Source organism: Pseudomonas sp. SJZ131, assembly GCF_007828705.1.
GTDB classification, from domain to species: Bacteria; Pseudomonadota; Gammaproteobacteria; order Pseudomonadales; family Pseudomonadaceae; genus Aquipseudomonas; species Aquipseudomonas prosekii.
Genome location: NZ_VIVC01000005.1, coordinates 155,942 through 239,855, shown reverse-complemented (window position 1 = coordinate 239,855; position 83,914 = coordinate 155,942). Strand labels below are relative to the sequence as shown.

Below are 83,914 nucleotides of genomic sequence, written 5' to 3'. Positions count from 1 at the left end.
CTCGCGAAGACAAACCTGAGTTCGACTCGGTTCTTCAGGTCGATGTAGCTCCACGATCAACTCTGACAAACCTGAGTTCGACTCGGTTTTTCAGGTCGATGTAGCTCCAGGATCAACTCGGTCAGTCCCCTCTACCCTCTGGGGAGAGGGTTAGGGTGAGGGGTAGCCCTTACTGTTTCTCAACCGCAGGTGTATCGTATTCGCCTTTTGCAGGCCCCAGGTCTGTCGCTGATACGTGAGGTAGTTGAGTTCATGTCCTTTACCCGTCGACAAATACTCGGTGGTCTGGCCGGTCTTGTGGTGGTTGGCGTGGGGGCCGGGGGTGCGTCGCGTTATTGGCTGGGCAAGATGGCCGACGCAGAGGCCGGTCACGACTACGAACTGATCGCCGCGCCGCTCGACGTCGAACTGGTCGCGGGGCACACAACCCCAGCCTGGGCGTTCGGCCAGTCGGCGCCGGGCACCGAGTTGCGGGTGCGTCAGGGTGAATGGCTGCGGGTGCGCTTCATCAATCACCTGCCGGTCGCGACCACCATCCACTGGCACGGCATTCGCCTGCCACTGGAAATGGACGGCGTGCCGTACGTCTCGCAGCTCCCAGTGCTGCCGGGCGAATACTTCGACTACCAATTCCGCGTGCCCGACGCCGGCAGCTATTGGTATCACCCGCACGTCAACAGCAGCGAAGAACTTGGGCGCGGCCTCGTCGGTCCGTTGATCGTCGAAGAGCGCGAGCCCACCGGTTTCCAGTACGAAAAAACCCTGAGCCTGAAGAGCTGGCACGTCGATGAAGAGGGCGCGTTTGTCGCGTTCAGCATTCCTCGTGAAGCGGCGCGCGGCGGCACCGCCGGGCGGCTGTCGACCATCAACGGTGTGCCGGTGCCGGTGATCGATTTGCCCGCCGGGCAGATCACTCGCGTGCGCGTGCTCAACCTCGACAACACCCTGACTTATCGCCTGAACATTCCCGGCGTCGAAGCGCAGATCTACGCGCTGGACGGCAACCCGATCACGCCGCGCCCGTTGGGCAAGGAATACTGGCTCGGCCCGGGCATGCGCATTTGTCTGGCAATCAAGGCGCCGGCGGCCGGTGAAGAATTGTCGTTACGCAACGGCCCGGTGCGTCTCGGCACCCTGCGTTCGGTGGCCAACAATGACGCGCCGACCCAGTGGCCACCGGCGCTGCCGGCCAATCCGGTGTCCGAGCCGGACCTGGCGAATGCCGAGAAACTCAACTTCAATTTCGAATGGGTCGGCTCGGTCTCGGTCAACGTCGACAACGGCAAGCCGCCGAGCCTGTGGCAGATCAACGGCAAGGCCTGGGATATCACCGACAAGACCTGCGCCGACCGCCCGATTGCCAAGCTCGAAAAGGGCAAAAGCTACATTTTCGAATTGAAAAACATGACGCAATACCAGCACCCGATTCACCTGCACGGCATGAGTTTCAAAGTCATCGCGTCGAATCGGCACAAGGTCATTCCGTATTTCACCGACACCTATCTGTTGGGCAAAAACGAGCGCGCGCAAGTGGCGCTGGTGGCGGATAACCCCGGCGTCTGGATGTTCCACTGCCATGTGATCGACCACATGGAAACCGGCCTGATGGCCGCCATCGAGGTGGCGTGATGCGGCAGATTCGTCCAGCAGCGATCATCGACCGCAGCCGTGACCGCGATTTCATGCGCGAAGCCCTGGCGCTCGCCGCTCAAGGCGCGGCCCTCGGCGAAGTGCCGGTCGGCGCGGTGCTGGTGCAAAACGGCGAGATCATCGGGCGCGGCTTCAATTGCCCGATCAGCGGCAGCGATCCCAGCGCCCACGCCGAAATGGTCGCGATCCGTGCCGCCGCCACCGCCGCCAGCAATTATCGACTGCCGGGCAGCACGCTCTACGTCACGCTCGAACCGTGCAGCATGTGCGCCGGGCTGATCGTGCATTCGCGGGTTGCGCGGGTGGTGTATGGCGCGCTGGAGCCAAAAGCCGGGATTGTGCAGAGCCAGGGGCAGTTCTTTACCCAAGGCTTTTTGAATCATCGGGTGGTGTTTGAAGGCGGGGTGTTGGCGGATGAGTGTGGGGCGGTGCTGAGCGAATTCTTCAAGGCCCGAAGGGCCAAACCCGCAGTATAAACACCGAATTACTGTGGGAGTGAGCCTGCTCGCGATAGCGGACCAACCTTCAACATCGTTGTTGGCTGAAAGGTCTTCATCGCGAGCAGGCTCACTCCCACAGGTTTTTTGGTGACTGGGAGATCGGGGTTTATTTTCGGGCGACGATCACGGCACGCATCGGCGCCGGCAGTCCTTCGACGGTTTTGCTGTGATCGTCCGGATCCAGAAAATCACTCAGCGACTGATACTTCATCCATTCCGTCCCGCGCTGTTCCTCGACCGTGGTCGTGCTCACATCCACGCAGCACACGTCGCTGAATCCGGCGCGGCGCAGCCACAATTCCAGCGCCGGCACCGATGGCAGGAACCACACGTTGCGCATCTGCGCATAACGGTCTTCCGGCACCAGCACTTGCTGCTGATCGCCGGCAATCACCAACGTCTCCAGCACCAGTTCGCCGCCCTTGACCAGGCAATCCTTGAGCGCCAGCAAATGCTCGATCGGCGAGCGACGGTGATAGAAAACGCCCATCGAAAACACCGTGTCGAAGCCTTCCATATTCGGCGGCAAGTCTTCGAACGGGAACGGCAGATGCCAGGCGTTCGGCTCTGACAAGTAACGCTGAACCGCCTGAAACTGGCAGAAGAACAACCAGTTCGGATCGACGCCAATTACGCTGTCAGCGCCGGCGCCGAGCATGCGCCACATGTAATAACCATTGCCGCAGCCGACATCGAGGATGCGTTTGCCCTGCAAATCCAGATGCGGCGCCACTCGCGACCACTTCCAGTCCGAGCGCCATTCGGTGTCGACGTGCACGCCGAACAGGTCGAACGGTCCCTTGCGCCACGGCGACAGCCCCATCAGCGCCGTGCGCATTTGCGCGCGGGTGGCCTCGTCGCAATCGGTATCGAGCGTCAGTCCGTTGAGCAGATCGACTTCGCTCGGCTGAATCTTCGGTAACGCGTCCAGCGCACTTTGCCAGCGCTCCAGATCGCCGTGACCCTTTTCCATTTTCTTGTCGAGTTGCGCCTGCAACGTGTTGGCCCAATCGGCCAGCGGCGTGCCCGCCAGACGGCGGGCGAGGGGGGACAGATCAATCATGGCAAGGCAATCAACGAGGCAAAGTTAAGACACTGGAACCACGGCACGACTTTCGAGAACCCGGCGGCCAACAGGCGTTCGCGGTGTTCTTCGAGACTGTCGGGCTTCATGACGTTTTCGATGGCGCTGCGCTTCTGGGCAATTTCCAGCTCGCTGTAGCCGTTGGCGCGTTTGAACGCGACGTGCAAATCGGTGAGCAACGCATGCTCTTGCAGATCATTGAAACGCAGCTTCTCCGACAGGATCAGCGCGCCGCCCGGCAACAGTGCCTGGCGGATGCGGCTGAGCAACGCGGTGCGCTGCTCCGGGGCGATGAATTGCAAAGTAAAGTTCAGCGCCACCACCGAAGCAGGCTGAAAATCCAGGGCGAGAATGTCACCTTCGATCACCTCGACCGGCAGCAACTCCTGGAACATCGAGTCCTGACCATTAAGGTATTCCCGGCAGCGCTCGACCATCGCCGCCGAGTTATCCACAGCGATCACCCGGCAACCGTCGGTGCGCACATGCCGGCGCAGCGCTTGGGTGACGGCGCCGAGCGATGAGCCGAGGTCGTAGAGCACGCTGTTCGGCTGGGCGAATTGCGCGGCGAGCACGCCGAGGTTTTCAACGATGGTCGGGTAACCCGGCACCGAGCGCTTGATCATGTCCGGGAACACCCGCACCACGTCCTCGTTGAAGGCGAAGTCAGGCACCTGGGCCAGAGGCTGGGCGAATAGGCGATCGGGTTCTTTGCTCACGGCGGTTCCAGCGGCATAGGTGGAAAAGGCCGGCATTTTAGCCAAATTGCCCGGGGGATGCGCGGGTTGTCTGATAAACCGCTGCGAACGATGAGAATCCACTGTGGCGAGGGGGTCAGCGTTGTTCTTGAGTAAACGCCGACGCAGTAATCGCCCATTGCCCCAGCCAGTAGCTGAGGATTATCACGTAGGGCGCGGCGACGAACGGCATTACAAACCGGCTGATGCCGATCACGCTGTCGGAGAACACGAACGCCAGTGCGCCCGCCGCCGCCAGCAGCGCCGAGCGCTTCGGCACATCGGTGCCGAGCCGGGCGAGGGCGCGCCAGAGCATCGCGCTGATGGCCACGCCATAGACAATCACTGGCACCAGCAACGGCCCCAAGCTATGGGAAATCAGAATCCCCAGCAGCACCGCGCCCACCACGACCGCCAATACCAACGGCAGCAACGCCAACCGCCGGCAATCGCTCAAGTAGGCTTTGAGGTACGCCAGATGCGCGACCAGAAACGCCCCGAGCCCAAACACAAACAGATCCCCCGGCCATGCCAGCAGCACGTCGCCGAGCAGCGAGAAAATCAACCCAAGGCTGATCCAGCGCCGATATTCGGTGGGCGGCGCGTCGTGCAGCCAACCGAGCAGGGCCAGCACCGGCAATGGCTTGACCAGCAGGCAAAGCAGCGCGGCGTGCACGCTCAGGCCGTAGAGAAAAGTCACCGCGCCCATTAGTGCGAGGATCAGCCAACCCACGATCAGTTAACCGAAATGGCGCAGTCGAAGGTTTGCACCGCTGGCACTTCGGGTGCCCACGGTTGTGAGTACGTCAGGCGCAAACGGCCGGTGCCGCTGGCGAACGACTGGAAACGCCAGGTCGACACCCCGGCGCTGCCGACGATGCCGGCGTCTTCCGGATTGCTGTAAACCTCGGGGCTCAATGCGCGCAACACGCCGCCAGCAGAATCCTGGATCGACCAGCGATAACCCGTGGTCGGGTTGCTCGGCAGCATCACGATCAGGTTTTGCCCGTTGTGCAGTTTCGCCGGGCATTCGCTTTGTTTTTCCACGGTCACATTTTGCCGGTCCTGCGAGGCGCAACCGGCGAGCAAAGCGACGGCCGTCAGCGCGGCGGCGAGGGGAACAAACAGGCGGGTGGGGGACATAAGGTCAGAGGCTCCGGCATTCACGACGAACGGCGAGCATAACTGAAGATGAGACAAATTGTGACAGCGCTGGGAATTGGCGTGGTCAGTTCTGACGCCTTCGCGGGCAAGCCTCGCTCCTACAGGGGTTGTGTGTCGGTCGCGAAAAATATGAACGACACACAACCCAGTAGGAGCGAGGCTTGCCCGCGAAAGCGGTGGTGCAGGCACTACATGACTATCAGAACAAGATCTTCGCCACGTCGGCAAAGCGCTTGGCGAAGTGCACGGTGATGCCTTCTTTCAGGTAATCCGGCAATTCTTCGAAGCTGCCACGGTTCGGCTCCGGCAGGATCAATTCGAAAATCTTCTGCCGCCGCGCCGCGATGACTTTTTCGCGCACCCCGCCAATCGGCAGCACATGCCCGGTCAGCGTCAGTTCGCCGGTCATCGCGATGCCTTTTTTCGGCGCCTGATTACGTGCGAGCGAGAGCAGGGCGCTGGCCATGGTCACGCCGGCGCTCGGGCCGTCTTTCGGGGTCGCGCCTTCCGGGACGTGCAGGTGAACGAAGGCTTCGTCGAAGAATTTCGGATCACCGCCAAACGACTTCAGGTTCGAGCTGACGTAGCTGTAGGCGATTTCCGCCGACTCTTTCATCACGTCGCCCAGTTGCCCGGTGAGTTTGAAGCCACGGTTGAGCGTGTGAATCCGCGTCGCTTCAATCGGCAACGTCGCGCCGCCCATGCTGGTCCACGCCAGCCCGGTGATGACGCCGGTGCCGGACAGCACTTGTTCGTTGCGAAACACCGGATGGCCGAGCGAGGCTTCGAGATCTTTCGGGCCGATCTTGATCACCGCTTTTGGCTCGTCGATCAACTTGACCACGGCTTTGCGCACCAGTTTGCCCAGTTCTTTTTCCAGGTGGCGCACGCCGGCTTCACGGGCATAACCGTCGATCAAGGCTTTCAGCGCGCTGTCGCTGATGCTCAGGCTGCCTTTCGACACGCCAGCCTTCTCAAGCTGCTTCGGCCACAGGTGACGCTTGGCGATGGCGATTTTTTCTTCGGTGATGTAACCCGACAGGCGAATCACTTCCATGCGGTCGAGCAACGGGCCGGGAATCGAATCGAGGGTGTTGGCGGTGCAGATGAACAGGACTTTCGACAGGTCCATGCGCAGGTCGAGGTAGTGGTCGAGGAATTCGACGTTCTGCTCCGGGTCGAGGGTTTCCAGCAGCGCCGAGGCCGGATCGCCCTGGTAGCTTTGGCCCATTTTGTCGATTTCGTCGAGCATGATCACCGGGTTCATCACTTCGACGTCTTTCAACGCCTGCACCAGTTTGCCCGGCTGCGCGCCGATGTAGGTGCGGCGATGGCCCTTGATCTCGGCTTCGTCACGCATGCCGCCGAGGCTGAAGCGGTAGAACGGCCGGCCCAGCGATTCGGCGATGGATTTGCCGACGCTGGTTTTGCCCACGCCCGGCGGGCCGACCAGCAGCACGATGGAACCGCTGATCTCACCTTTATAAGCACCGACCGCGAGGAATTCGAGGATCCGGTCCTTGATGTCGTCGAGGCCGGCGTGGTGTTTGTCGAGCACCTTGCGCGCGTGCTTGAGGTCGAGTTTGTCATCGCCGTAAACGCCCCACGGCACTGAGGTCGCCCAGTCGAGGTAGTTGCGCGTGACCGCGTACTCCGGCGAACCGGTCTCGAGGATCGACAGTTTGTTCATTTCCTCTTCGATGCGTTTCTGCGCCTGCGCGGGCAGTTTCTTGCTTTCGAGGCGCTGCTGGAACTGTTCGATGTCGGCGCTGCGATCATCTTTGGTCAAACCGAGTTCTTGCTGGATGACTTTGAGTTGTTCCTTGAGGAAGAACTCGCGCTGGTGCTCGCCGATCTTGCGGTTCACTTCGGCGGAGATTTCTTTCTGCAGGCGCGCGACTTCGACTTCCTTGCGCAGCATCGGCAGGACTTTTTCCATGCGCTTGAGCATTGGCACGCAGTCGAGCACTTCTTGCAGTTCGCTGCCGGTGGCGGAGGTCAGCGCGGCGGCAAAGTCGGTCAGCGGCGACGGATCGTTGGGGCTGAAGCGGTTGAGGTAGTTTTTCAGCTCTTCGCTGTACAGCGGGTTGAGCGGCAGCAGTTCCTTGATCGCGTTGATCAGCGCCATGCCGTAGGCCTTGACCTCGTCGGTCGGCTCGGTGGGCTGGTGCGGGTATTCGACTTCGACGAGGTACGGCGGGCGATGGTGCTTGAGCCAGGTTTTGATGCGGACGCGGGTCAGGCCTTGGGCGACGAATTGCAGTTTGCCGTTTTCGCGACTGGCGTGGTGCACTTTGACCAGGGTGCCGTATTCGGGCAGCGCGCCGGTGTCGAAGTGGCGCGGATCTTCCTGTGGCGTGTCCATGTAGAACAGGGCCAGGGAGTGGTGATCGGATTTGCTGACCAGGTCCAGTGTTTCCGCCCACGGTTCTTCATTGACGATCACCGGCAGCACTTGGGCCGGGAAGAACGGGCGATTGTGGATCGGGATGATGTAAACCTTGTCCGGCAGGTTCTGGCCAGGCAGGGCGAGTCCTTTGCCGGTGGAGTGGTGTTCGATGTGGTCTGTTTCGCTGAATTCGGTGGGGTCTTCGGGGAATTCTTGCTGGTCGCTCATGGGGCACCTGCGCAATGGGGTATGGGGTGTTAGATGGGGCGGGATTGGGGTGGTTTCAATGGCTGTGGGTTTTTCTTGGGGGCGTGGCGGCCTTTGGGCCGACCATGTTCTTGGGGGTTGGGGGCATATCCGTTGCTGCGGGTGGGGCGGATGGCGGTTTCGCTCTTACAGCGAGTGACTTTTTCAGACGCCAAAAAGTAACCAAAAGGCTTTGCCCCGGCGTTCGGCCCCTCGCTTGGGCTCGGGGTTCCTTCGCTCCGGGGTCGATCTGGGGGCATCGCCTACGGTCTGCTTCGCTACGACCTCCTCTCGATGCGTTCGACTCCGTCGAACGGCGCTTCGCGCCCACCCCCAGATCAACCCCTCCACTCAGCCTGCCGAAGGGGCAGCACGGCAAGATCAAGAGCTGCAGGCGAGCTAACGCTCGGCCTGTTGAGTGGTGAGAAGCACAGCGGATCTGCGTTTGATTTTGCCTTTGTAGGAGCGAGGCTTGCCCGCGAAGGCGTCCTGACAGACGACCTGTTTCCCCCAAACACACCCAAATCCCTGTAGGAGCGAGCCTGCTCGCGATGGCAATCGATCCCCCAAAACCCATCCACCTGACCCACCCCTACCGTAATTCCCTAAATCCCCCGCCCACAAAAAAAGGCGACTCCCTCTCAGGAGTCGCCTTTTGTCCTTCAACCGCCGCTAAAGCTTACTCGGACAGTTTGTACGCGATCACGTAATCACCTTGTTTTGTGCCCAGCGAACCGTGACCACCTGCAACGACGAGGACGTATTGCTTGCCGTCTTTGCCGGTGTAGGTCATCGGTGTGGTTTGGGCGCCTGCTGGCAGGCGGCCTTCCCACAGTTGTTTGCCGTTTTTGACGTCGTAGGCGCGCAGGTACTGGTCGAGGGTGCCGCTCAGGAAGGCGACGCCGCCGGCAGTGGTGAACGTGCCGCCCAGGCTTGGGACGCCCATGCTCAGCGGGATTGGAACCGGCGAGCTGTCGCGCACGGTGCCGTTTTTGTGTTTCCAGATGGTTTTGCTGGTGGTCAGGTCGACCGCTGCAACGTAACCCCATGCTGGCGCCTGGCACGGCAGGCCCATTGGCGAGAGCAGCGCTTCGAGGACTACGCCGTATGGCGCGCCTTTGTTTGGCTGCACGCCTTCGGTTTCGCTTTTACGCGGGCCTTGTGCGGCGATTTCGGCGGCCGGGATCATTTTCGATTTGAACGCCATGTAGCTCGGGTTCACGAAAGCGATCTGACGGACCGGGTCAACCGAGATACCGCCCCAGTCGAACACGCCGAAGTTGCCTGGGTAAACGATCGAACCCTGCAGCGATGGCGGCGTGAACGGGCCGTCGTAGCGCATGGATTTGAAGTCGATCCGGCAGATCAGTTGGTCGAACGGGGTTACGCCCCACATGTCGCGCTCTTGCAGCGGCGGCGGCATCAGGTTGAGGTCGGATTTCGGTTGGGTCGGCGAAGTGTGATCACCTTCGACAGCGCCTTGTGGCACCGGCACTTCGTTGATCGGCACGATCGCCTGGCCGTTGGTACGGTCCAACACGTAGATGCTGCCTTGCTTGGTCGACGCGAGTACCGCTGGCTTGACGCCGTCAGCGGTTTTCAGGTCCATCAGGGTTGGCTGACCACCGACGTCCATGTCCCACAGGTCATGGTGGGTGAACTGGAAGTGCCATTTGACTTGACCGGTGGCGATGTCCAGCGCGGTCAGGCCGGCGGCATGCAGTTCCGATTCAGGGGTGCGCGCACCGCCGAACTGGTCCGGAGTCTGGTTGCCCATCGGCAGGTAGAGCATGCCGAGTTTTTCGTCGACGGCGAACATGGACCACATGTTCGGCGAGTTGCGCGTGTAGGTCTGGCCTTCGGCAATCGGCGTGGTGTCGTCCGGGTTGCCGCTGTCCCAGTTCCACACCAGTTTGCCGGTGTGCACGTCGAACGCGCGGATCACGCCGCTTGGCTCGTCGGTGGAAACGTTGTCGGTGACGTGACCGCCAATCACAACCAGGTCTTTGGTGACGGCTGGAGGCGAGGTGGAGTAGTAACCGCCGGCGGCGAAGCTGCCGATGTTGGCGCGCAGGTCAACCTGGCCCTTGTCGCCGAAGTCTTCACACATTTTGCCGGTGTCGGCGTCGAGTGCGATCAGGCGAGTGTCGGCGGTTGGCAGGAAGATCCGGCGTGGGCACACGGCACTGACTGGCGCGGTGCTCGCAGTGCCGGTCGGGCTCTGCTCGGAAGCGTAGGCCGCGTCATCGTGATACGACACTCCACGGCAGGTCATGTGCGCCCAACCCTTGAAGTTCGCCGCGTTTTGCGTGGAGAGCTTCGGATCGAAACGCCAGATTTCCTTGCCGGTGTCCGGGTCCAGCGCGATCACCTGGCTGTGCGGCGTGCAGACGTAGAGCATGCCGTTGACTTTCAGCGGGGTGTTTTCGGCGGTGGTTTCGCCCGGATCGTTAGGGCCAGGGATGTCACCGGTGCGGTACGTCCAGGCTGGGACCAGCTTGTGGGCGTTTTGCGGGGTGATCTGCGCCAGTGGCGAATAACGATCGCCGTGCGCGCTGCGACCGTAGGAATTCCAGTCACCGTCCGGCATCGCCGGGGCCGTGTTGGTCATGCCCGGAATGCTGTCGCGATCCAGTTGACCCTTGGTTTCACCCGGACTGGTGAACTGGCTGGCCAGTGCAGCGGCGCCCGCGAGCACCACGGCCACGCTCAGCGCGCCAGTACCCATCGGCGCAGCGCCGGTGCGCAACAGCGGACGGCGGAACCACGGCAGCAACATGACGATGCCCAAGGCGAACAACAGCGCCAGACGCGGCACCAATTGCCACCAGTCGAGGCCGACTTCCCACAATGCCCAAACGGTACTGGCGAACAGCACCAGCGCGTACAGGCCCAGTGCCGCACGGCGAGCCATGATCAGCAAAATGCCGCTCAGCGCCAGGCCGATACCGGCCAGCAGGTAATACAGCGAGCCGCCGAGCATGCTCAGCTTGATACCCCCGGCCAGCATGGCCAGGCCCATTAGCAGAAGCAGGATACCGAGCAGGCTCGGTAGCAGGCGGCTTCGACTCAAAGCACCATCAGTGCTCATAGTGTGGTTCTCCGTGACGTTTTAAGTAGTCCCGCGCAAGTTCACTGTAGATGACGATCTGGCGTGGGCATGGTTCAGTTAAAAAGTGTTCAGTTAAATCAAAGCCTGTGCGGTCCTGTAGGAGCGAGGCTTGCCCGCGAAGGCGGCGTGTCAGTCAACATCAACGTTGAACGTAACGGCCTCTTCGCGGGCAAGCCTCGCTCCTACAAGGTTTGCAGCAGCCTCAGAACGAAGTGGTGATCTTGATCCCGCCAATCAGCGCGTCATCGACCTTGTCCACGCCACCCGGGTGGCGGATGTATTGCAGGTTCGGGCGCACGGTCAGCCAATTGGTCACGTGCACGCCGTAATAAAGCTCGGCGCTGTATTCGGTGTCTTGCGGCGGCACGAACGTCGCGTCGTCGTAGTCATAAACCGCGCGTGCCTGATTGATCGCCTCGGCGTTCTTGCGATAGGCCGGGTTGACGTGAACCCGCGCCATGGCAAAACCGATGTCGTCCTTGGCGCGTGCATCGAACAAGCCTTTGTAGACGACGCCGGCCTGGACATAGTTGTCGATGGCGTTGGTCTTCTTGTCGTGCATCGTGCCGTTGGCGAACACGCTCAAACCACGGGAATTGTCGCTGGCGCGGCTGGTGATCTGCTGCTGCACACCCAACCACACACCGTGCTTGCTCGACGCGCTGCGATAGGCTTCGCCGCTCAGGGCCGCAGGCTGGCCGTTGCGATCCTTGTAGGCGTCGGTGGCTTTCGCATTGCTGTAGTAATAACCGGCGCGGTACTCGCCCGGCAGGCCATTGAATGTCGGCGTCCACACCAGCTCGACCGGCAGGATCGCGCCTTGAGTGCCGCTGCCGCTGAGCTTGAAGCCGTTGTTGCGATCCAGGTTCGACGGGTTCTGCTCATACGCGCCGACCTGCGCATACAGCTCTGGCGTCAGGTGATATTTGACGCGCATCGCCCATTGGCTGACCGGCCAGTTGTACCAGATGCCGCCGACCCAGTTGCCGACCTGCGAGCCGCAGAACGCCAGGTTCTGGAAGTCGCACGGGAAGCTGTTGAAGTCTTCGCCCTCGCCAAAGCGGCCGACCTTGATGTCGAGCTTCTGGTCGAAGAATTTCTGCTGATACCACATCTGCGTCAGGCGCCAGGTCTGCCCACGGCCCCAGACTTCCTGGGCCGAGGTGAAACCGCCGACCCGTGGATCGTTGATCCGGTCGTTGCTGATGTTGTTGCCGCTGCGTTCGGTGACGGTCAGCTGAAATTCGGCAGCGTCCCAACCGAGGATCTTCTGCAAGTCCAGATGCGTGCCGAGGCCGAACTGGTCGCTGTAGCGCGCCGTGCGGTCGTGGTCATAACCGCCGTGCAGGTTGCTGCCCATTTCGCCGGTGTAATCGACTTTGAAGTCGTAGCCTTTTTCCGCAAGTTCGGTGCGCGTGCCGTTCCAGTCGCCGAGCATCCACGGCGACTCACTGTCGAAGGCCGGGGCGGCGTGAACGCAGGTGGCGAGGCCGAAGGCACTGAGGCCGCCGATCAGGTTCAGGGCTTTTCGATGGGCAACAGGCAGGCGGACAGCGCTGTCTCGCAGAATAGGAAAATCAGGCATGGGTAAGTCGTTCTTGGTCTTTTCGAGGGGGTGAACTGAAGCGGCAGTATGTCGCGGGCAGCAGAAGCGATTCAGCTTGACGGGCGCAAGGATAATGTCCTGTTACAAATAGAGAAAGCGCTTTTCCTGACATGGATCATTTCGGATTCGGTAACAGTCGCCTGCGACCGCGCGTCGCATGACATTCATTGACCCTGTAGGAGCAGAGCTTGCTCGCGATGGCGGTGGGTCAGTCAACAACGATGTCGCCGGTGCGGACGCCTTCGCGAGCAAGCTTTGCTCCTACAGGGGGTGGCGGTGGGGCAGTTGACGATGATGTTGTCTGTGCGAACACCTGTGGGAGCCGAGCTTGCTCGCGATGGCGGTGGGTCAGTCGACTGAGATGTTGTCTGTGCAAACGCCTTCGCGAGCAAGCTTTGCTCCTACAGGGGGGGCGGTGGGTCAGTTGACGATGATGTTGTCTGTGCGAACCCCTGTGGGAGCCGAGCTTGCTCGCGATGGCGGTGGGTCAGTCGACGAAGATGTTGTCTGTGCGGACGCCTTCGCGAGCAAGCTTTGCTCCTACAGGGGGCGGCGGTGTGTCAGTTGACGATGATGTTGTCTGTGCGAACACCTGTGGGAGCCGAGCTTGCTCGCGATGGCGGTGGGTCGGTCGACGAAGATGTTGTCTGTGCGGACGCCTTCGCGAGCAAGCTCTGCTCCTACATTTGGGGGCGGTGGGTCAGTTGACGATGATGTTGCCGATGCTCACGCCTTCGCGAGCATGCTTTGCTCCCACGGTTTGTGCCCGGGATGGCCTACAGTTAACGGAGCGCTTCCACCCGGCGAAGGGCTCGGCTAAGGTGCGCGGCTTCTTCAATCTTTCTTCGCGCAAAGGCCCGGCATGACCGAACACAACAACGACAACCCGCTGCACGGCGTGACGCTGGAGCAAATCCTCAACGCCCTGGTTGCACACTACGAGTGGGCGGGGCTGGCCGAGCGCATTGACATTCGTTGCTTCAAGAGCGATCCGAGCATCAAGTCGAGCCTGACCTTCCTGCGCAAAACCCCATGGGCGCGGGAGAAGGTCGAGCGGTTGTACATCAAACTGATGCGCACCAAGCGTCCCCTCTGACATGCGTGCCTTATCGACGCCGGGTTCTGCCGCAAGGCGTCGCTGCATCGCCGTGGCGGCCGTGCTCGGTTGGGCCGGTTTGAGCATTCAGCTGTACCTGATTCTCGGCTCACGCTGGAGCATCGGCGCCAGCCTGCTTGGCGGGCTGATGGCATTTTTCAGTTTTTTCACCGTGGTCACCAACACGCTGGTTGCAGTGGTGCTGAGCTATGCACTGACCACGCGCGAGTCGGCGGCGAGGCGCTGGTTTCTGCAACCGTCGGTGAGCAGCGGCGTGGCGGTCAGCATCGCCGTGGTCGGCATTGCCTACAGCGTATTGCTGCGGCATCTGTGGCATCCCGAAGGCTGGCAATTGATCGCCGACGAATTGCTCCACGACATCATGCCGCTGCTGTTCCTGATCTATTGGTGGTGCTGTGTGCCCAAAGGCACTTTGCGCCTGCACCACATCGCGCTGTGGGTGATTTATCCGCTGGTCTATTTTGCTTTCGCGCTGCTGCGCGGGCACGTGCTGAGCGCTTATCCGTATCCGTTCATTGACGTGCCGACGCTGGGTTATCCACAGGTGTTTATCAATGCCGGGGGGATTTTGGCGGGGTTTGTGCTGATGGCGCTGCTGGTGATCGGGCTCGATCGCTGGCGAAAACCGAGCCTGCCAACGCCACCGAACCTGTAGGAGCGAGGCTTGCCCGCGAAAGCGCTGTGTCAGTCAGTAAAGTTGTCGACTGACACACCGCCTTCGCGGGCAAGCCTCGCTCCTACGGGGCCTTCGCGGGCAAGCCTCGCTCCTACAGGGGCTCGGCGTCGAGGCTGGTTTACAGGGGATGGGGATTGAGGCGGGTTACTCCTCGTCGCTGCCCTCGGCGCGCCAGTAACCGGCGGCTTTGACGAACTGCTCGTTCAGCCCATGCTCATCCAGCAGCACCCGGCGAATCTGTCGCGAGACCTTGGTTTCCGTCGCCACCCACGCGTACAAATCGCCGCTCGGCACTTGCAGTTGCTTCACCGCGTTCAGCAGATTATTCGTGCCGCCGTCGCGCAATACCCAAATCACATTGACCTGCGCAGCACTTTCCAGCGCCTGCTGTTCAGCGCCGTTCTCGACTTCAATAATCACCAGCGCCCGACGGTTCGCCGCCAGGCCTTCGAGGCGGCGGGCGATAGCGGGCAGGGCGGTTTCGTCGCCGATCAGCAGATAGCTGTCGAAAATGTCCGGCACGATCATCGAACCGCGCGGCCCGGCAATGTTCAGCGATTGCCCCGGTTGCGCCTGTTCCGCCCAGGTCGAGGCAGGGCCGTCGCCGTGCAGGACAAAATCGATGTCCAGCTCCAGCGCGTCGAGGTCATACCGACGCGGCGTGTAATCGCGCATCGGCGGCATCGGCTGATCAGTCTTGCCGGCGCCGAGTACCAGAGTTTCCATCGCGGCCGTTTGCGCCGCGTTCTGCGGGAACAGCAGTTTGACGTGGTCATCCGTGCCGAGGCTGACAAACCCCGCCAACTCCGGCCCGCCGACCGTGATGCGGCGCATACGCGGCGTCAGGTCCACCACCCGCAGCACCTCCAGCCGACGACGTTTGATTTCATGCATCACGCGGTGAATGGTCTGGGTATCAACGGCAGTCATTCGGGTTTCTCCTGTGCGGCTTGAACGGCGGGGCCGTCGACGATGGCTTTGGCGGTGTCGTTGAGCAGGGTCGCGACACGCACGATTTCTTCGGCGCTCCAGCGCCCGTGATGCAGTTGCAAGGCGTGGCGCAGGTTGTGTACCGCCTCGTGAATTTCTGCCGGGCGATCATGCCCGCGCAATGAACGTTTGCTGACGTCGATGCGCATCCGCACACCTTCCAGGGCAATCGCCTGATCGCTCAACGACAGACGCCCGGCGTCGGTGATGCTGTAGCGTTTTTTCCCGCCCTCGGCGTCGCCGCTGATCATTTCGCTTTCTTCCAGAAACGTCAGCGTCGGATAGATCACGCCGGGGCTGGGGCTGTAGGCGCCGTCGAACATGCCTTCGATCTGGCGGATCAAGTCGTAGCCGTGGCACGGCTGTTCGGCGATCAGCGCCAGCAGCAGCAATTTCAAATCGCCGGGGGCGAAGACCCGTGGGCCACGGCCGCCGCGTTCGCGTCCGGGGCGCTTCTCGAAGCCGTCGCGGCCGTCACCGTGTTCGCGGTGGGGGGAATGGTGGGGGGAATGATGGTCTCTCATTTTTCCAGTTCTCTTGACGTGTTTAGATACAACTTAAGATATATCTTAGGTGTCAAGCAAGGCGATTCGACCAACGGCGCAGGACGACGCTCGTTCTCGCGTGGGAAATTGTTCCGAAGCGCCGTCCGATTGTTCGCAATCCGCAGAAGGAAGCAAGGAAGTAACCGAATGTATATATTTGCCCAGATTAAATTAGTGCTAGTTCTCTAAAGCACTGTTTTCGCCTAGCGTTTATTGAAGTTCATATGTTGAACTCGTACCTCATGTTTCTGTATGGAAAACATAAACAATCTGTCGGTAGTCTGCTTCTTACGGTCACTCGGCGTTATCAGTGTTTTTCGGTTATTTTTCTTCACGCTACATGCCCTGCGGACTACGTGTTCGCCAGACATGTCCTGCTTACTTAAAGTTTCAATTGGTTGATGATGCCTCCGCGTTCAATGTTCAAGTCCGCGACTTGTTCGAAGCGTTAATGATTTTTCTTATTGAATTAATCCGGAGTTAATCATGTTCAAGAAGTTTGCAATCGCCGCGCCGCTGGCTGTTCTGGTACTGGGTTCGACCGCAGCATGGGCCAAGGATGACGCCAGCACTACGATCAACATCAAGGCTGAAATCCCGACGAAGCAGTTCCATGCCCAGCCGCGGGATCCGAACTTCGGTCAGGATGAAACCATGACCTACAACACTGTCACCGGCAAACTCAGCAACCTGCGCCAGACCTACGACCTGAAAAACACTGACGGTTCCATCAACGCTTACATCGAGGGCGGCACCGCTGCGCTCTACAACGGTGCTTCGGCAATCCCGCTGACCATCTCCATCGGCGGTGTGGTGCTGGATGGTGTGTCCAAGGAAATTGCTGGTGATGTGCCTTCCAACCCAGGCATGCAGGCGGACATGCTGATCGTCGCCGCCGCCCCGACCGACAGCCAGAACGGCCTGTTCACTGGCAATCCGGTCGTGATGTTCGACGCCGTACCGCGCACCGTATTGCCTTGAAAATCGGCCCTTCGACGGGCTGACTGAAGCGCCCCGATCGGCCTGTCGCCCTGGCCGGCCGACCGGGTTTCACACTAATTACTGTCCGCATTCAGAGTATCTGGTTCATGTTCCCGATGACGCCCATCGCGACAGCGCTCGCCTTGTTGTTTTGTTCGGCAGCCGTTGCCGCGACAACTAACGGTAATACCATGCCGCGCTCTTTACTGGCCCAGGCCAAGGGTTTGCCGGCAGAGTTTGAAGAGCACTTCTTTGATGTTCCGCTGGCAGTTCGAGTTGAACGTGATCAACAGTTTCTGGGTGAGGCGATGGTAGTGTTGTCGCGTGACGATCGTGTGACCTTACTTGAACTCACGGACACCCGCGACAGCGAGGTAAAAGCCCCGGAACGTGAAGCACTTGCTGCTTGGCTCAAACAAGGCGTGCCGTTGGGTGCATGCAGTGCCAACTGCCCGGCAAACTTGTTGGCCGTGCATTACAACCTTGAAAATTCTCTGGTCTCGCTCGTCACTGAAAATGCCGAGCGTGACGACAAGCCTCAGGCTTATTACGAACAGCCCGATGGCGGCAGCACTGGCCTTATCGTGCGCAATCAACTGAACCTCAATGGTGGACAGGATCAGCCGCTCGGCGGGCGTTATGGCCTGGAGGCCAGCAGCAGCCTCGGCAACTGGACCCAGAGCGTCAACCTGCAATTGGCGCGCCTCGGCGGCCTGGATGACCAGCTCTATCACGCCGTGCATGAGCTCTATACGCAGCGCGAGTTGCAGGGCACTTTCCTGCGTCTGGGCTACTTCATGCCCAACTCCGAAGGCCTCAGCCGCCAGCCGCGTTCGTTTGGCTCGAGCCCGGATACCGCGTTCGGCGTGATGTATGGCAGCTCCGACAGCCTGGCCATCGATAACCCGAAACCCAGCGTCTACCCGATTTACGTCACCGCCAATCGCCTCGGTTCGGTGGAGATTTACCGCAACGGTTTGCTGATCAACACGCAACCGGTGCCCGCCGGTTTGCAGACGCTTGATACCCGGCCACTGCCCGGCGGCATCTACGAGGTTGAAGTGCGTCTGATCGAGGATGGTCAGATCACTTCGACCACGCAGGAGCTGGTGTACAAACCGAACAACTGGCGCAACCACGACGAGCGCTGGCGCTACAACGTGTTTGCCGGCCGCGAAAGCAAACTGCTGAGCAACTGGGAAGAGCAAGCCGACGGCGCCATGTCTGCCGGCGCCGCGCTCAACTATTTGCTGCACCCGCGCGTGGTGTTGGGATTGTCGGCGCGGCAGGTGCGCGAACAGTTGCAGTACGGCTCATCGGTCGATTGGACCGTGGCCAACAATGCCAGCGTCTTTGCCAACGTTTATCAAACCGAAGACCACGGCACCGGCGTCGATCTGCAAGCGCTCTACAGCTACGGCCTCGGCACCGTGGTCGCCAGCCACAATCGCAGTTGGCTCGACACCCGCAACACTTACGAAACTTTGCCCGACGGCACGCGCATTCGGCAGCGCAATGTGTTCACTGGCGAAACCAGCAATTCCTCGCTGTCGCTGACCCATCGCTTGAACAACCGCACTTCGCTCAATGGCCGCGTGTCGCACAGCGAGGGCAATGTCGAAGGCGTCGGCCTCGATCTCGGTTGGACGCAACGCGGCAATCTGTTCGGCAGCGACGCCAATTGGCGCTTCACCGTGTTCGACCGGCCGGCCAGCACCAGCAGTGGCGACAAACGCAATCGCGGCGTCGATTTGAGCGTGAGCCTGGCGCTCGGCGGACCGGGCGAGCAGATCTCCGGCAGCATCGGCTCGCGCACCTCGCGCGATGGCGGGCGCGACCACAATGCGTCGCTGACTTACCGCAAGGATTTGCAGGATTTCATTTTGCAAAGCGTCTCGGCCACGGCAATTGCCGATACCTACGGCGTCGGTATCTCGGGCACGACCAACTTCATGACCGACACAGTACTCGGCGATGCCTTCGCCCAGCGCTCGTCGTACAGCGGCGACATCACCGGCGGCCTCAACCTGGACAGCACGTTCGCCGTCGGCGGGCAAAAAATGGTCCTGACCAGCCAGCATCAGGGGCGCGGCGCCGGGATGATCATCGACGTCGAATCGGATGTCGACGACATCGCCCTGCGCGCCGACGACCTCAGCGGTGGCAGCACCGCGTTGCGTGCGGGGCGCAATTTTGTGCCGATCACCGCGTACCGCAGCGGCTCGGTGAGTTTCGATTTCGAGGGCAACCACGTGCCCGCCGCCAACATTCAACCGCCGCGCATGAGTTATCACCTGAACAAGGGCGGCGTCGCCTATCGCAAGGTTCAGGTGATGAAAACCGTGACCGTGCTCGGGCGCCTGATCGATCCGCAAGGGCATCCATTGAAAGGCCACCACATCATCAACCACGCCAGCCGTGGGGTGAGCGAGGTCGACGGGTTCTTCTCGATGGAAATGAATGCCGGTTCGCCGACCCTGCAAGTGCGTCGAGGTGAACAGTTGTTGTGTCAGTTCCGGCTCGACACCCGCAACGCGCGCATCGAGCAGGACGTGTTGATGATCGGCGATCTGCGCTGCACGCCGGACACCTTGGCGGACAACTCTTTCGAAGCCCAGACCGCTGGCTGACACCCGACAGGAGCACTGAGTCATGTCCATGAACAATCTGAGGCGACACGTTGCCTGGCGGGTGGCGGCAATCGCGGTGCTGTTGGGGTTTGTCGCGTTTCCTGCGGCGGCTGCGGTGCAGGAAATCACTGCGGTTTTCAGGCCCGACCCCAGCAACCCGCTGGTCAATAAATTTGAGAATACGACGCCCGAAAGTGGTTACTGCGCCTATCACATACCGGAGCGATGCAAGGCTCTGGGGATTTTCAGCATCCGCACCAACGACATCAATTTCCGCTCCAATGGGCCCATGACCCTCAATAACACTCCGCCGGGGCCGATTGATTCGCGTCGCGGGGTGATGTTCAAAGTTCCGTCTGAGTGGCGCAGCTTTGTGGTCGTTTCCGACCGGGGCGAGCGCGAGACGGTCGAAATGCGCTTTGCCGGCGTTGGCAACCGCATGGATGTCCAACGCCCGGCAAACATCCATTCCTGGGGGCCACGCACCTGGTTATGGGCGCCGGCACCCTGTCAATCCAGCGGCAGCATTACCGGCACTCCCCAATACGCGCTGTGGTTCTGGATCGTCCCTGCAGGTGCCGACAGTTGCAATCTGCAGCACACCGTCGATATCCCCTCTATTTCCTACGCCAACTTCGAATATGCCTACGAGCTGCGCACACCCAATCCGCTGGGCATGTCTACCGGGCGTTACACCGGTTCGATCAGCTACAGCATCGGGCCGCACCAGGACATTGATTTCGGTGACCGTATGACGCCCAACGACAACACCCTGATCTTCAATTTCAATCTCGACGTGCAACACACCCTCAAAGTCGAAGTGCCGCCCGGTGGCACTCAGGTCGAACTGGTGCCGCAAGGTGGCTGGCAAGCCTGGCTGCAACGCAATCGCCGTCCGGAGCGCTTGTTCCGCGACCAGACGTTCAATATCTCGGCCTCCAGCCGTTTCAAGATGCAGCTCGATTGCCAGTACAGCGACGGCAGCAATCAGTGCTTGTTGCTTGAACCGCAATCGGGCGGCGCGGTGCCGCTGGACATCCGCGTGACGCTGCCCAACGGCTTGACCGACGCCGCTGGCCAAGCGGTCAACCGGCGGCCGTTGCTGCGCGACGGCAGCGGCACCGAACTGTTCCAGCCAGGTTTTTACGTCGAACGCAAACCCGGCCAATTGCACTTTGAAATCGCCCGGGAAAAAGTCGCCGAAATGCTCACCGGCGTCGGCAAGACCTACGCCGGCAACGTCACGGTTATCTGGAATTCGGAAATCTGATCTGCGCTGCCGGCATTTGCGGACAGCCATCAACTGAGGGATCGAAAACAATGAAACGTCTGTGCGTCTTGTTGGGTGCAAGCTTGTTGCCGCTGCTGGCCGAGGCCGGGCCGGCGATCAATGTCGGGGTGGTTTACGACTACCTCGACGGCGACAAAAGCACTTACCTGAAACGGGTGTTCAATGGCGGCGACAGCACCGCGTTCATCCGCATCAACATTCACGAAATCGTCTACGACGCCGAGGGCAAACCCTCGGAACTGCCGATCAAGACCCAGGACGACAACAGCAGCCGCGACGGTCTGATGGCCAGCCCGGCGCGGCTGATTGTGCCGGTCAACGGCATGCAGGGCACGCGTCTGCTGTTCATGGGTGAGCGCGAGCGTGAGCGTTATTTTCGGGTGCGGTTTGTGCCGGTGGTGCCGGAAAAGGAGGATGAATTTGCGGTGTCCGTCGAAGAGCGCGCCGCTTACAAACAATCGTTGTCGGCCGGGGTTAACGTGCTGGCGGGTTACGGCACGATTTTCTTCGTGCGGCCCAAGGATGCGCGCTTCGACACGCAGATCGATGAGCGTGCCGGCCAATATGCGTTGCGCAACAACGGCAACACCGTGGTGGTGGTCGATGAATTCAAGGACTGCGCCGCCAGCGATGAAAACGACTGCCAGCCGGTCACCAAAAATCATGTGCTGCCGGGCAAGGCATTCCGTTTCGACAAACACGCCGGGCGCCAGTATCGCTTCAAACTGGTCGAAGGCGCGGCGCAGAAAAGCTACGAGGTGAAAGGATGAATCGTCAGGGCTTCAAGCGCAGCCTGGCGATCTCACTGGGCGCCGTGCTGCTGCTGACCAGCACGCTGGCCTTGGCGATTCGCGAGGAGCAGACCTTTCACGTGTCGGTGACGATCCCCACCAGCGAGTTTTACGTGCTGCCAGTCAATTCGATGTTTCTTGAGCGTGAGCAGGTGATGGCGTGGAACCCGGTGACTGCTGACCTGACGCCGCTGCGCGAACATTTCGACGTGAAAAACACCAGTGGCAGCATCGACGCGCGCCTGGCTGCCGAGCCGTTTTTGTTCAATGGTCGTGAGCGTATCGACCTCGCGGTGCAGTTCAATGGGCAGCGTTTGTCGTTGCTGGCGACGCCAGTGGTTGCCGAACAGCAGGCCCGCGTCGGGCAACGCGTGCGGCTGGAGATTGCCGCGCTGAAACCGGTCGACGGGTATGCGCCGGGCAATTATTACGGGACGGTGCAATTGATGTTTGATGCGGTGAATCCATGAAGCGTCTGTGCAGTGGGTTGGTGTTGGTTACGTGTTTGGCGGCGCAGGCTGATGTGGTGCAGATCACCGCCGAGTTCGAGCCCGATCCGGTGCGTCCGCATATCAATGAGTTCAGGAATACCACGCCTGATAGTGGCTATTGCGCCGATAACCCGTCTTCCTGTGATGGATCGGGAGGGTTCGACAAATTGTTCAGCATCGAGAGCTCGATTGATGTGCAGTCGATCAATCCGATTCCAGCGAATCACTCCAGTCCACGCCAAGGTGCGATGTTCAACATCTCGGCGGCGCAATGGCGCGATGTGCCGGTACAGGATGACCAAGGCCGTCCGGCGATGGTGCAGGTGCGCATTGCTGGGGTTGGCGGGCGTTATCGGCTGAGTCACAGGGTTCAGGAACTGATCGGGCGTGAGGATTTGCCGATATCCACCTCTCATCAGCGCCTATGGAGTTTAAGCGACTGGGGAATTGCACCCAGACCCTGCATGGAAGGACGCGCGGGAGCGGGCGTAACGGACACTGATTTTGATTTCTTCTGGTTCACCCCGGTGGCCGGCACTTGCGCAACCAGAGCCAATTTCGACATACCGGGTTTTTCCTACCCAAGATTGAATTTTGCCTATCAGATGCGCACGCCCGACCCATTGAAAATGGCGCCGGGAATTTATACCGGCAGCACCCTTTATCGATTGGGCTCCGGCACCGATTTCGACATGGGCGATAACATGCTGGCCAGCCCGGACACGCTGCAACTGGACTTCACCCTGACGGTCAATCACGTACTGGCGGTGGAAATTCCGCCAAGCGGCAATCAGGTGCAACTGGTCCCGCACGGCGGCTGGCAAGCGTGGCTGCAGCGTAATCGTCGGCCGGAACGCATCTTCCGCGACCAGACCTTCAATATCTGGACTTCGACACCATTCAAGATGCAATTGAGCTGTGCCACCAACCTCGGCAATACCTGCGCGTTGCAGGACGCGGCGGGCAACCAAGTGCCGGTCGACGTCGCCGTGACGCTGCCCCACGGGCTGGTGCGCAACGGCCAGTCGGTGGTCAACCAACCCTTGCGGCTCGACGGCCAGGGCACCGAACGGTTCGAACCCAACGTCTACGTGGCGCGCAAACCTGGCGTTATGCATTTCTCCGTGGCGCAGGAGGGCGTCAAGCAAATGCTCGATTCGGGCAGCGACAAATTTGCCGGCGACGTTACGGTGATCTGGGATTCCGAGATCTAGCCCTGGGTCTGGTTGCTCGCCGTCACCGTCGGCGCCAGGCATTCGGTGTTGCGCCCCGGTTGCAGGTATGGCGTCAAGATCGGCGCCATGCCTTTGAGCACTTGCACCGGCAACGCCGAGGTGAACTTGAAGGCCTCGGCGGTGCGCCCCGGCACGAACGCGGTCAGCGTGCCGAAGTGGTGATCGCCGATGTAGAACACGAACGTCGCCGTGCGGTTGATCGATTTCGAACTGAGAATCCGCCCGCCGGAGCCAATCGCTTCGATGCGGTTATCGCCGGTGCCGGTCTTGCCGCCCATCGCCAACGCGGTGCCGTCAGGGGTTTTGAAACTGCCGGACACGCGTTTCGCGGTGCCGGCATCCACCACTTGCGACAAGGCTTCGCGCATCGCCGTGGCAACCTCGGACGGCATCACCCGTTTGCCGACATTCGGGTCGTTGACCACTTTGGTTTCGTACGGCGTATCCGCGGCGAAATGCAGGCTGTCGATGCGCAAGGTCGGCATGCGCACGCCGTCGTTGAGAATCGTCCCGATCAGCTCGGCCAACGCTGCCGGGCGGTCGCCAGAGCTGCCAATCGCCGTGGCCAATGACGGCACGAGGTGGTCGAACGGGTAGCCGACTTGCTGCCAGCGCTGGTGAATATCGAGGAACGCTTCAATCTCGAGCATGGTGCGGATACGGCTGTCGCGCGCGCCTTTGTGTTTGCTCTTGAACAGCCAGCTATACACTTCCTGACGTTCGAACTGGCTGGCTTTGACGATCTCGCTGAACTTGGCTTCCGGGTGATTGAGCAGGTAGCCGATCAGCCACAGATCCAGCGGATGCACCTTGGCGATAAAACCCTGATCCGGCAGGTCATACGAGCCGGGTCCATAGCTCAGGTACAGGCGTTCGAGGCGTTCGTCGGTGAGTTTTTCGTTGAGCTTGGCGCCCTTCAAGTGCGAGCGCACGAAGCTGTTGAAAGCAGTTTGCTCGGCTTCCGGGTACAGGTAACGGTGCACCGCTGCCATGCGAATTGGCGTCGGGCGCATGCTGTCGAGGAAGGTTTCGAGGCGTGCGTCAGTGTCTTTGTTTTTGTACTTTTTCCAGAACTTGAGCAGAAACGACGTGCCTTCGCGGTCGGCGAATGACGCCAGGTATTCCTGCCGCCGAGGGTCGCGGTCGTCCTTGAGCAGCTCGGCGCTGTTGCTCGGTCCGGAATACGTGGTGTAGCGCACGATGTCGCGCATCAGCCGAATGAACGGCAGGTTGATCGACTCACGCAGGGCATCGCGCAGGGTCGGAATGCGCCCGTTGTCTTCGTTACGGAAGTTGTGAAAGGTGTGCAACCCGCCACCAGTGAAAAACGCCTCGCCGGGGCTCGCCGAGTATTTGCGATCAAGCGCCGCGCTTAGCAGTGTCGGCAGGCTGCGGTCGCTGTTCTGGATCAGGTAATCGACCACCCAGCGGCTCAGGCGATCCTGATCCGGCACTTCGGTTTTCTTCAGTTCGGCGACGGTTTTGTCGGCGTATTTTTCGTGCAGTTCGGAAATGATCTGCAAGTAGGTGGTCATGACTCGCATCTTGGCGGTGGAGCCGAGTTCCAGTTTGCTGCCTTCATTAATGTCGAACGGTTGGTCGGTGCTGTCGGTTTGCACGCGCACCCGCGAACCGTCCGGGGTCAGTTCGAACAGGGTGAAGCTGTAGCGCACCTGAGTGGTGCTGGTCGGCGTCAGCAAGCGTTCGCCGATCAGGCCGATCTGCCCGGCAAACGCCGGGTCGGCGAGGTGTTTCAGGTATTCGGTGGCCTGTTTTTGCAGGTCACTTTGCAAGGTGCTGGTGGCGGAGAGGTCGAGGCGATCCAAGTCGTACAGCGGCCGATTGAGCATCGAGGCCAAGCGGCTGCGGGCGGTGCTGATGCCTTTATTGGATTCGATCGGCTGGATCGTCGGTTGCGTCTGCCAATCGCGGTAGGTGACTTTGCTGGCGAGCGCGGCGGCGGCGAACGGCGCATCGATCACGCCGTTCTGGGCGAGCAGGCGGATGTGGCTGTCGGTGAGGCTGGCGAGTTCATCGTGGCCCTTGGTCAGGTAGTGCGAAGGGCGGCGCTGGGCAATCATCAGCGAGAGCATTTCGCGCAGGGCCAGGCCTTTGTCGGCCATGGTTTTCGCGTCGGTGGCGCTGCTCGCGAGGGTTTCATTGGCCTTGTTGAAGTCGGCGCCGTACCAGACGCGCAGACCTTCGGCCATGCCGTGTACTTCGCCGTGGCCGGGCACGGCGGACAACGGCACGCTGTTGAGGTAATCGCGCACCACATTCTGCCGCGCCTGCATGGTCTGCGGCCCGCCCTGATAGGCGCGCACGCTGGCAGAAATCATCTGACGGATCTTTTCCGCGCCGGACACGGTCAGGCCGTCGGGGGAGTGGCGGTACTTCTCAAGTTGCGTCGCCAGGGTGCTGCCGCCAGCCGATTGCCCCGGCAAGTGCATCAACTTGGCGACTTGCGACCACGCGGCCATGCCGAAGCGCGGCCAGTCGACGGCGGGGTTGGCCATCGGTTGTTTCGGGTCGAGCAGGAAGCGGTTTTCGATGAACAACAAGCTGTTGACCACTACCGGCGGGATCGCGTCGAAGCTGGCGTAGAGCTGTTGCGGGTAGTTGAACTGGTACAGCGGCGCCGCGCGGCAATCGGTGATGGTCAGGCCGGCCTGGATTTTTTCCGCGTAGGGCACGAAAAAGCCCCGGTCGCTATAGCTCATCAGCTCCGGGGAAAAACGTGTCTGCGCGGCAACGATGTAATTTCGCTTGAGCAGGCGCGGCAGGAAATCGTCCATGGCGCTGTAGCCCAAACGCAAATCAAACGGGCCGGCGCCCGGATAGCGGATGGCATCGCTGGGGCCGGGTTGCAGCTCATAACTCAGGGACGCGGCAAATTTGCTGACCTCGGTCGATTGAAATTTCGATGTACGCATCTCCTTGGCAGCCGCCAGCCCCAGCGCCACCGCGATAATCAGCAGCAACAACCAGAACGCCTTCCAGCCGTGCCGGTTACGACGGGATTTTTCAGGTAAAGGCGCTTCATCCACACGTTCAGTCGGGACCACGGTTTTACTCGAATCGGTTTGCCATAAAGCGCCCATAGTCGACTGATCCATTCACGCAGATTGATCGGACTTGTCTGAAGCTTAGTCGGTGGTTGGCGTTGGTGAAAAAATTGTGGGTGGGGAAATGCCGAAACAGGGGAAGCCTCTCCAAGCTGCCGATGGCGTTTATCTTGAGCCACAGGTAAACACCCTCACACAGGCAACCCCATTACTAAAGTGCCCCCCCAACCACAGGCAAACCACTGTCCACAGACGTTATAACCAGCTGGCGTCCCATAGCGGGTAGTCACCAATTCTATTCACCAGCCCTGCGCGCAACGGATTGGCCACGATGTAGCGAGCAAACGGCAACAATTCCTCCCCGTCCCGAATAGCCCGATCGTGATAGCCGGTTTGCCATAAAGGACCACGCCGGCCGGTCGCTTGGTTCACTGACTTAGTACATCGAGATTTGATCGCGCCGATCACATTGCCCAGGTTTGTGACCTCCAATTGCATCAACCAATGGAAATGATCAGGCATCACCACCCACGCAATCGAGTCCACCTGTCCCGAATCATGAGCTCTTCGCAATTCCCGAACGAGCAATCGCCCTAATCGCCAATCAGAGAATATCGGTTGGCGTAAATGAATGACTGCAGTGATGAGATAAGCGCGACCTGGTTCGGAATGTCGTCCCCGACGCAGACGATGAGAGTTTGGCTGGCTAGGCAATCCTTTGCCTCCTTGATGTGTATGAGTGATGGAGGTTAGTGGTTGGGCGCTGAATCCGGATCTGCGAATGGCGAAGGAAAATTCTGCGTTGTATGAAGGACGAATACCCGGTTAAAGAACTGCGAGGTGGCGTGGGTGTTTGAAGGGGGGAAGGGCTTGCCTGAGTAAATGGATTTTTGCGGTCAATGCATTCCCTGTGGCGAGGGGGTTTACCCCCGTTGGAGTGCGAAGCGCTCCCCTGCGTTTTCCCGGAAAAACATTTGCGACTGCTGCGCAGCCGAACGGGGGTAAACCCCCTCGCCACAGGTAAACCCCTTCAGCACGGGTAAACCTTCTCGCCACAGGTAAACCCATTCACTGCAGGTGAACACCCCTTGCAGCAGGCTTCGCGCCCAGCCGCCACGCGTCTTCACCCACAACCTGCGCACTAGACACTTCAACCACATCCCCAACCCACCCTCAAGCATGACGATGCACCATTGCTGTGCAATAATCGGCGGCGTTTTTGCGATGAATAATCTGACAAAACTCAGGTAATGCCCCTCCGCAAACCGGGCTTTTGGCGAGAGTTGTCGCTGAATGTTGTGGTTTATAGAGTGAAAAACCCTGTGTGAAGGTTTTTATACTGCACGCCCCGCTGATCTTGCAGGTTTTGTCCTACAAGACGCATTTGCTCAAAAGGCAGGCGCGGTTTCAGGTGAGCAACGGCTTATCGGTCGACGCTTCGATACTCGGTGGTCATATCCAATAACAAGACGAGGTTGTACCCCCATGCCAGCAGGCAATCATCTGCCCCAAGGCGAGACCGCTCAGGGCGGTCCGCTTAAACGCGAACTTGGCGAACGGCATATTCGCTTGATGGCGCTCGGCGCCTGTATCGGTGTCGGCCTGTTTCTCGGTTCGGCCAAGGCGATTGAAATGGCCGGCCCGGCCATCATGCTTTCCTACATCATCGGCGGTCTGGCGATCCTGGTGATCATGCGCGCCCTCGGCGAAATGGCCGTGCACAACCCGGTCGCCGGCTCGTTCAGCCGTTACGCGCAAGACTACCTCGGGCCATTGGCCGGCTTCCTCACCGGTTGGAATTACTGGTTCCTGTGGCTGGTGACCTGCGTCGCGGAAATCACCGCAGTCGCCGTTTACATGGGCGTCTGGTTCCCCGACGTGCCGCGCTGGATCTGGGCGCTGTCGGCGCTGGTCAGCATGGGCACGATCAACCTGATCGCAGTAAAAGCCTTCGGTGAATTCGAATTCTGGTTCGCCCTGATCAAGATCGTCACCATCATCGCCATGGTTATCGGCGGCATCGGCGTGATCGCTTTCGGTTTCGGCAACGATGGCGTTGCGCTCGGCGTTTCCAACCTGTGGGCGCACGGCGGCTTCATGCCGAACGGCGTGCAAGGCGTGTTGATGTCGCTGCAAATGGTCATGTTCGCCTACCTCGGCGTCGAGATGATCGGCCTGACTGCCGGCGAAGCGAAGAACCCGCAGAAAACCATTCCCAACGCGATCGGCTCGGTGTTCTGGCGGATCCTGCTGTTCTACGTCGGCGCGCTGTTCGTGATCCTGTCGATCTACCCGTGGAACGAAATTGGTACCCAAGGCAGCCCGTTCGTCATGACTTTCGAGCGTCTGGGGATCAAGACTGCCGCTGGCATCATCAACTTCGTGGTGATCACCGCAGCGTTGTCGTCGTGCAACGGCGGCATCTTCAGCACCGGGCGCATGCTTTATAGCCTGGCGCAGAACGGCCAGGCCCCGGCCGGTTTCGCCACCACGTCGAGCAACGGTGTGCCGCGTCGTGCGCTGCTGCTGTCGATCGCTGCGCTGCTGGTCGGCGTGCTGCTCAACTATCTGGTGCCGGAAAAAGTCTTCGTCTGGGTTACCGCGATTGCCACCTTCGGCGCGATCTGGACTTGGGTGATGATCCTCCTGGCCCAGCTGAAATTCCGCAAAGGCCTGAGCGCCAGCGAACGTGCCGGCCTGAAATACAAGATGTGGTTGTACCCGGTCAGCTCGTACCTGGCGTTGGCGTTCCTGGTGCTGGTGGTTGGTCTGATGGCCTACTTCCCGGACACTCGCGTGGCGCTGTATGTCGGCCCGGCGTTCCTGGTGCTGCTGACCGTGTTGTTCTACGTGTTCAAGCTGCAACCGACTAACGTCACCCAAGGTGCGGTGCGTTCCGCTTCGTAAATCCAGTGCCTGAAACACAAAAGCCCCGGTCGTGATGATCGGGGCTTTTGCGTTTTCAGCGGCACTGGCTACGAGCGAATACGCTGCGCGGACACCGCCGAATGAGTGGCAACCGGCGCGGTCAGCCGCTTGTTCAGATCCAGCCATGCGCCGAGCAACGCCATCAACGCAACACCCACCAGCGCGGTGAAGATCTGCATCGCAAACGCATCGTCGGTCATCGCATTGATCATGTCCGCCAGCGGCGCCAGCAATACGCCGAGGCAGAAAATCTCCAGCGAATAACGGCCCATCCGGCAACTCTGCTGCGCCAGCCAGTTTTGCGTCCAGCCGCTGCCCGGCAACAGCTTGGCGGTGACGTAGGCCAACGCGAGGAAATGCACCAGGCGCACCGGCGACAGATCGGTCTTGCTGATCGGATACAGCAAATTACTCAGCCACGCCGGGATCAGCGCGTCGTGGATTTGCGGCCAGCGCCACAACAGCGTAATCACCCCGGCCAACAGCACATACACCGCTGCCGCCATGAATAACGGCTGGCGCAACAGCGAGCGGGTGTCGGGCGCCCGTGGCCGTTGGCCGATAATCGCCGTCGCGCCGCCGAGCACAAACAGCAATTGCCAGGTCACCGGATTGAAATACCAGACGCCGTCCTTGATCGCCGCAAGGTTCCAGCCCAGCGGCGGCGCCAGCAAATATACCGCCGTCGACACCGCCACCACCGCCCACGGCGCGCGCACCAGCAACGGCAACACCAGCGGCAACCCCGCCAGCAGCACGATATACAGCGGCAGCGGGTCCATCAGGTTGGGTTTGAAGCGCAGCAGCAGTTCATCGGTCAACGCCTGCTGCGGGTTGGTGATGAAGTGGTGCAGGCCCATTTCCTCGACCAGATCGCGGGTTTCCACGTGGCTGTTGGCGAAGAACACAATGCCCATCAGCATCGCCAGCAAGAAGATATGCACCACGTACAGCACCCAGGTGCGCCGAAGGATTTTCAGGCAGGCAATCAGATAACCGTCGCGCTTGAGGATCTTGCCGTAAGCCATCACCGCCGCGACGCCGGCGAGGAACACGAAGATTTCCGCCGCATCGCTGAAACCGAGGTTGCGCAGGGTGATTTGCCCCAGCGGGTTGTGCGGCACGTGATCCCAGAAAATGAAGATCAGCGCCAGGCCACGGAAAAAGTCGATTCGATGATCGCGTTCAGACGTCATGGCTGAGTGCTCTTGAACGTGTATTGAAAGGAGAATCACGCAATACAAAAGGTTGCGTGCCGCACATCGGCGGCGCGCAGGGTCGCGTGATCGGGCGACAAATGCAAAGTCGGGATATTACGGGATATTGCCCGGCCTCACCGTTGGTCGAAAAATCGCAGAGCATCCGGCGGCGTTGGGTTCAATACCTTATGGGTTAAACGCAGTCACCCCAAGGGGCGCGGACATGAGGATGCGCGACTGGCTCGACAGAGAACTCGGCGCCCGCCGCGTCGGATTATTCTTTGTGCTGGCGACCTTTGCCTACATGCTGCCGCTGATCCTCGCCGACTACCCATACATCGACGACAACTGGCGGTCGCTCGCCGCCGGCACGGGTTGGGCCGGGGAGGGGCGGCTATTCACGCAGCTGTTTTACAACTGGCTGACCTTCAGCGGCGCCGCGCCGAACATCTTTCCGTTGCCGCTGTTGCTCGCGACGCTGGCGATGGCCTGGGCGCTGACCCGCCTGACGTTCCACTACTTTGCCGCGCCGACGTTGAGCCATTGCCTGGTGGTGCTGGGGTTTTGGTACAACCCGTTTTTCCTGCAAAACCTCTCCTATCAATACGACGGCCCGGCGATGACGCTGAGCCTGGTGGCGGTGATCGGCGCGGTGACCTTTCGCAGTGCATCGCGGGTCCAGACCTTGACCGTGCCCGCGTTGCTGATTGCTCTGGGGCTTGGCCTCTATCAGATCAGCATCAATGTATTTGTCGGTTTGTGTTGCCTGGAATTATTGCGCTGTGCACATGAACGTCAGCCCGATTGGCCGCAGATGATTGGCTGCAAACTCGCGCAATTGGCGCTGGCCTGGCTGATCTACGGCGCCACGGCGTACGCCTACATGAACCAGAACCGCAGCGATTTTCTCAATTGGGCGGCGGACCCGCTGCTGCAAGTCGGCAGCAACATTGGCCGCGTGCTGGAAAAAATCCTGCTGCTGTTTCACGGCGGATTCGCCTGGGTGTTCGCGGCGTTGTTGCTGACCGCGATTGCCGGCAGCGTTCTTATCGGGCGGCGGGTGATCGAGCGTCAGACAACGCCCATGCAGCGCGCCGGATTCGGTTTTTTATGCCTGCTGAGCGTGGCGCTGATTTTGCTGCTGGTCCCCGGCGCCGCGTTGGTGTTCCGTGACTTCAATGAAGGCGCGCGCACCCTGATGGGGTTTTCGGTACTGCTGTTGTTGCTGTTCTACCTCAGCCATTTGGCGTTGACTACCGTGCACCGGCGACTGCCACTACTGTTGCTGATTCCGCTGTTGGCGATGCTCTCGCTGTCCTACGCCTACGGCCGCGTGTTGGTGCTGCAGAAAACTTTCGCCACTGCCGCGCTGAATGCCCTGAGTTACGACATCGCCTCACGCCCGGCGCTGCGTGAGGCCAAACGCATTTATCTCTCGGTGACTTATTCCGATCACTGGCTGACGGCGGCGGCAGGGTCGTTCCGGCAATTGCCGGCGCTGCACTACTTGCTCAACACCGACTACTACATGCTTGCCGAAAACCTGCCCAAAGTCGGAATCACCAATGTTGTGGCCGAGCGCGAGCGTCGCAACGCGACACGGGCCGGTTATCAGGGTTTTGCGCCAGTGGTCGACAGTCTGTACTACCGCATTTACCTGCTCGGCGATTACGGTTTTATCGTCATGAAAGAACCGGCGCCGGTCGTGGAGTTGCGCTGGTGACCACACGTCTGCGGATCATCTGAACTGTAACTTCTGACAGTAGACGGCATTCACGCATGACCCTAGTTTGGGAGGCTCGCGCATCAGCGATCAGGGGCAGGTGAGCCGGTATGACTTTTTCCAAAGGGTTCGGCGCCTACGCGACGATCGGCGTGGTTAATACACTGATTCATGCGCAGATATTTTTTGTGCTTTATATGGCCGCGCAATTCACCCAAGCCTTGAGTAACTTCGTCGCTTTTTGCGTCGCAGGCTCTTTCTCCTTTTACATCAACGTGCTCTATACCTTTGATTCTCATACTTCCAGAAGCGGCTATGCAGGCTTGATGGGACTAATGGGCATCTTCAGTTATGGCATTGGATATGTCGCTGATAGTTACGACTGGCCCGGCCTGTGGACCGTGTGTTCATTTACCCTGATCAGCCTGTTGTTCGGGTGGGTGTTTTCAAGGTTTTCATCGCCTGGCGCGCGCGGTGAATACCATGAGTGAGAAGCAGGCTTCAGGGTTATCTGATCAGCGCTGGATGATTGCCCTGACGGCGTCGATCTTTTTCCTCGGCGTGGGGGTTCGCCTATACGGTGTGGGAGATATCGCAGTCTGGTCGGACGAAGCATTTTCACTGATTCTCAGTTCGAATTCGCCGTCGAGGATTATTTTTCATACGACCCAGGATGTGCACCCGCCGCTTTATTATCTGATCCTTCATTACTGGATGAATATGTTCGGCAACGGACTGTTTGCCACTCGCGCGCTGAGTGTGTTGACGGGCAGTGTGAGTATTTTGCTCGGCATGTGGTTGCTGCTCTTGATAAGTACTCGGCGCGCGGCCGTTTTGGGCGGTGTACTGTTAGCGTTTTTACCGATAGCTGTTCGTTACAGTCAAGAAGTGCGGATGTATGCATTGCTCGGGCTGTTGATGCTTGGCGCTACGATTGCTTTGGTGTATTGGCTCAAGCGTCCACGTTCAAATCGCGCGCTCGCAGTCTATGTGCTACTGGCTGCGGCTGGCCTTTACACCCATTATTTCGCGGCAGTGAGCTTGCTTTCGCATTGGGTTTATCTTTTGGTTCTGATGTATCGAAAAGATGTGCCGCATAAATATCTCACCGTGAAATCCTGGTGGTTGGCTAATCTGGCCATTGCGCTTGCTTTTGTTCCCTGGATTCCAAATCTATTGCATCAATTGGCTTTTTCGGGGTTTTATTGGATCAAGCAGCCCGATATTCACACTGTGGTATCAACGATGTGGATGTTTGTGGGTTATACAGATGGTCTTGCCTTTCCATCTTGGATTTTTTATAGCTTGCCTTGTTTGCTGTTCATATGTGCCTTGGTCGTGGTGATGCACGATTCGAGTCGGCATAAATATAACTCAATGATTGTGCTCTACGTCTGGTTTCCATTGTTTTTTATCATTGTCGTTTCATTCGTTCGCCCGCTCTTTGTTGTTCGGTACTTCATGTTTGCCGCGCTGGGCCTACCCATAATACTCGCGCTGGCATTAAACCTTTATTGGCAGCGCCATAAGCTCTGCTGTCAGGTCTTTCTGGTAGTGATAGTTTGTGTGGAATCTGTGGGTATCTACAACGTTGCTCGGGTAGGGCATGTTGTCTATAAAGAAGTGAACAGTATCGATGTGATGTCTGAATACCTCAATAAGCAAGCCAATGTCGACGATGCTGTGTTGGTGACCCATGGGTTCTTGTACTTCCCGTTCGTTTATTACAATACGTCTGGAATAACCCCCAAGTTTTATGCTCCACCAAACGCCGATGGAACACTGTCGCGTCCCGACGGTACGTTGATATGGACTCTGGTCCAGGACAATGCAGAGCAAATATTTATGGGTGATCTGGATAGCTTGCAATCACGATCCGGGCGGATCTGGTTGCTGGGAGAATACAAAGGAGGGACACAGGTAGCTGCATTTCCAAGGGCTTGGCGTTTGATGAACACTTTCATCGTGGGCGATACGCAGCTGCAGCTATTCGAAACTGAAGACAGGTTGTCTCCTGATAGCGCCAGCCTCCCATGAGGCCGGCGCCCTGAACAGGCTTACGCCGCCGCCACCTCATTGGGCTCAAAACTGTCCGCCCGCGCCATCTGCCACATCCGCGAATAGAACTCGCCGTTGACTTCGCCGGTGAGCAATTCACCCGGTTTCAGGAACACATGCAACTGCGAGAACAACTTGATCTCGGTTGCCGACATGCGTCGTACCAGGTGTTTGGCCGACAGTTGCGAAGGATGTTCCAGACCCGCAGCGGCGAGCATTTCCGCCAGTGCCTTGAGCGTATTGCGGTGGAAGTTGAACACGCGCTGAGCCTTGTCCGGGACCACCAAGGCGCGTTGGCGCAGGGTGTCCTGGGTGGCGACGCCGGTCGGGCATTTGTTGGTGTGGCAACTTTGCGACTGGATGCAACCGATGGCGAACATGAAACCGCGCGCCGAGTTGGCCCAGTCGGCGCCGATGGCGAGGACGCTGGCGATATCGAAAGCGCTGACGATTTTGCCGCTGGCGCCGAGTTTGATTTTGTCCCGCAGGTTCAAACCGACCAGGGTGTTGTGCACAAACAGCAAACCTTCGCGCATCGGCACGCCGATATGGTCGGTGAATTCCACCGGTGCGGCGCCAGTCCCGCCCTCCTTGCCGTCGACGACGATGAAGTCCGGGAGGATGCCGGTTTCCAGCATGGCTTTGGCGATGCCCATGAATTCCCACGGATGACCGAGGCAAAATTTGAAACCCACCGGTTTGCCGCCGGACAGTTCACGCAGTTGCTGGATGAAGTGCATCAATTCGATCGGCGTCGAAAACGCGCTGTGGCGGGACGGCGAGATGCAATCTTCGCCCATCAGGATCCCGCGTGTTTCGGCGATTTCCTTGGTGACCTTGTGCTTGGGCAGGATCCCGCCGTGGCCGGGTTTGGCGCCTTGGCTCATCTTGATTTCGATCATGCGCACTTGCGGCGTTTGCGCTTGTGCGGCGAAACGCTCGGGGTCAAAACGGCCTTCGGCGGTGCGGCAGCCGAAGTAGCCGCTGCCCAGTTCCCAAGTCAGGTCGCCACCGTTTTCGCGGTGATAAGCGCTGATGCTGCCTTCGCCGGTGTCGTGGGCGAAATTGCCGAGTTTGGCGCCCTGGTTCAACGCGCGAATTGCATTGGCGCTGAGCGAGCCGAAGCTCATCGCCGAGATGTTGAACACCGATGCCGAGTACGGCTGCGTACATTGCGGACCGCCGACGGTGACGCGAAAACTGCTCGGGTCGGTCAATGGCGCCGGGCGCATGGAGTGGCCGATGAACTCGAAACCGGCCTGATAGACATCGATCAAGGTGCCGAACGGTTTATCGGCGCTCTCGTTTTTCGCCCGCGAGTAGACCAGCGAGCGTTGGGCCCGCGAGAAGGGAAGGGCGTCGCTGTCGGATTCGAGCAGGTATTGGCGGATTTCCGGGCGAATGCCTTCGACCAGGTAACGGATGTTGCCGAGGATCGGGTAGTTGCGCCGCACCGCGTGCGGGCTCTGCAGCAGATCGAACAGGCCGATCAGGCTGAGCACGGCGGTGACGGCGGTGAATGGCCAAAGCCATTCGTGATGCAAAAATGGCAGGCTGGCGAGGGTGAAAATGACGCACGCGGCAAAGAACGCGTAACGGCTCAGGAGTGACAGGCTCATACGGTTTCCCTGGGTTCGGACTCGGTTGTGTTCACACGCATCTGTAGGAGCAAAGCTTGCTCGCGAAAGCGCTGTATCAGCCACCATCGACGCTGAATGTGCTGACCTCTTCGCGAGCAAGCTTTGCTCCTACAGGGACCGTGGTGTTTGCTGTAGGAGCAAAGCTTGCTCGCGATGGCGGTGTGTCGGCCAGCATCCATGTTGAATGTGATGGCCTATTCGCGAGCAAGCTTTGCTCCTACAGTGCTTCAGGCATTCTGTGCCTGCAAAAATATTGAAAACAGCTCCTGTTGGGATTTGATCCCAAGCTTGCTGTACATGTGTTTCTTATGGACTTTCACGGTTTCGACGGAGATTTCCAGCTTGCGGGCGATTTCTTTACTGGAGCAACCGCTGAGCATCAGGCGCCCGACGTCGAGCTCGCGGGCGGTCAGTTGCGCGCCTTTGAGTTGCTGCACCGAGGCTTCGAGTTGCACCCGCCAATCGGTTTGCGGCGGCGCCGGGGCGAGCGCCACGACTTCGTTGATTTCGTAAGGCAAGCGCTGGCGCAACAGGCCCAGCACCCACGGCTGGATCAGCGACAGCAAGGCAATCTGCTGCGCGCTGAAGCGTTGTTTGCTGCCCAGCGACAGGCACAGCGTGCGGTCGCCTTCGAGTTGGCAATTGAACTGGATTTCGTCGGCGACCACATTCAGACGAAAGTAGCGCTGGTAATACTCGGTCAGCTCGAAGTGCTCGGGCGCGACTTCCGAGAGTCGATAAAGCCCGGTGCGCGACTGTTCGCGGCAGGCAATGTAGAACGGGTCGAGCAGGTACAAACCGCGCAGGTAATCCTGAAACAACTGGTCGGGGCTGCCGTCCTCGCCGGGGCATTCGGCGAACACCTGCGGGTGTTGCTCGGCGCTGAATAGCAGCACCACCCAGCTGTCGAAATCCACGTATTGATCGAGCAAACGCAGCAGTTGCGTCCAGAAATTGGGCTTGTCGAGCGCGTCGATCAGTTGCCCGACCGAGCGGTGCCAAGCGATGTCATCCAGCGAAAGTGTCATGCGTCTACCCCTATCGGGTTACCCCGGCCGCGTGATTCCCTGGCCGGTTGCTTGCTGCGCATACTGGCGCACAGACACCGACCGGGCAATCTTTGTGCTGCCCGGCGCCATGACAAGGAATACCCATGAAGGTCGAACTCGCCCAATTGGCTGGCCGTGACAATGACACGGCTTACAACCTCGAACGCGCACTGGCGGCGATTGCTGGCTGCGCTGCCGACACGCAACTGATCATGTTCCCCGAAGGCCATTTGATGGGCTTCCCCTCCGCACACACCGTGGCGCAAGTCGCCGAAACGCTGGACGGCCCGACCGTCAGCGCGGTACTCGCCGCTGCCCGTGAGCGCGATATCGCCGTGGTGGTCGGCATGGCCGAAAGCGACCACGGCCGGTTCTACAACACCACGTTGCTGATTACCCCCGAAGGCATTGCCCTGCGTTATCGCAAAACCCATTTGTGGGCCTCGGATCGCGGCGTTTACGAGGCGGGCGACCGTTACGCCACGTGTATGTGGAACGGTGTACGTGTCGGTTTGCTGATTTGCTATGACATCGAATTCCCGGAGAGCGCGCGAGCCTTGGCGCAGTTGGGCGCCGAAGTGTTGCTGGTGACCAACGGCAACATGGACCCGTACGGCCCCACCCACCGCACCGCGATCATGGCCCGCGCCCAGGAAAACCAGGCCTTTGCGCTGATGGTCAATCGGGTGGAGGAGGGTGACGGCGGTTTGCTGTTTGCCGGCGGCAGTGCGCTGGTCGATCCGCTCGGTACGTTGCTGTTCGAGGGCGGGCGCGAGGAGGGGCAGTTTGCTGTTGAGCTGGATTTGCCGCAGTTGGCGGCGGCTCGCCGGGACTATCGCTATCTGGATGATCAGCGGCTGAAATTGCCGGGGGAGATTGTCGAGCATGCCGATGGGTTGCGGGAACTGATTATTCCGGGGCGCTAGATAGTACGCGGGGTGTCAGTTGGAACAGCCCCTCACCCTAACCCTCTCCCCAGGGGGGAGAGGGGACTGACCGAGGTGTCCAGGCTGTTTGCTGCGGCCTGGAATACCGAGCCGAACACAGAGTTGAAAAAAAGTCCCCAGTCGAAACCGGGATTGAAAAGGAACCAGCGAACCCGGGATTGAAAAGGAATACCCAATCGAACCCAGGATTGAAAAGAAGTACCCAGTCCAACCCAGGATCTGAAACCCATGGAGATCTGCCCCCTTTCCCCCTCTCCCCTCTGGGGAGAGGGTTGGGGTGAGGGGTGGCTTTTGACGTTGACGTAATTTTTGCCGAACTCGGCTCTGCCATAAATCTAATAGATTCGGAGTAGTCGCTCATGGCTCGTTTGCAACGCACCCTGTCATTGGGTTCGGTGGTGCTGTTCGGCATCGCCTACATGACGCCGATCATCGTGCTCGGCACGTTCGGCATTCTCGCGCAATCCACCGCCGGCATGGTTCCGGCCGCGTATCTTGCGGCGCTGGTCGCGATGTTCTTTACCGCCATGAGCTACGGCCGCATGGCCGCCGCGTTCCCGGTGGCCGGCTCGGCCTACAGCTACGTGCGCAAGGCGATCAGCCCGAAACTCGGTTTCATCGCCGGTTGGGCGGTGCTGCTCGATTACCTGTTCCTGCCGATGGCGATCTGGCTGATCGGCGCCGCGTACCTCAACTCCGCGTTCCCGGCAGTGCCGCAGTGGGTCTGGGTGCTGACGTTCATCGGCGTCACCAGTGCGATCAACATCGTCGGCCTGAAACTCGCCAACGGCATCAATGCCTTGCTGATGCTCGTGCAATTTCTGGTGCTGATCGCGTTCGTCGTGCTCTGCGTCCATTACATTGGCGGCGACGCGAGCACGCCGCTGTGGACACTAAAACCGTTCTTCAACGGCGACATGCACATGCCGCTGATCATGAGCGGCGCGGCCATCGCCTGTTATTCGTTCCTCGGTTTCGACGCGGTCAGCACCCTCACCGAAGAAACCCGCGACCCGCGCCGCACTATTCCGCGGGCGATCATGCTGATCACCTTGATCGGTGGCTTGATCTTCGTTGGTGTCTCGTACTTCGTGCAGATCGCGCACCCGTCGTTCCAGTTCGACAGCGTCGATTCGGCGGCTTACGAGATTGCGCGCAATATTGGCGGCGATTTGTTTGTCTCGATATTCCTCATCGGCCTGATCGTCGGCCAATTCGCCTCGGGGTTGTCGGCGCAGGCCAGCGGCTCGCGATTGCTGTTCGCCATGGGCCGCGACGGCGTGCTGCCGAAGTCGTTTTTCGGCACCCTGCATGAGCGTTTCGGCACGCCGGTCAACAGCATCCTGCTGTGCGCCGTGGTGGCGTTGCTGGCGCTGAAACTCGACGTGACCACCTCGACCTCGTTCATCAACTTCGGCGCGTTCCTCGCGTTCAGCCTGGTGAATTTGTCGGTGATCTTTCATTACTGGATCGGCGCACAGAAACGCGGTGCGCGCGAATTTGTGCTGTTCCTGGTATTCCCGTTCATTGGCCTGCTCGCCGATTTGTGGCTGATGGTCAGCCTCGACCACCTGGCGATTTACCTCGGCCTGAGCTGGCTGGCGATCGGCGTGGTTTACCTCGCCATACTCACCAGCGGCTTCCGCCGCCAACCCCCGGAAATGGACTTCCAGGAAGCCACCTGACCCCGCTGTTGTGGGAGCCGAGCTTGCTCGCGATAGCGGTGTGTCAGCCAGCGAATGAGTTGACTGACCGGACGCCATCGCGAGCAAGCTCAGCTCCCACAGGGATCGTGGGGTGGGGGACAACGGCCAACGCAGGACCCCGCTCTTGTAGGAGCAAAGCTTGCTCGCGATAGCGGTGTGTCAGGCAGCGAATAAGCTGGCTGAACGGACGCCTTCGCGGGCAAGCCTCGCTCCTACAGGTGCCTTGCCGGCGCAAATTGACCGCCAGGCTACATCTTCGCCAGGTATTTCTCTTTAGCGGCCGGCAGGTCGTTGATGCAGTAATTAACGTAATAATCCAGAAAGAGCAGGGTATAAAACACGTTCATTCGAAGCTCGAAGTTGTGCTCGGCCAGTGCATAAGCTCGCAACGCACCCCGTGCACGGAAAACCCAGATAACCACGAGTAAGCCCGAAGCAACCAGCAGGACGTTGCCCAGGAGTATTACGTTCAGGTTGCCCAGTCCTTGCGCAAAACTGCCGATGCCCAACAAAGCCAGGTACCAGATGAAATAGCTGAAGCTCATGGTTTTGATTTTGGTGATTTCTTCTATTGATGCCTGGGTTTTGTGGATCCACACAATGGAGTACAGGCCCATCGTGATCAGCATCAGCAAGAACAGATGAAGTGTTTTGATATTGTTTCTTTCTTTGAGAGCAGAGATGTCGGACATTCCGTATTCCATTGAAGAGCCAAGTCGCAAAGCCGCCGCCAAGCAGCGGAGAAGGCACGCTACCAAACTCTTGCGTAGGAAATTTCCGGATTTGTAAGTCGCTTTTTCGATTTCTATTATTCCCCGCTGAATTCAGAGCCGGTTCCAGGATCCCCAGCTAACCCGCTTTTTGTGGGAGCCGAGCTTGCTCGCGATAGCGGTGTGTCAGCCAGTGAATGACTTGACCGACCCGACGCCATCGCGAGCAAGCTCGGCCCCCACAGGGAAGATGCGGTTTAGCTGGCTAATTTGGTTTGGCGCAGTGGCAGTTCGACGCGAAAGGTTGTGCCGGCGCCGACGACGCTGCGCACCGAGATTTCGCCGTGATGCTTTTTGACGATCCCGTACGACAATGACAACCCCAGCCCGGTCCCCTGGCCAATCGGTTTGGTGGTAAAGAACGGGTCGAAGATTTTCTTCAGGCATTGCGCCTCGATGCCCGAGCCGGTATCCGCCACTTCGAACCAAGCCGTTTCCCCGGCCAGGCCGGTGCGCAAAGTGATCACCCCGCGTTCCGCGCCAATCGCCTGCGAAGCATTGACGATCAAATTCATGATCACTTGGTTGATCTGCGACGGCAGGCACTCGATTTCCGCCAGCAACTGATAATCCTTGACCACATCAGCCTTGTACTTCAGCTCATTGGCGACGATGTTCAGCGTCGACTCCATGCCCTGATGCAAATCCGCCCACTGCCATTCCTGATTGGAGTCGACCCGCGAAAAGTCCTTCAAGTCCTTGACGATCTGCCCGACGCGGCTGATGCCGTCCTTGGATTCCTTGATCAGCAATGGAATGTCTTCGCGCAAAAACTCCAGTTCCACCCGTTCACGCAGCACGCCCAGGCGTTCGATGACCTCGGGCGAGCTGATCGCTTCTTCGGCGCCACGGTAGGCGTCGAGCATTTCCTGCAACTGTTTGAAGTAACCGTCGAGGCAGCCGAGATTGGAAGAAATGAAGCCGATCGGGTTATTGATTTCATGCGCAACGCCCGCCGCCAATTGCCCCAGCGAGGCGAGTTTTTCCGATTGCACCAGTTGCGATTCGAGCAGTTTGCGTTCGTCGATTTCCCGTTGCAGTTCGACGCTGGCCTCCTGAAATTGCCGGGTCCGGCGCTCGACCATTTGCCCCAGATGATCGACCTGGACGCTGGCGCGTTCGGTCATGTGCCACTTGGTCAGCAAGGTGTTGGCCATCTGCTGGACTTCAATGTTGTCGAAGGGTTTTTTCAGGATCAGCAAACGATCATGCGCGTGCAATCGCTCCAGCAGTTCATCCCACGAATAGTCGGAGTACGCCGTACAGACCACCACTTGCAGGCGCGGGTCTTCGTGCCACAAATGCTCGATGGTCTGCGCGCCGTCCCACCCTTCGGGCATGCGCATGTCGACGAACGCCATGGCGTAGGGCCGGTCTTGCTCCAGCGCGGATTTGAGTTTGCCGAGGCCTTCCTGGCCGCCGAACGCCGAGTCGAGCTCGAACAACGCGCGCGCGGGTTTGCTGTCGCCGCCGAACAGCGTCGCTTCCATCTCATCGAGTTCATGCTGCGGCGGCTCCGGCATCAGGATCTTGCGAAAATCCACGTGAATCGACGGCGTGTCATCGATCAGCAAAATGCGGCGGTTCAAAACCGTGCTCATGCGTCGTCCTCCACGGTTTTCAAGGGGATTTGCAGGGTGAACCGCGCGCCTTTGCCCGGTCCGTCGCTGTGCGCCGTGAGGTGGCCGTTCATCTCGATGGCGGCCAGCGCGCAGCTGTGCAAACCGAAGCCGTGGCCATCCTTGCGGGTGGTGAAACCGTGGGCAAAGATGCGCGTCATGTTTTCCTCGGGGATGCCTTCGCCGTCATCCTTGACGCTGATTTGCAGAAGGTTACCGTCGACGATTTTCACCCCGAGGGTGATTTGCCGTGGCCGGTTGCTGAGGTCGGACATCGCGTATTTGGCGTTGCTGATCAGGTTGATCAGGATCAGCAGCAAGCGGTGTTTGTCGCCCATCACCTGCGGCACTTCGGCGTAATCCTTGACCACCGTGACGTGGTGGCGGGTGAGGGCGCCGGAGTTCATGCGCAAGGCGTCTTCCAGCAGTTCGCTGATGTGCAGCGGTTCCAGCAGGCTGTTGGCGCCGGCATAGGATTGCTGGGTGGCGACGATGTCCTTGATGTGATCGACGCTCTTGGTCAATTGCGCCAGTTCGTCGGCCATGCCTTGTTGCTCCAGCGCAATCGCCTCCACCAGTTGATTGAGGTAGCCGGGGAGCAATTTGCCTTTCTCGTCTTGATCCAGAAACGTGCCCAGATCATGCGGGTGCTGATTGATCAATTGCATGGCTTTGCCCAGCCCCAACGCCTTGCTGTTGCGCAGTTTGCGCGTGACCAGGTCGGCGGAAATATTCACGCTGTTGAGCACGTTGCCGACGTTGTGCAACACGTTGGTGGCGATTTCGGCCATGCCCGCCTGGCGCGCGGTGTCGAGCAGTTCACTTTGGGTGTCCTTGAGTTCGCGGGTGCGTTCTTCGACGCGCTGTTCGAGGTCATCGTTGGCCGTTTGCAGGGCGCTGTTGACGCGACTGATCTCGGAAAAACTGCGCATCAGGCGAATCGCCAGATACACCAGCACCAGCACCAGCAGCGCCGAAAACACCAGCATGAAAAAGTGATAGCGCTGGTTCACCGCGTCGGTCTGTTGCTGGTCCTCGTTGAGCAGGTTGTTGATGGCGTCCAGACGTTGCGCGATGGCCACCGCTTCGATTTTTTCCAGCAAGCCGTTGACGATCGGTTGCTCGCGCAGAATCAGCGCGACGTGGTTGCTCAAGGTGTCGAGCGGGACGTGGAAGGCTTCGGGCAAGCGCTGTTTGTTCACGCCCATTTTGTTCAGGCCGACCAGAATGTCAGCGGCGCGCTCATCGGACGTGACCTGCGCAAACTCCAGGCTGCTGAGCAGCAAGTCATAGGTGTCGGTGGCGATGTTCTGCAGTTGCAGCGGGTCAACGCCGACCACTTGAGTCAGCGGTTGCTGGATGTCGTCCTCGGCGGTCGGCAGGTACGCCAGTGAATTGCGCAGCACCGCGTTGTGCGATTTGAACTGCTCGACCAGCCGGGTTTTTTCCTTGATCGCGGCGAGATAAGCGTCGTGGCTTTCCTTCCATTCAGGCGAGGCGTTGCGCCCGTGGTTCGACTCCATGCTTTCGAAGTGTTGCCACAGTTCGGTCATTTCGGTCAGCGGCGTGACCAGCGGATCGTAGTTGTGATTGAGGGTGATCCGCGCCTTCAACACCTCGGTTTCCCACTGCGCATTCAGCTGTTTCATCCGCCCGATGACGTCGCGCGATTCGGTGTAGGTGGTGGTCTGGTCGGAACTGGATTTGAGGTAGAGAAACAGCAACACCGAGGCGAGGATCAGCGCGACCATGGCGAGCAAAGCGAGGTTGCGATGGCGGGATATTGTCATAAGGGCTTGCCCTCCCATTCACCCGTCAGGGTCTTGAGGAATTGCACGATCAGGCTTTTGTCTTCTTCGGAAGGCACGCGCCCGAGTTGGTACCTGAACATCACGCTGACCGCTTCTTCGAGGGTCTCTACCGAGCCGTCGTGAAAGTACGGCGCGGTCACTGCGACATTGCGCAGGCTCGGGACCTTGAACACGTTGCGGTCCTCTTCATCCTTGGTCACCAGATAACGCCCGAGGTCGGCGTCGGTCGGATTGCCGCGCGCCGCGAAGTAGTCGGCCATCACCCCGAGTTTCTGGAACATGTTGCCGCCGATGTTCACCCCTTGGTGACACGCAATGCAGCCGTAGTCCTTGAACCGCTGATAGCCGTACTTTTCCTCAGTCGTGAGCGCGTCGGTGTTGCCTTGCAGGTATTGGTCGAAACGCGAATTGGCGCTGACCAGCGTGCGCTCGTAACTGGCCAGGGCGTTCTGCACATTGCCCAGGGTCACGCCGTTCGGGTAAGCCTTGGCGAACGCGTTTTTATAGCTCGGATCGGCGCTCAACGTTTGCAGGACGTGGTCCCAGGTGCTGCCCATTTCTGCAGAGCTTTGCAGCACTTCGTGGATCTGTGATTCGAGGCTGGTCGAGCGGCCGTCCCAGAACTGGCGGAAATTCAGGCTGGCGTTGAACACGCTGGGCGTATTGACGGCCACCGGTTTACCGTCGAAACCGATGGATAACGCCTTGGTGTCAGCGCCGCCATGCTCCATTCGGTGGCAACTGGCGCACGACAGATTGCCGTCGAGCGACAGGCGCGGTTCGTTGAACAACTGCCGACCGAGTTCGACGCGCTCGGGATTCTGTTGCGGCACGGCGGGTAACGGTTTCAGTGGTTCGTCCAGCGGCGCGGCGCGCAGATTCAGACTGCTCGCCAGCAAAAGCAGCGACAAACACAAACAGGAGCGGTTGAACGACATCAGGTAATTCCTTGGCGGTGGCGCAGCGTGTCGCTCATGTCTGGGCTGAGGGCAGCGGTTTCACCAGCATCAGGTAATGCGCAAAAGCATCCGGCGCCACGGCTTTGCAGAAGTAATAACCCTGGCCTTCTTCGCAATGATGGGACTTGAGGAAATCCAGTTGTTCGAGGGTTTCGATACCCTCGGCTATCACCGTCAGATTGAGGCTTTTGCCCAGGCTGATGATCGCGCTGACCAGCGCCGCATCGCTGCTGTCACGGTTCAAGCCGCGAATGAATGACTGGTCGATTTTCAACACGTCGATGGGAAACCGGCGCAGGTAACTCAGGCTCGAATAACCGGTGCCGAAATCGTCGATGGCCAGCCGCACGCCGAGCGCTTTGATGCGGTTCAGCGCAGTGACCGTGGCGTCGACGTTCTGCATCAGCACGCCTTCGGTGATTTCCAGTTCGAGCAAAGTGGGCTGCATGCCGGTCTGCTTGAGGATCAATTCGATGCTGTCGACAAAGTCGCGCTGGCGAAAATCGATGGCCGAAACGTTCACCGAAATGCAGATTTCCGGCAACCCGGCGGCTTGCCACAGGCACGCCTGACGACAGGCCTGCGCCATCACCCATTTGGTCAGCGGCACAATCAGCCCGCTGTCCTCGGCGACGGCGATAAAGTCCGACGGATAGACCCAGCCTTGCCCCGGTTTTTTCCAGCGGATCAGCGCTTCGGCGCCAACCACCTGGCCAGTGCTCAAGTCCATTTTCGGTTGGTAATGCAAGACAAATTCGTTGCGCTCCAGCGCCAGACGAATGCCCGACTCGATGCTTTGCTGTTCGCGCGCCAGTTGATTCATTTCGTCGATAAAGAAGCTGAAATCGTTCGGGCCGTTTTCCTTGACGCTGCGCATCGCGGTTTCGGCTTTCTTGATCAGCGCAATGGCGTCGAGGCCGTCATCCGGGTAAATGCTGATGCCCAGACTGGCGGTCACGCTCAAGTCGTGGCCGGCGATGTGCTGCGGCGCGCGGATCGCGCTCAAGAGTTTTTCGGCGATGCCTTTGGTCTGCTGCGGATGACGAATGTCGGCGAGGATCACCACGAACTCGTCGGAGCCGTAGCGAAACACTGAATCGGATTCGCGTACCGTCGCCACGAGGTTTTGCCCGACCCGCTTGAGCATCTCGTCACCGGCCGGATGGCCCAGCGCATTGTTGATGCGCTTGAAGCGGTCGAGCCCGAGAAACATCACCGCCAGTTGTTTGTCATGGCGCCGCGACAGTGCCAGCGACTGGTTCAGTCGATCACCGAGCAACGTGCTGTTGGGCAATTCGGTGAGCACGTCGTACTGCAACAAATGCGAGACCTTTAGCAGTTCATGCACGCGCGCCTCGATGGTTTGTTCCAGGCTCAGGACTTTCATCGCCGCGTCCTGCGCCATCTGCCATTTCCAGGTCAGGGCGCTGGCCATCTGGCGGATTTCCAGGCTGTCGAACGGCTTTTTCAGCACCAGCAACTGATCGCCGAATTCCAGGCGTTCGGCCATTGCCTCCCAGCTGTAATCGGAATACGCGGTGCACAGGGCGATTTGCAGGTTGCAATCGACTTTCCACAGTTGCTCGATGGTTTCCAGGCCGTCCCAACCCGGCGGCATGCGCATGTCGATGAACGCCAGCGCATACGGCCGGCCTTCGGCGCGCGCACGTTTGACCAGTTGCAGGGCTTCTTCGCCCTGATAGGCAGAGTCGAGCTGAAAGGTCAGCCGCTCCGGTTGCGTGATGCCGAACAACGCTTCTTCGGTGCCGGCCAGGCTCTGTTCGACGTGCGCGTCGGGATCGAGGATTTTGCGGAAATCCAGATGAATCGACGGCGTGTCATCGATGATCAGGATGCGCCGGTTGGTCCGCACGAAAGGCGTCTTCATCGGTTGTCCTCCGTGAGAGGCGGCGGAGCGTCCGAACCCTGTGCAGCGGGTAATTCTGCTGGTTGCGGATCATTCGCTTTGACCGCTTGTTCGAGCAACGCGATCTTCAGCGCAGCGTCCGCGCTGATTTTCCATTTGGTCGTAAGCGCATTGGCCATCTGGCGGATTTCAATGGCGTCGAAGGGTTTTTTCAGGATCAGCAAGCGGTCGCCAAACGCCAGCCGCGCGTCGATATCTTCCCAGGAATAATCGGAATACGCGGTGCACAGCACCACTTGCAGCTTGGGATCGACTTGCCACAGGCGTTCGATGGTCAGCAGGCCGTCCCAGCCCGGCGGCATGCGCATGTCGATGAACGCGAGGGCGTAGGGCAGGTCGTTGGCGAGCGCGGTTTCGACTTTGCTCAGCGCTTCGAGGCCTTGAAACGCCGAATCGAGGAGGAAGCTTTGTGCGGTGGCGGCTGCCGTCGATCCGAAAAGTGCGCGTTCGGTGCTGTCCAGATCGTCGTCGTCATTCGACTGCGGACCGAGGATTTTCGCGTAATCGGCGTGAATCGAAGCCGCGTCATCGACGATCAGGATGCGCCGGTTGACGGTTGCAGGTAGCGCATTCATTGGGTTGCGCCTGGGCCGACTGCAGTTCGAAACGGTCTGTTCATAGGGGCATCCTTTCCCTGATCACCTGGCCGAGCGGTTACAGAATGTGGTCCGAGTGGGGTGAGCATAGTCGCCTTGGCTGGAGTTCGCTCGGGCGCGGGGCTGAATCAGTTGCCGGCTGCGGGCGAATATCATCTAGCCTGTAGGTCAGGCTCCGGCAAGAGTGGATTTTTGTCGCCGGCCTGGCTCAACGATCCACCCGTTTCACTCGAGGTAACGCCATGGAAGAGCTACTCCCGACGACTTTGACCGATAGACCCACGGTGTTGCTGGTCGATGACGAGGAATCAATCCTCAACAGTCTGCGTCGTCTGCTGCGCGGCCAACCCTTTGACGTGCTGTTGGCCAGCGGCGGTGCGCAAGCGCTGGAAATCATGGCGCAGCGGCGCATCGATCTGGTGATGACCGATGCGCGCATGCCGAACATGGATGGCGCGACGTTGCTGGCGCATATCCACGATCTCTACCCGAGCACCACGCGCATTCTGCTGACCGGTTACGCTGATTTGCCGACGATCATCAAGGCGATCAATGACGGGCAGGTTCATCGCTACATCAGCAAGCCGTGGAACGACGACGAGATGCTCCTGACCTTGCGCCAGGCCTTGCAGCATCAGCATTCCGAGCGTGAACGCCAGCGGTTGGTGCAACTCACGCGACAGCAGAACGAGCAACTCAAGACCCTCAACTCGACTCTGGAAAAACACGTCGCGGCGCGCACCGCCGAGCTGCAACAGACCGCCGACATGCTCGATCTGGCCTACGAAGAGCTCAAGCACAGCTACGTCACCGGCACCGAAGTGTTCTCGTTGCTGGCCAACCTGCGCCTGCCGCCAGCCAAGCAGACCAACCGGCAGATCATCGAACTGGTGCGCGTGTACTGCAAACTCCACGGTCTGGACGAGGGCACCAGCCGCGACCTGACCATGGCCGCCGCGCTCTATAACATCGGCAAATTGAGCTGGACCGACAGCATGATGACCACGCCGTCAGACATGCTCCATCACTTGGATCGCGACCGTTATCGCGAGTACCCCAAGCAAAGCGAATCGCTGCTGATGACCCTCGACCCGATGAAGGATGCCGCGCGGCTGATCCTGCACCATCAGGAGCGCTGGGACGGCAACGGTTTCCCGGATCGGCTCAAGGGGGAGGCGATTCCGCTGGGCGCGCGGTTGCTGAAACTGGCGGTGGATTTCATCGAATTGCAGCGCGGCTTGATCCTCGAACGGCAGATGAACAGCGACGAAGCGCTGGTGTACATCCGCAATTACGCCGGGCGGCTTTACGACCCGGATCTGGTCGAGGATTTCATTCAGGTCTGCGCCGCGTACCTCAGCGACGTGACGCTGGCCGACCCATCGGTCAAGGTCCTGACCACCCGCGACCTGGCGCCGGGCATGCTGCTGGCGCGCAATCTGAACGCCGACAACGGCATGTTGCTGCTCAATGCCGGCAAGGTCTTGAACGCGCCGCTGGTGGACAAGCTGATTGCCTTCGAAACCATGGAAGGCGCCAAGTACAGCGTGTTCGTGAAAATCCCCGAAGAAGCCGCAGCGCAACTGGAGCGGGCCGACTCCTGAATGCAGGCTGCCGAACACCGCAGCTCTTTGTAGGAACGAGGCTTGCCCGCGAAGGCAATTTCAAAGACGCCTTCGCCGGCAAGCCTGGCTCCTACAGGGTATTCTGTCGGCCTTTCAATTCAGACCGACCCTGACCAATGTCCACCATCCCCCGCATCATCCGCATCGCCGCCGCGCTGCTCATTGACCCAACTGGCCGCACATTGCTGGTGCGCAAACGCGGCACCGTCGCGTTCATGCAGCCGGGCGGCAAAATCGAATCGCATGAACAACCGGTCAACGCCCTGGCCCGCGAACTCGAAGAGGAACTCGATCTGCGCATTGACCCGGCGCACGCCACCTACCTCGGCCAGTTCTCGGCGCCCGCCGTGAACGAACCGGGTTTTATCGTCGAAGCCGAACTGTTCTTGCTGACCATCGATGCCAGCGTCAGCCCCGCAGCCGAAATCGAAGAAGTGCAATGGATCGACCCGATCAGCGACGCCGATCTGCCGTTGGCGCCATTGACACGTGACGTGATCCTGCCGTTTTATCGAGCCTCGTTGCAGACAACCGCCTGATCACTACAAAACCGAAGGCCGCCCAATGATCCCGCTTCAGGACTTGCTGATTTTCGCCGCCGCCGCGTTGCTCATGGTGCTGACGCCGGGGCCGAACATGATCTATCTGATCTCGCGTTCGATCTGTCAGGGACGCAAGGCAGGCATAACGTCATTGCTCGGTGTGGTCGCGGGATTTTTCGTGCATCTGTTTGCCGCTGCAGCGGGTTTGACTGCGGTGTTTCTCGCGGTGCCGATGGCCTATGAAGTGCTGAAATGGGCCGGCGCCGTGTACCTGTTGTGGCTGGCTTGGCAAGCGGTGAAACCGGGCGCTCGCTCGCCGTTCGAGGCCCAGCAGTTGCCGGCGGATTCGTCGCGCAAACTGATCACCATGGGGTTTCTCACCAGCGCGCTGAACCCGAAGATTGCGGTGTTTTATCTGTCGGTGTTCCCGCAGTTCATCTCGCCGGAACACGGCTCGCTGTTCAGCCAAAGCATCATCCTCGGCCTGACGCAGATCAGCGTGAGTTTCTGCGTCAATCTGTTGATCGCGATCTTCGCTGCGGGGATTGCCTCGTGGTTCGTCAACAACCCGACATGGCTGGCGGCGCAGCGTTATTTCATGGGTTTTGTCTTGGCGGCGCTGGCGCTGCGGCTGATGCTTGAACAACGCAAGGCGGCCTGAACATGTGGATTGAACGCCTGAATGCCAGCCATGCTTTGGACTACCGAGCGCTGATGCTCGAAGCCTATGACTTGCATCCGCAGGCGTTCACTTCCAGCGTGCGCGAACGCGCGGTGATGCCGCTGAGTTGGTGGGAAGCACGCTTGACCAGCAAACTCGACCTGCTGTTTGGCGCGTTTGAGGACGGGCAGTTGGCGGGGATCGTCGGGTTGGCGTTAGAACCTCGGGAAAAAGCTCGGCACAAGGCAACCTTGTTTGGCATGTACGTGTCGGGCAAGGTTCGCCAGCGCGGCGTGGGGTTCGAGCTGGTGCAAGCGGCGCTGGCCGAGGCGCAAAACCACGCGGGTTTGCGCGTGGTGCAGCTGACGGTGACGGCCGGCAATGACGCCGCATTCAAGCTCTATCAGCGCTGCGGCTTCATCCAGTACGGCCTCGAACCACTGGCGGTGCGCGTCGGCGAAGGCTACTTCGACAAAATCCACATGTGGCGCGAAATCCAGACCGCCGCAACCCTCCAGACCGCTCCAACCCTCCAAAACGACCCAACCCTGTAGGAGCGAGGCTTGCCCGCGAAGCTTTTGCCAGCCTTGAACACGCCTTCGCGGGCAAGCCTTGCTCCCACAAGTTCAGTCGCCGCGGATCGTTCCATCAACGCACAGCGCTGACGCCATCCAACGTCGAGAACGAGGTGTCTTTGGCCGTCAGCAGGAAGTCGCGCATGTACGGCGCGTCGAGCATGTCGGCGCGAATCCCCGCGTACAGCGTCGCAAACAAACCTTTCTCGCCCAGTCGTTTGCCCTTCACATAACCGCGTGAGCTGTATTCATGCAGCGCCCAATGCGGCATGCCACACACGCCGCGACCGCTGGCGACAAGTTGCATCATCATCACTGTCAGTTCCGAGGTGCGCACCAACGCCGGCTCAACGTCGGCCGGTTCGAGGAACCGCGTGAAGATGTCCAGGCGATCGCGCTCGACCGGGTAAGTGATCAGGGTTTCGCTGCGCAAATCTTCCGGGACGATGTACGCCTTGTTCGCCAAACGATGCTGGTTGGCCACCGCGACCATCGCTTCATACGTGAACAACGGCACATAGGTGATGCCCGCCAGTTCCAGCGGATCGGACGTCACCACCAGGTCCAGATCACCGCGGGCCAGCGCCGGCAGCGGCGCAAAGGAAAACCCCGAAGCGAGGTCGAGTTCGACTTCCGGCCAGGCATCGCGGAACTGGTCGATGGTCGGCATCAGCCACTGAAAACAGCTGTGACACTCGATGGCCATGTGCAGGCGCCCAGCAGTGCCGCCGGCCAGTCGGGCGATGTCGCGTTCGGCGCCACGCAGTAGCGGCAGGGTTGCGTCGGCCAGTTGCAGCAAACGCAAACCGGCGCTGGTGAACCGCACCGGTTTGGTCTTGCGCACGAACAACGGCATGCCCATGCGTTCTTCCAGCTCCTTGAACTGGTGGGACAAAGCGGACTGCGTCAGGTGCAGGCGGTCGGCGGCATCGACGAGGCTGTCGGCCTCGCGCAAGGCATGCAGGGTTTTCAGGTGACGGATTTCAAGCACCGGGGGCTCCATGAGGAAAACTTGTGATCAACACGAAAAGGTTGAGTTTGTCTCATGTTGGCTTGCCTGTCGACAATAGGGCCATGTTTTACAACATCATTTGAAGGGAGAAACCCACCATGGCTCTGGCTCACACACTTGGTTTTCCACGCATCGGCGCTGATCGCGAACTGAAAAAAGCCCTCGAATCGTATTGGAAGGGCGATCTCGATCAGGACGCATTGAAGAGCGTTGGCCGCCAATTGCGCGCCACCCATTGGCAATTGCAGAAAGACGCCGGGATTGATTTGCTGCCGGTCGGCGATTTCGCCTGGTACGACCAGGTGCTCAGCCATTCGCTGGCCTTCGGCGTGGTGCCGCAGCGTTTCGACAGCACCCTCGATGACAAGCGCCAGCCGACCCTCGACACGTTGTTTGCGATGGCGCGCGGCGCGACCACTTCGTGCTGCGGCGGTGGACACAACAAAGCGCAATACGCTCAGGAATTGACCAAGTGGTTCGACACCAACTACCACTACCTGGTCCCGGAATTCAGCGCGGAGCAACAATTCAAACTGAGCTGGGAACAGCTGTTTGATGAAGTCGAAGAAGCCAGGGCGCTGGGCCACAACGTCAAACCAGTGATCATCGGCCCGCTGACTTACCTGTGGCTGGGCAAGGTCAAATCCAGCGGCGACGACCACGACTTCGACAAGCTCGAACTGCTCGAACGTCTGCTGCCGGTGTACAACGAAATCCTCGGTCGCCTCGCCGAACAAGGCGTGGAATGGGTGCAGATCGACGAGCCGATCCTCACCCTCGACCTGCCGCAAGCGTGGAAAAACGCCTTCGAACGCGCTTACCACATCCTCCAGTATTCGCCGCTGAAAAAACTCGTCGCGACCTACTTCAGCGGCCTCGAAGACAACCTCGGCCTCGCGGTCAGCCTGCCGGTGCAAGGTCTGCACATCGACGCGGTGCGTGCGCCGGACCAACTCGGCCAAGTGCTCGATCGCCTGCCGACCTACAAGATTCTCTCGGTGGGCCTGGTCAACGGGCGCAATGTCTGGCGTTGCGAACTGGAGCAAGTGCTGGCGCAACTGCAACCGGCGCAAGAGCGTTTTGGCGACAACCTGTGGGTCAGCAGTTCCTGCTCGTTGCTGCACAGCCCGGTGGACCTGGAGCGTGAAGACAAACTCGACCCGGAGCTGAAATCGTGGCTGGCCTTCGCCGTGCAGAAGTGCGGAGAAATCGCCGTGCTGCGCGATGCCCTCAATGATCCGCAAGCGCCGAAAGTCCAAGCTGCGTTGGCCGCAAGCCGCGCGATCCAGGCCAACCGTGCGCAATCGCCGCGCATTCACAAAGCCGAGGTGCAGGCGCGACTCTCCGCGATTGGCGCCAGCGACAGTCAGCGTGTTTCACCGTTTGCGCAACGCATCGAGCAACAACGTGCACGCCTGAAACTGCCGGCGTTCCCGACCACCACGATTGGCTCGTTCCCGCAAACCGCTTCGATCCGTTTGGCGCGTCAAGCGTTCAAGCAAGGCAAGCTGTCGGCCAACGATTACACCGACGCCATGCACAGCGAAATCCGCCACGCCGTGCAAATTCAGGAACGCCTGGGGCTGGACGTGCTGGTGCACGGTGAGGCCGAGCGCAATGACATGGTCGAGTACTTCGCCGAGCAACTCGACGGCTACTTGTTCACGCGTTTCGGTTGGGTGCAGAGCTACGGTTCGCGCTGTGTGAAACCGGCAATCATCTACGGCGACCTGAGCCGCCCGAAGGCGATCACGGTCGACTGGATCAGCTACGCGCAGAGCCTGACCGACAAGGTCATGAAGGGCATGCTGACCGGGCCGGTGACCATGCTGATGTGGTCGTTCCCGCGTGAAGACGTTTCGCGCAAAGTCCAGGCGCAGCAGTTGGCGCTGGCCCTGCGTGACGAAGTGGTCGACCTCGAAACTGCCGGGATCAAAATCGTGCAGATCGACGAAGCGGCGTTCCGCGAAGGCCTGCCGCTGCGCCGGGCGCAATGGCAGGAATACCTTGATTGGGCGGTGCAAGCCTTCCGCCTCACGGCATCCGGTGTGCGCGACGAAACGCAGATCCACACGCACATGTGCTACAGCGAATTCAACGACGTCATTGAAGCCATCGCGGCCATGGACGCCGACGTGATCACCATCGAAACCTCGCGCTCGGACATGGAACTGCTTGAGGCTTTCAACGCGTTCGACTACCCCAACGACATCGGCCCGGGCGTCTACGACATTCACTCGCCACGGGTGCCGGACACGGCTGAGATGGTCAAGTTGATGAGCAAAGCGGTGCAGCGCATTCCTGCCGAGCGTTTGTGGGTCAACCCCGATTGCGGTCTGAAAACCCGCGCCTGGCCAGAGACTGAAGCGGCGTTGGTGAACATGGTCGCTGCGGCGCGGCAGTTGCGCAGTCAGTTGGCGTAACGCCGCATTCGCCAGCAGGTGCGCGCCACTGGCGGTTCTCTACAGGCTCATTCTTTGCAGCTGTATGTGCGAGGTGTCCCAGTCGTTGCCGGTTCCGGAGGGCTCATGGTTGATGTAGTAGAGGGTCATCTCGGAAGTGCTGGCGACGAAAGACAACTGCATCGAGACGACTTGATGGACCACCGAAAGCGTGTACACCGGCGATCGGTGCCCGGCACTGGTGCCCAATTGCAGCCGGGGGTGAACGTAGGGCGTATTCGAACGGAAAACCCCTGAGGAAAGCAGGTAAGTCGCGCCCGGGGTCAGGTCACTGAATATCCTTTGCAGTACCGTGCCGCTCGAATTATTGGTGAAAGTCTGATTGTGCAGGTGGTAGTAATTTTGTCCTGGGTGCGCAATCCAGGAAAAATCATCCTGCCGGCCGGCCCCGCCCCACGTCCATCCCGCCCAATTCTGTGCGGAGAACTGCGCTACATGCAGCGCCAGACCTTCCAGGACAGTGGCGATGCGGGTCGCTGATCCGTTGCTGCCATCGGTGGTGCGCACGGTGATGGTGTGCGTGGTTGCAGTGAACGTGCGCGTTGGAACAGTCCATACACCGGCGGCGTCGACCGCGAACAAGCCGATCGGAACGTTGTTGATCAGCACCTCTACCGATTGCCCCGACGGCCCGGTCCCGGTGATGCCCAGGCTGCGGTAATAAGTCTGGCCACGGTCGGGGACCACGCCGCCTCCGGAGGTCACCGAGGTAATGGTCGGCGCTGCGGTGACGTTGAGCACGCTGAGCTCCAATACCTGCGAATCCTTCTGTGCCGCGCCGCGAATCAACTCGTAGGAAACCCTGACCACCAACCCCAGATTGGCCGCGATAAATCCCCGGTTCAGCGCAAAATCGGCCTGTCCGCCAGCGTCCAGTGGCAATGCACTGAACGTCGGCGAACCATTGCCAGCGCTGCCACGCACGATCAACTTCACCTGATCGCCCGGCGTGAACCCCGCAACAACCACTCGCCCTGTCGCCCCTTGCGGATTGTCCTTGGGGTCGAGCACGCCGTTGGGCGCGACCAGCACCCGAGGCGGCGGCAAGTCCGGCAAAGCTTGGCCGACGACGCGCGCGTTGGCGATTTTCGAATGGGCAATCACTGCGCCGTTTCTCGACTGCGTATAGCTCCCGGTCACCACATCTGCGCAGACGACCCGGTTGTTCGGCACTTCGAGTGCGAGCGGATTGGGCTGTCCGAATTGACCGGTCACCGTCCCTTCCACAAAAAAATCAGCCGCCGAGGTGCTGCCGTACAGGGCTTTTATGCTGTCGCCGATGGCAAATTGCGGGGCGAAGGTGCGGACCAGCATGATCAGGTTGTTGTTGCCCAGCTGTTGCAGGTCAATGATCGCCGGGTCGGTGTCGTTCGGATGGTCAAAAAAGATCGGCGCCGGCCGCCGAATTCCGGCGAGGTCGACGTCGATGATCACTGGGGCAGAGAACGCGTCGCTCGGGTCTGCACCGTTGCTGATCTGGTCATGCACGGTGTAGGCGAACACAAACTGCGGGCTGTCGCCGGCCTGCTGGAACTGTTGCGCGGTCAACGTGCGCCCGATGCACACTGGCGCCGCGCCACCGAACTGCGCCGCCTCGCCGGGCAGCACCGTGAAGCGCACGGTCAGGGCGCCCATGCGCAACTCGATCACATCGTGCGCTCGGCAATAGGGGTAGCAAAAGCTCACCTGCACACCTTGCGCGGCACGCCCGGCGTCGAGGCCGTTGTCGATGATGTCCTGCGGCAATTTCAGTTGCAGCTCCGAGTGGCCGGGCACGGTATCAAGGTCTCTGTTGCCCGGCCGGATCGCGTTGTACAAGACTTGCAGTGGCGGCAGCGATGTTTGCGTATTACTGCCGACACGGTTGACCCTTACCTCAAGAATATTCACCGCTGCGGGGTTGAGGCGACCGTTGGGAATCGTCATCGGATGCCGGTCATTCTCGGTGCCGGGCCGGATGAAATCGGTGTCGACGATGTTGCCATTCAGTAGCAGGTCAAGCACATCGAACGCGGCTGCGCCGATCACCGGATCAATAATCACCTGGGCGCCATTGGGCGCGTTGTCGTCGTAAATCCGCAGTGGTACGCCGCAATGCGCGCCCACTACCGGTTCGGTGCTGCCCAATATGATCGGCGGGAAAATCTGCAGGATGATGTTTTCCGCTGCCGCGAGAATTCCACCCGCCGCGAACTCGCCTGGCGCCTGTTGCGGTGACGCTTCGGCCGCACTGACTCGGCGGGTATTGCCAACGATGAGTATTTCCCGGGAGGGCAGCTGCTGCTCGCCACCCTTGGCGTCGGTGCGAGTAAAGAACAACCGGGCGCTGCCGCCGGCAAGCTCTTGAATCGTGTTGTTGGCAACGCTGAATTCCAGCGTTGTTTGGCCTTCGAGGATTTGCTCTTGGGTGAACAGCTTGATCCCGCCGGTGCGGTCCACGCCGCTCCAGACCAGCGTGAAACGGTCGCCGGCCGTGAAGGCCCGAGTATCCAGACTGACGGTGACTGTCTGACTGCCCAACTGGCTCAGGTACAGCGCGTTCTGTTGATCGACGCCGGACACCGTCGGCGCAACGGGCGTGGCGCTGCCGGTCTGAATCATCACCGCAAGCCCCAGTGAGTGATCCGTCGCGCGGTTGCCGACGGCGTCGCTGATTGTGTAGTACAGGACAATCGCGCCATCGCCGTTGCTGGCCACCATTTTCGGCGACAAGGTAAACGTCAGCGGCTGGCCGACCTCGTGCGCAGTGACGTTATGCGGCAAGGTCCAGTTGCCACATTTGAGCATCACCACATCGTTGTGACGCATGCCGGGGTAGGGCGCGATGCGCACCGTTTCAGCCTGTCTGCCGTCCAGGGTGGTCGGGGTCAGTTGTGGCGGCGTCAGCAGAAAATGCCCGGGCGCCTCCGGTTTCGGGTCTACGCCGCCGGGCAACACGGTTTTGACCAGCACTTTGAGCGGCGCCGACTGTTCCACGTTGACCCGATAGCTCAGGCTGATAATTCCGTCCGGCACGCACTTCGCCGGGATGTTGCGCACGATGGGCTCGCCGTTGCATGGCCGCTCGACCAACGACACCAGCACCAGCTGCTCGTCGATAAATACCAGCAGCTTGTCGCCCGGTTTGACCGCCTGCGAGTCAATGGCAATCTGCAACGCCCCGGTCTGCAGCATCGCCAGATTGACCCCCACCTGCGCGTCTTCGATCAGGGCGATGGCGCCCGGTATTTCCGGCGCCGGGCGAGGGTAATGATCGGCAGACAAGGTTAGAGGCAGATCGGTTGTCTCAGGGCTCACGGGCGGATCTCCGGCAACGGGCGGCGCTTGGCCGTAAAGACGAGTGGTGGCTGATTGAATGCCCTGCGGATCGCCTTGCCTACTGTCAGAAATTACAGGTCGGTGAGTGTTTCCGATCAGCGGTTGCAAGCCGCCAGATGCTCAGCGCCGCGCAGCAACCGCGACCGCTCGGCGACTTTCATCAAACTGTCACGCAACTGTGGCAGCGCGCTGGCAAAAACTTCATCAGACTCGCGCTCTACTGGGGTTCTGCGTTTCGGTGTTTTTCATGCGTGCATTTTTATGGGTGGCGGCGCTGTTGTTCAGCCTGCCGGTTTTCGCGTCTTCGCGGTGTGATGTCGACGTTCCTGTCGAACAGGTCGATCTGGGCCAGGTCAGCCTGGCTTACCAGAGCATCGGCCGGGCCTCCGATCCGGCGTTATTGCTGGTGATGGGGCTGGGCGGGCAACTGATTCACTGGCCCGATGAGGTGGTGGTTGCGCTGTGTCAGCAAGGTTTTCGGGTAATCCGCTACGACAATCGCGACGTCGGTCTGTCGACGTGGCGGCAGGCACCGGACAACGCCAACCTGACTTTCGAAGTGCTGCGCTACAAGCTCGGTTTGCCGGTGTCGGCGCCGTACTCGTTGACCGACATGGCCGATGATGGATTGGCGCTGATGAACGCGTTGCACGTCGAGCAATTCCATGTGCTGGGCGTGAGCATGGGCGGGATGATCGCCCAGCACATGGCGGCGATGGCACCGCAGCGGGTCGAGAGCCTGACGCTGATCATGACCAGTTCCGGCGCCGAAGGTTTGCCGGCACCGAACGCAGCGCTGGTGCAATTGCTGGCGCGGCGCAGTGCGCCGAATCGTGAAGTGGCGTTGCAACAACAGGCCGATTTGCTCGCAGCGCTGGGCAGTCCGGCGGTGACCGATGATCGGCAGATGCTGCTGGAACAGGCCGCCGCTTCCTACGACCGCGCGTTCAACCCCGAAGGCGTCAAGCGGCAGATCATGGCAATCCTTGCGGAGCCGAGCCGGGTGGCGTTGCTCAATCAATTGCGCGTGCCGACACTGGTGGTGCACGGCACGGCGGATCCGCTGTTGCCGGTGATGCACGGCGTGCATTTGGCGGCGCACATTCGCGGCAGTCAGTTGAAACTGATTCCGCAGATGGCCCATCGTTTTCAGGAAGCGTTCAAGGCACCGTTGCTGGCGGCGGTGTTGCCGTATCTGCAAAGCCATCGCGAAGACACCTCGCACTGGGCGCAGATTGAACCGGCCGCCACCCCGAAAATCCTGTAACGCATCCTATGTGTAGGAGCAGAGCTTGCTCGCGAAGAGGCCGTCACCTTCAACGTTGATGTTGGCTGACACGGCGCTTTCGCGAGCAAGCTCTGCTCCTACGGGTCAGGTGTGAGGGCAGGGGCCGGGTGCGCGCTGGCGGTCGTCGGGTGTATGGTTCAGGTTTTGTGGCGCGATGAACCTGCGAGGTACGCGATGAGTAATTCCCTGAAAATCGATTTTGTCAGCGACGTCTCCTGCCCGTGGTGCGTGGTCGGCCTGTACGGCCTGACCCAGGCGCTGGATTTGCTCGGTGACGAGGTGCAGGCCGAGATCCGTTTCCAGCCGTTCGAGCTGAACCCGAACATGGGCCCCGATGGCCAGAACATCACCGAACACATCACTGAAAAGTACGGCTCGACTCCAGAGCAATCACAGCAGAATCGCGAAATGATCCGCGCCCGTGGCGCCGAGGTCGGCTTTGCGTTTCGCACCGACGCCAACAGCCGCATCTACAACACCTTCAACGCGCATCGCTTGCTCTACTGGGCAGGGCTGGAAGGTTTGCAGTTCAATCTGAAAGAGGCGCTGTTCAAGGCGTATTTCAGCGAGGGCGGCAACCCGTCCGACCCTGCGCAATTGGCGGCGATTGCTGAAAGTGTCGGGTTGGATCGTCAGCGCGCCGAGCAGATTCTGGCCTCGGATGAGTACACCAGGGAAGTCAAAGAAGAGGAGCAACTGTGGCTGTCGCGCGGCGTCAGTTCGGTGCCGACTGTGGTGTTCAACGGGCAATACGCGGTCACCGGCGGCCAACCGGTCGAAACGTTTGTCGGGGCGATTCGCCAGATCATCAGCGAAGCCAAGGGCGGCACGGTCAGCTAACCGTCGTCGAATTTTCCTCAAATGCGATAAATATGTACCGCCCGGCGTGATCGCCGACCCCTTCTAATGGGCCCGAACAGCGGCGAGGATCGGCCTCGCCGACGACTCGATCAGGCCCATGGATGGACAGACAACCTCACGATCACGCTCCGGTTCGCGACATTCGTTTCGATAGCCTCGACGACCTGCCTCGGCGTGATGAACGCCTGTTTCTCGCCGCTGTGCAGCGTTGGCAAGACTGCCGGGATGAATTTGCTGCGCTGATGGCAGACGCACCTGATTCCGCGCCGCGTCAGCGCTGGGACGATTGGTGGGACGCGCGCGCACGAGGTACGGCGGTGTCACGCTGGACGCGCGCGATCGAGCTGTTTCGCAGGCATTTTGATGCCGCTGCGCAGACGACCTTCGCCCAGGGTCAGCTCAGTGCCGCGCAACTGCAATCCGTCCAGGCGCTGACAACCCCCGCGCAACTCCCGGCGCCGCTGATTACCGAGCGACTGGGTGGTACTCAGATTGCGCAAGACGCGGAATGGGCTGCAGCGCTGCTAATCACCACGGTCAGCGGCCCGCTGCTGTACTTGCCCGCGCGACAACCGGCACTGCTGGCGTTCGATACGCGGGCCGCGTTGCAAGCGCATTTGGGCCTGGAGCAATTGTCGCAACACTCCACCCACTCCATCGCACCCGCGATCATCACTGACAGCCCGCCGGACGATCCGCTGCTCGAAGCGCTGACACGTTGGCGTGCGCATTGCGTGCAAGCGCCACAAGCGTGGAGTCAGCAGCGGCAGATTCAAGTGCTGTTCGCCGCACCACCAGCGCCCGGCGATTTCGTTATGTCTGAGGTCGAAGACGACGAACGCGCGGTGCCGCTGTTCGGTTCATTGAACGCTGATTTGTCATTGAGCCATCGGCGTAACGCAATCGAACAGCAACGACTGGCCATCGAAAGCCTGCTCGATGATGAACAAGGCGTGGCGCAACCGGACCGGCTCGCAGCGCTCAAACGTTGCTTCGATGCGCTCGACAGCGCCGAAGAAAACGCCCGGTCGGCGGCCAAAGCCTTGCTCGACCGCCGCCCGGCATTACGATTGCTCGAACTGCGCCAGCGGCCGAACGCCGATTACGACGCGTTGCACCTGGCGCGTTTGGTCGGGTTACGCGCCGAGGCCGAGGTGCAGCGTTGGTTGCGGCAGATCAGCGAGGTCGAGCAGGCCTGGGTGCAGGCGGCGCTGGACAATCCCAAACGCGCCGACCGCAGCCAAGCAGTGATGGTCGCCCGATTGAGCCTTGCAGCCAGTCCGACGCTCAGCACCACGCTCGACGGGCCACTGGTCATTACCTCTGAAACCACCGGCGACGCGCTGTTGCTTTACTGGCCCGGCAGCACTGGCGGCTTGCAGCGTTTTGCCTCGTTGCAGGCGCTGGAACATGCGGTGTTCAAACTCCGGGCCATCGACAGCGAATGGTCGCTGCAACTGTCGCCGCTGTTCGGCGATCCCTTTGAATACAGTCTGCAAAATCAGCTGTACGCCTGCGAACAGCGAGTGGCCAGGGTGTTGACCGACAATCCGCTGGCCACCCATGGGCGGCAGCGTCGCGTCGAACTGGAAAAATGCCTGCTGGAAACCCTCGACAGCCTCGGCGTGCCGGTACACCAGGCGCGCGAGCAGGCTTATCTGGATCTCCTCGAACAGCAGCAGACGCACGCCTTGGCCGGGCATTTGCCGCAGTGGTTGAGTCAGGCGTCACCGGCCCGGCGCGCCAGCCTCAAAGCCTCGGTCACGGCGTTCATCGATGCGATGAAAACCTCGCACGCGCTGCTTGAACGGGACCTGCCGCAGCGCGACGATTTCGCCCGCAAGCGCATCGATGAACGCCTGCGCAAAGACTTCTCGCTCACACAGGCATTCAGCATTACGCTGGACCTGCCGGACTCGACGAGCTGGCGCAAAACCCTCGTCGAAGGTGCCGCGCCGGGCACACCACAACGCAATGTGCTGACCGCCAGCAGCCAGCGCAGCACGCTGTCGATCGCGCAATTGGCGCCGGGCAATATCGACCAGCCGTTGTGGTTGCGCCTGACCTTCATGAAGGTCGAGGTGATCGCCGATTCGGCTACTGAGCGCGAAGCTCTGCTGCAGGGCGTGACCTTGCCGTACCTGCGCCAGCTCGTCACCGATCTGGATTTGGCCGGTCACTATGAAGGGCTGATTTACCGCGCCTTCATGGGGTCGACCGCCGCCACCGCATTCGCCAACGAGCACCGTCGCGAATGCCTGACCGAACCGTTCCGCCAGATGCTGAAAATGCGCGGCGACTCGGCGCTGCTGCAACAGCAGATTCAGGAGGATGGCTGGCAAATCCTCAATATCGCCATCGACGCCAATAATGCTCAGGCGTTCGCCGCCAATGGCCAGCGCATCGTGCTGCGGCCAGCAACGCTGACCGTCGGCGGGCCCGACACCGACGACGGGCCGACCGGCTTGTCAGGCCTGACATTTATCGAGGAACAACGCAGCGGCACGACCCTGCTGTACTTGCCGGACAGCCCCGATGGGCAGTTTTTCCACCAACGCGCCACGCTGCAATTGGCCCGCGAACTGCTGTTCAACCTGTGCCTGCGCCCGGTGATGGTCGACTACCTCGCGGGCCTCGCGTTGAAGGGTGATGGTGCCCACCACGTCAGCCGGATCAATCAGGCGCGCAAGGTCAATTTCGCGGCGTTGATCGGTGCCGGCACTGCTTGGCCGGCGACGACTTCGCTCGCCGCGCATTTGCTCAACGCGCACATGGGCCGTTTGATCGAAGCGCATCGGGCAACCTCGCGTTCCAACCTTGCTCTGGCGCTGGAGCGTTATGCCTTGCAGGGCGGCGCGCTGTTCAACTACCTGAAAATGGCCCTGGGCATGCTGCCGTTTGTCGGCAGCGCCGTCGCGCTGTACGACGCCTGGGACAGCGCCAACCTCGCAGCGGCGGCGTTTTTGCGCGGCGAAGCGGGGCATGGGCTGACGCAACTGGAATCGGTGTTGTTGTCGCTGATCGATGCCGCGATGGACATCCTTCCCGGCGCGTCGGCCAGTCCGGGCATGGCGCGCGCTTTGACTCGCCAGCGTCAGGTCAAGGCGTTGCTCAAGGGCACTGCGGGTGTGCAGCGTTCGTCGATGCGCAAAGTGAAGCATCGCCTCGACCAGTTTGCCGGTTATGAGTACGAGGGCGCGGTGTCCCTTGAGGGCGTGCAACCGCACAGCGACGGCGTGTATCGCAACGTTTATCGGCATGCCTCGGGGGATTTCATTCTGCGTCAGGGGCGGATTTATCAAGTGCGACTGGTGGACCGGACGATGCGTTTGTCCGGCACGCGCGCTCGGACTTATCAACAAGCGATTGCGCTGGACGAGGCGGGGCAGTGGGATACGCGTTTTGCGCTGCTCGGCACGCTGGCCGATGAAGGTCTGGCCGGTGGCGGCAATCTGCTCGGGCATCTGGCTGATGGGCTAGAGCCGATGTGGCCCGCCGCAATTCGTCGCTGGTTGCCACGCTGGCTGACTGATCGCGCGGCGGAACATCAACGCCGCCTGGGTCGGACGATTGATGCGCTGTCGCTGCAACTGGATGCGCAACACCGACGCAGCAATCAGGCGATCCGCCAATACAACGAGGCTGACCCGGCAATCCGCCGTTCTACCCTCGATGCGGTCGACCGTCGCTGCGCCAATGACATCGAACTGGCACGCCAACGTCATGACCACTTGACCCAAATGCTCGCCGTGAGCCACGGCAACCGGCGCCAGAACACCCTGGAGCTGTTGAGCCAATCGGCGCTGGTGGTGGTCGAGCGTTACTTGCACCGGAGCAATCTGGCCCGTGATCGATGCCTGGATTATCTGGCCGACATCGGTTTGCTCAGCGAGCAGATGCTCAACCTGCCGGCCGGCAATCTTCGCACCAGTCTGCGCCTGGCCGGACAATCATCGCGCTTGCGCCTCCGATTGATTGAGGAACTGCATGGTATCGACAAGAACATGGCGCAGATCGAACTGTGGCGCCAACGCATCACCATGCGCGGTGACAAGGCGCACATTGCGCAAGAGCTGGAACAGGCCGCCAATGCTTTGTCCGAAGGCAAACGCGACTACCTCAAGAGCCTTAACTATTTGCCGATGCTGACGCGCTACGACCGGGTTTTCGATTCGTCGTGGATCTACCTGCATCGGCGCATGACCCGCGCTCGCGCCAAGGTTTATGACGCGTTGAACAGCCAGTTCGACTTGCCGGAAGTCATCGCCAACGTGCATCGACGCAACCAGATTCTCGGCGAATGCATCGAGGTCTACGACCAGTTTGGCCGTGACTTGATCGTCTGGGCGGCGGGTTATTCGCAGCACTTTGATTCGCCCTGGATTGCGCCGACCCTGGAGCAACTCAAGCGCATGAGCAACCACGCACGGCACGGGATCAAGAACGGCATCAAGCAATCGGCGAATGCGCGCAACAGCGGCAAGGAAATCTTCGAAACCGACGGCAATCGGCTGATGGTCGGTGAAAAACAAGTCGACCCGCTGACGCGCCAGACCCGTTTCACCACCACCGGTGAAGATGGCCGCGTTGAACACTGGCTGCCCGCCAGCGCTGGCAAATATCAGCGTCAGATGCCGCCGGAGCCTTTGCAGCCGGATGTCCCGATCGACCGTCAGGCGCTATTGCGCGAAGCTCGCCAGCGGCTGGCGGCGCAGGATGACTACCGCAGGAAGGTCGACGGCTACGCGCGGCAAAACATGCTGCCCGCCGATCTCGATTACATGCTGACCAGCGAGGCCGCCGAACTGCGGTTGCGCGCGCGGCGCATCAGCCGGGTAGCGGCGCAAGATCCGATTGTTGCGCAGCTGCACACCAAGGCCGATGAACTGATCAGGGTCGGGCGTGACTTGCGCATCGAAAAAATGCTCAGCAGCACCACGCCCACCGAAGGCTATCTGCACGAATTGCACGAGTTGGCACCGGCAGGACAACCGCTGATAAAAATCCGCAAGGTCGGCACGCTGGTGGAGCAGGGCAGGCGCGCCGATGGGCGACTGGATTTCCTTCAGGAGTTTGAAGTGCTGAACTTGAGCGTCGAACCGCCGGAACCCTTGTGGTATGCGCACTTTCATTTCAACACCGGCAAACCGCAGTTCAATCGCTTCGACAAGGCGCACCTGAAAACGCCGGCGCAGCGCAACCTCGGGTTGAAGTGGCAACAAAAACAGGCCAGCACCGGCGCGGTAGTTGATTCGATCTGGCGCGGCCCGATTGGCAAACCGTTCGCCGAGCAGTATTTCGCGCCGCTGTTCGATACCTGAGAGGTGCGCTGCCGCTTGGCTCAGCTGTGCAACCGCACCCACACCGAGACCAGCACGCTGGCGGCGATCAGCCAAGCGACCGCCGCCACCGCCAGTGACGCCTCCAGGCGCAAACGGTCGACCATCACGTACAACGTCGCGAGGTAGATGAAGTACGGGATGATCGACCACATGCCGAAGACAATGGTGGTCTTCAAATCGTCCAGCGAACGGCCCTTGCCGACGATGTAATGGGCGATCAGGGCGAAGGTCGGAAACAGCGGCACCAGCCCGGCGATGTAATAGTTTTTGGTCTTCGCCAGCGCAGCGAGGATCAACACCACCGCCGCGCCCAGCGCTGCTTTCAGAATCAGGTCCATCAGTGGCTCAGCCCGTATTTTTTGACTTTGTCGAACAGCGTGGTCTTGGCCATGCCGAGTTCCAGGCTGGCCTGGGTCAGGTTGCCGCCGCTGCGTTGCAAGGCGTCGTTGAGCAAGTTGCGCTCAAACGCTTCCACCGCTTCGGCGAACGCCAAACCGTGGTTGCTGCCACTCGCGCCGGACTTCTTGAAGGCCGGCAAGCCGAGGGCAAACCGTTCGGCGACGTTGCGCAGTTCCCGGACGTTGCCCGGCCAGTCGTGGCTCATCAGGTTGGACACGGTCTGGTTGTCGAGCTCCGGCACCGCGCGGTCGAAGCGCAGCGATGACTGCTGCAAGAAGTGCTCGAACAGTTGCAGGATGTCTTCGCGGCGCTCGCGCAGCGGCGGCAATTCCAGGGTGACGACGTTGAGGCGGTAATACAGGTCGCTGCGGAATTGACCTTTTTTGCTCGACTCATCCAGATCGGATTTGGTCGCGGCAATTACCCGGCAATCCACCGCGACGCTCTGGTTCGAACCCAGCCGTTCGAGGGTGCGTTCCTGCAACACGCGCAGCAATTTGATCTGCAACGGCAACGGCATGCTTTCCACTTCATCGAGAAACAGCGTGCCGCCGTCGGCGTGTTCGATCTTGCCGATCCGCCGTTTGCCGGCGCCGGTGAAGGCGTTGGCCTCGTGGCCGAAGATTTCACTTTCGAAGAGGTTTTCCGGCAGGCCACCGCAATTCAGCGCGACGAATTGATGGGTGTGGCGACGGCTGAAATCGTGCAGGCAACGCGCGACCAATTCCTTGCCGGTGCCGGTTTCACCTTCGATCAACACGTTGGCCGACGTGTCGGCGACGTTGGCGATCAGTTCGCGCAGGTTTTGCATGGCCGGCGAGCGGCCGATGATCCGCCCTTCAAGCGAATCGCGTTCGGCCAGTTGCCGGCGCAGCGACGAGACTTCGCGGGCGAGGCTGCGTTGCTCCAGGGCGCGGCGCGCGACGTCAACCAGGCGTTCCGGAGAGAACGGTTTCTCCATGAAATCGTAGGCGCCTTTTTGCATCGCGCCGACCGCCATCGAGATGTCGCCGTGGCCGGTAATCAGCACCACGGGCAGGCTACGGTCGCGCGCCTTGAGGCGGGTCAGCAGTTCGAGGCCATCGATGCCCGGCAGGCGAATGTCGCTGATGACGATGCCGGCAAAGTTGTCGCCGACTCGCTCCAGGGCTTCTTCGGCGCTGCCGACGCCGACGCAGGGAATGTCTTCGAGCGTCAGCGCCTGTTGGCAGCCGAGCAGCACATGGGGGTCGTCTTCGACGATCAGCACACTAAGGTCGTGGTTCATATTGGCTCGGCGGGAGTGGGGCTTACCAACGGTAAACTGAGGACGAAAGTGGTACCACCGCCGGCCGGGTGTTCGACACCCAAATGGCCGCCGGTGGCCGCCGCGAGGCTGGCGGACAGTGTCAGGCCGAGGCCCAGGCCTTGCTCGCCGGGTTTGGTGGTGAAAAACGGTTCGAACAGATGCTTGCGCGCTTCGGCGTCGATGCCGTGCCCGTTGTCGCGCACGCGCAGGCGATATTTGCCATCGTGCTCTTCGCCCTCCAGCCACAGCGCGGGCAGCGGTTGCGATTGCATGGCGTCGAGCGCATTGCCGATCAGGTTGACGAGGATTTGCTCGAGCCGGGTCTGGTCGATCTGCACTTGCACGTCGTTGAAGTCGCGGTGCAATTGCAGGTGTGCGCTTTCCATCCGGCTGCCGAGCAATTGCAGCGCTGCCTCGACCGCTTTGCCGAGGCTGGCCTGACCCTTGTCGTCGCCACGTCGGGCGAAGGAGCGCAGGCTGGCGGTGATCCGGCCCATGCGGTCGATCAGTTCGTTGATGGTTTTCAGGTTGGTGCTGGCGACGTCGAGCTGCCCGCGCTCAAGAAAGCGCACAGTGTTGCCGGACAAGGTGCGCAGCGCCGCCAGTGGCTGGTTCAATTCGTGGGCAATGCTGGTCGACATCTGGCCGATGGCCGCAAGTTTGCCGGCCTGGACCAGTTCATCCTGAGCGCGGCGCAAGGTCTCTTCGGCCTGGCGCCGTTCGCGGATCTGGCCCTTGAGCCGATCGTTGCTGGCACGCAGGTCGGTGGTGCGTTCGGTAATCCGACGCTCCAATTGATTGTTAGCTTCCTGCAAGGCTTCGCGGGCGGCGAGGCGGGTGGCGATCACCTTGCGGCGCTCGTTCCAGGCGATCAGCAAAAACGCCACCAGGGCAAACGCCACCGCCACCAGAATTCCCTGATTGATCGCTTCGCGGCGCAAATCCGCGAGCGGCGTCAGCAGGGTGAAATTCCACGGCGTGTCGCTCAATGGCCGGGTCTGCGCGAGGTAGGTGATTTCCTGTTCGTCGGAGGCCAGTTCGCTGTTGGCCGGGAAGGTCAGTTTCTCCACGCCTTCGGCCAGGGTTTCGCGGGCCAGCGGTTGCAGTTCGTTGAGCGGGAACCAGTAATACTGCAGGCTGCGGGCGAGTTTTTCCTTGGTCTCGTCGCTCAGCGGCACCACTGATTTGAGGCGTCGCGCCGGGTCGCTGGAGAGAATGATGATGCCGTTTTCGTCGCTGACAAACGCTTCAAGGCGCGCGCGCTGCCAGCGTTCTTCCATGGCTTCGAGGCGGACTTTGACCACCGCGACGCCAATGATCTTGCCGTGTTCTTCGAGGCCGTGGGCCAGGTAATAACCGGGTTCGCCGTTGGTGCTGCCGATGCCGTAGAAACGCCCCGGCTGACCGCGCACGGCGTTCTGGAAATAAGCGCGGAAGGACAGGTCTTCGCCGAGATAGCTGTCGACATCGCGCCAGTTGCTGGTGGCCAGCACGCGGCCGGTGGTGTCCATCACGTAGATGGCCCGACTGCGGCTGCGCCGGTTCAGGCCTTCAAGGTATTCGTTGACCGTTTGCCGGGTTTCCGGCGACGGCTCGTCTAGCAGTTTGGAAACGCCGGATTCCAGTTCTAGCAGGCTGGGGAGGTAGGTGTATTTGCTGATCTCGCTCTCGACGGCGCGGGCGTGCAGTTCGAGCTGACGCTGGCCGTTCTCGCTGAGGCTGCGAATCCCGTAGTGTTCGCTGATCCAGAAGCCGATGTAGCCCAACCCGATCATCAGGGCGATGACCAGCGGCGGCAGGAACAGGTGACGGATCAGACGGGGTTTCACGGCGAGTGATGGCGGCGCGGCGCGATAGAGAGTGGGGTCGCATTTCATCACAGATGCCTTGGGTCAACCACAACACTTGCTCATGAGCCAACGCCGTCCCCTGTGGGAGCGAGCTTGCTCGCGATGAGGCCATGGCAGTCAACATTGATGTTGAATGTCAGTCGGCTATCGCGAGCAAGCTCGCTCCCACAAGGGATTGGTGTGGCTACGAGCAGGTGCCCGGTGCTTAGTGCTGCAAAATCTTCTCGAGGAAATGCTGCGCACGTTCGGAGCGGGCGCTGATGTCGCCGAAGAACTCCTCTTTCGGGCAGTCTTCGATGATCTTGCCCTGGTCCATGAAGATCACGCGGTCGGCCACTTTACGGGCGAAGCCCATTTCGTGGGTCACGCACATCATGGTCATGCCTTCGTGGGCCAGTTGCACCATTACATCGAGCACTTCGTTGACCATTTCCGGGTCGAGCGCCGAGGTCGGTTCGTCGAACAGCATGACGATCGGGTCCATCGCCAGCGCACGGGCAATCGCCACGCGCTGTTGCTGGCCACCGGAGAGCTGGCCCGGATGCTTGTGAGCGTGCGCCGACAAGCCAACACGTTCGAGCAATTGCAGGCCTTTCTTGGTCGCTTCTTCCTTGCTGCGGCCCAACACCTTGATCTGCGCGATGGTCAGGTTTTCGGTGATCGACAGGTGCGGGAACAGCTCGAAATGCTGGAACACCATGCCCACCCGCGAACGCAGTTTCGGCAGATCGGTCTTCGGGTCGGCGATGGATGTGCCATCGACCACCACGTCGCCCTTCTGGAACGGTTCCAGCGCGTTGACGCATTTGATCAGGGTCGATTTGCCCGAGCCGGACGGCCCGCACACCACGATCACTTCGCCTTTTTTGACCTCGGTGCTGCAATCAGTCAGCACCTGGAAGTCGCCATACCACTTGTTGATGTTCTTGATAGAGATCATACGGCAAACCTTTTTTGCAGACGCTTGACCAGCAGCGAGGCGGCAAAGCTGATTATGAAGTACGTGAGACCTGCGAAAATCAGGAACTCATTGGAGCGACCGATGATGTCGCCACTGGCGCGCGAAGCATTGAGGAAGTCCACCAGACCGACTGCGTACACCAGCGAGGTGTCCTGAAACAGGATGATGCTCTGTTGCAGCAGCAGCGGGGTCATCTTGCGGAACGCTTGCGGCAGGATGATCAAACGCATCATCTGGCCGTAAGTCATGCCCAAAGCCTGGGCGGCGCCCATCTGGCCTTTGGAGATCGATTGCACGCCAGCCCGGACGATTTCGCAGAAGTACGCGGCTTCGAACATCATGAACGCCACGATGCAGGAGGCGAATGCGCCAATCGGCGTGTCTTCACCGGTGATCCAGCGCAGCACGAACGGCACCGCCAGGTAGAACCAGGTGATGACCAGCAGCAACGGAATCGAGCGGAAATAGTTGACGTACGCGCCGGCCAGGTTCGACAGCAGCTTGTTATGCGACAGCCGCATCAGCGCCAGAATCGTGCCGAGGATGATCCCGCCGACGACGCCCAGCGCCATCAGTTGCAGGGTCATGACCATGCCGTTCCACAGACCCGGCAGGGAAGGGATGATGCCCGAGAAGTCGAATTCCATCATTTACCCCCTAGCGAGATCAGGCCCGGCACGGCGACTTTCTTCTCGACCAGACGCATCAGCAGCATCAGGCTCATGTTCAAGGTGAAGTAGATCAGCGTGGCCAGGGTGAAAGCTTCGAACAGGTTGGCGGAGAACTCGGCGGTCTGTTTGGTCTGCGCGAGCAGCTCCATCAAACCGATCAGCGAGGCCACCGACGAGTTCTTGAACACGTTGAGAAATTCCGAGGTAAGCGGCGGAATAATGATGCGGTAAGCCTGGGGCAACAGCACATTCCAGTAGATCTGCGGCAGCTTGAAACCCATCGCGCGAGCGGCGGATTCCTGGCCGCGCGGCAGTGCCTGGATGCCGGTGCGCACTTGTTCGCAAACGCGAGCAGCGGTGAACAAGCCCAGGCACACGACAACGCTCAGGTAAGCCGAGGTAGTCGGGTTGAGGTCTTGTTTGTACCAGTCCTGCAAGTCTTGCGGCAGCAGGTCCGGCACCAGGAAGTACCAGATGAACAGCTGAACCAGCAGCGGCACGTTACGAAAGAGTTCGACGTAGCAGGTTGCAATGCCGGCAACGACGCGGTTTGGCACGGTACGCATGACGCCCAGGATCGAGCCCAGGGTCAGCGCGATAATCCAGGCGACAACGGCGATGGCGATGGTCCAGCCCAGACCGGAAATGAACCAGTCGAGATACGTCTCGCTGCCCACGCCGGTGGACTTGAAGAACACGCCCCAGTCCCATGTGTAATTCATCAGGGTCTCCCCTCGGATCGATCAGTATGCAAATGCCCGCCTGGGGAAGCTCCGTTCCCGCCTGATCGTGGAGATCAGGCACACGCGATCGGCTCGACAGCCACCGGTTCGAGTGTTTCCAGAATATGCCAGCAGGGAGTGACTACCTCCTGAAAGGGCAGCGGCCCTCTCAGGAGATAAGGTTAGTCAGAAATCAGGACTTCTTGTCGTCAGCCGCTTTATCGGTCGGATTGGCGATCAGGGCCTTGAGCTCGTCGCTCATCGGGAAGTTCAGGTTCAAGCCTTTAGGCGGGATTGGCGTCATGAACCATTTTTCGTAGATCTTGTTGATCTCGCCCGACTTGTAGGTCGCCACGATGGCGTCGTCTACAGCCTTCTTGAACGGTGCGTCACCCTTGCGCACCATGCAGCCGTAGATCTCGTAGGACTGCGGATCACCGGTCACTTCCCAGTCGGTGGCCTTCTTGGCTTTGGCGGCTTCACCGGCCAGCAGCGCATCGTCCATCATGAACGCCACAGCGCGGCCCGATTCCAGCATCTGGAAGGACTCGCCGTGGTCCTTGGCGGAGATAACGTTCATGCCCATCTGCTTGTCGGCGTTCATCGACTTGAGGATGCGCTCGGACGTGGTGCCAGCGGTGGTCACGACGTTCTTGCCTTTCAGATCATCGAAGTTCTTGTACTTCGAGTCTTTCTTGGACAGCAGACGGGTGCCGATTTCGAAGATGCCGACGGAGAAGTCAACTTGCTGCTGACGCTCGACGTTGTTGGTGGTGGAGCCGCACTCGACGTCCACGGTGCCGTTTTGCACCAGCGGAATACGGGTTTGCGAGGTGACCAGGTTGTACTTGACCTGAAGGTTTGGCAGGTCGAGGTCTTTCTTGATGGCTTCGACGATTTTCAGCTGGATATCGTGGGAGTAGCCAACCGGCTTGCCGGAAGCATCCGCGATATAGGAAAACGGAATGGAAGCATCGCGATGCCCGAGGGTGATGACACCGGACTCTTTGATTTTTTTCAGGGTGCCGGTGAGTTCGGCAGCGAAAACTGGAGTGCTGATCAGAGCGGCAGCAATGGCTGCGCCCAGGATATGGGGAACGATGCGCATCAAATTTTCCTCGACATTGTTTTTTTTATGGAGCCAGTTCGTCGGCCCTTTTGTGCTTCGATCGCAGGGCGGCGCCTGAAAGGTCGCTCGACAATGCGTTCGTCCAAGAGTGTAGAGCATGACTCGTGCCAGACCAGTCGCCGCAGATCAAAGTGTTGATTTACAAGGCTATTAAGTTTTCGTGACGGAGAATTTGTTACGAGGTTATCCGGTAATCCGAATTGACTGGCAAGTCGCGTTCGGAAAACCGAATGCCCGAAACCCTGTAGGAGCGAGGCTTGCCCGCGAAGAGGGACGATCAGCCAACATCAACGCAGCTGACCCACCGACTTCGCGGGCAAGCCTCGCTCCTACGGATAGAAGCGCAAACAAAAAAGCCCCTGAATCTCGCGATTCAGGGGCTTTGCTTTAACCGGTTACCCGATCAGGCCGCTTCGATCTTGCTGCGGTTCTGTTCGACCTTGCTCAGGTAATCAGCCAGTTTCTGCTGCTCATCCGGGGTGGTAAACAAGCCGAGTTTGCTACGACGCCAGAGGATGTCGTGGGCGGTGGTAGCCCATTCTTCGCTGCACAGGTAATCGACTTCGCGGGTGTAGAGGCCGCCGCCGATGTGCTCGCCCAAGTCATTCAGGCTCTGCACGCCTTCGAGCATGCGCCAGGTGCGGCTGCCGTAAGTGGTGGCCCAGCGGCGCGCGATTTCGGTCGGCACCCAGTCGAACTGGTCACGGATTTTCGCGGCCAACGCTTGCGGGGTGGTCATGTCTTCGCCGCCGGGCAGGGTCGCTTTGGCGGTCCAGCTCGGCTTGATGTGCGAGAAGTACGGCGCCAGTTGCGCCATCGCCGATTCCGCCAGTTTGCGGTAGGTGGTCAGCTTGCCGCCGAACACCGACAGCAGCGGCGCTTCTTCGCCAGTGCCGGACAACGCCAGCGTGTAGTCGCGGGTCACGGCCGAAGGGTTGTCGGACTCGTCATTGCACAGCGGACGCACGCCCGAATAGCTGTGGAGAATGTCGTCGCGGCTGACTTGTTTCTTGAAGTGCGCGTTGACCACTTTCAACAGGTAATCGGTTTCACCTTCGGTGATCGCCACGGCAGCCGGGTCGCCGGTGTACTCGCGGTCGGTGGTGCCGATCAGGGTGAAGTGGTTCAGGTACGGAATCGTGAAGACGATGCGCTGATCTTCGTTTTGCAAAATGTGCGCGTGTTCGCCTTCGTACAATTTCGGCACGATCAGGTGGCTGCCCTGAATCAGGCGGATGCCGTACGGCGATTCCATTTTCAGGTCGTCACGAATGAACTTGGCAACCCACGGACCGGCGGCGTTGACCAGCGCTTTGGCGCGAATCGAAAACAGGCTGCCGTCGGCGCGTTCCAGATGCAGGTGCCACAGGCCTTTGGTGCGACGGGCGCTGACGCAACGGGTCTGGGTGTGAACGTGCGCGCCTTTTTCGCGAGCGGCCATGGCGTTCAGTACGACGAGGCGAGCGTCGTCGACCCAGCAATCGGAGTACTCGAAGCCTTTGCTGATTTCGCTTTTCAGCGGGCTGTCCGGGCCGAACTTCAGGCTTTTCGAGCCTTCGAGTTTTTCCCGTTTGCCAAGGTTGTCATACAGGAACAGACCAGCGCGGATCATCCACGCCGGACGCAGGTGCGGACGATGCGGCAGCACGAAGCGCATTTGCTTGACGATGTGTGGGGCTTTGGCCAACAGCACTTCGCGCTCGGCCAGAGCTTCACGCACCAGACGGAATTCGTAATGTTCGAGGTAGCGCAGGCCACCGTGGATCAGCTTGCTGCTGGCCGACGAGGTGTGGCTGGCCAAGTCGTCTTTTTCACAAAGGAACACCGAAAGACCGCGACCGGCGGCATCCGCTGCGATCCCCACGCCATTGATCCCACCACCGATGACGGCGATATCGTAGACCTCGGCGAGAGGGGGCGTAGGCAAGGTAGAAGTGGGCATCGGCTGGCCTCGGCTTTTATGATTTTCGATATTGGAATTCGAACATTAATGTTCATTTGCGAAAATGGTAGCCCATAAAGCCGCGCGCAGCCAGTCGACTTCGATTGAAAATACTGATCGAAGGGCTGAGAAAGGAAAATTTACGAACATTCGGATGTGCGGTAGGGCGCGGAGGGTGTGTTGCATCGGCGACCGCTATCGCGAGCAAGCTCGCTCCCACAAGGATTGCGGTGAACCCTGTGGGAGCGAGCCTGCTCGCGATAGCGTCGGTAGGAACGCTGAAGCTATTGCGGGGTTAAACCACCTCCAGCCGAATCTTGTGCTGACTCAACAACTGCGCCAGCGCCGGAACCGGCTGCTGATCCGTCACCAGACAATCGATCAAGCTGATCGGCCCGAGGCGAATCATGGCGTTGCGTCCGAATTTGCTCGAGTCCGCAGCGAGGATTACTTGCCGCGCATTGGCAATGATCGCCTGCGAAACGCGCACTTCCTGATAATCGAAGTCGAGCAAACTGCCGTCCTCGTCAATGCCGCTGATGCCGACCAGGGCGAAATCCACCTTGAACTGGTTGATGAAATCGACACTCGCCTGACCAACCACGCCGCCGTCGCGCCGCACATTGCCGCCGGTCAGCAGGACATCGAAGTCGTCCTTGGCGCTGAGCATGGAAGCCACGTGCAGGTTGTTGGTGATGATCTTCAGGTGATTGTGATTGAGCAGCGCCCGTGCAATCGATTCGGTGGTGGTGCCGATATTGATGAACAGCGAGGCGTGGTCGGGAATCTGTGCGGCAATGGCTTCGCCGATACGCTGCTTTTCATCGCGCATCTGGTCGGCGCGCATGGCGTAGGCGGTGTTTTCGACACTGGAATCGTAGGCGGCGCCGCCGTGGTAGCGACGCAGCAAATTGGCTTCCGCGAGTTGATTGATGTCGCGGCGAATGGTTTGCGGGGTAACGACGAACAGCGTGGCCATTTCCTCGATGCTCACATAGCCGCGTTCGCGGACCAGCTCGAGGATTTGTTGCTGACGGGGAGGCAGATTCATGGGGCTTCCTTTGGGCTGCCGTACAAAATTTGCCCATGATGCCGGACGAATCCACTCCCTGCCAGTTACATACTGATACGAATCCTCAGCTTGGCTTATTCAGCGCCTTCGTGCGGTTCCCAATCGCGCGTGCGGCTAACCGCTTTCTTCCAGCCGGCGTAGAGTTTTTCCTTGGCGCTTTCGTCCAGTGCCGGTTCGAATTCGCGCTCGATCACAGCCTTGCCACGCAACTCGTCGAGGCTGCCCCAGAAGCCGCACGCCAGGCCGGCCAGGTAGGCGGCGCCGAGTGCGGTGGTTTCGCGCATTTGCGGGCGCTCGACCTGAGTGCCGAGGATGTCGGCCTGGAACTGCATCAGGAAATTGTTGGCCACTGCGCCGCCGTCCACGCGCAGGGATTTCAGGCGTTCGCCGGAGTCCTGTTGCATGGCGTCGAGGACGTCGCGGGTCTGGTAAGCGATCGATTCCAGCGCGGCGCGGATGATGTGATCGACGCGCACGCCGCGAGTCAGACCGAACAACGCGCCACGCGCGTACGGGTCCCAGTACGGCGCGCCCAGACCGGTAAATGCCGGCACCAGGTACACGCCGTTGCTGTCCTTGACCTTGCTGGCGAAGTATTCGGTGTCGTGCGCGTCGTTGATGATTTTCAGTTCGTCACGCAGCCACTGCACGGTCGAACCGCCGTTGAACACTGCGCCTTCCAGTGCGTAGGCCACTTCGCCTTTCGGCCCGCAAGCGATGGTGGTGAGCATGCCGTGCTGGGATTTCACCGCTTTGTCGCCGGTGTTCATCAGCAGGAAGCAACCAGTGCCGTAGGTGTTTTTCGCCTGGCCGGGCTCGACGCACATCTGGCCGAACAGGGCAGCCTGTTGGTCACCCGCGATGCCACCGATGGCGATGCCGCTTTTGGTGTGGCCGTAGATTTCCGAGGAGGACTTAACTTCCGGGAGCATCTCGCGCGGAATGTCGAGGATCTCCAGCATCTTCGCGTCCCACTCCAGCGAGTGGATGTTGAAGAGCATGGTGCGCGAGGCGTTGGTGTAGTCGGTGACGTGGACTTTGCCGCCGGTAAATTTCCAGATCAGCCAGCTGTCGATGGTGCCGAACAGCAGTTCGCCGTTGCGCGCACGCTCGCGGCTGCCTTCGACGTTGTCAAGGATCCACTTGAGCTTGGTGCCGGAGAAGTACGGGTCGGTGACCAGGCCGGTGGTTTCGCTGATGTATTGCTCGTGGCCATCGCGCTTGAGCTGCTGGCAGATCTCGGTGCTGCGGCGGCACTGCCAGACGATCGCGTTGTAAATCGGGCGGCCGGTGGTCTTGTCCCAGACCACGGTGGTTTCACGCTGGTTGGTGATGCCGATGGCGGCGACCTGATCGTGATGCAGGCCGGCTTGCGCCAGGGCCTCGACCATCACGGCGCTTTGCGTCGCGAAGATTTCCATCGGGTCATGTTCGACCCAACCGGCTTGCGGGTAATGCTGAACGAATTCGCGCTGCGCGGTGCAGACCACGTTCGCATCGCGATCGAAAATGATCGCGCGCGAGCTGGTCGTACCCTGATCAAGGGCAATGATGTAGTTCTTATTCTGAATATCGGTCATGTCGATTGCCTTGGACGAAAAAGAAGTGAGGTCAGGCGCGCGATCAAATGGGCAGGATCACGCGCCAACGGTATCAAGAAGTTCTTGGTTTGCCGTCAATGGCCGGTGCTGCGTCCTTTGTAGCAGGTTCGGCGCTCGGCAAATGCCGGGCAATCAGCCCGCGATAAGCCGCTGCGCCGAGGCAGGCACCGACAATCGGTGCAAAGATCGGAATCAGGAAATACGGGATATCGCGCCCGCCGGTGAGGGAAATTTCACCCCAACCATTGAAGAATGTCATCAGCTTGGGGCCGAAATCACGCGCCGGGTTCATCGCAAAACCGGTCAGCGGGCCCATCGAGCTGCCAATCACTGCAATCAACAGGCCGATCAGCAGCGGCGCCAGCGGGCCTTTCGGCAAGCCATTGTTGTCGTCAGTCAGCGACATGATCACGCCCATGAGAATCGCGGTGATGACCACTTCAACCAGAAACGCCTGGGCGGTAGACAGCGCAGGGTGCGGGAACGTGGAAAACACCGAAGCCAATTCAAGGCTTGCCTGAGTGCCACGAACCATTTGGTGAGTTTGTTCGTAATCGAAGAACAGATTGCTGTAGAGGGTGTAAACCAACAGGGCGCCGCAAAACGCGCCAGCAACCTGGGCAAGGATATAAAAGGGCAGTTTGCGTTTTTCGAAGTCGGTGAAAATGCTCAGGGCGATGCTGACGGCTGGATTGAGATGAGCCCCGGAAATCCCGGCGGTGAGGTAGATCGCCATGCTGACGCCGACGCCCCAGATAATGCTGATTTCCCACAAACCGAAGCTGGCACCCGCGACCTTGAGCGCAGCAACGCAACCAGTGCCGAAAAAGATCAGCAGGGCGGTGCCGAGGAATTCGGCCATGCATTGGCTGGAGAGTGGCGGTTGTTTTAAAGCAGTTGTCATCGAAAACCTCTTTTTTGTTGTTGTCTGGCGCTTTGTCATCGTGGGCAAAGCGCGATTTTCACCAGAACAGGATCCCCATCCTCTTTCTGGTTTACTGCCGGGTGCTGCTTTGTGCTCATTCGTACAGTATTCGCATTCGAAAAAATATAGACAAGAAACGCCGCTGTCAAAGGTCGAAAGTGAACCATCAGTCACAATTAAACTATTCGTGGTGTGAATGATCGTCTTGATGGCGCGGCGAATTGCTCTTGAACTCTTCGCGCAGACTGGCGCCAAGCCTTTGAAATGGCGCCGCAATAGAGCGTTTTGCTCGGCGATGACCTAGAATCCGGCGCAGTGTTTTTCTTCTGCCGTCGCGACTGGAGCCGTCATGACACCCGCATTGGATTTGTTGAAAAAAGTTCGAGCCGAACATCGCGTGCACAGTTACGAACATGATCCGAAAGCTGCGTCGTATGGGCTGGAGGCCGCAGAGAAACTGGCGTTGGACCCGGCGCAGGTGTTCAAGACGCTGCTGGCAGCCAGTGAGAAAGGCGAATTGCTGGTGGCAGTGGTGCCGGTGGTCGGAAGTCTGGATTTAAAGCACTTGGCGCAGGCGGCCGGGGTGAAGAAAGTCGAAATGGCTGACCCCGCAGCGGCACAACGCGCGACCGGTTATCTGCTCGGTGGGATCAGCCCGTTGGGCCAGAAGAAACGTCTGCGCACCTTTATCGACAATTCGGCGCAGCCGTTCGCGAGCATTTTTGTCAGCGCCGGGCGCCGAGGGTTGGAGGTCGAATTGGCGCCGGCGGTGTTGGCCGAACATACGCAAGCGAAGTTCGCCGACATCGGCCGTGCCTGATTTCTGCTGTTGTAGGAGCGAGGCTTGCCCGCGAAGGCGTCAGTATTACCGACATTTTTATCGGCAAAACTGGCGCTCTCGCGGGCAAACCTCGCGCCTATATTGAGAGGAGCGATCAGCTCGCGGTGCTGTAACGGCGAACGCCGGATTCGACCACTGGAATCTGCGCCGCCGTGCTGCCGGACGCCTGGAACAACACCAGATGCTCGGCGACCACACGAATCCCGACCTGCGCACCGACCTGGTGATCCGCGTGGCTCGGGAAGATTGATTCCAGTTGCGCGCCCGTCGGCAACTGCAAGCGATACAACGTCGATGCACCGAGGAACGTCTTGCCGACGATCCGCGCTTTCATGGCGCTGTCCGGGTCATACACGATGTCGTCCGGGCGCAACAATACATCCACCGCGCCGCCAATCGGCCAGGTGTAGGCCCGGTTGCCGCGCAGCTCGCCGAGTTCGGTCTGCACCGATTCCGGGCTGCTCAACTGGCCGCGAATGAAATAACCCTGGCCAATGAAACTGGCGACATAAGGTGTCAGCGGTTCGTGATAGAGGTTGTAGGGCGTATCCCACTGCTCAAGCCGACCTTCCTTGAACACCCCGACATGATCGCTCACGGCAAAGGCTTCTTCCTGGTCGTGAGTGACCAGAATCGCACTGGTGCCACGCGCCTTGAGAATGTCGCGCACTTCATGGCTGAGCTTGCGGCGCAATTCGCCATCGAGGTTGGAAAACGGCTCATCAAGCAGCAGTAATTGCGGTTCCGGCGCCAGTGCGCGGGCGAGGGCGACACGTTGCTGCTGGCCGCCGGACAGCTCGTGCGGGAAGCGCTTGCCGAGATTTTTCAGGTTGACCAGTTCCAGCAACTCTTCGGTGATGCGATCCTTTTGCGGATGCTTGCGAATGCCGAACGCAATGTTTTCGGCGACGCTCAAATGCGGGAACAGCGCGTAATCCTGGAACACCATGCCGATCCGGCGTTTTTCCGGGGCGAGGGTGAAACCGGCGCTGGAAATAGTCTCGCCACCCAGCTGGATTTCACCTTCGTGCACCGGTTCGAAACCGGCGATGGCGCGCAACGTGGTGGTTTTGCCGCAACCCGAGGAACCCAGCAGGCAACCGATGTCGCCGGCATTCAAGTGCAGGTTGAGGTTCTGCACCACGCGCTGGTCTTGATAGCCGCAGGCGAGGTTGCGCAGGTTAAGCAGTAATGGCTGGCTCATGCGTGGTGATACGCCGGAGTGACCAGAAATTCGAGCAATGCTTTTTGCGCGTGCAGACGGTTTTCCGCTTGATCCCACGCGACCGAGCGCGGATCGTCGAGCAAGTCGAGGCTGATCTCTTCGCCCCGGTGCGCCGGCAGGCAATGCATGAACAACACATCTTCGGCCGCGAGGTCGAGCAGGGCACGGTTGACCTGGAACGGTGCGAACAGCTTCAAGCGTTTGGCGGTTTCTTCTTCCTGACCCATCGAGGTCCAGACGTCGGTGCTGACCAGATGCGCGCCGCGCACGGCATCCCGAGGATCGCGGACGATGGTCACGCGATCGCCGGCCTTGGCCACGAACTCTGGATTGGGCTCGAAACCTTCCGGGCAGGCAATGCGCAATTGGAAGTCGAACTGAATCGCCGCTTCTATATAGCTGTTGCACATGTTGTTGCCGTCGCCTATCCACGCCACAGTCTTGCCCTGAATCGAGCCGCGATGTTCGAGGTAGGTCTGCATGTCGGCCAGCAACTGGCACGGGTGCAAGTCATCGGACAGGCCATTGATCAGCGGCACGCGCGAATTGGCAGCGAATTCGGTCAGGGTGCTGTGGGAAAAAGTACGGATCATCACTGCATCGAGCATGCTCGACATGACAATCGCGGCGTCACCAATCGGTTCGCCACGGCCCAGTTGAGTGTCGCGCGGCGAGAGGAAAATCGCCTGGCCACCGAGCTGGATCATGCCCGCTTCGAACGAGATCCGCGTGCGCGTCGACGACTTCTCGAAAATCATCCCGAGCACGCGGTTTTTCAGAGGCTCGAACAGTACGCCGCGGTTACGCAGGTCCTTGAGCTCAACGCCTCGACGGATCACGCTGACCAGCTCTTCGGGCGTGCAATCCATCAGGGAGAGAAAGTGCCTTGCGCTCATCATTGACTACCTTTTTGCTACAAACCGCAGATGCTCAAAGCCTTGTTTAACGGAACAACGGGCGAGACCTGCGGCGTAAGCCGCACGGGGCGACGAAATAGGGGAAGGCGCGATCTTATAATTAAATGTCGCGTCTTACCAATAGGGGGCTTATTTTTCCGCCTGCGCAGATGTTTCAGGATTTGCAGTGGAATGACGCATTTGTACACGGTGCCCAAGCTCGATTGCAAATAACCCGGACGCAGAAAGCGAGATCTTCGAGCGTCGCCAAGCGCTTACCAGGCTCGGTGAGCGTTCATTTGGTCGGAACAGCCACGCTGTCGGCGTCGAAACATTTGCTAATGCAAAGTGCTGGGTTATAACTACGGCTCGAGCGACGCAGGAAGCCTACGCATGGAATCGAAAGAACAACAGTTGATGGAATTACTTGGCCTCACGGCCCGCTCTTTGACTCATCTCACCGCCTCGATGACTTCAATGTCTTTCGAGTTGATGCGCAGTAATGACGAAGTCACCAAAGCCGCCGGCCGACGCATGATCGACCGCATGGCAACTATCAGTTCCGGGCTCGACGAGCATTGGCGACTTATCGGCGAACTGACCGGGGTGCATGTCGCCCACGAGCAGATCGAAACCATCCAGGAAATCCAGTTGCAGGCGCCGCCCCGGCTGCCGACCAACTGACTCCTATGAGCCATCGGCTGGCCTGATGGCTGGCGATTCACAAGACGAACGTCGCTGGCGCAGCGACGTTTCGCGCGCCATAGTTTTTTTCCCGCGGCCGACTTTGCCCGCCCAGAACAAAACAGAGACTGGCCATGACCAAGACTCTCCACCACCGTGCCTGCCACCTGTGTGAAGCCATTTGCGGCCTGACCATCGAAACCACCGAAACCGAAGGCCAGGTGCAGATCACCTCGATCAAGGGTGATCCGCTGGACACCTTCAGCCGTGGGCACATTTGCCCGAAAGCAGTGGCGCTGCAGGATATCCAGAATGACCCCGATCGCCTGCATCAGCCGATGCAGCGCGTGGGCAACGAATGGCAGCCGATTGCCTGGGAAGATGCTTTTAATCTGGTCGCCGAACGGCTGGCGGCGATTCAGCAACGGCATGGGCAAAACGCGGTGGCGGTCTATCAGGGCAACCCCAGCGTGCACAACTATGGGTTGATGACTCACAGCAATTACTTTCTCGGCTTGCTGAAAACCCGCAACCGTTTTTCTGCGACCTCGGTCGATCAACTGCCGCATCACCTCACCAGTCACCTGATGTACGGCCACGGTTTGCTATTGCCGATTCCGGACATTGATCACACCGATTTCATGTTGATCCTCGGTGGTAATCCGCTGGCGTCGAACGGCAGCATCATGACCGTGCCGGACGTGGAAAAGCGTCTGAAAGCGATTCAGGCGCGCGGCGGCAAAGTGGTGGTGGTCGATCCGCGTCGCAGCGAAACCGCTGCCATTGCTGATCAACACGTGTTCGTGCGCCCCGGCGGCGATGCGGCGCTGCTGTTCGGGCTACTGAATACCTTGTTCGCTGAAAACCTCACGCGCGACAGCCATTTGCCGGTTGATGGCCTGGATCAGGTGCGCGAAGCGGTCGCGGGTTTTACTGCAGAGGCCATGAGCCCGCTGTGTGCCGTGCCTGCCGAGCAGATCCGCCAATTGGCCCGGGACTTCGCGGCGGCGCCGAGTGCCGTTTGTTATGGGCGCATGGGTGTTTCGACTCAAGCGTTCGGGACGTTGTGCCATTGGGTCGTGCAGTTGATCAATCTGGTGACCGGCAATCTCGACCGGGTCGGCGGTGCGCTGTGCACCGAGCCGGCGGTGGATCTGGTGGCGTTAACCTCGGGCGGGCATTTCAATCTGTGGCAGAGCCGCGTGTCCGGGCGCCCGGAATATGCCGGGGAATTGCCGGTGTCAGCGCTGGCCGAGGAAATGCTCACTGGCGGGGAAGGGCAGGTGCGCGCGCTGGTCACTGTGGCGGGCAATCCGGTGCTGTCGACGCCCAACGGCCGTCAACTCGAGCAGGCGCTGGATGGCCTGGAGTTCATGGTCAGCATCGACTTGTACATCAATGAAACCACGCGTTACGCCGACCTGATCCTGCCGTCGACCTCGGCGCTGGAAAACGATCATTACGACACCACGTTCAATATGTTCGCGGTGCGCAATGTCAGCCGTTTCAATCGAGCGATCCTCGCCAAGCCGCAAGGCGCGCTGCATGACTGGGAGATTTTTGTCGGGCTGGCCAAAGCTTTCGCGGCGAAAACCGGCAAGGAACTGAAACCGACGATTGCCCCGGCGCAGATGATCGACCGTGGTTTGCGCATGGGCATGTATGGCGATGCGGCGGAGCAAAAACTCTCGCTGGCGACCTTGTTCGATCATCCTCACGGCGTAGATCTGGGCGCGCTCAAAGCCAATCTGGCGCCACGTCTGAAAACAGCGAATCAGCGGGTGCAAGCTGCGCCGCCGGCGATCCTTGCCGACCTGGCGCGTTTCGCTGCGTTGCAAGCCCCGGCGCCCGATGAGTTACTGATGATTGGCCGTCGGCATGTGCGCAGCAACAATTCGTGGATGCACAACTATCATCGATTGGTCAAAGGCAAGCCGCGTCATCAGTTGTTGATGCACCCCGAGGACCTGGCCAGCCGTGGGCTCAATGATGGGCAATTGGTACGCGTCAGCTCGCGGGTCGGGGCGATTGAAGTCGAAGTGCTCGGCAGTCTCGACATGATGAAAGGCGTGGTCAGCCTGCCGCACGGTTGGGGCCACGCGCGACCGGGCGTGCAGATGGCGATCGCCAGCAGTCAGCCGGGATCGAGCGCCAACGACCTGACGGACGAGTGTCAGCTCGATGAGTTGTCGGGGAATGCGGCGTTGAATGGTGTGCCGGTGACTGTGGCGGCGGCTTGATCGTGTCTGTCGGGGAGTCCGAGCATGGCGCTCGGGTTTCCGTTACAATGCGCCACCGTGCCGACCACTGAGTCGGAAAGTTCAGCCGAGGTGCTCCATGGATATCATCGAAACGATTAAAGAGCAGATTGCTAACAACACCATTCTGCTTTACATGAAAGGCTCGCCGAATGCCCCGCAGTGTGGCTTCTCCGCGAAAGCCGCGCAGGCTGTAATGGCCTGTGGCGAAAAGTTTGCTTACGTGGACATCCTGCAGAACCCGGAAATCCGCGCCAACCTGCCTAAGTACGCCAACTGGCCAACCTTCCCGCAACTGTGGGTGGGTGGTGAGCTGGTCGGCGGTAGCGACATCATGACCGAAATGGCCGCTGACGGTTCGCTGCAGGCCACGATCAAAGCCGCTGCCGAGAAAGCCGCAGCAGCCAAGACCGAAGCCTGATCCGCTTCCGCTCTTGTAGGAGCAAAGCTTGCTCGCGAAGCAGGCGCCGCGGTTTATCAATAACACCGCGTCATCGTTCTTCGCGGGCAAGCCTCGCTCCTACAGGACGTA

62 protein-coding genes and 1 pseudogene are annotated in these 83,914 nt (G+C 60.0%); 28 read left to right on the top strand and 35 right to left on the bottom strand.

The features are described from left to right. The first annotated feature begins 252 nt into the window (after positions 1 to 252). Positions 253 to 1,629, top strand: coding sequence for a multicopper oxidase family protein (locus tag FBY12_RS22005; protein ID WP_145255906.1), 1,377 nt, complete (start codon positions 253 to 255; stop codon positions 1,627 to 1,629). Further along, the gene (tadA, locus tag FBY12_RS22000) at positions 1,629 to 2,126 is read left to right on the top strand and encodes a tRNA adenosine(34) deaminase TadA (protein ID WP_145255903.1); all 498 of its coding nucleotides are present in this window, start codon (positions 1,629 to 1,631) and stop codon (positions 2,124 to 2,126) included. Before FBY12_RS22005 ends, tadA begins: the two co-directional genes overlap by 1 nt. Positions 2,127 to 2,256: 130 nt before the next feature. Here the strand turns inward: tadA and cmoB are convergent, their stop codons facing one another. The 7 genes from cmoB to FBY12_RS21960 all read right to left on the bottom strand — a co-directional run bounded on the left by cmoB (position 2,257) and on the right by FBY12_RS21960 (position 12,467). Next, entirely contained in the window at positions 2,257 to 3,213 is a 957-nt protein-coding gene (gene cmoB, locus FBY12_RS21995; RefSeq protein WP_145255900.1) for a tRNA 5-methoxyuridine(34)/uridine 5-oxyacetic acid(34) synthase CmoB, read from the bottom strand. Then, positions 3,210 to 3,989 carry a carboxy-S-adenosyl-L-methionine synthase CmoA gene (gene cmoA / locus FBY12_RS21990; RefSeq protein WP_178111790.1) on the bottom strand — a complete coding sequence of 260 codons (780 nt, stop codon included), beginning with the start codon at positions 3,987 to 3,989 and terminating at the stop codon, positions 3,210 to 3,212. Before cmoA ends, cmoB begins: the two co-directional genes overlap by 4 nt. A 79-nt stretch (positions 3,990 to 4,068) precedes the next feature. Further along, complete coding sequence (locus tag FBY12_RS21985) at positions 4,069 to 4,704, bottom strand: lysoplasmalogenase (RefSeq protein WP_145255894.1); 636 nt, start codon at positions 4,702 to 4,704, stop codon at positions 4,069 to 4,071. A gap of 2 nt (positions 4,705 to 4,706) precedes the next feature. Beyond that, a complete protein-coding gene (locus tag FBY12_RS21980; protein WP_145255891.1) occupies positions 4,707 to 5,114 on the bottom strand; it encodes a protease inhibitor I42 family protein in 408 nt (135 codons plus the stop codon). Between the two features lie 220 nt (positions 5,115 to 5,334). Next, complete coding sequence (gene lon / locus FBY12_RS21975; RefSeq protein WP_092278521.1) at positions 5,335 to 7,752, bottom strand: endopeptidase La; 2,418 nt, start codon at positions 7,750 to 7,752, stop codon at positions 5,335 to 5,337. A 697-nt stretch (positions 7,753 to 8,449) separates the two neighbouring features. After that, a complete protein-coding gene (locus FBY12_RS21965) occupies positions 8,450 to 10,861 on the bottom strand; it encodes a glucose/quinate/shikimate family membrane-bound PQQ-dependent dehydrogenase (RefSeq protein WP_145255885.1) in 2,412 nt (803 codons plus the stop codon). A 223-nt stretch (positions 10,862 to 11,084) separates the two neighbouring features. After that, on the bottom strand, positions 11,085 to 12,467 hold the full coding sequence (locus FBY12_RS21960) for a carbohydrate porin (RefSeq protein ID WP_145255882.1): 1,383 nt from the start codon (positions 12,465 to 12,467) through the stop codon (positions 11,085 to 11,087). Positions 12,468 to 13,350: 883 nt separating this feature from the next. Here FBY12_RS21960 and FBY12_RS21955 point away from each other — a divergent pair. Beyond that, complete coding sequence (locus FBY12_RS21955; protein ID WP_121731321.1) at positions 13,351 to 13,584, top strand: VF530 family DNA-binding protein; 234 nt, start codon at positions 13,351 to 13,353, stop codon at positions 13,582 to 13,584. 1 nt (position 13,585) lies between these two features. Beyond that, the gene (locus FBY12_RS21950; protein ID WP_145255879.1) at positions 13,586 to 14,260 is read left to right on the top strand and encodes a Pr6Pr family membrane protein; all 675 of its coding nucleotides are present in this window, start codon (positions 13,586 to 13,588) and stop codon (positions 14,258 to 14,260) included. A 165-nt stretch (positions 14,261 to 14,425) separates the two neighbouring features. Here the strand turns inward: FBY12_RS21950 and FBY12_RS21945 are convergent, their stop codons facing one another. Both FBY12_RS21945 and FBY12_RS21940 read right to left on the bottom strand, forming a co-directional pair. After that, positions 14,426 to 15,211, bottom strand: a complete 786-nt coding sequence (locus tag FBY12_RS21945; RefSeq protein ID WP_121731319.1) for a siderophore-interacting protein — start codon at positions 15,209 to 15,211, stop codon at positions 14,426 to 14,428. After that, positions 15,208 to 15,795 carry a PadR family transcriptional regulator gene (locus tag FBY12_RS21940; RefSeq protein WP_121731318.1) on the bottom strand — a complete coding sequence of 196 codons (588 nt, stop codon included), beginning with the start codon at positions 15,793 to 15,795 and terminating at the stop codon, positions 15,208 to 15,210. The genes FBY12_RS21945 and FBY12_RS21940 overlap by 4 nt, the downstream gene beginning before the upstream one ends. A 507-nt stretch (positions 15,796 to 16,302) precedes the next feature. On the opposite strand from FBY12_RS21940, the gene FBY12_RS21935 reads away from it, so the two are divergent. The 6 genes from FBY12_RS21935 (at position 16,303) to FBY12_RS21910 (ending at position 23,214) form a co-directional block, all read left to right on the top strand. Next, positions 16,303 to 16,797, top strand: coding sequence for a CS1 type fimbrial major subunit (locus FBY12_RS21935; RefSeq protein WP_121731317.1), 495 nt, complete (start codon positions 16,303 to 16,305; stop codon positions 16,795 to 16,797). A 107-nt stretch (positions 16,798 to 16,904) separates the two neighbouring features. Next, positions 16,905 to 19,427, top strand: a complete 2,523-nt coding sequence (locus FBY12_RS21930; protein ID WP_121731316.1) for a CS1-pili formation C-terminal domain-containing protein — start codon at positions 16,905 to 16,907, stop codon at positions 19,425 to 19,427. Between the two features lie 28 nt (positions 19,428 to 19,455). Beyond that, on the top strand, positions 19,456 to 20,697 hold the full coding sequence (locus FBY12_RS21925) for a hypothetical protein (protein ID WP_256663345.1): 1,242 nt from the start codon (positions 19,456 to 19,458) through the stop codon (positions 20,695 to 20,697). A 50-nt stretch (positions 20,698 to 20,747) separates the two neighbouring features. Then, a complete protein-coding gene (locus tag FBY12_RS21920) occupies positions 20,748 to 21,488 on the top strand; it encodes a molecular chaperone (RefSeq protein WP_121731314.1) in 741 nt (246 codons plus the stop codon). Next, positions 21,485 to 21,979: a CS1 type fimbrial major subunit gene (locus FBY12_RS21915; RefSeq protein ID WP_145255873.1), complete on the top strand. Its 495-nt coding sequence runs from the start codon at positions 21,485 to 21,487 to the stop codon at positions 21,977 to 21,979. Before FBY12_RS21920 ends, FBY12_RS21915 begins: the two co-directional genes overlap by 4 nt. Further along, the gene (locus tag FBY12_RS21910) at positions 21,976 to 23,214 is read left to right on the top strand and encodes a hypothetical protein (protein WP_145255870.1); all 1,239 of its coding nucleotides are present in this window, start codon (positions 21,976 to 21,978) and stop codon (positions 23,212 to 23,214) included. The genes FBY12_RS21915 and FBY12_RS21910 overlap by 4 nt, the downstream gene beginning before the upstream one ends. Here FBY12_RS21910 and FBY12_RS21905 read toward each other — a convergent pair. Together FBY12_RS21905 and FBY12_RS21900 are read right to left on the bottom strand one after the other, a co-directional pair. Next, positions 23,211 to 26,336, bottom strand: coding sequence for a transglycosylase domain-containing protein (locus FBY12_RS21905; protein ID WP_145255867.1), 3,126 nt, complete (start codon positions 26,334 to 26,336; stop codon positions 23,211 to 23,213). The two genes, FBY12_RS21910 and FBY12_RS21905, sit on opposite strands and share 4 nt — an antisense overlap. A 219-nt stretch (positions 26,337 to 26,555) precedes the next feature. Beyond that, positions 26,556 to 27,014 carry a transposase gene (locus tag FBY12_RS21900; protein WP_145255864.1) on the bottom strand — a complete coding sequence of 153 codons (459 nt, stop codon included), beginning with the start codon at positions 27,012 to 27,014 and terminating at the stop codon, positions 26,556 to 26,558. A 771-nt stretch (positions 27,015 to 27,785) separates the two neighbouring features. Between FBY12_RS21900 and FBY12_RS21895 the strand changes: the two genes are divergently transcribed. Continuing rightward, entirely contained in the window at positions 27,786 to 29,207 is a 1,422-nt protein-coding gene (locus FBY12_RS21895; protein ID WP_092278552.1) for an amino acid permease, read from the top strand. 68 nt (positions 29,208 to 29,275) lie between these two features. On the opposite strand, the gene FBY12_RS21890 is transcribed toward FBY12_RS21895, so the two are convergent. Further along, positions 29,276 to 30,424 carry an OpgC family protein gene (locus tag FBY12_RS21890; RefSeq protein ID WP_145255862.1) on the bottom strand — a complete coding sequence of 383 codons (1,149 nt, stop codon included), beginning with the start codon at positions 30,422 to 30,424 and terminating at the stop codon, positions 29,276 to 29,278. Positions 30,425 to 30,650: 226 nt separating this feature from the next. Between FBY12_RS21890 and FBY12_RS21885 the strand changes: the two genes are divergently transcribed. The 3 genes from FBY12_RS21885 (at position 30,651) to FBY12_RS21875 (ending at position 34,187) form a co-directional block, all read left to right on the top strand. Then, complete coding sequence (locus FBY12_RS21885) at positions 30,651 to 32,150, top strand: glucosyltransferase domain-containing protein (RefSeq protein WP_145255859.1); 1,500 nt, start codon at positions 30,651 to 30,653, stop codon at positions 32,148 to 32,150. A gap of 110 nt (positions 32,151 to 32,260) precedes the next feature. Further along, positions 32,261 to 32,641 carry a GtrA family protein gene (locus tag FBY12_RS21880; RefSeq protein WP_145255856.1) on the top strand — a complete coding sequence of 127 codons (381 nt, stop codon included), beginning with the start codon at positions 32,261 to 32,263 and terminating at the stop codon, positions 32,639 to 32,641. Beyond that, entirely contained in the window at positions 32,634 to 34,187 is a 1,554-nt protein-coding gene (locus tag FBY12_RS21875) for a glycosyltransferase family 39 protein (protein WP_145255853.1), read from the top strand. The genes FBY12_RS21880 and FBY12_RS21875 overlap by 8 nt, the downstream gene beginning before the upstream one ends. 20 nt (positions 34,188 to 34,207) lie before the next feature. Here FBY12_RS21875 and FBY12_RS21870 read toward each other — a convergent pair whose 3' ends face one another. Both FBY12_RS21870 and FBY12_RS21865 read right to left on the bottom strand, forming a co-directional pair. Next, positions 34,208 to 35,827, bottom strand: a complete 1,620-nt coding sequence (locus FBY12_RS21870) for an FMN-binding glutamate synthase family protein (protein WP_145255850.1) — start codon at positions 35,825 to 35,827, stop codon at positions 34,208 to 34,210. A 248-nt stretch (positions 35,828 to 36,075) separates the two neighbouring features. After that, entirely contained in the window at positions 36,076 to 36,876 is an 801-nt protein-coding gene (locus FBY12_RS21865) for a LuxR C-terminal-related transcriptional regulator (RefSeq protein WP_092278562.1), read from the bottom strand. Positions 36,877 to 37,001: 125 nt separating this feature from the next. Here FBY12_RS21865 and FBY12_RS21860 point away from each other — a divergent pair, with 125 nt between their 5' ends. Both FBY12_RS21860 and FBY12_RS21855 read left to right on the top strand, forming a co-directional pair. Continuing rightward, a complete protein-coding gene (locus FBY12_RS21860; protein ID WP_145255847.1) occupies positions 37,002 to 37,823 on the top strand; it encodes a carbon-nitrogen hydrolase family protein in 822 nt (273 codons plus the stop codon). A gap of 380 nt (positions 37,824 to 38,203) precedes the next feature. Further along, the gene (locus FBY12_RS21855) at positions 38,204 to 39,529 is read left to right on the top strand and encodes an APC family permease (RefSeq protein ID WP_145255844.1); all 1,326 of its coding nucleotides are present in this window, start codon (positions 38,204 to 38,206) and stop codon (positions 39,527 to 39,529) included. 269 nt (positions 39,530 to 39,798) lie between these two features. Here FBY12_RS21855 and FBY12_RS21850 read toward each other — a convergent pair whose 3' ends face one another. From FBY12_RS21850 to FBY12_RS21825, 6 genes and pseudogenes are all read right to left on the bottom strand, one after another. Next, the gene (locus FBY12_RS21850; protein ID WP_121733934.1) at positions 39,799 to 40,242 is read right to left on the bottom strand and encodes a DUF4234 domain-containing protein; all 444 of its coding nucleotides are present in this window, start codon (positions 40,240 to 40,242) and stop codon (positions 39,799 to 39,801) included. 275 nt (positions 40,243 to 40,517) lie between these two features. Beyond that, positions 40,518 to 41,921: an ATP-binding protein gene (locus tag FBY12_RS21845; protein WP_145255841.1), complete on the bottom strand. Its 1,404-nt coding sequence runs from the start codon at positions 41,919 to 41,921 to the stop codon at positions 40,518 to 40,520. Continuing rightward, positions 41,918 to 43,729 (bottom strand): DAHL domain-containing protein, encoded by a 1,812-nt coding sequence (locus tag FBY12_RS21840; protein WP_145255839.1) that lies wholly within the window; start codon positions 43,727 to 43,729, stop codon positions 41,918 to 41,920. Before FBY12_RS21840 ends, FBY12_RS21845 begins: the two co-directional genes overlap by 4 nt. Then, a complete protein-coding gene (locus FBY12_RS21835) occupies positions 43,726 to 44,688 on the bottom strand; it encodes a cytochrome-c peroxidase (protein ID WP_145255836.1) in 963 nt (320 codons plus the stop codon). Before FBY12_RS21835 ends, FBY12_RS21840 begins: the two co-directional genes overlap by 4 nt. Positions 44,689 to 44,722: 34 nt before the next feature. Continuing rightward, positions 44,723 to 46,597 carry a bifunctional diguanylate cyclase/phosphodiesterase gene (locus tag FBY12_RS21830; protein WP_145255833.1) on the bottom strand — a complete coding sequence of 625 codons (1,875 nt, stop codon included), beginning with the start codon at positions 46,595 to 46,597 and terminating at the stop codon, positions 44,723 to 44,725. 77 nt (positions 46,598 to 46,674) lie between these two features. Continuing rightward, a pseudogene (locus FBY12_RS21825) lies at positions 46,675 to 47,211 on the bottom strand (response regulator transcription factor); the annotation flags it as partial. Between the two features lie 263 nt (positions 47,212 to 47,474). Here FBY12_RS21825 and FBY12_RS21820 point away from each other — a divergent pair. From FBY12_RS21820 to FBY12_RS21805, 4 genes are all read left to right on the top strand, one after another. Further along, positions 47,475 to 48,836, top strand: a complete 1,362-nt coding sequence (locus tag FBY12_RS21820; RefSeq protein WP_145255830.1) for an HD domain-containing phosphohydrolase — start codon at positions 47,475 to 47,477, stop codon at positions 48,834 to 48,836. A gap of 137 nt (positions 48,837 to 48,973) precedes the next feature. After that, positions 48,974 to 49,396, top strand: coding sequence for an NUDIX domain-containing protein (locus tag FBY12_RS21815; protein ID WP_145255827.1), 423 nt, complete (start codon positions 48,974 to 48,976; stop codon positions 49,394 to 49,396). A 25-nt stretch (positions 49,397 to 49,421) separates the two neighbouring features. After that, entirely contained in the window at positions 49,422 to 50,060 is a 639-nt protein-coding gene (locus FBY12_RS21810) for a LysE family translocator (RefSeq protein WP_145255824.1), read from the top strand. A 2-nt stretch (positions 50,061 to 50,062) separates the two neighbouring features. Then, complete coding sequence (locus tag FBY12_RS21805) at positions 50,063 to 50,614, top strand: GNAT family N-acetyltransferase (RefSeq protein ID WP_145255822.1); 552 nt, start codon at positions 50,063 to 50,065, stop codon at positions 50,612 to 50,614. 94 nt (positions 50,615 to 50,708) lie between these two features. On the opposite strand, the gene metR is transcribed toward FBY12_RS21805, so the two are convergent. Next, complete coding sequence (gene metR / locus FBY12_RS21800) at positions 50,709 to 51,626, bottom strand: transcriptional regulator MetR (protein ID WP_092278575.1); 918 nt, start codon at positions 51,624 to 51,626, stop codon at positions 50,709 to 50,711. Between the two features lie 119 nt (positions 51,627 to 51,745). Here metR and metE point away from each other — a divergent pair, with 119 nt between their 5' ends. Continuing rightward, positions 51,746 to 54,070: a 5-methyltetrahydropteroyltriglutamate--homocysteine S-methyltransferase gene (gene metE / locus FBY12_RS21795; RefSeq protein WP_145255819.1), complete on the top strand. Its 2,325-nt coding sequence runs from the start codon at positions 51,746 to 51,748 to the stop codon at positions 54,068 to 54,070. 39 nt (positions 54,071 to 54,109) lie between these two features. Here the strand turns inward: metE and FBY12_RS21790 are convergent, their stop codons facing one another. Then, positions 54,110 to 57,406 (bottom strand): hypothetical protein, encoded by a 3,297-nt coding sequence (locus FBY12_RS21790; RefSeq protein WP_145255816.1) that lies wholly within the window; start codon positions 57,404 to 57,406, stop codon positions 54,110 to 54,112. 268 nt (positions 57,407 to 57,674) lie between these two features. Between FBY12_RS21790 and FBY12_RS21785 the strand changes: the two genes are divergently transcribed. From FBY12_RS21785 to FBY12_RS21775, 3 genes are all read left to right on the top strand, one after another. Further along, entirely contained in the window at positions 57,675 to 58,694 is a 1,020-nt protein-coding gene (locus tag FBY12_RS21785; protein ID WP_145255814.1) for an alpha/beta fold hydrolase, read from the top strand. A gap of 195 nt (positions 58,695 to 58,889) precedes the next feature. Then, on the top strand, positions 58,890 to 59,555 hold the full coding sequence (locus FBY12_RS21780; RefSeq protein WP_121733922.1) for a DsbA family oxidoreductase: 666 nt from the start codon (positions 58,890 to 58,892) through the stop codon (positions 59,553 to 59,555). A gap of 122 nt (positions 59,556 to 59,677) precedes the next feature. Then, entirely contained in the window at positions 59,678 to 64,897 is a 5,220-nt protein-coding gene (locus FBY12_RS21775; RefSeq protein WP_145255811.1) for a dermonecrotic toxin domain-containing protein, read from the top strand. Positions 64,898 to 64,917: 20 nt separating this feature from the next. Here the strand turns inward: FBY12_RS21775 and FBY12_RS21770 are convergent, their stop codons facing one another. From FBY12_RS21770 to FBY12_RS21720, 11 genes are all read right to left on the bottom strand, one after another. Next, positions 64,918 to 65,247, bottom strand: coding sequence for a GlpM family protein (locus FBY12_RS21770; RefSeq protein WP_178111796.1), 330 nt, complete (start codon positions 65,245 to 65,247; stop codon positions 64,918 to 64,920). A gap of 8 nt (positions 65,248 to 65,255) precedes the next feature. Then, entirely contained in the window at positions 65,256 to 66,584 is a 1,329-nt protein-coding gene (locus FBY12_RS21765) for a sigma-54 dependent transcriptional regulator (RefSeq protein WP_101207820.1), read from the bottom strand. Further along, entirely contained in the window at positions 66,581 to 68,482 is a 1,902-nt protein-coding gene (locus FBY12_RS21760) for a sensor histidine kinase (protein ID WP_145255808.1), read from the bottom strand. Before FBY12_RS21760 ends, FBY12_RS21765 begins: the two co-directional genes overlap by 4 nt. Positions 68,483 to 68,660: 178 nt before the next feature. Then, positions 68,661 to 69,395, bottom strand: a complete 735-nt coding sequence (locus FBY12_RS21755; RefSeq protein WP_092278598.1) for an amino acid ABC transporter ATP-binding protein — start codon at positions 69,393 to 69,395, stop codon at positions 68,661 to 68,663. After that, positions 69,392 to 70,063 (bottom strand): amino acid ABC transporter permease, encoded by a 672-nt coding sequence (locus FBY12_RS21750; RefSeq protein WP_092278600.1) that lies wholly within the window; start codon positions 70,061 to 70,063, stop codon positions 69,392 to 69,394. The genes FBY12_RS21755 and FBY12_RS21750 overlap by 4 nt, the downstream gene beginning before the upstream one ends. Continuing rightward, the gene (locus tag FBY12_RS21745; RefSeq protein ID WP_092278602.1) at positions 70,063 to 70,809 is read right to left on the bottom strand and encodes an amino acid ABC transporter permease; all 747 of its coding nucleotides are present in this window, start codon (positions 70,807 to 70,809) and stop codon (positions 70,063 to 70,065) included. The genes FBY12_RS21750 and FBY12_RS21745 overlap by 1 nt, the downstream gene beginning before the upstream one ends. A gap of 193 nt (positions 70,810 to 71,002) precedes the next feature. Continuing rightward, entirely contained in the window at positions 71,003 to 71,917 is a 915-nt protein-coding gene (locus FBY12_RS21740) for a glutamate/aspartate ABC transporter substrate-binding protein (RefSeq protein WP_145255805.1), read from the bottom strand. A gap of 424 nt (positions 71,918 to 72,341) precedes the next feature. Then, on the bottom strand, positions 72,342 to 73,880 hold the full coding sequence (glpD, locus tag FBY12_RS21735; RefSeq protein ID WP_145255803.1) for a glycerol-3-phosphate dehydrogenase: 1,539 nt from the start codon (positions 73,878 to 73,880) through the stop codon (positions 72,342 to 72,344). A gap of 295 nt (positions 73,881 to 74,175) precedes the next feature. Next, positions 74,176 to 74,931 carry a DeoR/GlpR family transcriptional regulator gene (locus FBY12_RS21730; protein WP_007916700.1) on the bottom strand — a complete coding sequence of 252 codons (756 nt, stop codon included), beginning with the start codon at positions 74,929 to 74,931 and terminating at the stop codon, positions 74,176 to 74,178. 95 nt (positions 74,932 to 75,026) lie between these two features. Beyond that, positions 75,027 to 76,532, bottom strand: coding sequence for a glycerol kinase GlpK (gene glpK, locus FBY12_RS21725; RefSeq protein ID WP_092278608.1), 1,506 nt, complete (start codon positions 76,530 to 76,532; stop codon positions 75,027 to 75,029). A 73-nt stretch (positions 76,533 to 76,605) separates the two neighbouring features. Further along, positions 76,606 to 77,457: an MIP/aquaporin family protein gene (locus tag FBY12_RS21720; RefSeq protein WP_145255800.1), complete on the bottom strand. Its 852-nt coding sequence runs from the start codon at positions 77,455 to 77,457 to the stop codon at positions 76,606 to 76,608. A gap of 370 nt (positions 77,458 to 77,827) precedes the next feature. Here FBY12_RS21720 and ybaK point away from each other — a divergent pair, with 370 nt between their 5' ends. Beyond that, positions 77,828 to 78,298, top strand: coding sequence for a Cys-tRNA(Pro) deacylase (gene ybaK, locus FBY12_RS21715; protein ID WP_121733915.1), 471 nt, complete (start codon positions 77,828 to 77,830; stop codon positions 78,296 to 78,298). 115 nt (positions 78,299 to 78,413) lie between these two features. Here ybaK and FBY12_RS21710 read toward each other — a convergent pair whose 3' ends face one another. Both FBY12_RS21710 and argF read right to left on the bottom strand, forming a co-directional pair. After that, positions 78,414 to 79,523 (bottom strand): ABC transporter ATP-binding protein, encoded by a 1,110-nt coding sequence (locus tag FBY12_RS21710; protein WP_145255797.1) that lies wholly within the window; start codon positions 79,521 to 79,523, stop codon positions 78,414 to 78,416. Continuing rightward, complete coding sequence (gene argF, locus FBY12_RS21705) at positions 79,520 to 80,440, bottom strand: ornithine carbamoyltransferase (RefSeq protein ID WP_145255794.1); 921 nt, start codon at positions 80,438 to 80,440, stop codon at positions 79,520 to 79,522. Before argF ends, FBY12_RS21710 begins: the two co-directional genes overlap by 4 nt. A 393-nt stretch (positions 80,441 to 80,833) precedes the next feature. Here argF and FBY12_RS21700 point away from each other — a divergent pair, with 393 nt between their 5' ends. From FBY12_RS21700 to grxD, 3 genes are all read left to right on the top strand, one after another. Next, complete coding sequence (locus FBY12_RS21700) at positions 80,834 to 81,124, top strand: hypothetical protein (protein ID WP_121733912.1); 291 nt, start codon at positions 80,834 to 80,836, stop codon at positions 81,122 to 81,124. Between the two features lie 134 nt (positions 81,125 to 81,258). Continuing rightward, the gene (locus FBY12_RS21695; RefSeq protein WP_145255792.1) at positions 81,259 to 83,364 is read left to right on the top strand and encodes a molybdopterin oxidoreductase family protein; all 2,106 of its coding nucleotides are present in this window, start codon (positions 81,259 to 81,261) and stop codon (positions 83,362 to 83,364) included. 97 nt (positions 83,365 to 83,461) lie between these two features. Beyond that, positions 83,462 to 83,803, top strand: coding sequence for a Grx4 family monothiol glutaredoxin (gene grxD / locus FBY12_RS21690; RefSeq protein WP_109501982.1), 342 nt, complete (start codon positions 83,462 to 83,464; stop codon positions 83,801 to 83,803). Positions 83,804 to 83,914 lie beyond the last annotated feature (111 nt).

Bases quoted from the DNA above. Each gene is read 5' to 3' on its own strand.
- FBY12_RS21755 (WP_092278598.1), bottom strand. From the start codon at position 69,395: ATGATCTCTATCAAGAACATCAACAAGTGGTATGGCGACTTCCAGGTG.
- glpK (WP_092278608.1), bottom strand. From the start codon at position 76,532: ATGACCGATATTCAGAATAAGAACTACATCATTGCCCTTGATCAGGGT.
- FBY12_RS21870 (WP_145255850.1), bottom strand. From the start codon at position 35,827: ATGAGCCTGTCACTCCTGAGCCGTTACGCGTTCTTTGCCGCGTGCGTC.
- FBY12_RS21720 (WP_145255800.1), bottom strand. From the start codon at position 77,457: ATGACAACTGCTTTAAAACAACCGCCACTCTCCAGCCAATGCATGGCC.
- FBY12_RS21710 (WP_145255797.1), bottom strand. From the start codon at position 79,523: ATGAGCCAGCCATTACTGCTTAACCTGCGCAACCTCGCCTGCGGCTAT.
- FBY12_RS21895 (WP_092278552.1), top strand. From the start codon at position 27,786: ATGCCAGCAGGCAATCATCTGCCCCAAGGCGAGACCGCTCAGGGCGGT.
- cmoB (WP_145255900.1), bottom strand. From the start codon at position 3,213: ATGATTGATCTGTCCCCCCTCGCCCGCCGTCTGGCGGGCACGCCGCTG.
- FBY12_RS21880 (WP_145255856.1), top strand. From the start codon at position 32,261: ATGACTTTTTCCAAAGGGTTCGGCGCCTACGCGACGATCGGCGTGGTT.
- FBY12_RS21915 (WP_145255873.1), top strand. From the start codon at position 21,485: ATGAATCGTCAGGGCTTCAAGCGCAGCCTGGCGATCTCACTGGGCGCC.
- metE (WP_145255819.1), top strand. From the start codon at position 51,746: ATGGCTCTGGCTCACACACTTGGTTTTCCACGCATCGGCGCTGATCGC.
- FBY12_RS21805 (WP_145255822.1), top strand. From the start codon at position 50,063: ATGTGGATTGAACGCCTGAATGCCAGCCATGCTTTGGACTACCGAGCG.
- grxD (WP_109501982.1), top strand. From the start codon at position 83,462: ATGGATATCATCGAAACGATTAAAGAGCAGATTGCTAACAACACCATT.
- FBY12_RS21875 (WP_145255853.1), top strand. From the start codon at position 32,634: ATGAGTGAGAAGCAGGCTTCAGGGTTATCTGATCAGCGCTGGATGATT.
- FBY12_RS21955 (WP_121731321.1), top strand. From the start codon at position 13,351: ATGACCGAACACAACAACGACAACCCGCTGCACGGCGTGACGCTGGAG.
- FBY12_RS21865 (WP_092278562.1), bottom strand. From the start codon at position 36,876: ATGACACTTTCGCTGGATGACATCGCTTGGCACCGCTCGGTCGGGCAA.
- glpD (WP_145255803.1), bottom strand. From the start codon at position 73,880: ATGCCCACTTCTACCTTGCCTACGCCCCCTCTCGCCGAGGTCTACGAT.
- FBY12_RS21885 (WP_145255859.1), top strand. From the start codon at position 30,651: ATGAGGATGCGCGACTGGCTCGACAGAGAACTCGGCGCCCGCCGCGTC.
- FBY12_RS21835 (WP_145255836.1), bottom strand. From the start codon at position 44,688: ATGTCGTTCAACCGCTCCTGTTTGTGTTTGTCGCTGCTTTTGCTGGCG.
- FBY12_RS21935 (WP_121731317.1), top strand. From the start codon at position 16,303: ATGTTCAAGAAGTTTGCAATCGCCGCGCCGCTGGCTGTTCTGGTACTG.
- lon (WP_092278521.1), bottom strand. From the start codon at position 7,752: ATGAGCGACCAGCAAGAATTCCCCGAAGACCCCACCGAATTCAGCGAA.
- FBY12_RS21845 (WP_145255841.1), bottom strand. From the start codon at position 41,921: ATGAGCACGGTTTTGAACCGCCGCATTTTGCTGATCGATGACACGCCG.
- FBY12_RS21730 (WP_007916700.1), bottom strand. From the start codon at position 74,931: ATGAATCTGCCTCCCCGTCAGCAACAAATCCTCGAGCTGGTCCGCGAA.
- tadA (WP_145255903.1), top strand. From the start codon at position 1,629: ATGCGGCAGATTCGTCCAGCAGCGATCATCGACCGCAGCCGTGACCGC.
- FBY12_RS21980 (WP_145255891.1), bottom strand. From the start codon at position 5,114: ATGTCCCCCACCCGCCTGTTTGTTCCCCTCGCCGCCGCGCTGACGGCC.
- FBY12_RS21925 (WP_256663345.1), top strand. From the start codon at position 19,456: ATGAACAATCTGAGGCGACACGTTGCCTGGCGGGTGGCGGCAATCGCG.
- argF (WP_145255794.1), bottom strand. From the start codon at position 80,440: ATGAGCGCAAGGCACTTTCTCTCCCTGATGGATTGCACGCCCGAAGAG.
- FBY12_RS21760 (WP_145255808.1), bottom strand. From the start codon at position 68,482: ATGAAATGCGACCCCACTCTCTATCGCGCCGCGCCGCCATCACTCGCC.
- FBY12_RS21960 (WP_145255882.1), bottom strand. From the start codon at position 12,467: ATGCCTGATTTTCCTATTCTGCGAGACAGCGCTGTCCGCCTGCCTGTT.
- FBY12_RS22005 (WP_145255906.1), top strand. From the start codon at position 253: ATGTCCTTTACCCGTCGACAAATACTCGGTGGTCTGGCCGGTCTTGTG.
- FBY12_RS21785 (WP_145255814.1), top strand. From the start codon at position 57,675: ATGCGTGCATTTTTATGGGTGGCGGCGCTGTTGTTCAGCCTGCCGGTT.
- ybaK (WP_121733915.1), top strand. From the start codon at position 77,828: ATGACACCCGCATTGGATTTGTTGAAAAAAGTTCGAGCCGAACATCGC.
- FBY12_RS21700 (WP_121733912.1), top strand. From the start codon at position 80,834: ATGGAATCGAAAGAACAACAGTTGATGGAATTACTTGGCCTCACGGCC.
- FBY12_RS21920 (WP_121731314.1), top strand. From the start codon at position 20,748: ATGAAACGTCTGTGCGTCTTGTTGGGTGCAAGCTTGTTGCCGCTGCTG.
- FBY12_RS21830 (WP_145255833.1), bottom strand. From the start codon at position 46,597: ATGAAGACGCCTTTCGTGCGGACCAACCGGCGCATCCTGATCATCGAT.
- FBY12_RS21860 (WP_145255847.1), top strand. From the start codon at position 37,002: ATGAAGGTCGAACTCGCCCAATTGGCTGGCCGTGACAATGACACGGCT.
- FBY12_RS21695 (WP_145255792.1), top strand. From the start codon at position 81,259: ATGACCAAGACTCTCCACCACCGTGCCTGCCACCTGTGTGAAGCCATT.
- FBY12_RS21810 (WP_145255824.1), top strand. From the start codon at position 49,422: ATGATCCCGCTTCAGGACTTGCTGATTTTCGCCGCCGCCGCGTTGCTC.
- cmoA (WP_178111790.1), bottom strand. From the start codon at position 3,989: ATGCCGGCCTTTTCCACCTATGCCGCTGGAACCGCCGTGAGCAAAGAA.
- FBY12_RS21820 (WP_145255830.1), top strand. From the start codon at position 47,475: ATGGAAGAGCTACTCCCGACGACTTTGACCGATAGACCCACGGTGTTG.
- FBY12_RS21855 (WP_145255844.1), top strand. From the start codon at position 38,204: ATGGCTCGTTTGCAACGCACCCTGTCATTGGGTTCGGTGGTGCTGTTC.
- FBY12_RS21740 (WP_145255805.1), bottom strand. From the start codon at position 71,917: ATGCGCATCGTTCCCCATATCCTGGGCGCAGCCATTGCTGCCGCTCTG.
- FBY12_RS21850 (WP_121733934.1), bottom strand. From the start codon at position 40,242: ATGTCCGACATCTCTGCTCTCAAAGAAAGAAACAATATCAAAACACTT.
- FBY12_RS21905 (WP_145255867.1), bottom strand. From the start codon at position 26,336: ATGGGCGCTTTATGGCAAACCGATTCGAGTAAAACCGTGGTCCCGACT.
- FBY12_RS21780 (WP_121733922.1), top strand. From the start codon at position 58,890: ATGAGTAATTCCCTGAAAATCGATTTTGTCAGCGACGTCTCCTGCCCG.
- FBY12_RS21940 (WP_121731318.1), bottom strand. From the start codon at position 15,795: ATGAGAGACCATCATTCCCCCCACCATTCCCCCCACCGCGAACACGGT.
- FBY12_RS21765 (WP_101207820.1), bottom strand. From the start codon at position 66,584: ATGAACCACGACCTTAGTGTGCTGATCGTCGAAGACGACCCCCATGTG.
- FBY12_RS21965 (WP_145255885.1), bottom strand. From the start codon at position 10,861: ATGAGCACTGATGGTGCTTTGAGTCGAAGCCGCCTGCTACCGAGCCTG.
- FBY12_RS21745 (WP_092278602.1), bottom strand. From the start codon at position 70,809: ATGAATTACACATGGGACTGGGGCGTGTTCTTCAAGTCCACCGGCGTG.
- FBY12_RS21950 (WP_145255879.1), top strand. From the start codon at position 13,586: ATGCGTGCCTTATCGACGCCGGGTTCTGCCGCAAGGCGTCGCTGCATC.
- FBY12_RS21910 (WP_145255870.1), top strand. From the start codon at position 21,976: ATGAAGCGTCTGTGCAGTGGGTTGGTGTTGGTTACGTGTTTGGCGGCG.
- FBY12_RS21930 (WP_121731316.1), top strand. From the start codon at position 16,905: ATGTTCCCGATGACGCCCATCGCGACAGCGCTCGCCTTGTTGTTTTGT.
- FBY12_RS21945 (WP_121731319.1), bottom strand. From the start codon at position 15,211: ATGACTGCCGTTGATACCCAGACCATTCACCGCGTGATGCATGAAATC.
- FBY12_RS21750 (WP_092278600.1), bottom strand. From the start codon at position 70,063: ATGGAATTCGACTTCTCGGGCATCATCCCTTCCCTGCCGGGTCTGTGG.
- FBY12_RS21840 (WP_145255839.1), bottom strand. From the start codon at position 43,729: ATGACAATATCCCGCCATCGCAACCTCGCTTTGCTCGCCATGGTCGCG.
- FBY12_RS21775 (WP_145255811.1), top strand. From the start codon at position 59,678: ATGGACAGACAACCTCACGATCACGCTCCGGTTCGCGACATTCGTTTC.
- FBY12_RS21815 (WP_145255827.1), top strand. From the start codon at position 48,974: ATGTCCACCATCCCCCGCATCATCCGCATCGCCGCCGCGCTGCTCATT.
- FBY12_RS21890 (WP_145255862.1), bottom strand. From the start codon at position 30,424: ATGACGTCTGAACGCGATCATCGAATCGACTTTTTCCGTGGCCTGGCG.